The organism is Variovorax sp. NFACC27 (assembly GCF_048301545.1).
In the GTDB taxonomy this organism is placed as follows: Bacteria; Pseudomonadota; Gammaproteobacteria; order Burkholderiales; family Burkholderiaceae_C; genus Variovorax; species Variovorax gossypii.
The window spans coordinates 5,279,455-5,389,275 of record NZ_CP157613.1 but is presented as its reverse complement, the minus strand read 5'-3'; the positions used below and the strand labels follow the sequence as shown (position 1 = coordinate 5,389,275).

The 109,821-nt window shown below is 68.2% G+C and carries 110 protein-coding genes, 1 pseudogene and 2 riboswitches (2 of these 113 cut by a window edge); of the genes and pseudogenes, 52 read left to right on the top strand and 59 right to left on the bottom strand.

Annotated features, from left to right (window positions below; all coding sequences use genetic code 11):
- On the top strand, positions 1–25 hold the 3' portion of the coding sequence (locus ABL840_RS25235) for an NAD(P)H-dependent flavin oxidoreductase (RefSeq protein WP_093306679.1). It extends 1,019 nt beyond the left edge of the window; 25 of the gene's 1,044 nt are visible here — the last part of the coding sequence; its start codon lies beyond the left edge, outside the window; it ends in the stop codon at positions 23–25.
- A gap of 47 nt (positions 26–72) precedes the next feature.
- On the top strand, positions 73–750 hold the full coding sequence (locus ABL840_RS25230) for an alpha/beta hydrolase (protein ID WP_093306677.1): 678 nt from the start codon (positions 73–75) through the stop codon (positions 748–750).
- Here the strand turns inward: ABL840_RS25230 and ABL840_RS25225 are convergent.
- The gene (locus ABL840_RS25225) at positions 740–1,357 is read right to left on the bottom strand and encodes a TetR/AcrR family transcriptional regulator (RefSeq protein ID WP_093306676.1); all 618 of its coding nucleotides are present in this window, start codon (positions 1,355–1,357) and stop codon (positions 740–742) included. The two genes, ABL840_RS25230 and ABL840_RS25225, sit on opposite strands and share 11 nt — an antisense overlap.
- A gap of 48 nt (positions 1,358–1,405) precedes the next feature.
- On the opposite strand from ABL840_RS25225, the gene ABL840_RS25220 reads away from it, so the two are divergent.
- The 3 genes from ABL840_RS25220 to ABL840_RS25210 all read left to right on the top strand — a co-directional run bounded on the left by ABL840_RS25220 (position 1,406) and on the right by ABL840_RS25210 (position 3,951).
- Positions 1,406–2,524, top strand: coding sequence for a DUF2855 family protein (locus ABL840_RS25220; protein ID WP_093306674.1), 1,119 nt, complete (start codon positions 1,406–1,408; stop codon positions 2,522–2,524).
- A gap of 127 nt (positions 2,525–2,651) precedes the next feature.
- Positions 2,652–3,557: a DUF3014 domain-containing protein gene (locus ABL840_RS25215; protein ID WP_093306672.1), complete on the top strand. Its 906-nt coding sequence runs from the start codon at positions 2,652–2,654 to the stop codon at positions 3,555–3,557.
- Positions 3,558–3,699: 142 nt separating this feature from the next.
- On the top strand, positions 3,700–3,951 hold the full coding sequence (locus tag ABL840_RS25210; protein ID WP_093201076.1) for a hypothetical protein: 252 nt from the start codon (positions 3,700–3,702) through the stop codon (positions 3,949–3,951).
- Positions 3,952–4,018: 67 nt separating this feature from the next.
- Here the strand turns inward: ABL840_RS25210 and gcvP are convergent, their stop codons facing one another.
- From gcvP to ABL840_RS25175, 7 genes are all read right to left on the bottom strand, one after another.
- Positions 4,019–6,931 carry an aminomethyl-transferring glycine dehydrogenase gene (gene gcvP, locus ABL840_RS25205; protein WP_093306670.1) on the bottom strand — a complete coding sequence of 971 codons (2,913 nt, stop codon included), beginning with the start codon at positions 6,929–6,931 and terminating at the stop codon, positions 4,019–4,021.
- Positions 6,932–6,985: 54 nt separating this feature from the next.
- Positions 6,986–7,357, bottom strand: a complete 372-nt coding sequence (gcvH, locus tag ABL840_RS25200; RefSeq protein ID WP_093201071.1) for a glycine cleavage system protein GcvH — start codon at positions 7,355–7,357, stop codon at positions 6,986–6,988.
- 73 nt (positions 7,358–7,430) lie between these two features.
- Entirely contained in the window at positions 7,431–8,609 is a 1,179-nt protein-coding gene (gene gcvT, locus ABL840_RS25195; RefSeq protein WP_093306668.1) for a glycine cleavage system aminomethyltransferase GcvT, read from the bottom strand.
- Positions 8,610–8,654: 45 nt separating this feature from the next.
- A riboswitch (glycine riboswitch) is annotated at positions 8,655–8,761 on the bottom strand.
- A gap of 12 nt (positions 8,762–8,773) precedes the next feature.
- A riboswitch (glycine riboswitch) is annotated at positions 8,774–8,864 on the bottom strand.
- A gap of 28 nt (positions 8,865–8,892) precedes the next feature.
- Positions 8,893–9,279 (bottom strand): YkvA family protein, encoded by a 387-nt coding sequence (locus ABL840_RS25190; protein WP_093306761.1) that lies wholly within the window; start codon positions 9,277–9,279, stop codon positions 8,893–8,895.
- Positions 9,280–9,352: 73 nt separating this feature from the next.
- The gene (locus tag ABL840_RS25185; RefSeq protein WP_093306666.1) at positions 9,353–9,901 is read right to left on the bottom strand and encodes a hypothetical protein; all 549 of its coding nucleotides are present in this window, start codon (positions 9,899–9,901) and stop codon (positions 9,353–9,355) included.
- Positions 9,902–10,000: 99 nt separating this feature from the next.
- Positions 10,001–10,504, bottom strand: a complete 504-nt coding sequence (locus ABL840_RS25180; RefSeq protein ID WP_093306664.1) for a DUF4440 domain-containing protein — start codon at positions 10,502–10,504, stop codon at positions 10,001–10,003.
- Positions 10,505–10,585: 81 nt separating this feature from the next.
- Positions 10,586–11,776 carry an MFS transporter gene (locus ABL840_RS25175; RefSeq protein WP_093306662.1) on the bottom strand — a complete coding sequence of 397 codons (1,191 nt, stop codon included), beginning with the start codon at positions 11,774–11,776 and terminating at the stop codon, positions 10,586–10,588.
- Positions 11,777–11,874: 98 nt separating this feature from the next.
- Between ABL840_RS25175 and ABL840_RS25170 the strand changes: the two genes are divergently transcribed.
- Positions 11,875–12,669: an AraC family transcriptional regulator gene (locus ABL840_RS25170; RefSeq protein ID WP_093306661.1), complete on the top strand. Its 795-nt coding sequence runs from the start codon at positions 11,875–11,877 to the stop codon at positions 12,667–12,669.
- A 9-nt stretch (positions 12,670–12,678) separates the two neighbouring features.
- Here the strand turns inward: ABL840_RS25170 and ABL840_RS25165 are convergent, their stop codons facing one another.
- The 6 genes from ABL840_RS25165 to ABL840_RS25140 all read right to left on the bottom strand — a co-directional run bounded on the left by ABL840_RS25165 (position 12,679) and on the right by ABL840_RS25140 (position 18,066).
- The gene (locus ABL840_RS25165) at positions 12,679–13,971 is read right to left on the bottom strand and encodes a TRAP transporter large permease (RefSeq protein ID WP_093306659.1); all 1,293 of its coding nucleotides are present in this window, start codon (positions 13,969–13,971) and stop codon (positions 12,679–12,681) included.
- An 11-nt stretch (positions 13,972–13,982) separates the two neighbouring features.
- Positions 13,983–14,495, bottom strand: coding sequence for a TRAP transporter small permease (locus ABL840_RS25160; protein ID WP_093306657.1), 513 nt, complete (start codon positions 14,493–14,495; stop codon positions 13,983–13,985).
- A 105-nt stretch (positions 14,496–14,600) separates the two neighbouring features.
- Positions 14,601–15,575, bottom strand: a complete 975-nt coding sequence (locus tag ABL840_RS25155) for a TRAP transporter substrate-binding protein (RefSeq protein WP_093201054.1) — start codon at positions 15,573–15,575, stop codon at positions 14,601–14,603.
- Between the two features lie 45 nt (positions 15,576–15,620).
- Positions 15,621–16,640, bottom strand: a complete 1,020-nt coding sequence (gene denD / locus ABL840_RS25150) for a D-erythronate dehydrogenase (protein ID WP_093306655.1) — start codon at positions 16,638–16,640, stop codon at positions 15,621–15,623.
- A 65-nt stretch (positions 16,641–16,705) separates the two neighbouring features.
- Complete coding sequence (locus ABL840_RS25145; RefSeq protein ID WP_093306653.1) at positions 16,706–17,464, bottom strand: anti-sigma factor; 759 nt, start codon at positions 17,462–17,464, stop codon at positions 16,706–16,708.
- A complete protein-coding gene (locus ABL840_RS25140; RefSeq protein ID WP_093306652.1) occupies positions 17,461–18,066 on the bottom strand; it encodes an RNA polymerase sigma factor in 606 nt (201 codons plus the stop codon). The genes ABL840_RS25145 and ABL840_RS25140 overlap by 4 nt, the downstream gene beginning before the upstream one ends.
- A 117-nt stretch (positions 18,067–18,183) precedes the next feature.
- On the opposite strand from ABL840_RS25140, the gene ABL840_RS25135 reads away from it, so the two are divergent.
- Entirely contained in the window at positions 18,184–18,720 is a 537-nt protein-coding gene (locus tag ABL840_RS25135) for a DUF3455 domain-containing protein (RefSeq protein ID WP_093306651.1), read from the top strand.
- A 50-nt stretch (positions 18,721–18,770) separates the two neighbouring features.
- Here ABL840_RS25135 and ABL840_RS25130 read toward each other — a convergent pair whose 3' ends face one another.
- Together ABL840_RS25130 and ABL840_RS25125 are read right to left on the bottom strand one after the other, a co-directional pair.
- Positions 18,771–19,256 carry a tetratricopeptide repeat protein gene (locus ABL840_RS25130; RefSeq protein WP_093306649.1) on the bottom strand — a complete coding sequence of 162 codons (486 nt, stop codon included), beginning with the start codon at positions 19,254–19,256 and terminating at the stop codon, positions 18,771–18,773.
- A gap of 166 nt (positions 19,257–19,422) precedes the next feature.
- Positions 19,423–21,120 (bottom strand): electron transfer flavoprotein-ubiquinone oxidoreductase, encoded by a 1,698-nt coding sequence (locus tag ABL840_RS25125; protein ID WP_093201038.1) that lies wholly within the window; start codon positions 21,118–21,120, stop codon positions 19,423–19,425.
- A gap of 164 nt (positions 21,121–21,284) precedes the next feature.
- Between ABL840_RS25125 and ABL840_RS25120 the strand changes: the two are divergent.
- The 4 genes and pseudogenes from ABL840_RS25120 to ABL840_RS25105 all read left to right on the top strand — a co-directional run bounded on the left by ABL840_RS25120 (position 21,285) and on the right by ABL840_RS25105 (position 24,115).
- A pseudogene (locus tag ABL840_RS25120) lies at positions 21,285–22,057 on the top strand (SDR family oxidoreductase).
- A gap of 32 nt (positions 22,058–22,089) precedes the next feature.
- Positions 22,090–22,968, top strand: a complete 879-nt coding sequence (locus ABL840_RS25115) for a DMT family transporter (protein WP_093306648.1) — start codon at positions 22,090–22,092, stop codon at positions 22,966–22,968.
- Entirely contained in the window at positions 22,965–23,387 is a 423-nt protein-coding gene (locus ABL840_RS25110; RefSeq protein ID WP_093201030.1) for an acyl-CoA thioesterase, read from the top strand. The genes ABL840_RS25115 and ABL840_RS25110 overlap by 4 nt, the downstream gene beginning before the upstream one ends.
- 29 nt (positions 23,388–23,416) lie before the next feature.
- Complete coding sequence (locus ABL840_RS25105; protein ID WP_093306647.1) at positions 23,417–24,115, top strand: M949_RS01915 family surface polysaccharide biosynthesis protein; 699 nt, start codon at positions 23,417–23,419, stop codon at positions 24,113–24,115.
- Positions 24,116–24,134: 19 nt separating this feature from the next.
- Here ABL840_RS25105 and ABL840_RS25100 read toward each other — a convergent pair whose 3' ends face one another.
- Both ABL840_RS25100 and ABL840_RS25095 read right to left on the bottom strand, forming a co-directional pair.
- Positions 24,135–25,487, bottom strand: coding sequence for a sensor histidine kinase (locus ABL840_RS25100; RefSeq protein WP_093306645.1), 1,353 nt, complete (start codon positions 25,485–25,487; stop codon positions 24,135–24,137).
- A 10-nt stretch (positions 25,488–25,497) separates the two neighbouring features.
- Positions 25,498–26,172, bottom strand: a complete 675-nt coding sequence (locus ABL840_RS25095; protein WP_093201022.1) for a response regulator transcription factor — start codon at positions 26,170–26,172, stop codon at positions 25,498–25,500.
- A gap of 142 nt (positions 26,173–26,314) precedes the next feature.
- Between ABL840_RS25095 and ABL840_RS25090 the strand changes: the two genes are divergently transcribed.
- Genes ABL840_RS25090 through ABL840_RS25080 form a run of 3 tightly spaced genes read left to right on the top strand, consistent with a single transcriptional unit; the run spans position 26,315 to position 29,397 of the window.
- Entirely contained in the window at positions 26,315–27,019 is a 705-nt protein-coding gene (locus ABL840_RS25090) for a phosphatase PAP2 family protein (protein ID WP_093306644.1), read from the top strand.
- Positions 27,006–27,599, top strand: coding sequence for a phosphatase PAP2 family protein (locus ABL840_RS25085; RefSeq protein WP_093201017.1), 594 nt, complete (start codon positions 27,006–27,008; stop codon positions 27,597–27,599). The genes ABL840_RS25090 and ABL840_RS25085 overlap by 14 nt, the downstream gene beginning before the upstream one ends.
- A gap of 46 nt (positions 27,600–27,645) precedes the next feature.
- Positions 27,646–29,397 carry a phosphoethanolamine--lipid A transferase gene (locus ABL840_RS25080; protein WP_093306642.1) on the top strand — a complete coding sequence of 584 codons (1,752 nt, stop codon included), beginning with the start codon at positions 27,646–27,648 and terminating at the stop codon, positions 29,395–29,397.
- A gap of 31 nt (positions 29,398–29,428) precedes the next feature.
- Here ABL840_RS25080 and ABL840_RS25075 read toward each other — a convergent pair whose 3' ends face one another.
- The 5 genes from ABL840_RS25075 to eat form a co-directional block, all read right to left on the bottom strand.
- Complete coding sequence (locus ABL840_RS25075; protein ID WP_093306641.1) at positions 29,429–30,010, bottom strand: peroxidase-related enzyme; 582 nt, start codon at positions 30,008–30,010, stop codon at positions 29,429–29,431.
- Between the two features lie 84 nt (positions 30,011–30,094).
- Positions 30,095–31,363 carry an HAD family hydrolase gene (locus ABL840_RS25070; RefSeq protein ID WP_093306639.1) on the bottom strand — a complete coding sequence of 423 codons (1,269 nt, stop codon included), beginning with the start codon at positions 31,361–31,363 and terminating at the stop codon, positions 30,095–30,097.
- A 115-nt stretch (positions 31,364–31,478) separates the two neighbouring features.
- The gene (eutC, locus tag ABL840_RS25065; RefSeq protein WP_093201006.1) at positions 31,479–32,267 is read right to left on the bottom strand and encodes an ethanolamine ammonia-lyase subunit EutC; all 789 of its coding nucleotides are present in this window, start codon (positions 32,265–32,267) and stop codon (positions 31,479–31,481) included.
- The gene (locus ABL840_RS25060; protein WP_093306638.1) at positions 32,264–33,658 is read right to left on the bottom strand and encodes an ethanolamine ammonia-lyase subunit EutB; all 1,395 of its coding nucleotides are present in this window, start codon (positions 33,656–33,658) and stop codon (positions 32,264–32,266) included. The genes eutC and ABL840_RS25060 overlap by 4 nt, the downstream gene beginning before the upstream one ends.
- A gap of 19 nt (positions 33,659–33,677) precedes the next feature.
- Complete coding sequence (gene eat, locus ABL840_RS25055) at positions 33,678–35,105, bottom strand: ethanolamine permease (protein ID WP_093306636.1); 1,428 nt, start codon at positions 35,103–35,105, stop codon at positions 33,678–33,680.
- A 179-nt stretch (positions 35,106–35,284) separates the two neighbouring features.
- Here eat and ABL840_RS25050 point away from each other — a divergent pair, with 179 nt between their 5' ends.
- Positions 35,285–35,653 carry an FKBP-type peptidyl-prolyl cis-trans isomerase gene (locus ABL840_RS25050; protein WP_176947602.1) on the top strand — a complete coding sequence of 123 codons (369 nt, stop codon included), beginning with the start codon at positions 35,285–35,287 and terminating at the stop codon, positions 35,651–35,653.
- Between the two features lie 3 nt (positions 35,654–35,656).
- On the opposite strand, the gene ABL840_RS25045 is transcribed toward ABL840_RS25050, so the two are convergent.
- The 7 genes from ABL840_RS25045 to ABL840_RS25015 all read right to left on the bottom strand — a co-directional run bounded on the left by ABL840_RS25045 (position 35,657) and on the right by ABL840_RS25015 (position 43,315).
- On the bottom strand, positions 35,657–36,409 hold the full coding sequence (locus ABL840_RS25045; protein ID WP_093306634.1) for a glucose 1-dehydrogenase: 753 nt from the start codon (positions 36,407–36,409) through the stop codon (positions 35,657–35,659).
- Positions 36,410–36,608: 199 nt separating this feature from the next.
- Complete coding sequence (locus ABL840_RS25040; protein ID WP_093200993.1) at positions 36,609–38,207, bottom strand: glucan biosynthesis protein; 1,599 nt, start codon at positions 38,205–38,207, stop codon at positions 36,609–36,611.
- A gap of 213 nt (positions 38,208–38,420) precedes the next feature.
- On the bottom strand, positions 38,421–39,269 hold the full coding sequence (locus ABL840_RS25035; protein ID WP_093200991.1) for a class I SAM-dependent methyltransferase: 849 nt from the start codon (positions 39,267–39,269) through the stop codon (positions 38,421–38,423).
- Between the two features lie 55 nt (positions 39,270–39,324).
- Positions 39,325–39,702 (bottom strand): gamma-glutamylcyclotransferase family protein, encoded by a 378-nt coding sequence (locus tag ABL840_RS25030; RefSeq protein ID WP_093306632.1) that lies wholly within the window; start codon positions 39,700–39,702, stop codon positions 39,325–39,327.
- A gap of 11 nt (positions 39,703–39,713) precedes the next feature.
- Complete coding sequence (locus ABL840_RS25025) at positions 39,714–40,439, bottom strand: M24 family metallopeptidase (protein WP_093306630.1); 726 nt, start codon at positions 40,437–40,439, stop codon at positions 39,714–39,716.
- Positions 40,426–41,334, bottom strand: a complete 909-nt coding sequence (locus ABL840_RS25020) for a nitroreductase family protein (protein WP_093306627.1) — start codon at positions 41,332–41,334, stop codon at positions 40,426–40,428. Before ABL840_RS25020 ends, ABL840_RS25025 begins: the two co-directional genes overlap by 14 nt.
- A gap of 94 nt (positions 41,335–41,428) precedes the next feature.
- The gene (locus ABL840_RS25015; protein ID WP_093306625.1) at positions 41,429–43,315 is read right to left on the bottom strand and encodes a sigma-54-dependent Fis family transcriptional regulator; all 1,887 of its coding nucleotides are present in this window, start codon (positions 43,313–43,315) and stop codon (positions 41,429–41,431) included.
- A gap of 236 nt (positions 43,316–43,551) precedes the next feature.
- Between ABL840_RS25015 and adh the strand changes: the two genes are divergently transcribed.
- From adh to ABL840_RS25000, 3 genes are all read left to right on the top strand, one after another.
- Entirely contained in the window at positions 43,552–45,072 is a 1,521-nt protein-coding gene (gene adh / locus ABL840_RS25010) for an aldehyde dehydrogenase (protein ID WP_093306623.1), read from the top strand.
- Positions 45,072–45,449, top strand: a complete 378-nt coding sequence (locus tag ABL840_RS25005; protein WP_093306621.1) for a DUF779 domain-containing protein — start codon at positions 45,072–45,074, stop codon at positions 45,447–45,449. Before adh ends, ABL840_RS25005 begins: the two co-directional genes overlap by 1 nt.
- 62 nt (positions 45,450–45,511) lie before the next feature.
- On the top strand, positions 45,512–45,721 hold the full coding sequence (locus ABL840_RS25000) for a TOBE domain-containing protein (RefSeq protein ID WP_093306619.1): 210 nt from the start codon (positions 45,512–45,514) through the stop codon (positions 45,719–45,721).
- A gap of 3 nt (positions 45,722–45,724) precedes the next feature.
- Here the strand turns inward: ABL840_RS25000 and ABL840_RS24995 are convergent, their stop codons facing one another.
- Together ABL840_RS24995 and ABL840_RS24990 are read right to left on the bottom strand one after the other, a co-directional pair.
- The gene (locus tag ABL840_RS24995; RefSeq protein WP_093306618.1) at positions 45,725–46,942 is read right to left on the bottom strand and encodes a hypothetical protein; all 1,218 of its coding nucleotides are present in this window, start codon (positions 46,940–46,942) and stop codon (positions 45,725–45,727) included.
- Positions 46,939–47,859: a LysR substrate-binding domain-containing protein gene (locus tag ABL840_RS24990; RefSeq protein WP_093306616.1), complete on the bottom strand. Its 921-nt coding sequence runs from the start codon at positions 47,857–47,859 to the stop codon at positions 46,939–46,941. Before ABL840_RS24990 ends, ABL840_RS24995 begins: the two co-directional genes overlap by 4 nt.
- 139 nt (positions 47,860–47,998) lie before the next feature.
- On the opposite strand from ABL840_RS24990, the gene ABL840_RS24985 reads away from it, so the two are divergent.
- The 13 genes from ABL840_RS24985 to ABL840_RS24925 all read left to right on the top strand — a co-directional run bounded on the left by ABL840_RS24985 (position 47,999) and on the right by ABL840_RS24925 (position 63,481).
- On the top strand, positions 47,999–48,415 hold the full coding sequence (locus ABL840_RS24985) for a YjfI family protein (protein ID WP_093200968.1): 417 nt from the start codon (positions 47,999–48,001) through the stop codon (positions 48,413–48,415).
- 11 nt (positions 48,416–48,426) lie between these two features.
- On the top strand, positions 48,427–49,143 hold the full coding sequence (locus ABL840_RS24980; RefSeq protein ID WP_093200965.1) for a PspA/IM30 family protein: 717 nt from the start codon (positions 48,427–48,429) through the stop codon (positions 49,141–49,143).
- A 5-nt stretch (positions 49,144–49,148) separates the two neighbouring features.
- Positions 49,149–49,532, top strand: coding sequence for a hypothetical protein (locus ABL840_RS24975; protein ID WP_093200963.1), 384 nt, complete (start codon positions 49,149–49,151; stop codon positions 49,530–49,532).
- Between the two features lie 25 nt (positions 49,533–49,557).
- On the top strand, positions 49,558–50,211 hold the full coding sequence (locus tag ABL840_RS24970; protein ID WP_093306614.1) for an OB-fold-containig protein: 654 nt from the start codon (positions 49,558–49,560) through the stop codon (positions 50,209–50,211).
- A 73-nt stretch (positions 50,212–50,284) separates the two neighbouring features.
- Entirely contained in the window at positions 50,285–52,471 is a 2,187-nt protein-coding gene (locus tag ABL840_RS24965; RefSeq protein WP_093200957.1) for a hypothetical protein, read from the top strand.
- Entirely contained in the window at positions 52,468–53,013 is a 546-nt protein-coding gene (locus ABL840_RS24960; RefSeq protein ID WP_093200955.1) for a zf-TFIIB domain-containing protein, read from the top strand. The genes ABL840_RS24965 and ABL840_RS24960 overlap by 4 nt, the downstream gene beginning before the upstream one ends.
- A 12-nt stretch (positions 53,014–53,025) precedes the next feature.
- Positions 53,026–58,275, top strand: coding sequence for a DNA repair ATPase (locus ABL840_RS24955; protein WP_093306612.1), 5,250 nt, complete (start codon positions 53,026–53,028; stop codon positions 58,273–58,275).
- A 1-nt stretch (position 58,276) separates the two neighbouring features.
- The gene (locus ABL840_RS24950; RefSeq protein WP_093306610.1) at positions 58,277–59,008 is read left to right on the top strand and encodes a phospholipase D-like domain-containing protein; all 732 of its coding nucleotides are present in this window, start codon (positions 58,277–58,279) and stop codon (positions 59,006–59,008) included.
- Positions 59,005–59,787, top strand: coding sequence for a hypothetical protein (locus ABL840_RS24945; protein ID WP_093200947.1), 783 nt, complete (start codon positions 59,005–59,007; stop codon positions 59,785–59,787). Before ABL840_RS24950 ends, ABL840_RS24945 begins: the two co-directional genes overlap by 4 nt.
- 135 nt (positions 59,788–59,922) lie before the next feature.
- Positions 59,923–61,098 (top strand): CaiB/BaiF CoA transferase family protein, encoded by a 1,176-nt coding sequence (locus tag ABL840_RS24940; protein ID WP_093306607.1) that lies wholly within the window; start codon positions 59,923–59,925, stop codon positions 61,096–61,098.
- Positions 61,095–62,084 carry a hydroxymethylglutaryl-CoA lyase gene (locus ABL840_RS24935; protein WP_093306605.1) on the top strand — a complete coding sequence of 330 codons (990 nt, stop codon included), beginning with the start codon at positions 61,095–61,097 and terminating at the stop codon, positions 62,082–62,084. The genes ABL840_RS24940 and ABL840_RS24935 overlap by 4 nt, the downstream gene beginning before the upstream one ends.
- Positions 62,081–62,461 carry a VOC family protein gene (locus ABL840_RS24930; protein ID WP_093306603.1) on the top strand — a complete coding sequence of 127 codons (381 nt, stop codon included), beginning with the start codon at positions 62,081–62,083 and terminating at the stop codon, positions 62,459–62,461. Before ABL840_RS24935 ends, ABL840_RS24930 begins: the two co-directional genes overlap by 4 nt.
- Before the next feature lie 51 nt (positions 62,462–62,512).
- The gene (locus ABL840_RS24925; protein ID WP_093306601.1) at positions 62,513–63,481 is read left to right on the top strand and encodes a Bug family tripartite tricarboxylate transporter substrate binding protein; all 969 of its coding nucleotides are present in this window, start codon (positions 62,513–62,515) and stop codon (positions 63,479–63,481) included.
- A gap of 16 nt (positions 63,482–63,497) precedes the next feature.
- Here ABL840_RS24925 and ABL840_RS24920 read toward each other — a convergent pair whose 3' ends face one another.
- Positions 63,498–63,968 carry an ASCH domain-containing protein gene (locus tag ABL840_RS24920; RefSeq protein ID WP_093306599.1) on the bottom strand — a complete coding sequence of 157 codons (471 nt, stop codon included), beginning with the start codon at positions 63,966–63,968 and terminating at the stop codon, positions 63,498–63,500.
- A 50-nt stretch (positions 63,969–64,018) separates the two neighbouring features.
- Positions 64,019–64,165, bottom strand: coding sequence for a hypothetical protein (locus tag ABL840_RS24915; protein WP_176947601.1), 147 nt, complete (start codon positions 64,163–64,165; stop codon positions 64,019–64,021).
- A 225-nt stretch (positions 64,166–64,390) separates the two neighbouring features.
- Between ABL840_RS24915 and ABL840_RS24910 the strand changes: the two genes are divergently transcribed.
- Positions 64,391–64,882 carry a GNAT family N-acetyltransferase gene (locus ABL840_RS24910; protein WP_418116003.1) on the top strand — a complete coding sequence of 164 codons (492 nt, stop codon included), beginning with the start codon at positions 64,391–64,393 and terminating at the stop codon, positions 64,880–64,882.
- Here the strand turns inward: ABL840_RS24910 and ABL840_RS24905 are convergent.
- Positions 64,879–65,445: a LuxR C-terminal-related transcriptional regulator gene (locus ABL840_RS24905; RefSeq protein WP_093200929.1), complete on the bottom strand. Its 567-nt coding sequence runs from the start codon at positions 65,443–65,445 to the stop codon at positions 64,879–64,881. The two genes, ABL840_RS24910 and ABL840_RS24905, sit on opposite strands and share 4 nt — an antisense overlap.
- A 115-nt stretch (positions 65,446–65,560) precedes the next feature.
- On the opposite strand from ABL840_RS24905, the gene ABL840_RS24900 reads away from it, so the two are divergent.
- From ABL840_RS24900 to ABL840_RS24890, 3 genes are all read left to right on the top strand, one after another.
- Complete coding sequence (locus tag ABL840_RS24900; RefSeq protein ID WP_093200926.1) at positions 65,561–66,364, top strand: CoA transferase subunit A; 804 nt, start codon at positions 65,561–65,563, stop codon at positions 66,362–66,364.
- 1 nt (position 66,365) lies between these two features.
- A complete protein-coding gene (locus ABL840_RS24895; protein ID WP_093306597.1) occupies positions 66,366–67,004 on the top strand; it encodes a 3-oxoacid CoA-transferase subunit B in 639 nt (212 codons plus the stop codon).
- A gap of 74 nt (positions 67,005–67,078) precedes the next feature.
- The gene (locus ABL840_RS24890) at positions 67,079–68,152 is read left to right on the top strand and encodes a DUF4241 domain-containing protein (RefSeq protein WP_093306595.1); all 1,074 of its coding nucleotides are present in this window, start codon (positions 67,079–67,081) and stop codon (positions 68,150–68,152) included.
- Positions 68,153–68,156: 4 nt separating this feature from the next.
- Here ABL840_RS24890 and ABL840_RS24885 read toward each other — a convergent pair whose 3' ends face one another.
- A complete protein-coding gene (locus ABL840_RS24885; protein WP_093306593.1) occupies positions 68,157–69,326 on the bottom strand; it encodes a pyridoxal phosphate-dependent aminotransferase in 1,170 nt (389 codons plus the stop codon).
- 33 nt (positions 69,327–69,359) lie between these two features.
- Positions 69,360–70,319, bottom strand: coding sequence for a LysR family transcriptional regulator (locus ABL840_RS24880; RefSeq protein WP_093306591.1), 960 nt, complete (start codon positions 70,317–70,319; stop codon positions 69,360–69,362).
- A 153-nt stretch (positions 70,320–70,472) separates the two neighbouring features.
- Here ABL840_RS24880 and ABL840_RS24875 point away from each other — a divergent pair, with 153 nt between their 5' ends.
- The 4 genes from ABL840_RS24875 to mmsB are packed head-to-tail and all read left to right on the top strand — an operon-like array spanning position 70,473 to position 75,247.
- Positions 70,473–71,996: a CoA-acylating methylmalonate-semialdehyde dehydrogenase gene (locus ABL840_RS24875; protein ID WP_093306589.1), complete on the top strand. Its 1,524-nt coding sequence runs from the start codon at positions 70,473–70,475 to the stop codon at positions 71,994–71,996.
- Between the two features lie 12 nt (positions 71,997–72,008).
- A complete protein-coding gene (locus ABL840_RS24870; RefSeq protein WP_093306588.1) occupies positions 72,009–73,163 on the top strand; it encodes an acyl-CoA dehydrogenase family protein in 1,155 nt (384 codons plus the stop codon).
- 28 nt (positions 73,164–73,191) lie between these two features.
- Positions 73,192–74,307, top strand: coding sequence for an enoyl-CoA hydratase/isomerase family protein (locus ABL840_RS24865; RefSeq protein WP_093306586.1), 1,116 nt, complete (start codon positions 73,192–73,194; stop codon positions 74,305–74,307).
- Between the two features lie 40 nt (positions 74,308–74,347).
- A complete protein-coding gene (mmsB, locus tag ABL840_RS24860; protein WP_093306584.1) occupies positions 74,348–75,247 on the top strand; it encodes a 3-hydroxyisobutyrate dehydrogenase in 900 nt (299 codons plus the stop codon).
- 30 nt (positions 75,248–75,277) lie between these two features.
- On the opposite strand, the gene ABL840_RS24855 is transcribed toward mmsB, so the two are convergent.
- Together ABL840_RS24855 and ABL840_RS24850 are read right to left on the bottom strand one after the other, a co-directional pair.
- Positions 75,278–75,439, bottom strand: coding sequence for a hypothetical protein (locus tag ABL840_RS24855; RefSeq protein WP_176947600.1), 162 nt, complete (start codon positions 75,437–75,439; stop codon positions 75,278–75,280).
- Positions 75,411–76,721: an MFS transporter gene (locus ABL840_RS24850; protein WP_093306583.1), complete on the bottom strand. Its 1,311-nt coding sequence runs from the start codon at positions 76,719–76,721 to the stop codon at positions 75,411–75,413. The genes ABL840_RS24855 and ABL840_RS24850 overlap by 29 nt, the downstream gene beginning before the upstream one ends.
- Positions 76,722–76,850: 129 nt before the next feature.
- On the opposite strand from ABL840_RS24850, the gene gcvA reads away from it, so the two are divergent.
- The gene (gene gcvA / locus ABL840_RS24845; RefSeq protein ID WP_093306581.1) at positions 76,851–77,840 is read left to right on the top strand and encodes a transcriptional regulator GcvA; all 990 of its coding nucleotides are present in this window, start codon (positions 76,851–76,853) and stop codon (positions 77,838–77,840) included.
- Here the strand turns inward: gcvA and ABL840_RS24840 are convergent.
- Both ABL840_RS24840 and ABL840_RS24835 read right to left on the bottom strand, forming a co-directional pair.
- Complete coding sequence (locus ABL840_RS24840; protein ID WP_093306580.1) at positions 77,741–78,181, bottom strand: hypothetical protein; 441 nt, start codon at positions 78,179–78,181, stop codon at positions 77,741–77,743. The genes gcvA and ABL840_RS24840 overlap by 100 nt on opposite strands.
- A gap of 57 nt (positions 78,182–78,238) precedes the next feature.
- Positions 78,239–79,165 carry a LysR family transcriptional regulator gene (locus ABL840_RS24835; RefSeq protein WP_093306578.1) on the bottom strand — a complete coding sequence of 309 codons (927 nt, stop codon included), beginning with the start codon at positions 79,163–79,165 and terminating at the stop codon, positions 78,239–78,241.
- A gap of 101 nt (positions 79,166–79,266) precedes the next feature.
- Here ABL840_RS24835 and metE point away from each other — a divergent pair, with 101 nt between their 5' ends.
- The 5 genes from metE to ABL840_RS24810 all read left to right on the top strand — a co-directional run bounded on the left by metE (position 79,267) and on the right by ABL840_RS24810 (position 85,259).
- Positions 79,267–81,612, top strand: coding sequence for a 5-methyltetrahydropteroyltriglutamate--homocysteine S-methyltransferase (metE, locus tag ABL840_RS24830; RefSeq protein ID WP_093306577.1), 2,346 nt, complete (start codon positions 79,267–79,269; stop codon positions 81,610–81,612).
- A 51-nt stretch (positions 81,613–81,663) separates the two neighbouring features.
- The gene (locus ABL840_RS24825) at positions 81,664–82,518 is read left to right on the top strand and encodes a hypothetical protein (protein WP_093200893.1); all 855 of its coding nucleotides are present in this window, start codon (positions 81,664–81,666) and stop codon (positions 82,516–82,518) included.
- Between the two features lie 141 nt (positions 82,519–82,659).
- Positions 82,660–83,643 carry a tripartite tricarboxylate transporter substrate binding protein gene (locus ABL840_RS24820; protein WP_093306575.1) on the top strand — a complete coding sequence of 328 codons (984 nt, stop codon included), beginning with the start codon at positions 82,660–82,662 and terminating at the stop codon, positions 83,641–83,643.
- 41 nt (positions 83,644–83,684) lie between these two features.
- On the top strand, positions 83,685–84,653 hold the full coding sequence (locus tag ABL840_RS24815; protein ID WP_093200888.1) for a Bug family tripartite tricarboxylate transporter substrate binding protein: 969 nt from the start codon (positions 83,685–83,687) through the stop codon (positions 84,651–84,653).
- A gap of 252 nt (positions 84,654–84,905) precedes the next feature.
- Complete coding sequence (locus ABL840_RS24810; protein WP_093200885.1) at positions 84,906–85,259, top strand: alpha/beta hydrolase; 354 nt, start codon at positions 84,906–84,908, stop codon at positions 85,257–85,259.
- 86 nt (positions 85,260–85,345) lie between these two features.
- Here ABL840_RS24810 and ABL840_RS24805 read toward each other — a convergent pair whose 3' ends face one another.
- Positions 85,346–85,930 (bottom strand): DNA-3-methyladenine glycosylase I, encoded by a 585-nt coding sequence (locus ABL840_RS24805; RefSeq protein ID WP_093306572.1) that lies wholly within the window; start codon positions 85,928–85,930, stop codon positions 85,346–85,348.
- A 64-nt stretch (positions 85,931–85,994) separates the two neighbouring features.
- Here ABL840_RS24805 and ABL840_RS24800 point away from each other — a divergent pair, with 64 nt between their 5' ends.
- Both ABL840_RS24800 and ABL840_RS24795 read left to right on the top strand, forming a co-directional pair.
- Positions 85,995–87,734, top strand: coding sequence for a dipeptidase (locus tag ABL840_RS24800; RefSeq protein WP_418116002.1), 1,740 nt, complete (start codon positions 85,995–85,997; stop codon positions 87,732–87,734).
- A gap of 139 nt (positions 87,735–87,873) precedes the next feature.
- Positions 87,874–89,613: a dipeptidase gene (locus tag ABL840_RS24795; protein WP_093306570.1), complete on the top strand. Its 1,740-nt coding sequence runs from the start codon at positions 87,874–87,876 to the stop codon at positions 89,611–89,613.
- On the opposite strand, the gene ABL840_RS24790 is transcribed toward ABL840_RS24795, so the two are convergent.
- The 8 genes from ABL840_RS24790 to ABL840_RS24755 all read right to left on the bottom strand — a co-directional run bounded on the left by ABL840_RS24790 (position 89,567) and on the right by ABL840_RS24755 (position 96,895).
- Positions 89,567–90,145, bottom strand: coding sequence for a MerR family DNA-binding protein (locus ABL840_RS24790; RefSeq protein ID WP_093306568.1), 579 nt, complete (start codon positions 90,143–90,145; stop codon positions 89,567–89,569). The two genes, ABL840_RS24795 and ABL840_RS24790, sit on opposite strands and share 47 nt — an antisense overlap.
- Positions 90,146–90,247: 102 nt before the next feature.
- Positions 90,248–90,565, bottom strand: a complete 318-nt coding sequence (locus ABL840_RS24785) for a chaperone modulator CbpM (RefSeq protein WP_093306565.1) — start codon at positions 90,563–90,565, stop codon at positions 90,248–90,250.
- A gap of 2 nt (positions 90,566–90,567) precedes the next feature.
- The gene (locus tag ABL840_RS24780) at positions 90,568–91,530 is read right to left on the bottom strand and encodes a DnaJ C-terminal domain-containing protein (RefSeq protein WP_093306563.1); all 963 of its coding nucleotides are present in this window, start codon (positions 91,528–91,530) and stop codon (positions 90,568–90,570) included.
- A 55-nt stretch (positions 91,531–91,585) separates the two neighbouring features.
- Positions 91,586–92,230, bottom strand: a complete 645-nt coding sequence (locus ABL840_RS24775) for a histidine phosphatase family protein (RefSeq protein WP_093200870.1) — start codon at positions 92,228–92,230, stop codon at positions 91,586–91,588.
- Positions 92,231–92,253: 23 nt separating this feature from the next.
- Entirely contained in the window at positions 92,254–94,656 is a 2,403-nt protein-coding gene (locus ABL840_RS24770) for an acylase (protein WP_093306562.1), read from the bottom strand.
- A 94-nt stretch (positions 94,657–94,750) separates the two neighbouring features.
- Complete coding sequence (locus tag ABL840_RS24765) at positions 94,751–95,332, bottom strand: glutathione S-transferase family protein (protein WP_093200865.1); 582 nt, start codon at positions 95,330–95,332, stop codon at positions 94,751–94,753.
- Positions 95,333–95,386: 54 nt separating this feature from the next.
- A complete protein-coding gene (locus tag ABL840_RS24760) occupies positions 95,387–96,025 on the bottom strand; it encodes a CDP-alcohol phosphatidyltransferase family protein (RefSeq protein ID WP_093306758.1) in 639 nt (212 codons plus the stop codon).
- Positions 96,026–96,148: 123 nt separating this feature from the next.
- Positions 96,149–96,895 carry a glutamine amidotransferase gene (locus ABL840_RS24755; RefSeq protein WP_093306560.1) on the bottom strand — a complete coding sequence of 249 codons (747 nt, stop codon included), beginning with the start codon at positions 96,893–96,895 and terminating at the stop codon, positions 96,149–96,151.
- Between the two features lie 108 nt (positions 96,896–97,003).
- On the opposite strand from ABL840_RS24755, the gene ABL840_RS24750 reads away from it, so the two are divergent.
- From ABL840_RS24750 to ABL840_RS24740, 3 genes are read left to right on the top strand one after another with little or no spacing between them, the layout of a single operon-like run.
- Positions 97,004–97,477 (top strand): DUF4124 domain-containing protein, encoded by a 474-nt coding sequence (locus ABL840_RS24750; RefSeq protein ID WP_093306558.1) that lies wholly within the window; start codon positions 97,004–97,006, stop codon positions 97,475–97,477.
- 10 nt (positions 97,478–97,487) lie between these two features.
- The gene (locus tag ABL840_RS24745; protein WP_093306556.1) at positions 97,488–97,964 is read left to right on the top strand and encodes a ribonuclease HI family protein; all 477 of its coding nucleotides are present in this window, start codon (positions 97,488–97,490) and stop codon (positions 97,962–97,964) included.
- A gap of 45 nt (positions 97,965–98,009) precedes the next feature.
- A complete protein-coding gene (locus ABL840_RS24740; RefSeq protein ID WP_093200855.1) occupies positions 98,010–98,258 on the top strand; it encodes a DUF3297 family protein in 249 nt (82 codons plus the stop codon).
- A gap of 13 nt (positions 98,259–98,271) precedes the next feature.
- Here the strand turns inward: ABL840_RS24740 and ABL840_RS24735 are convergent, their stop codons facing one another.
- The 7 genes from ABL840_RS24735 to ABL840_RS24705 all read right to left on the bottom strand — a co-directional run bounded on the left by ABL840_RS24735 (position 98,272) and on the right by ABL840_RS24705 (position 106,088).
- Positions 98,272–99,291: a DUF2272 domain-containing protein gene (locus ABL840_RS24735; protein ID WP_418116001.1), complete on the bottom strand. Its 1,020-nt coding sequence runs from the start codon at positions 99,289–99,291 to the stop codon at positions 98,272–98,274.
- A gap of 71 nt (positions 99,292–99,362) precedes the next feature.
- Positions 99,363–100,139 carry a DeoR/GlpR family DNA-binding transcription regulator gene (locus ABL840_RS24730; RefSeq protein WP_093200852.1) on the bottom strand — a complete coding sequence of 259 codons (777 nt, stop codon included), beginning with the start codon at positions 100,137–100,139 and terminating at the stop codon, positions 99,363–99,365.
- 158 nt (positions 100,140–100,297) lie between these two features.
- Entirely contained in the window at positions 100,298–102,529 is a 2,232-nt protein-coding gene (locus tag ABL840_RS24725) for a phosphocholine-specific phospholipase C (RefSeq protein WP_418116000.1), read from the bottom strand.
- A gap of 15 nt (positions 102,530–102,544) precedes the next feature.
- Positions 102,545–102,733 carry a hypothetical protein gene (locus ABL840_RS24720; RefSeq protein WP_093306554.1) on the bottom strand — a complete coding sequence of 63 codons (189 nt, stop codon included), beginning with the start codon at positions 102,731–102,733 and terminating at the stop codon, positions 102,545–102,547.
- A 72-nt stretch (positions 102,734–102,805) separates the two neighbouring features.
- Complete coding sequence (locus tag ABL840_RS24715) at positions 102,806–104,896, bottom strand: LamG-like jellyroll fold domain-containing protein (protein ID WP_418115999.1); 2,091 nt, start codon at positions 104,894–104,896, stop codon at positions 102,806–102,808.
- Positions 104,897–105,142: 246 nt separating this feature from the next.
- Positions 105,143–105,679: an SRPBCC family protein gene (locus ABL840_RS24710; protein ID WP_093306552.1), complete on the bottom strand. Its 537-nt coding sequence runs from the start codon at positions 105,677–105,679 to the stop codon at positions 105,143–105,145.
- Between the two features lie 61 nt (positions 105,680–105,740).
- Positions 105,741–106,088 carry an ArsR/SmtB family transcription factor gene (locus ABL840_RS24705; RefSeq protein WP_093200844.1) on the bottom strand — a complete coding sequence of 116 codons (348 nt, stop codon included), beginning with the start codon at positions 106,086–106,088 and terminating at the stop codon, positions 105,741–105,743.
- Positions 106,089–106,262: 174 nt separating this feature from the next.
- On the opposite strand from ABL840_RS24705, the gene bla reads away from it, so the two are divergent.
- Entirely contained in the window at positions 106,263–107,150 is an 888-nt protein-coding gene (gene bla / locus ABL840_RS24700) for a class A beta-lactamase (RefSeq protein ID WP_093306550.1), read from the top strand.
- A 27-nt stretch (positions 107,151–107,177) separates the two neighbouring features.
- On the opposite strand, the gene ABL840_RS24695 is transcribed toward bla, so the two are convergent.
- Positions 107,178–108,065 (bottom strand): amidohydrolase family protein, encoded by an 888-nt coding sequence (locus tag ABL840_RS24695; protein WP_418115998.1) that lies wholly within the window; start codon positions 108,063–108,065, stop codon positions 107,178–107,180.
- Positions 108,066–108,123: 58 nt separating this feature from the next.
- Positions 108,124–108,579 carry a hypothetical protein gene (locus ABL840_RS24690; protein ID WP_093306547.1) on the bottom strand — a complete coding sequence of 152 codons (456 nt, stop codon included), beginning with the start codon at positions 108,577–108,579 and terminating at the stop codon, positions 108,124–108,126.
- A 257-nt stretch (positions 108,580–108,836) separates the two neighbouring features.
- On the opposite strand from ABL840_RS24690, the gene ABL840_RS24685 reads away from it, so the two are divergent.
- A protein-coding gene (locus ABL840_RS24685; RefSeq protein WP_093306545.1) for an NAD-dependent formate dehydrogenase crosses the window boundary here: on the top strand, positions 108,837–109,821 show its 5' portion. Its footprint extends 218 nt past the window's final position; the window shows 985 of its 1,203 coding nt (coding positions 1–985); the start codon lies at positions 108,837–108,839; its stop codon lies off the right edge, out of view.

Sequence of the window (109,821 nt, the reverse complement as noted above, 5' to 3'; positions counted from 1 at the left end):
CGAGCTGGCGCGCGGGTTCCGCTGAAGGAAAAAAAGAGAACGAAAGAAAGAACCGAAGAAAGAAGAAGGCCAATGACCCAGCAACTGCACCTGCCCCTGAAGTTCCTTGCGCAAGGCGCGCAACCCGATGTCCGCGAGCCCTGGCTGCTGGTGCTGATGCACGGCGTGGGCAGCAACGAGCAGGACCTGTTCGGCCTGGCGCGCATGCTGCCGCCGCAGTTCCACGTGCTGAGCCTGCGCGCACCGTACGTGCTGTCGCCCGACTCGTATGCGTGGTTCGAGTTCGACGTGCTGCCCAGCGGCGAGCGTCGCATCGACGAGGAGCAGGAGCGCGAAAGCCGCTTCCTCGTCGGCGAGATGGTCGCCTCGGCTTCGCAGCAGCTCGGCGTGCCGCCGGAGCGCATCGTGGTCGGCGGCTTCAGCCAGGGCGGCATCATGGCGTTGTCGCTGCTGCTGACCAGGCCCGAGAGCGTGCGCGCCGCATTGGTATGGCACAGCCGGCTGCTGCCGCAGGTGGTGCCGCACATCGCGCCGCCGGAGGCTTTCGAGGGCAAGGCGCTGTGGGTGAGCCACGGCAGCGCCGACAACGTGATTCCGCCGAGCGCCGCGCAGGCCACGCGCGAGCTGGCGCGCACGCTGCCGCTGAAGCTGTCGGGCACGGATTTTCCGGGCGCGCACGAGATCCGTCCTGCCGAGCTGCAGGCCACGCTGGCGTGGCTGCAATCGCTGGGCGCGCCGGCTAGCGTGTAGCCAGCCGCGCCATGATCATCGCCTCCATTTCGGCCACCCATTCGTCGTCGCCCGTTTCGGGCTGTACCAGCAGGCGATAGCGGCGGCCGCCCCACGCCGCGGTCAGCAGCGCGTGGACCGTGGCGGGCGAGGGCTGTGGCTTCAGGTCGGTGCAGGCGGCAAAGGCCTCGAGCCACCTGTCCGCAAGTTCGTCATACACGCGGCGGTGGTGCTTGGGCTCGGCCACGCGGTGTTCGAGCATCAGCATCTGGTGGTCGAAGGCGGGCAGTCCTTCGAGCCGCGTGTCGCAGGTGATGCGCACCAGGCGCTTCACGCGCGCCTGCCAGCCGATGCCGGCGGGCGCGATCGCTTCCGCGTCGAGCCGCGCCAGCAGTGCCTCGATGCAGTGGCGCACATAGCCCGAGAGCAGGGCTTCCTTGTCGGGAAAGTAGTCGTAGAGCGTGCCGACGGCGATGCCGGTTTCCAGCGCCACGGCGCGGGTGGTCACGCCTTCCCAGCCGTGCGCGGACCAAATCCGAACAAAGGCGTCGTAGATCGCCTGCACGGTGAACTTCGCGCGTGCCTGCGTGGGGCGTTTCAGGGGCTTGGAGCGGGGTGCTTCCGGCATCGACGGTTTCCGAACCCGCCGCGCGGCGGGCCGCCATACAGTTTGCGAATGAACAACGACGCATTCACTTTAACCCGCCTCCAGACGCGCAAGAACGCCCTCGGCACCACCCGTGTCGTGGCCACGCAGGACAGCGGTGCGCTGCAGCCCGGCGAAGTGCTGATGAAGATCGGCCGCTTCTCGCTGACCACCAACAACATCACCTACGCGGCCTTCGGCGACGCGGTCATGAAGTACTGGCAGTTCTTTCCGACCGGCGATGCCGACTGGGGCCACATGCCGGCCTGGGGCTTCGCGGACGTGGCGGCGTCGAACGTGGAGGGCGTGTCGGTGGGCGAGCGCTTCTACGGCTACTTCCCGATCGCGAGCCACCTGCGCATGCAGCCGGTGCGCGTGACGGCGCGCGGCTTCTACGACGGCGCGCCGCACCGCAGCGAGCTGGTGTCGGCATACAACCAGTACATGCGATGCAGCAACGACGCAGGCTACGTCGCCGCGCTGGAGGACTACCAGATGCTGGTGCGGCCTCTGTTCATCACCTCTTTCATGCTGGCCGACTTCCTGGAAGACAACGCCTTCTTCGGCGCGAAGCAGGTCGTGGTGTCGAGCGCATCGAGCAAGACCGCGTTCGGCACGGCCTTCTGCCTGCGTCGGCGCGAAGGACTGCAATTGATCGCGGCCACGTCCAACGCCAATCGCGCTTTCGTGGAGGGCCTCGGCTGCTACGACCGCACGCTGGCCTACGCGGAAGTGACGACGCTGCCGGCCGGCGTGCCCACGCTGTACGTCGACTTCTCGGGCAGCGACGAGCTGCGCGCCACCGTTCATCATCACTTCGGCGAAGCGCTGGTGTACGACTGCTACGCCGGCTCCGCGCAAAAGACCGAGTTCCTCGGAGACACAGCCTCGCTGCCCGGCCCCACGCCGCAGCTCTACTTCGCTCCGGTGCAGATCAGGAAGCGCAATGCCGACTGGGGCCCGCAGGAGGTCAATCGCCGCTTCAACGAGGCCCAGGGCGGCTTCATCGCGGAGCTCAGCAGGCCCGGCAACCGGTGGATGACTCTGGCGCAGGGCGAAGGCTTCGCGCATGCGCAGTCGGTGATCGCAGACCTGCACGCGGGCAGGGTCGATCCGCGGCAGGCGCACGTCGTGCGGCTCGTTGACTGAACGAGGGTGAACTTCCGCGCCGGGGGCGCGTCACAGGGCGTTACGACGACAAGGCTGGCGTGCAGCCCGTTCTGGGGCACCATAGCCGTTCGCTTCCTCTGACATTCCCGCACAAGGAGCCGCCCTCATGCCAGACACCGATACCCGAGAAGCCCCCGAGTTCACTCCCCGCCGCGAAACGCCCGTAGGGGCCATCGTCGCCGTCGTGCTGGTGCTGCTCGTGGCGGCTTTCTTCGGCTGGCGCTGGTATCAGGAACAGCAGAAGCCCGCCGAGCCCTTGCCGGTGGCAACGGCACCCAATGACGCGCCCGCACCGCCGCCGCCTCCTGCAGCGGCACCCACCGGTCCGCAGAACCCGGTCGACGCGCTCGCGCCGCCCGACCCCGCATTGCCCAAGCTGGTCGATTCCGATGCGCGCGTGACGAAGGCGCTGGCCGATCTGATCGGCGGCAAGAACGTCGCCGAGTTCCTGCGCTCGGACGGCATCGTGCGGCGCTTCGTCGCCACCGTCGACAACCTCGCGCGCGAACAGGCTCCCGCCAACGCATGGCCGGTGCAGCCCACGGGCCAGCGCTTCATCACCGAGGGGCCGCAGGGCCAGGTGCAGACCATCGCGGCCAACAATGCCGCGCGCTACAACGCCATCGTGCTGCTGGCGCAGTCGGTCGATCCGGCAAAGGCGGCGGCCGTGTATGCAAAGCTCTATCCACTGTTCCAGCAGGCGTATGAAGAGCTGGGCTATCCGGGGCGCTACTTCAACGACCGGCTCATCGCCGTGATCGACCATCTGCTGCAGGCACCCGAGCCCGCCGGCCCGGTGCAGGTGCGGTTGGTGGAAGTGAAGGGCGACGTGCCCTCGACCCGGCCGTGGGTGCGCTACGAGTACACGGACCCGAAGCTGGAATCGATGTCTTCCGGCCAGAAGATCATGGTGCGCATGGGGCTGGAGAACGAGCGCAAGGTGAAGGCCAGCCTGCGCGGCCTGCGCCAGCAGATCGCCACGGGCGAGGTGGCGAAGAAGAAGCAGCCCTGACGCACACGCGCACGCGCGGCGTGCGACGGCACGGGCGCCGCCGGGCGTTCTTCCGTCGCGCCGTGTAGGCGGGGACCGATTGCGTGCCGCACAGACCTCCCGCAGGCTTGGTTTCCGAAACCAAGCTCCGGAGGACAACCGTATGAACCTGATGAGCGTCGACCTCTACCAGAGTGCCACCGATTCGGAGAAATTCCTCGCGCTTCCCGCGGGCACCGATCCCGCCGAACTCATGGGCCCGATGACCTTCGACCGCGACTATGCGCAGGTCAGGCGATACCGCGAGGCATTCCAGTTCGATCCGTCCGAGGCCTACGCGGGCGTCAATGCCGCGAAGATCGCGGCGGACATCCTGACCGTGAAGTGGGCGACCTACCGCCGCGAGTCGCCGTAGCGCATTGCGCAGAGGTACAAGGCGGCGCGACGGCGGCACCGGGCCGCCGTGCGCCACCGCCTCTTCTTCAGGCCTCTTCGGCTTCCTCGTCGTACTCGGAGACCGGCACGCAGCTGCAGAACAGGTTGCGGTCGCCGTACACGTTGTCGACGCGGCCGACGGGCGGCCAGTACTTGGCGTTCTTGAGCGCGGCCAGCGGGAACGCGCCGAGTTCGCGCGAGTACGGGTGGCTCCACTCGCTGCCCAGCAGGCTCGCGGCCGTGTGGGGCGCATGCTTGAGCGGGTTGTCTTCCTTCGGCCAGACGCCTTCCTCGATGCGGCGGATCTCGCCGCGGATGGCGATCATCGCGTCGATGAAGCGATCGAGTTCGGCCAGCGGCTCGCTCTCGGTGGGCTCCACCATCAGCGTGCCGGGCACGGGGAAGCTCAGCGTGGGGGCGTGGAAGCCGTAGTCGATGAGACGCTTGGCCACGTCTTCGGCGGTGACGCCGCTGGTGTCCTTGAGCGGGCGCAGGTCGAGAATGCACTCGTGCGCAACGTGCCCATTGGGGCTCGCGTACAGCGTGGGGTAGTGGTCCTTCAGGCGCGCGCTGATGTAGTTGGCGCTGAGGATGGCCGTCTCGGTCGCGGCCTGCAGGCCCTTGGCACCCATCATGCGGCAGTACATCCAGCTGATCGGCAGCACGGCCGCGTTGCCCAGCGGCGCGGCCGACACGGCGCCCACGCCGTTCGACGCCACGCCCGCCGTCGCATGCCCCGGCAGGTAGGGCACGAGGTCTTCCACCACGCAGACCGGGCCAACGCCGGGGCCGCCGCCGCCGTGCGGGATGCAGAAGGTCTTGTGCAGGTTCAGGTGGCTCACGTCGCCGCCGAACTCGCCCGGCGCGGCCACGCCGACCAGCGCGTTCATGTTGGCGCCGTCGACGTACACGCGCCCGCAGTGCTCGTGCACCAGCTCGCACAGCTCCTTCACGCGGGTCTCGAACACGCCGTGCGTGCTGGGGTAGGTGATCATCACGGCGGCCAGGTTGGCGCTGTGCTTCTCGCAGGCGCGCTTCAGGTCGTCCATGTCGACGTTGCCCTGCGCGTCGCAGGCCGTCACCACCACCTGCAGGCCCACCATCTGCGCGCTGGCCGGGTTGGTGCCGTGCGCCGAGGAGGGAATCAGGCAGATGTTGCGATGGCCTTCGCCCTTGGCCTCGTGGAAGGACTTGATGGCCAGCAGGCCCGCGTACTCGCCCTGCGAGCCCGCGTTGGGCTGCAGGCTGATGCCCGCGTAGCCGGTGGCCTCGCACAGCCATGCGCGCAGCTGGGCGTCGAGCTGGGCGTAGCCCTGCAGCTGGTCGGCCGGCGCGAAGGGATGGATGCTGGCGAACTCGGGCCAGGTGATGGGGATCATCTCGCTGGTCGCGTTGAGCTTCATGGTGCAGCTGCCCAGAGGGATCATGCTGCGGTCGAGCGCGAGGTCCTTGTCCGACAGGCTGCGGATGTAGCGCAGCATCGCCGTCTCGCTCTTGTGCGTGTTGAACACCGGGTGCGTGAGGAATGCGCTGGTGCGGCGCAGTTCCTCGGGAATCAGCGGTACGGTGCTGCCCGAGAGATCGTCGAAACGCGGCGCCTGCGTGCCTGCCGGCGCGAAGAGGCCCCACAGAGTTTCGACGTCGGCGCGCGTGCTGGTCTCGTCCAGCGAGATGCCCAGGTGCTGCTGCAGGCGCTGGCGCAGGTTGACGCCCGCGGCCTGCGCGCGCTCGATGATCGACTGCGTGTCTTCGCCGGTGCGGATGGTCAGCGAATCGAAGGCGGTGGCGTTCACCGGCTCGCGGCCCATCAGCGATAGGCCCTTGGCGAGCACGGCGGTGAGCGCCGCCACGCGCTGGGCGATGCGGGTGAGGCCGTCGGGCCCGTGGTACACGGCGTACATGCTGGCCACCACGGCCGGCAGCACCTGCGCGGTACAGATGTTGGAGGTGGCCTTCTCGCGGCGGATGTGCTGCTCGCGCGTCTGCAGCGCGAGGCGGTAGGCGGGCTGGCCGTGCGTGTCGACGCTCACGCCCACCAGGCGGCCCGGCAGCGAGCGCTTGAACTCGTCGCGGCAGGCCAGGTAGGCGGCGTGCGGGCCGCCGTTGCAAAGCGGCATGCCGAAGCGCTGCGTTGTGCCGCAGACGATGTCGGCGCCCCATTCGCCCGGAGGCGCAAGCAGCGTCAGCGCCAGCAGGTCGGCCGCGACGATGAAAGCCGCGTCGCACTGGTGCGCGTGGCCCGCGAGCGGACGCAGGTCGTGCACGTGGCCGGTGGTGGCGGGGTACTGCGCGAGCACGCCGAAGAAGGCGCCGCTCACCATCAGGTGCGGCAGCGTTTCCGACACGGTGCTGACCTTGACCTCGATGCCCAACGGGGCGGCGCGCGTCTTGATCACTTCGATGGTCTGTGGATGGCAGTCGCCGGAGACCAGGAACACGTTGCTCTTGCTCTTCACGCTGCGCTTGGCGAGCGTCATGGCCTCGGCCGCGGCCGTGGCTTCGTCGAGCATCGATGCGTTGGCGATGGCCATGCCCGTGAGGTCGCACACCATCGTCTGGAAGTTGAGCAGGGCTTCCATGCGGCCCTGCGAGATCTCGGCCTGGTAGGGCGTGTAGGCGGTGTACCAGGCGGGGTTCTCGAGGATGTTGCGCAGGATCACGCCCGGCGTGTGGTTGCCGTAGTAGCCCTGGCCGATGAAGTTGCGGAACACCTTGTTCTTCGACGCCATCGCCTTCAGCTCGGCCAGCGCGTCGGCTTCGGTCACCGGCGCGGGCAGGCGCATCGGCTTCGCGCGGCGGATGGCCGCGGGCACGATGCCGTCGATGAGCTCCGCGCGCGTCTCCGAGCCGATCGCCGGCAGCATGCGCGCCTCGTCCGCCGCGTCGATGCCGATGTGGCGGGCGAGGAATTCTTCGGCGTTCTCTAGTTCTTGCAAAGAAGGAAGGGCGGGCGTCGGCATGGCGTTGAAGGCTCGGAGGGAAAGAACAAAGGTGCTGCTGAAAAATTCAGCGGATCAGGACTCGGCTGCGAACTTGTCGTAGGAGGCCGCGTCCAGCAGGGCGTCGAGCTGCGCGGGGTCGCTCAGCTTGACCTTGAAGAACCAGCCGGCGGCCAGCGGGTCGCTGTTGGCCAGCGACGGGTCGGCGCGCAGGGCTTCGTTCACCTCGGTGATCTCGCCCGACACGGGCATGAACACGTCGGCCGCGGCCTTGACCGATTCGACGACGCCGGCGACTTCGCCCTGGGCGAAGGTCTTGCCGACTTCAGGCAGGTCGACGAAGACCACGTCGCCCAGCGCGTCCTGCGCATGCACGGTGATGCCGACGGTGGCTGCGTCGCCCTCGGCCGACACCCATTCGTGGTCCTTGGTGTACTTGATGCTCATGGTGGAAAAACTCCTCGTGGAAAAAAGTGGATCGGGGTGCAGAGCCTAGCCGGTCGATCTGACTGGGCGGCGCTCAGCCCCGGTAGTAACGGGTGGGCACGAAAGGCATGGTCGAGACCTCCATCGGCACCGGCTTGCCGCGCACGATGGCCTGCACGCGCGTGCCCGGCTCGGCGAAGGCTGTAGCCACGTAGCCCATGGCGATGCAGCGGTCGGCCGTGGGGCCGAGCAGGCCGCTGGTGACGAGGCCGATGTCCTGGCCCTCGAAAGACTGGAGCACCGTGCCGTCGCGCACCGGAATGCGCTCGAGGGCGACGAGGCCCACGCGCTTGCGCTTCAGCGTGTCGTGGTCGGTGTGGCCGGCCGCACCCGCGGTAGCCGCGGCGAGCTGGGCGAGGATCTTCGCGGCGCCCGGGAAGCCGCCTTCGCGTGCCCCGCCCGCGCGGCGCACCTTCTGCATCGCCCAGTTGAGCGAGGCCTCGACCGGCGTGGTGGTGGTGTCGATGTCGTTGCCGTAGAGGCACAGGCCGGCTTCGAGCCGCAGCGAGTTGCGCGCGCCCAGGCCGACGGGCTTGACCTCGGGCTGTGCCAGCAGCAGGCGGGCGAGGCGCTCGGCGTCGGATGCAGCTACCGAGATCTCGAAGCCGTCCTCGCCGGTGTAGCCGCTGCGGGTGACGAAGGCCGGAATGCCGCCGATCTGCACCGCGCCGCCCGTCATGAACACGAAGCGCTCGACGCCGGGCGACAGCCGCGCCAGCGTGGCCGCGGCCTGCGGGCCCTGCAGGGCGAGCAGCGCGTGGTCGGGCAGGGGGCGCACCTCGCAGCGCGAGCCGATCTTCTGCTGGATGTGGGCGATGTCGGCCACCTTGCAGGCCCCGTTGACGATCACGAAGATCGAGCCGTTGCCCTCGTTGAAGAACATCAGGTCGTCGAGGATGCCGCCCTCGTCGTCCAGCAGCAGGCCGTAGCGCTGCTTGCCGGCGGGCAGGTCGATCACGTCGACGGGCATCAGGGTCTCGAAGGCGGCCGCGGCGTCGGGCCCGACCAGGCGCAGCTGGCCCATGTGGGAAATGTCGAACAGGCCGGCCGCGTCGCGCGTGTGCTTGTGTTCGGCCATCAGGCCGGCGGGGTACTGGACCGGCATCGAATAGCCGGCGAAGGGCACCATGCGGGCGCCCAGTTCCAGGTGGAGGTCGTACAGCGGCGTCTTGAGAAGCTGGGCGTCGGGGGTAGCGGAGGAAGAAGCAGCCACGGGGCACTCCAAAGGGGCAGTCGAAATCCATGACGCAAGCCATGGGCCACCCCTGCTGTCCGCTTTACCTGAGAGATTCGCCCCACGATCGGGGTTTGCTCCTTCGGTGGACCGCCGCCCGTGGGCAACGGCCTCTCTCCAGCAAGGAAACGCCGGCTTTCACCGGCGCCTCGTCAGTCCTTTTGCCTGAGCGTTCGGGAAGTCCCTGCGCCTTCGGCGGCCCCGGCACGCGGGGCTCTCTCCTGACCCCGGGAAGTGTAGTGGATCGCGCGGGCCCTTCGCGCTATCCCGACCAAAGACGCCACGCCCCGAAGCAGGCCGCGGCCCACACGGCCACGACGAAGGCCGCGCCCCAGCGGCTGACTGGCCTGGCGCCGCGCTCGCGCAGCCATTCGTCCGCCCTGGCGCGGCAATCCGCGAGCACCGCGGGGGGAATCAGCCGGATGGCGAGCCAGATCAGCCCCGGCAGCAGCAAAACGTCGTCGACGTAGCCCAGCACCGGAATGAAGTCGGGAATGAGGTCGATCGGGCTGAGCGCGTAGGCGACCACGAAGGCGCCCAGTGCCTTGGCATGCCATGGGGTGGACGGGTGCCTGCCGGCGAACCAGAGCGTGACGCCGTCGCGCTTCAGGCGCTTCGCCCAGCTGCGAAGGCGCCCGGACAGGGGGATTGCGGGAGGCGGCGAGTTCACCCGGCGATGGTGTCACAGCCCCGGCCGGGCATCTCGCGTATCCCTTTTGTCGTCAATGCACGACTTCGGCCGGCGGCAGCAGCCGGTCGATGCGCTCGCGCAGCGATTCGGCACGCTCCACGCCCGCGCTCTTCTCGATCTCGGTGAGCATCAGCGCGGCGATGGTCAGCATGGCGTTGCGGTCGCGCGCCTCGCGCAGCGCGTCGCGCATCTGCAGCGCGAACTTGGGGTCGCGCCGCACGAACATGCGCTCGCAGATGTCGAAGAGGAACATGCGGGTGGTGGCCAGCGAACGCTTGCCGTCGAAGGTGTCGGCCGAGGTGGCCACCTGGATCGGCTGGGCGGCGGGGATGGGCGAGGGCGCGGGCTGCGCGGGAGGCTCCGCCGGGGCTGCCGCTGCCTTCGGGCTCTGCAGGTAGCCCTTGTCGATCAGCGCCTGGATCGCCTGCTCGGCCTCATCCCGGTTGGCGAAGAGCGGGCTGAAGTCGGTAAGGGAGCGCCGGCCGTCGGCCATCAGCAGCAGGGCGCGTTCGCGCTGGCTGAGCGTGCGCTGTCCGCCCTGGAGTTCGTCGCGCGCCTTGTCGGTCTTGGTGGGAAACATGGCAGCCACAGCTTTCGGGAATCGAGGGCTGCAGCATCGTTGCAAGTAGTGACATCTCCATGAACCGTTTGGCTTACAGGGGCAATTCCGCGGCGGTCTTCAGCCGGCGCTTTCCTTGCGTATGAGCCACCGGTTGCCCATGCGCTGCAGCTCCAGCGTCTTGCGGCCTTTCTCGCGGAACTTGTCGGCGCTGTAGGTCTGCTCGAAGGTGGCGGTGGCCGATTGACCCTGGACGCTGATGACGAGGCTCTCGATGCCCACGTTGATGACGGCCTTGTCCTCGATGCGCGCGCGGCGGTCGGCCTCCCAGGCCTTGCGGTCCTGGCCGCGCGGCGGGGCGAAGTCGGGCGCATAGGCGGCAAGGTAGCGCGCCACGTCCCGTGCGGACCAGGCCGCGGCCCAGGCGCGCACGGCGGCTTCGACTTCGCGGATGCCGGCGGCGGGATCCACCGGCGCTGCCGCCGCCGATGCAGGGGCGGCCTGCGTGGCGGGCGCCGCGGGCGGGGCGCCGAAGGCGGCCGGTGCCAGCAATGCGCCGCCCATCACGCTGCCCATCACGCTGCCTGTCACGCCGCTTGTCAGGCAGCTCAGGAATCGATTCATGGCGCAGTCCCCTCCTTGTCGGTTGTCGCCCGATTCTGGCAGCGAACATGCGTGGGGCAGACCGGCCCCCGGGACCAGTATTCAGGCGGCAGCCCCTTCGGCTTCTGCCGGCACGGCCTGCAGCGTCCGGTTGCGCAGGCGCAGCGCCATCACCGCCGCGGCGCACAGCACGCACAGCACGGTCGTCAGCGTCACGCCGAGCCCGCGCGCGTCCGAGAGCATGCCGAAGAGCGGCGACACCAACCCGCCCACCGACAGCGCCAGCCCCAGCGCGATGCCGCTGGCCGTGGCCGGGTTGCGCGGCAGGTAGTCCTGCGCCAATGTCACCTGCGCGGCGAAGGGCAGGAACATGCAAAGGCCGAAAAGCCCGGTGCAGGCCAGTGCCCAGCCGGCGGTCGGCGCGAGCACGATGCCCGCGAGGGACGGAAGCGCGAGCAGGTAGCCGGCGCGGATCGTGCCCATGCGCCCGATGCGGTCGCCGAGCCAGCCTCCGAGCAGCGTGCCCACCGCGCCTGCCGCCGTGAATGCGGTGAGCGCCGCCGCGCCCTGGAAGGCCGAGCCGTGCAGGTCGCGCGTGATGCGCAGCGACAGCATCGAAAGCACCGTGACGTACGGAATCGACCAGCCCACGATGGTCGCCACCAGCAGCCCGAAGGCGCGCCAGTCGTTGTGCGGCTTCATCAGATGGTCGCCGGCCTTCGGGGCTGCCGCGGCGCTGCTGCCCGAGGCAGCGCCGCGACGCGCGTTCGCGGCGAACCACACCACGCCCATCGCCAGCGCCGGCAGGCCCAGCAGGTAGCTGTGCGACAGGCTTCCGCCGCCCACCACCGTGGCCGCCAGCACCGGCGCGAACGAGGCGCCGATGGTGCCGCCCACCGAGAACACGCTCATCGCCTTCTGCGAGCCGCCGCCGGCCGCGCGCGCAGCCACCGTGGCCGGCGGGTGGTAGGCCGCGATGCCCAGCCCGCACAGCACCATGGCGATCCAGGTCAGCAGGTAGCTCTGACTGATGCCCGCCAGCACCACGCCCAGCGCGGCCACCAGGAAGCCCGTGGGCACCAGCCAGCTGCGAGGGTGGCGGTCGGCGTACAGGCCGAACAGCGGCTGCACCACGCTCGACAGGCCGGTGGCCGCCAGCATCAGGCCGCTGACGGCCGTGTAGCTGTAGCCGCGCTCCAGCACCATGAAGGGCAGCAGCGCGGGCACGAGGCCCTGGTAGAGATCGTTGACGGCATGGGTGCCGGTGAGCAGCCCGAGTCGGCGCTTGTTCATGACGAATGCTTCTTTCGTTTGCAGGGAGGGAGGAAAAAAGCATCGTAGAAAGCCGTGAGAAGATGTTCTTGCTACGAATCCTCAAGCGTCGTCGAGAAATGGACAAACCGGCCCAGGCAGCGATCAACCTGCGTCCCGAACAAGGGGAGTCGACCCCGCGCGCCGTCGCGGCGCTGGCGACCGACCCGGCCGGCGACGCCTTCATCCCGCCGCACACGCACCGGCGCGGGCAGCTCATCCACGCGATCTCGGGCGTGATGCTGGTGAGCGCCGCGGCCGGCAGTTGGGTGGTGCCGACCGGGCGCGGCGTGTGGGTGCCCGGCGGCATGGAGCATCAGATCCGCATGGCGGGCGAGGTGCGCATGCGCACCGTCTTCGTCGAGCCGGGCATGCGCGCCGACCTGGGCGGCGAATGCCGCGTGATCCAGGTGAGCGAACTGCTGCGCGCGCTGATCGTCGCGGCCGTGTCGCTGCCGCTGGACTACGCGCCGGGCGGCCGAGACGAGCGCGTGATGGAGCTGCTGCTCGACGAGATGGAGGCCGCGCCCGCGCTCTCGCTGCACGTGCCGATGCCGCGCCATGCAAGGCTGGCCGCGTTGTGCGAGGAACTGGTGCGCGACCCCTCGCTGCCCGCCACCCTCGACGACTGGGCCCTGCGCCTGCACATGAACAGCCGCACGCTCGCGCGCCTGTTCCATCGCGAGACGGGCATGAACTTCGGAGCCTGGTGCCGGCAGGCGCGGCTGCTGCTGAGCCTGCCCCGGCTGGCAGCGGGCGCGTCGATCCTCGAGGTGGCGCTGGCGCACGGCTACGAGAGCCCGAGCGCCTTCACCGCCATGTTCCGACGCACGCTCGGCGTGCCGCCGAGCCAGTACCTGCACCGGTCCGGCTGAACGGCTTCGCTACTTGAACCCGAGCGTGTGCGGCAGCCAGGTGCTCAGCGCCGGCACGAAGGTCAGGATCAGCAGCACCGCGCCGTGCGCCCACAGGAACGGCACCAGCTCCTTCACGAGCGCGGTCATCGGCACCTTCGACACGTTGCAGGTCACGAACAGCAGCCCGCCCACCGGCGGCGTGATCATGCCCAGCGTGAGGTTGAAGATCACGATCATCGCGAAGTGCACCGGATCGACGCCCAGCTTCACGGCCACCGGCGCGAGGATCGGCGCCAGCACCATCACGCCCGGCAGCGGCTCGATGAAGATGCCGAACAGCAGCAGGAACACGTTGACGATGATCAGGAACATCCACGGCGAGAGGTTCATGCCGATCAGCCATTCGGCCATCTGCTGCGGAATGCCCTCGATCGTGAGAATCCACGCGAACGAGGCCGACAGCCCGATGATGATCAGCACCGAGGCCGACAGCAGGGCGGAGCGCGAAAGAATGTCCGGCAGCGCCTTCCATTCGAGCGTGCGGTAGATGAACTTGCCGCACACCAGCGCGTAGAACACCGCCACCACCGATGCCTCGGTGGGCGTGAACCAGCCCGCGCGCATGCCGCCGAGAATGACCACCGGCAGCAGGATCGCGGGAATCGCCTTCCACGTCGTCACCAGGATCTCGCGCAGCGGCGGCGTCTGGCCGTCGCCCTTGTAGTTGCGCTTCTTCGAGACGTGGAAGTTCACCAGGCACATCGCCACCGCGATCAGGATGCCCGGCAGGATGCCCGCGGCGAACAGCGTGCCGACGGAGACCGTCTCGTCCTGCAGCGCGTAGATGATCATGATGATCGAGGGCGGAATGATCGGCCCCACGATCGCGGTCGAGGCCGTGAGCGCCGCCGCGTAGGAGCGGTCGTAGCCGGCCTTGTCCATCATCTTGATGAGCATCGACCCCGGACCCGCCGCGTCGGCCAGCGCCGAGCCCGAGATGCCCGAGAAGAAGGTCAGCGACACCACGTTGGTGTAGCCCAGCCCGCCGCGCCGGTGGCCCACGAACTGGCCCGCGAAGCGAAGCAGCACCTCGGTGAGCGAGCCGCCGCTCATGAGCTCGGCCGCCAGGATGAAGAAGGGCACCGCCATCAGCGGGAAGCTGTCGATGCCGGTGAAGGTTTCCTTCAGCAGCACCATCAGCGGGTAGTTCTCCGCCAGGATCAGCGTGGTGACGGTGGAAAGGCCCAGCGCGAAGGCCACCGGCACGCCGATGGCCAGGAACACGCAGGCGGAAACGATGAGAACGAGGCTTGCATCCATGGTCGTTCTCCTTACAGCGACGCGCTCGCGTTGGCGTCGAAGTGCGCGTCGGACGCGAACTCGCGGTTCATCACGTAGCCGCGCACCACCAGCAGCCAGTGCACGACCAGCAGAACGCCGCCGAACAGCATCGCGCTGTAGATGTAGGCGAAGGGAATCTGCGTGACGGCCGTGAGCTGGAACATCGTGCGCTGCATGTAGAGCCAGCCGTACCAGACCATGAAGCCGAAGAAGGCGAAGAGCAGCCCGGCCACCACGATGCGCAGCGCCACGGCGGCGGGGCGGGGCAGCGCGTCCTGCAGGTTCTCGACCGCGATGTGCCCGCCGTAGCGCAGCACCGGCCCGGCGCCCAGGAAGGTGAGCCAGATCATCATGTGGCGCGACACCTCCTCGGCCCATTCGAGCGACTGGTTGGTGGTGTAGCGCAGCACGACGTTGGTGAAGATGATGACCGACATGGCGGCCAGCAGAAGAATCAGCGCCCAGCGGTTGGCGGCGAGAAAGTAGCGCTCGAAGGCTTGCACTTTGAGTTGTTCTCTGTGTTTTGTCGAAGAAGAAAAACGAAGCGCCCGGCGCACGCGTGCGTACCGGGCGCGTTGCCGGAAAACCGGCCGTAACCAGCTCGCGGCTTACTTGACGTCCGTGATCTTCTTGATGTTGTCCGCGCCGAATTCCTTGGCGTAGCTAACGTACGCCGGCTTCAGCGCCTCGCGGAAGGCCGCGCCGTCGACGGTGCGCGTGACCTTCATGCCGTCCTTCTCGAGCTGGGCGATGCCGTTGTTCTCGTCGTCGTTCACCTTCTTGCGCTGGGCGATGGCGGCCTTCTTCGCGGCTTCGGTGAACACCTTCTTGTCGGCGTCCGACAGCTTGTTCCACACCTTCGGCGACAGCAGCAGCAGCGCCGGCGAGTACACGTGGCCCGTGAGCGAAAGATGCTTCTGCACCTGCGAGAACTTCGAAGCCAGGATCACCGGAATCGGGTTCTCCTGTCCGTCGACCGTGCCCTGCTGCAGCGCGCCGAACAGCTCGGGGAAGGCCATGGGCGTGGGCAGGATGCCGAAGGTGCGGTAGCCGTCCATGTGCACCTTGTTTTCCATTGTGCGCATCTTCAGGCCGGCCGCGTCGGTGGGCTTGACGATGTCGCGCTTGCTGTTCGTCATGTGGCGGAAGCCGTTCTCCGTCCAGGCCAGCGCGATGATGCCCTTGCTCGGGAACTTGGTCAGGATGTCCTGGCCGATCGGGCCGTCCATCACCTTGCGCGCGTGGTCGTAGTCGCGGAACAGGAAGGGGATGTCGACGATCTTCACCTCGGGCACGAAGTTGCCCACCGGGCCGGTCGAGGTGTTGACTAGGTCCTGCGTGCCGAGCTGGATGGCCTCGATCTGCTCGCGCTCGCCGCCCAGCGCCGAGTTGGCGAAGTGCTGGCACTTGTAGCGGCCTTGCGTGCCCTTCTCGATCTCTTCGCAGAACACCGTGGAGCCCACGCCGTAGTGCGACTCCTTGGAGGTCGCGTAGCCGATCTTGAGAACGGTTGGGGCCTGGGCGAAGGCGGAAGTGCCCAGGGCGAGCGAAAGGCAGGCGGCGGCGATGTGGCCGAGTTTCATGATGTCTCCGGGGGTTGAAGTCAGGTGCGCGTCAGGCGCACGCGACTATGCAACACCGGAGAGCTTCACCGCGTCGGGATTTTCACGGACGTACTCGCGGATGACCGCCTCGAAGCTCTCGTCCGCCGAGAGACCCAGCGCCTTCGCGCGCGCGGTCTCGATGCGGCCGGGCCAGGTCTTCACGATACGCATGATCACCGGGTCGGGCGTGCGGTCGAGCAGGGCGGTGGCCGCCTTGCCGGCCACGCGCTCCAGCGCCGCGGCCATCTCGCCGACCGTGGTGGCCAGCGAGGGCAGGTTGAGCGCGGTGCGCGGGCCCCATTGCGCGTCGCTCGCTTCGGCGGCGCGGATGATGCCCTCGATGGTGCGCGCCGGTGACGCAATGGCGACAGGCGTCTCGTCCGGCACCGGGCAGGCCGCGCGCAGCCCCGCCAGCGGCTCGCGGATCATTCCGCTGAAGAAGCCCGAGGCCGCGCCGTTGGGCTTGCCCGGGCGCACGCTCACCGTCATGAGCCGCACGCTGCGTCCGCGCACGAAGCCCTTGCGCGTGAAATCGGCTACCAGTTGTTCACCAATGAATTTCTGGATGCCGTAGCTGGTCTGCGGCGTGGGCAGCGTGTGGTCCTCGATCACCTTCGGCAGCGGCTGCTCTGGCGAGTCGCCGAACACCGCGAGCGAGCTGGCGAATACCAGCACCGGCCTGGTTCCGAGCGCGCGCACCCGTTCGAGCAGCGCGTGCGTGGCGGCGAAGTTGCTGCGCATGCCGAGGTCGAAGTCGGCCTCGCATTCGCCGCTCACCGCCGCGGCCAGGTGGAAGATGGCGTCGGCTTCGCGCCAGGGCGCGGCATCCGCTTCAGCCGCGAGCTGCGCGTTGAGGTCGCCGGTGATGGCTGCGATGCGCGCGTCGGCCGAGAGGTCCGCCGGCGGGGCCGCGCGGTCGACCAGCGTGATGCGTTCGATGGAACGGGCCGGCTCGCCAGCCAGGGAAAGGCTGCCTTGCTTCAGCAGCGTGCGCGCGAGTCGCGCACCCAGAAAACCGGCGCCGCCGGTGATGACGATCTGCATGGGTCTTGTCTCCTGTGAGCCGCAAGAATAAGCGAGGCTCGCCGGATCGGCTCACGAGACGAAGCTCACCAGAGCTTGGCGCAGGCCCCGCTCAGCACCACGTCGGCGCTGGGCGCGGCGGGCGATGCATTGCGTTCGCGCGTCACGACCAGGCGCGAGACCTTCGACAGCAGCTTCTCGGATGTGTCTGGCAGCGCCAGCGTGCCGGCGCCGCTCGCCGGTACCGCGCCGATGGCGAACGGCGCCGCGTCGGCGGGCAAGGCCCACAGCACGAGCCGCTCCTCGCCTGAGACGGGCAGCTCCGCCCCGCCCAGCACCTTCAGCGTGACCGTGCGGCCGTAGCGCAGCGAACTCACCAGCAGCCGGCCCCGGCCCTCGGTGTCGGTGAGCACGCCCACATAGCTCTGCGGCAGGCGCTCGCCGGAGCGCATCGCGAGCTGGTCGCTCGTGATGAAGATGCCGGGCACCGCGAGGAACAGGGCGCTCGCGGCGATCACGCCCGCGGCCAGTCCGCCGACGCCGAAGCCCGCGGGCCGCAGCCAGCCGGTCCAGCGCGAGGCGCGTGCCTTCGCCGGGGCTCGTTCCGATGTGCCGACGGGCTGAGTGCGCGCCGCGATCGCGCGCCACAGGTCGGGCGAAGGCTTGCGCTGCGGCACCGACAGGGCCAGCTGCCCGAGCCGCTGCTCCCAGTGCGCCACCACGTCGCGCACGTCGGCGCGGTCGCGCATCAGCCGCTCGAAGCGCCGGCGCGCGCCGCCAGCCAGCGTGCCCAGCGCATAGGACGAAGCCAGCGCGTCGAGCAGGCGAGGGTCGGTGTATCTCATGGCGCCACCCCCTGCGCGTCGAGGCAGGCGCGCAGCTTGTCGAGGCCGCGCCGTATCCATGCCTTGACTGTGCCGAGCGGCGCATTCAGTTGCGCTGCGACCTCGGTGTGCGACATGCCCTGGTAGTAGGCCAGCGCGAGGCTCTGGCGGAAGCTGCCGTCGAGCGCCGACATGCAGCCTTCGATGCGCAGCGCGTGCATGGCCTGGTCGAAGAGCTGCGCGGCGCCGGGGGCGGGGTCGGCCGTGGTGTCGGCTTCGTCGTCCGCATCCGCATCTACGGCCTGCGGCTGCTCGTGGGCATGGCGCCGCGTGCGGGCGCGCAGCGCATCCAGCGCCTTGTTGCGCACGATCGCGATCAGCCAGGTGATCGGCTGGATCTCCTGCCCCTCGACGCTGGAGCGATAGCCGCCCGCGTTCTTCCAGATGCTCACATAGGCCTCTTGCAGCACGTCCTCGGCCGCCTGTTCGTTGCCCAACATACGAATCGCGACGCCGAACAGATGCATGTGCGTGCGTTCGTAGACCTGGGCAAAGCAGGCATGGTCGCCACGGGCCGCGCCGGCGATCAGCTCCTGCAGGCTCATCAGAATATTTCTATTCATGCGCTCGAGTATTGCATCCGTTTTCGCGCGGGTGTCGTTTCTGGGGAAGGGCCGGGAGCTCCGGCCCGCATCCGTTCGCTTCTCTTTCCATCTTTTCTTCCAGAACCGGAAAACACCATGACATCGATCTCCACGCGAATCCTTCCCTCGGCGGCTGCCCTGCTGGGCACCGCATTGCTTGCTGCCTGCGCAACGCCGGCGGTCGAGCTGCCGGCCGCCATCAAGGCATCCGCCGGCGAGCGCGCCGCCTTCACCTGGCACGCGACGGGCGTGCAGATCTACGAATGCCGGGCGGGCGACAAGGGCGCGCTGGCCTGGCAGTTCGTCGCGCCTGAAGCGGAGCTCTTCGGCCCCGGCGGAGCGAAGGCCGGCACGCACGGCGCCGGCCCCCACTGGACCGCGCTCGACGGCAGCAAGACGATCGGCACCGTGAAGGCCCGTGCCAACGGGCAACGCGAAGCCGACATCCCCTGGCTGCTGCTGTCCGCCAGGTCCGCGGGTGGTCCCGGCAGGCTGGCCGAGGTCACCGGCGTTCAGCGCATCAACACCGTCGGCGGCAATGCGCCGGCGAAGGGGTGCGAGGTGCAGGCCGACGCCGGCAAGCGCATCAGGCAGGACTACAGCGCGGACTACGTCTTCCTGGTTGCCAGGTAGTCTCCGGTTGCCCCATGAAGCGGGCCGGCCGGCCCGCTTCCGCTTCATGCTCAGCTCTTCTTGCCGCCACTGGCCTTGAAGCTCTCGACCGAAGCCTTCAGATCCTTGTATTCGGGGCAGGCCATGTTGCAAGCCTGTCCCAGCGCGGCCAGGCGTTGTTCGGCCTTGGGCAGGTCGCCCATCGAGATGTACAGCTCGCCCGAGTATTCGAGTGCGCCGACGTGCTTCGGATCGATCTTCAACGCCGCGTCGTAGTACTTCTCCGAGGCGCTCCACTTGCCCGCGCCGGACTTGCGCAGGGTGTAGCCCATCAGGTTGTTCCAGTCGGCGTTGCCGGTGTCGTTGACGCGCTCGAGCTCGCTGATGGCCGCGGTCCACTTGCTTTCGGCGATCAGGGCGCGTGCGGCGGCCAGCTTGTTGGCGGGCGCGGCCTCGGTGACCGGCGCGGGGGCGGGCGCCGGGTCGGCGGCGAGCGCGTGGCCGGCTGCGAGAGCCACGGCGGCGGCGATGGCGATGCGGTGGAGCAGGGTGGTCATGGCGGAAGATCCTCTTCGAGAAGTTGAATGGGTTGGCGGACGGCGACTCGGACTTGCATCGCCGTCCTGAACCCACTTACGCCACCGGTTTCGAAACGGACGCATCGGCGCGAAAAGAAAAAAGCCCTCCGAAGAGGGCTTTCCGTTTCCATGCAGGCGCGGCGCCTTACATCCCCACGTAGTTCGGCCCGCCGCCGCCTTCGGGCGTGACCCACACGATGTTCTGCGTCGGGTCCTTGATGTCGCAGGTCTTGCAGTGCACGCAGTTCTGCGCGTTGATCTGCAGGCGCTGCTTGCCGTCCTCGGTGCCTACGAACTCGTATACGCCGGCGGGGCAGTAGCGGCTCTCGGGGCCTGCGAACTTCGTGAGGTTGACGTTCACCGGCACCGTCGCGTCCTTGAGCGTCAGGTGGGCCGGCTGCTGCTCTTCATGGTTGGTGTTGCTGATGAACACGCTGGAGAGGCGGTCGAAGGTGAGCTTGCCGTCGGGCTTGGGGTAGACGATGGGCTTGCACTCCGCAGCGGGCTTCAGGTACAGGTGGTCGGCCTTGGTGCGGCGCAGCGTCCATGGAATGTGGCCCTTGAGCAGCCACTGCTCGACGCCGTTCATGAAGGTCGCGATGCCCAGGCCCTTCTTGAACCAGGCCTTGAAGTTGCGGGCCTTGTTCAGCTCGGTGTGCAGCCAGCTCTTCTCGAAGGCGGCCGGGTAGGCCGTGAGCTCGTCGTGCTGGCGGCCTGCCACGACCGCGTCGAAGGCGGCCTCGGCGCACAGCATGCCGGTCTTGATGGCGGCATGGCTGCCCTTGATGCGGCTCACGTTGAGGTAGCCGGCCTCGCAGCCGACCAGCGCGCCGCCCGGGAACACCGTCTTGGGCAGCGACATCAGGCCGCCGGCCGTGATGGCGCGCGCGCCGTAGCCGATGCGCTTGGCGGGCTTGATTCCCTTGGACTCGTCGCCTTCCAGGTACCAGCGGATGTTGGGATGCAGCTTCCAGCGCTGCATTTCCTCGAAGGGGCTCAGGTAGGGGTTGCTGTAGTCCAGGCCCGTGATGAAGCCCATGGTGACCTTGTTGTCCTCCATGTGATAGAGGAAGGCTCCGCCATAGGTGTCGCTCTTCATCGGCCAGCCGGCGGTGTGCAGCACGAAGCCGGGCTGGTGGCGCTTGGGGTCGATTTCCCAGACTTCCTTCACGCCGAGGCCGTAGGTCTGCGGGTCCTTGCCGGCGTCGAGCTTGTACTTCGCGATGAGCTGGCGGCCCAGGTGGCCGCGCGCGCCTTCGGCGAACACGGTGTACTTGCCCAGCAGCTCCATGCCGAGCTGGAAGTTCTCGGTGGGCTCGCCGTCCTTGCCGACGCCCATGTTGCCGGTGGCCACGCCGCGCACCGAGCCGTCTTCGTTGTAGAGCACCTCGGCGGCCGGGAAGCCCGGGAAGATTTCCACGCCCAGGTTCTCTGCCTGCTGCGCCAGCCACTTGGTGAAGGCGCCCAGGCTGATGATGTAGTTGCCGTGGTTCTGGAAGCAGGCCGGCAGGAAGAGGTTGGGGGTGCGCAGGCCCGACTTCTCGCCCAGGAAGACCATCGCGTCGTCGGTGACCGGCTGGTTGAGCGGGGCGCCGAGTTCCTTCCAGTCGGGCAGCAGCTCGTTGAGCGCGCGCGGATCCATGATGGCGCCCGAGAGGATGTGCGCGCCGGGCTCCGAGCCCTTCTCGAGCACCACGACCGAAATCTCCTTCTCGTGCTGCGCGGCGAGCTGCTTGAGCCGGATCGCGGTCGACAGGCCGGCGGGGCCGCCGCCGACCACGACCACGTCGTATTCCATGGCTTCGCGAGGGCCGAACTGGGCGAGGATTTCGTCGTGCGTCATGTGGGTTGGATCGATAATGATTTTTCGGGGCGCGGGGGCTTCCCGGGATTGCGGGGCATTTTATGCGGCGTCCGGGCATGCTCCCTGTCGCGTCCAGGCATGCTCCCTACCGCTCGCGGGCGGGGTTTCCCGCGTCACCTGCGCGACTCCACAGGATCCAGTCCATGGCTTACAGCATCGATCTCTCCGGCCGCGTGGCCTTCGTCACCGGCGCCTCCAGCGGGCTCGGCGCCCAGTTCGCGAAAACGCTGGCGCGGCCGTGGTGCTCGCGAGCCGTCGCGTCGAGAAGCTCAAGGAACTGCGCGCGCGCATCGAAGGCGAGGGCCACGACGCCCATGTGGTCGAGCTCGACGTGACCGATGTCGACAGCATCAAGGCTGCAGTGGCACGCGCCGAGACCGAGGTAGGGCCCATCGACATCCTGGTCAACAACTCGGGCGTGAGCACCACCCAGCGCCTGCAGGACGTGACGCCCGACGACTACGACTACATCTTCGACACCAACGTGAAGGGCTCCTTCTTCGTGGCGCAGGAGGTCGGCAAGCGCATGCTGGCGCGCGCCAGGGGCACGGCGCCGGGCACCTACATCGGCGGGCGCATCATCAACATCGCCTCGGCCGCGGCGCTCAAGGTCATGCCGCAGATCGGCACCTACTGCATGAGCAAGATCGCGGTGGTGCAGATGACGAAGGCCATGGCGCTGGAGTGGGGCCGCTTCGGCATCAACGTGAACGCGCTGTGCCCGGGCTACATCACGACCGAGCTCAACGAGGAGCACTGGAGCACCGAGGGCGGCGCAAAGCTGGTCAACATGCTGCCGCGCAAGCGCGTGGGCAAGCCGGAAGACCTCGACGGGCTGATCGTGCTGCTGGCCAGCGGCCAGAGCCACTTCGTGAACGGCGCCGTCATCGCGGCCGACGACGGGTTCGCGCTCTGAGCCCGCGGGCGTGGGTCGGCATCGCGGCCGGTTTGGCCGCGGGTGCGCTCTGGGGTCTGACCTTCGTGGCGCCGCGCATGGTGGGCCACTTCGGCATGGTGGACATCACTGCCGCGCGCTTCGCCGTGTTCGGCGCCGTCTCGGCGCTGGCGGTGTTCGGGCGGCCGGCCGCCGTGCGCTGGCCTGACGGGCGGCAGGCGCTCGCGGCGCTGGGGCTCAGCGTGCTGGGCTTCACCGGCTACTACCTGCTGCTGGCCTTCGGCATCCAGGCAGCGGGCACGGAGGTGCCCAGCCTCATCATCGGCACGATCCCCGTCTGGATGATGCTGCTGGGCCGCCCGGCGGGCCTGCGCATGAGCGCTCTGTTGCCGGGGCTGCTGCTCACGGGCGCGGGCATCGCGCTGATGATCTACGGCGCATGGTCGGCGCAGCACGGCGCCGGAGGCGAGACCGGAGCCCGCTTCGGCTGGGGCATCGCGCTGGCGGTGGCCTCGATGGTGAGCTGGACGGTGTACGGACTGCTCAACGCCGCCTGGCTGCAGCGCCATCCGGGACTCAACGCGACCGACTGGGCCAACTGGCTCGGCGTTGCGACCGGCCTCGGCGCCTTGCTGCTGTGGGCCGTCGCGGGCAGCGACGTGGCCGCTCTGAAGGCGCAGCCCGACGGCATGCTCTTCGTCTGGATCGCGCTGGCCAGCGGCTTCGGCTCCTCGTGGCTCGCGACCATTCTCTGGAACATCGCGAGCCAGCGGCTGTCGGCCAGCCTCTGCGGGCAGCTGATCGTCAGCGAGACGCTGTTCGCGCTCTTCTATTCCTTCGTCTGGGACGGCCGCTGGCCGCAGGCCACCGAGTGGGCCGCGGCGGCGCTGTTCGTGCTGGGCATCCTCGCATCCATCAAGGCGCACCGATGAGAATCGAAATCCCCGAAAAGAAGAAGCTGGTGTACGAGACGTCCATTCCCATCCGCTGGGGCGACATGGACGCCATGGGCCACCTGAACAACGGCACCTACTTCCGCTACCTCGAAACCGCGCGCATCGACTGGATGCACTCCATCGGCTTCGAGCCGCAGCCGAACGGCGAGGGCATGGTGATCGTCAACGCCTTCTGCAACTTCTACCGGCAGATCGAGTACCCGGGCAACGTGCTGCTCAAGATGTACGTGAGCGACCCGGGCCGCACCACCTTCGAGAGCTGGGCCACCATGGCCCGCGAGGCGGAGCCCGACGTGATCTGCGCGGCGGGCGGCGCGACAACGATCTGGGTCGACTTTCCGAAGCAGAAGGCGCTGACCTTGCCGGACTGGTTGCGCGCGCTGGTGAGCGAGTGAGCGGGCGAGTGAGCGGGCTGCAGGCACCGGTGAAGCGGAAGTTCGTGGCGCTCGCGCTCCTGGCGCTGTTCTGCACCGGTGTCCACGCCCAGGCCAGGCCCGGCAAGAACGAGTGCACCGCCGACGAGCCCTACCTGCGCGCGGCGGCGCTCGGCCAGGCCGGGTTCGAGCTCCCCGTGTTCAAGCGCTATTGCTATACCGACAAGTCGGGCAGCCACGTCCTGCTGCTCGGCGAGAAGCAGGACCGGCCATTTCCCGGGGAGCAGCTCTCCTCGGCCATACAGGCCTCGCTCTACAAGGTGGGCGGAGACAAGGCCTCGCTGACGCGGGAGTGGTCGATCCGCGATTTCGCCGGCAAGGACGAGGCCGGTGTCAATTTCCGATCGAAGCTCATCGAGCTTTCGGACATCGACGGTGACGGGCTGGTCGACCCGGTTCTCGTCTACCGCTTCTTCGACCCCGACGGTGCCGATCGCATCGACAACGACGACTTCGTGGGGCGCATCAAGATCATCGTGTTCCACCAGGGCAGGAAGGCGACGATACATGCCATCACCGGCCATCTGGACGGCGACCGCAAGACCGTCGCCAACGATGGCTACTTCGCGCTGCCGAAGCCGGTGCAGCAGCACCTGGTGAAGAAGATGGCGGCGATGTACGCAGCCGGGCAGTTCGGTTTCGACAATTCCTACGGCTTTGTGCCGAAGAGGGAAACCGCCGGCCGCTGACGCTGCCGGCGCGGCTCGTTCAGGCCCGCTGCAGCACGATGCGCGCCTCGAAGCCCTGCGCCGCACCCGCCGGCGGCGACGACAGCTCGAGCTTCGCGCCGTGCTTCTCGACGATGGTGCCCACGATCGAGATGCCCAGGCCGTAGCCGGCGCGGTCGGAGCTGTGGCGCACGTGGCGTTCGCGCAGCGTGGTGAGCTGCTCGGGGGGGACGCCGGCGCCGGAGTCGCGCACGGCCAGCGTGCAGGGTTCCATCACCTCGATGACGACGCGACCGCCGCCGTAGCGAAGGGCGTTCTCCACCAGGTTGCGCAGCGCGATCGCAAGCGCATCGACGTCGCCCAGCGCCAGCGGTGCATTGCTGTCGGGCACCTTGAGCGCAAGGCGCTCGATGTTCTGCGGGTCTTGCCAGAAGTCCTGCGCCACGGTGCCGGCGAGCTGCACCAGGTCGACCTGCATCCGCGTGAGCGAGGCGCCCGATTCCGCGCGCGACAGCTGCAGCAGCTTCTCGGTGCGGTGGCTCAGGGTGCGCAGCGCGTCCAGCGCGGCCTGCACGTCGTTGCGCCGCAGGTCGTGCTCGAGCGCGGTCTGCAGCCGCAGCCGGACGGCGGCGAGCGGCGTGCGAAGCTCGTGCGCGGCATTGGCCGCCAGGGCGCGCTCCACGTCGAGCGAATGGGACAGCCGGTCGAGCAGCCGGTTGACGTGGTCGCCGACGATGCGCAGCTCCTTCGGCAGCCCCGGCAGGGTGATAGGGCTGAGGTCCGCGCCGCTGCGCTTCTCGATCTCGCCAGCCAGCTGCTGCAGCACCCGCAGTTCGGTACGCGCCACGTTGCGCAGTACCAGCGCGAGCAGCGGCAGCACCGCGCCGAGCGGAATGATCAGGCCGAAGAGCGTGCGGTTGAGCGCGCGCCGGCGCTCGTCGAGCGGGTCGGCCACCTGGAAGAACAGGCCCAGCGTCGGGTGGCGCACGGTGTAGATGCGCCAGGTCGGGTTGTTCGCGAAACCGGCGGCCAGTGGCACGTCGAAGGTGTCGGGCGGCGCTTCGGCGGAGCGCAGCAGCACGTGCTCGTGCAGGTCGACGATCTGGTAGATGACGGCGTCTTCCGAGAAGAGCTGCTTGGGCGCGATCAGCGGCTGGCGCGGCGGCTCCTCGCCCGGGTGCTGCAGCTTCTCGAGCTCCTGCACGGCCATCGCGAACATGCGGTGCGAGACCTCCACCAGTTCGTTGTCGAAGTTGTGGTTGATCTCGCGGTCCACGTACCAGACCACGGCGAACACGCACAGCAGCCACACGCCGCCGACCCACACGATTAGCGTGCGGGTCAGGCGTCCGGCGAGCGAATCGCGGCCGGCCGCGAAGCTGCTGGCGTTCAACGGGCGGGCCTCATTCGTCGTCGTCCGTGGAGAACGACAGCCGGTAGCCGAGGCCGCGCAGCGTCTGGATGTGGCTGCGGCCGAGCTTGCGCCGCAGGCGGCTGATGAAGACCTCGAGCGTGTTGCTGTCGGCCTCGTCGCCGAAGCCGTACAGCGCGTCGGCGAGGTTCTCGCGCGTGTGGATGCGCTCGGGCCGGGTGGCCATCACGCGCAGCAGCGCCCATTCCTTCTGCGTGAGGGTGATCGGCAAGCCGTTCCTGCGCACCATGTCGTGCGCCAGGTCGATCTCGAGCGTGCCGAGCTGCAGCACCGGCGAACTGCTCGCGCTGCGACGGCGCTCGACGGCGCGCAGGCGCGCCAGCAGTTCGGCCGGGTCGTAGGGCTTGATGAGGTAGTCGTCGGCGCCGGCGTCCAGGCCGCGGATGCGGTCGGTGACCTGGTCGCGCGCGGTCAGCACGATGACGATGGGGCGCTCGGGCAGGGCGCGAACCTGCGGCAGCAGCGAGAGGCCGTCGCCGTCGCCCAGGTGCAGGTCGAGCAGTACTGCCGCGTACTGCACCGAGAGCAGGGCGCCGCGCGCGTCGGCGAGGCTCGGGGCCACGTCGACCACGAAGGCCTTGGCCAGAAGGTAGCTGCAGACGGCATCTGCCAATGCAGTGTCATCTTCGACCAGCAATATGCGCACGCCATGTCCTTCCAGGAAAAATCGAAGTCTAGCGCCACCGAGTTGCACCGGGCTTTTCAGTCAGGTTCGGTTCATCTTGCTTCAGGCTCGGTTCATTCCGCAAACGTAGGCTCGCGGCTGGTTTCCAGTCCTGCCTTCGTTCATGACACGCTTTCCCAATCTCCGTCTGGGGGTCTTCACCCTCGCTGCACTGATTGCATTGATGGCGTGGGACGCGACAGGCGCCGACCTGCTGCTGGCGCGCATGGCGGGCTCCCATCTCGGCTTTCCCCTGCGGGACAACCCTTTCATGGTCCACGTCATGCATGAGGGCGCGCGAAACCTCAGCTGGGCGCTGGTGATCCTGCTCTTCGCCGCGATCCGCTGGCCCTTCGGCCTGCTGCGCCGGCTCGACACGGGCGCCCGCGTGCAGCTGGCCCTGACCGTGCTGGGCTCGGTGATCGCGGTCAGCATCCTCAAGCACGCGAGCCACACCAGCTGCCCCTGGGACCTGCAGGAGTTCGGCGGCGTGGCGCGCTACGTATCCCACTGGTCGTGGGGCATCGGCGACGGCGGTCCGGGCGGCTGCTTCCCGGCCGGCCATGCTTCCGCGGCTTTTGCCTACGTGGGCGGGTACTTCGTCCTGCGGCGGGTATCGTCCCGCGCCGCGGCAATCTGGCTGTGGACGGCCGTGGCGGCCGGGCTGGTGCTCGGCGTGGCGCAGCAGCTGCGCGGCGCGCACTACATGAGCCACACCCTGTGGACCGCCTGGGTCTGCTGGACGGTGGGCTTCGCCATCGAGGTGGCCGTCTCGCGCTTCGGCTCCCACTCATCGAGGCCGGCGGTGCCCGCACATGCAGGGTCTTGATTTCGCGCTCTTTGGAATGATCAACGCGGGGCCCACGGTGCCGCCGTGGAGCCTGGGCTTCGCCGAGTTCTGCTCCGACCTGCTGCCGGCCCTGCTGACCCTGTCCATCGGCGTCTGCGCGCTGTTCAGCCGGCGCTGGCGCTACGCGCTCTTCACGGTGCTTCTGAGCGTTCTGGCCGCATGGCTGGTGGTGAACCTTATCCGTACGCTGGCGCCGATCCCCCGGCCCGCGTTCTACGGCCTTGGCATCCAGTGGGTGCCGCAGGGCGTGCGGCCGGGTTTCCCGAGCATGCATGCGGCCGGCACCTTCGCCGCGGCCTTCGCGCTCTGGTGCCTGCCTTCGCGCGTGCCCATGCTGGCGGCGCTGGTGGTGGCAGCCCTGGTGGCCTGGAGCCGCGTATACCTTGGTCTGCATTTCCCGTCCGACATCGTGGCGGCCACCATGCTGGGGGCGCTGGTGGCGATCCTGGTGGAGCGTGGAATCAGCCGTCCGCTGGGCCAGGCGGCGTCCGGCGCGATGGTTGCGCGGCGGCGTTCGGCGAGGCTGCGGCTGCGCAGGGCGAGTTTGAACACAGACTGAAGGGGCAATTCAGCCTCGCTTCAGGCGGGCTCGTTACATTCGCCCGATGTCTGTTTCGCGAATTGAGCCTGCACCTTTGGAGCGGGAGGGTTTTTCCGAGTCAAAAACGCCACAGTTGCCGCCTTCCGGCGCTCCGTGGACGCGGCTCGACCTCTGGTTGCAGCGGCCGCGCTCGGCCGCCATGGTCGTGCTCTGGCTTAGCCTCTATCTGGTGCTGACCACCAACTGGCCGTTGTGGAACGAGCTGGCTCGCATCGGCGGCGCGCCCAGCAGCTACATGTCCACCGTCCTGTCCATGAGCCTGCTCACGCTGTGCGGCTCGGCCGCCATGCTGTCGTTCACCGCCTGGTCGCGCTGGATGAAGCCGCTGTGGTTCCTGGTGGTGATGGTGGCGGCCTCGGTCCAGCACTACATGCTCGAGTACCGCGTGGTGATGGACCCCACCATGATCGCCAACGTGCTGCAGACCGATCCGAACGAGGCGCGCGACCTGATGAGCTGGCGCATGGCCTTCAACATCGCGGTGGTCGTGCTGCCCGCGGCCCTGCTGCTGTGGCGGGTGCGCGTGATGCCGATGCGCTTCCTGCCCAAGCTGCTGCGCAACGTGGGCCTGCTGTTGCTGGCGTTGGTCGTGGCGGTGGGCACCATCGTGTCCATGAACCGCGAGCTGGCACCGCTGATGCGCAACAACGTCCACCTGCGCTACATGATGAACCCGATCGCCGCCCTCTACTCGACGGGAGCCGTGTTCATCAGGCCGCTGTTCAAGCACAGCGGCAAGCTGATCTCCATCACCGCCGGTACGACGCTGGGCGCGAGCTACGCCTCGCAGGCCAAGCCGCCGCTCTTCGTGGTGGTGGTGGGCGAGACGGCGCGGGCCGACCACTTCGCGCTCAACGGCTACGCACGCGACACCACGCCCGAACTGGCCAGGCGCGGCGTGCTGAGTTACCGCGAGGTGCGCTCCTGCGGTACCAACACCCTGGCTTCGGTGCCGTGCATGTTCTCGCCGCTGGGCAAGGAAGGCTACGAGTCGCGCAAGGACGATTACGAAACCCTGGTCGACGTGCTGCAGGCTGCCGGCCTTGCCGTGTTCTGGCTCGACAACCAGGCCGGCTGCAAGGGCGTCTGCGAGCGCATCCCGAACGCCTCCGCCTTCGACGGCCTCGACGCCGCCACCAAGAAGGCGTTGTGCGACGGCGACGAGTGCCTCGACGACGTCATGCTCAAGGGCCTGGACGAGCGCATCGCCGCGCTACCGGCCGAGCGCCGCGCCAAGGGCGTGGTGCTGGTGATGCACCAGATGGGCAGCCACGGCCCCGCGTACTACAAGCGCTCGGCGCCCGACGTGAAGCGCTTCCTGCCAGAGTGCAAGACCAATGCGCTGGCCGACTGCGCCCATGCCGAGCTGATGAACGTGTACGACAACTCGATCGCGCAGACCGACCGCTTCCTCGGCCAGACCATCGACTGGCTGAAGACCCAGTCGAAGCAGTACGACCCTGCGCTGCTGTACGTGAGCGACCATGGCGAGTCGCTGGGCGAATACGGCCTGTTCCTGCACGGCGTGCCGTACAGCTTCGCGCCCGACGCGCAGAAGCACGTGCCCATGGTCACCTGGTTCAGCGAAGGCATGAGCGAGCGCCGCAAGCTCTCGCGTTCGTGCATGGAGGCGGGACTCGACGCGCCGCTCACGCACGACAACCTCTATCACACGGTGCTCGGCGTGATGGATGTGAGCACGCCGACCTACAAGCCTGCCCTGGACGCCCTCGCGTCCTGCCGGGCGAAGGGCTGAGGCAGGCAGGCAGGCAGGCGGCGCTGCCTGCCTACTTCTTCTCGCGGGGCACGCGCCCCATGAGGAAGAACTCGTCGTTCGGCCGCATGCCGCTGAAGCTGGCCAGCCGGTTGCTCAGCCCGAAGAAGGCGGTGATGGCGGCGATGTCCCAGATGTCCTCGTCGTCGAAGCCGTGGGCGTGAAGCGGCGGGAAGTCGCTGTCGTCGATCTCGTGCGAGCGCAGGCAGACCTTCATCGCGAAGTCGAGCATCGCGCGCTGGCGCGGCGTGATGTCGGCCTTGCGATAGTTCACCGCCACCTGGTCGGCCACCAGCGGCTTCTTCTCGTAGATGCGCAGCAGCGCGCCGTGCGCCACCACGCAGTAGAGGCACTGGTTGGCGGTGCTGGTGGTGGTGACGATCATCTCGCGGTCACCCTTGGTGAGCGAGCCTTCTTCCTTGAGCATGAGCGCATCGTGGTACGCGAAGAAGGCGCGCCACTCGGCGGGGCGGCGCGCGAGGCCGAGGAACACGTTGGGCACGAAGCCGGCCTTTTCCTGCACGGCGAGGATCGCGGTGCGGATGTCCTCGGGCAGGTCTTTCAGTTCGGCGAGGGGATAGCGGTCTGCAGCCATGTCTGTCTCCGTTGTGGTTTGCCTTGATGGGGCCATCATAGGCAAGCCGCGCGGGAGACCGCGCAACCGCTTCCTTCTCCTCGCTTACTTCAGCGCCTTGCCCTGGGCCGCGCCCAGCGGCGTGTGCAGCTGCGAGCTCACCCACGAGCCGGTGTTGTCGTCGCGCCCCTGCAGCAGGTAGCGCGTGTCGGCCTTGCCGTAGTTCTGCACCGCCATGGCGGAGAACTTGCCGATGTCGGTCTTCGGATCGCGCAGGCGGTTGACGATCAGCACCTTCTTCGTATCGGCGAAGTCGGCCATCATGTTCTGGTCGCCTTCGCTGTCGCCGGCCACGAAGCTCGGACCGTAGCCGTACTTGCTGACCAGGAAGCGCCGGATGTTCTTCGTCTTGCCCGGGCCCTGCGTCTGGTCGTAGCCGCGGCGGAATTCGGGCTGGATCACGCCCTTGGCGTCGCGTTCCAGCTCCATCGCGAGCACGCGCTCGGGCGGGTTGTTGTAGCCGAAGGCCGGGTTCGACGAGATCTCCTTGATCACGTCGACGAAGGAGGCCGAGCACACCCACACGTCGAAGCCTGCGTTGCGGAAGGCGGCGTACAGCTGCTGCATCTCGGGCTGCAGACGCAGGCCGTTCTTCCAGCTCACCGAGACCACACCCGCGCGGCCCGGCAGCGCGGCGGGCGAAGTCCACTTGACCTTGGTCACGGGTTCCTTCAGCTGCCATGCCACCGTGTCGGCGGTGAGCTTGCGCACCTGCGCCTCGGTCATGCCGGCGAAGAGGTAGGTGACCCACGGGTAGGCCGTGTCATGGTCGAAGGTGTCGCCGATGGCCTCGTAGAGGTAGCGCACCTTGGTGGTGAATGCACCGTAGTGCGGGCTCATCGCCACCACGGCCAGCGACTGGTCGCCCTTCAGGCCCTTGTAGTTCTGGTAGAGCCACGTGTAGCTCGCGACGATGTCGGGCACCACGGCGTCGATGTTCACCGGCTGGCCGGCCGCGTTGTTGTACGCGGGCAGGAAATCCTTCTTCGGGATGTTCCGGCGCAACGCCACTTCGAGCTGCGCGGGCGTGGCGCCGAAGACCAGGTTCTCCAGCTGGTAGATGAGCGCGGCTTCCTCGATGTCGAGGAAGACGCTGGTGTTGTCCCAGTCGAACACCACGTACGGCGGCTTCGCGGCGTCGTAGCCCGGGCTGCCCTTGCCGAGGCCGGCGATCAGGCCCTCGATCTGCGAGCGGTTGAAGGCGTCCCAGTTGCCGGGCGCGAGAACCGGGCCCTTCGCGGCCGACAGGCTGGCGCAGCCGGTTGCCGCGAGTGCCGCGGCCAGCGGCGTGAGGAGGACGAGGCGACGTTGCATTGCGTTTTTCCTTTTTGAGTGAATGCGGTGTGCGAAAAGTCGTACGAAAAGTCGAGCGAAAGAGATCGGCGAGCGTACGAAGCGCTCGTGACAGTTCCGGCGTTGCCGACGGCGTTCAGCGCGAGATGGAAGGAGTCCGGCCCGGCTCGTCGAGCACCGCGAGGTCGCTCTCGTCCTTGAGCCCGACGCCCGTCAGCCCCCTGCGCAGGGACTCTCGCATCAGCCATGCCAGCTTGAACGCGGCCGCCTCGTAGGGCAGGCCCTCGGGCCGCACGTTCGAGATGCAGTTGCGCTCGGCGTCGTGCCGGCCGCGCTTGGGCGTGTGGGTCAGGTAGATGCCGAGGCTGTCGGGCGAGCTCAGGCCCGGGCGCTCGCCGATCAGCATGACCGACAACGCCGCGCCGAACAGCTCGCCCACTTCGTCGGCCAGCGCTACGCGCGCCTGCGTGGCGACGACCACCGGGGCGAAGCGGATGTCGGGTGGCAGGTGCGAGCGCAGCGCCGCCAGCAGGGGCACCGCGTGGCGTGCGACGGCCAGCGAGGAGAGCCCGTCGCCGATCACCACGCAGACGTCGCAGCCGTAGCGCCGCTCGCCGAGCAGGCGGGTGGCGTAGTCCTCGTCGAGCTGGCGGCCGAGGTCGGGCCGGCGCAGGTATTCGGTGCGGTCCGCGGCACGGCTGCGCGCGCGGGCCACTTCCCAGTGCTGCGCGGCGAGCGCCGCCTCGAGCGCGTCCACGTCGAGCGCGGCATGGATCGCGTCGCGCGCCATCGCGTGCGCCCAGCCGAAGCGCAGTGTCTCGTCGGTGGGCATGCCTGAGCCGGCGCGGCCCAGCGCCAGCCGCGCGGGCGTGGCCGAGCGCCATTGAGCCCACGGGTTGGGGGTGACGGGCGATTCGTCGCTCATGGCGCGAGCGCGGAGAGCCCGCTCATGTCGGCCAGCAGCCGGTTGGAAGATGGCGGCGCCAGCCGGCCGGCCGCGTCGGTGATCTGCATGCGCTGCAGCCATGCCTCGAACTCGGGCGCGCGCTTCAGTCCCAGTGTTTCGCGCAGGAACAGCGCGTCGTGGAAGGAGGTGCTCTGGTAGTTGAGCATCACGTCGTCCGCTCCGGGAATGCCCATGATGAAGTTGATGCCTGCCGTGCCAAGCAGCACGAGCAGCGTGTCCATGTCGTCCTGGTCGGCCTCGGCATGATTGGTGTAGCAGACGTCGCAGCCGATGGGCAGGCCCAGCAGCTTGCCGCAGAAGTGATCTTCGAGCCCGGCGCGGATGATCTGCTTGCCGTCGTACAGGTACTCCGGCCCGATGAAGCCGACGACGGTGTTGATCAGGAAGGGCTTGTAGCGTCGCGCCAGTGCATAGGCGCGCGCCTCGCAGGTCTGCTGGTCGACGCCGAAGTTGGCGTTGGCCGACAGCGCGCTGCCCTGGCCGGTCTCGAAGTACATGACGTTGTCGCCCACGGTGCCGCGCTTGAGCGACAGCGCGGCCGCGTAGGCCTCGTCGAGCAGCTCGGGCGTCACGCCGAAGGAGAGGTTCGCCTTCTCCGTGCCCGCGATCGACTGGAACACCAGGTCCACCGGCGCACCGGCGTCAGCGAGCTTGAGCGTGTTGGTCACGTGCGTGAGCACGCAGCTCTGCGTGGGGATCTCGAAGCGCTGGATGACCTCGTCGAGCATGTGCAGCAGCCGGCCGAGCACGGGCATGCTGTCGGAGGCCGGGTTGAGTCCGATCACCGCGTCGCCCGCGCCGTAGAGCAGGCCGTCGAGCGTGGAGGCCGCCACGCCGCGCAGGTCGTCGGTCGGGTGGTTGGGCTGCAGGCGTACCGAGAGATGACCGGGCAGGCCGATGGTGTCGCGAAAGCGCGTGACCACGCTGCACTTCTTCGCGACCGACACCAGGTCCTGGTTGCGCATGAGCTTGGAAACGGCCGCGACCATCTCCGGCGTGAGGCCCGGTGCGAGCGCGCCCAGCGTCGCGGTGGTGGCAGCCCCGGACAGAAGCCAGTTGCGGAAGTCGCCGACCGTGAGATGCGACACCGGCGCGAAGGCCTGCGCGTCGTGGCTGTCGATGATGAGGCGGGTGACGTTGTCGCTCTCGTAGGGAATCAGCGCTTCGGCGAGGAACTGCTTGAGCGGCGTTTCGGCCAGCACGTGCCGCGCGGCCATGCGCTGCTGCGCGGTGGCCGCGCCGATGCCCGCGAGGTAGTCGCCCGAACGGGCCGGGCTAGCGAAGGCCATGACCTGCCGCAGGTCCTCGAAGGCGAAGACCTGGCCGGCGATGGTGGTGCGGTAGAGCATCTTTCTGCGGGATCCGGTGTCAGGCGCCGGTGGTTTTGGAAGACAGCATCTCGTCGGGCGCCGCGGCGCTCCGCTGCCCCGATGTCAGCAGGAAGTAGCCGTAGGCGGCGGCCATCAGCACGATGAAAAGCAGCGTGAGCATGCCGTTGAACCACACCATCGCACCCAGGCACACCACGCCGAGGCCGAGAGCGATGGCGGGGAACACGGGGTAGAAGGGCGCGCGGTAGGTGCGCAGCAGGTCGGGCTCGCTGCGGCGCAGCTTGAAGAGCGCCGCCATCGAGATCAGGTACATCACGATGGCGCCGAGCACCGCCATGGTCACGATGTTGGCGGTGAGCGTCTGGCCGCCGAACTGCACCCACTCGTCGCTGAAGATGGCGATGACGCCGATCACGCCGCCGGCCAGCAGCGCGCGGTGCGGCGTGTCGAAGCGCGGGCTCAGGCCGGCGAAGTAGCGCGGCAGGTAGCCAGCGCGCGCCAGCGCGAAGATCTGCCGCGAGTAGCCCATGATGATCCCGTGGAACGAGGCGATCAGCCCGAAGAGGCCGATCCACACGAGCATGTGCAGCCAGCCGCTGTTGTCGCCCACCACCGCCTTCATGGCCTGCGGCAGCGGGTCGTTGATGTTGGCGAGCTTGCGCCAGTCGCCCACGCCGCCCGCGAAGATCATCACGCCGAAGGCCAGCACCACCAGCGTGACGATGCCCGTGGTGTAGGCGATGGGAATGGTGCGGTGCGGATCGCGCGCCTCCTCGGCCGCCATGGCCGCGCCCTCGATCGCGAGGAAGAACCAGATCGCGAACGGAATCGACGCGAAGATGCCCGCGACGGCCGCGCCGTTCAGCACGCTGCCGCCGGCCCAGCCGTTGGCCACGAAGTTGGCCATGGTCCAGCCCGGCGTGACCACGCCCATGAACACCAGCAGCTCGACGATGGCCAGCACCGTCACGAAGAGTTCGAAGGCTGCGGCGATGCCCACGCCGATCCAGTTGAGCCCGATGAAGATCACGTAGGCGCCGAGCGCGAACCACTTCGGGTTGATGCCCGGGAACTGCACGTTGAGATACGCGCCGATGGCCAGCGCGATGGCCGGCGGCGCGAAGACGAATTCGATCAGCGTCGCGAAGCCCGCGACGAAGCCGCCGGTGGGCCCGAAGGCGCGTCGCGCATAGGCAAAAGGACCACCCGCGTGCGGTATGGCGGTGGAGAGCTCGGTGAAGCTGAAGATGAAGGTGGTGTACATCGTGGCCACCAGCACCGTGGCGACCAGGAAGCCGAGCGTGCCGGCCGTGTTCCAGCCGTAGCTCCAACCAAAGTACTCACCCGAAATGACGAGGCCCACCGCGATGCCCCAGAGCTGGACTGGGCCGAGCACTTTCTTGAGATGGCCTGTGCCGGCATGGGTCGGCGACGCGCCCGAGCCGGCAGCGGTGGTGGAGTTCATTCGACTTCCTCTCTTCGTGAATGTTGACAGTGCACATTCGCCAAAGCAAGGGCCGTTCCAACAAGGCCGGCGGCGCATGGCGGGAGCGGCGTGGACCGCTGGCCATAATCGGGGTCTCCCAACCTTCGAGGTGTTCTGTGAAGTCTCTTTTCTGTGCCGCTCTCGTGTCCGTCCTTGCAATGCCCGCCGCGTTCGCGCAGTCCGCGCCCGTGACCACGTCCAGCGGCCTGATCTACCAGTCGCTCAAGGAAGGCACCGGCGCCTCGCCCGCGGCCACCGACGTGGTCAAGGTGCACTACCGCGGCACCTTCCCCGACAGCGGCAAGGAATTCGACAGCTCCTACAAGCGCGGCGAGCCCACCGAGTTCCCGCTCAATGGCGTGATCCCGTGCTGGACCGAGGGCGTGCAGAAGATGAAGCCGGGCGGCAAGGCCAAGCTGACCTGCCCGCCGTCCATCGCATATGGCTCGCGCGGCGCGGGCGGCGTGATCCCGCCGAACGCCACGCTCAACTTCGAGGTCGAGCTGATCTCGGTCACGAAGCGCTGATCGTCAGATCTGCGCCATGCCGCCGTCGACGAACAGCTCGACACCATTCACGAAGCTGCTGTCGTCGGAGGCCAGGAACACCACGGCCTTGGCGATTTCGTCGGGCGTGCCGACCCGGCCCAGCGGGATGTTCTGGGCCTGTCCCTCGATGAAACCCTGCACCTGTTCCGCCGTGAGGCCCAGCAGGTCGTAGGCAGGGGTCGGCACCACGCCGGGGCTCACGGCGTTCACGCGGATGCCGGCGTCCTTCAGGTCCACCGTCCAGCTGCGCGCGAAGCTTCGCACCGCCGCCTTGGTGGCGCTGTAGACGCTGAAGGCCGGATTGCCCTTGATGCTGGTGATCGAGGCGTTGAGAACAATCGATGAGCCCCTGGGCATCAGCGGCAGCGCCTTCTGCACCGTGAAGAGCAGGCCGCGCACATTGGTGCCGAAGATCTTGTCGAAGTGCTCCTCGGTAATCTGCCCCAGCGGCAGCAGGCTGCCGCCGCCCGCGTTGGCGAACAGCACGTCGAGGCGGCCTTTTTCCTGCTTGATGGTGGCGTAGAGCCGGTCGAGGTCTTCGAGCTTCGACACGTCGCCGAGCACGCCTGTCACGTTGCGCCCGATGGCTTTCACTGCCGCGTCGAGTTCGGCCTGGCGGCGGCCGGTGATGAACACGTGCGCGCCTTCGGCCACGAAGCGTTGCGCGGTGGCCAGGCCGATGCCGCTGGTGCCGCCGGTGACGAGGGCGATCTTGTCGTCGAGCTTGAGGGTCATGACTACTTCCTTGGTTGTTGCTGCGATGCAGCGTTGTCGGTGGGAGGAAGTTTGGGCACGACCCTCGCGCGGACCAAGATGGCGCGCGGGATTTGTCTATTCACGAATCACCAACAATCCGGCAACGGGCCGGATCGCCGCCACGCGTGTTTGCCCGTGGCGTATCCGATCAGCCGGCACCTGAGCGCCGGGCTGAGTGTCAGCCTGGCTGGTACTGGTACAGCCAGGTCTCGGTGAGCGTCTGGTCGCCGTTCTTCAGGTACAGGCGCATGTCGATCGGCTCGTTGCCTTCGGGCGTGAAGTCGAACTGCGCGCGCCAGTGGCCGGGCACGCCGTTGGGCACGGCCTCGGCGAAGACGTACGAGAACTTGCCCCGTGCCGCCGTCAGCACCACCTCGGGCTTCACGCCGAAGGGCACGGTCGTCAGCGGCTGGCCGATGAACTCCACCATGAACTTGCGCACGCCCTGCGGACGCGGCTGGCCCGGCTGGCCGCCGCGGCCGATGCGCGTGGCCACGCAGCGCGCGAGCGGCGACGGAAAGGGCTCCTGGTCGGTCCAGTGCAATCGGTACTGCAGGCTGTAGCTGGCCCCCGCCTTCGCGTCGGCCTTGGGCACCCAGAAGGCGACGATGTTGTCGTGGATCTCGTCGTCGGTCGGGATCTCGATGAGCTGCACCGAGCCCTCGCCCCAGTCGCCCAGCGGTTCGATCCACAGGCTCGGGCGCTTCTCGTAGTTCACGCCGTCCTGATAGTGGTCGAAGGCGCGGTCGCGCTGCAGCAGGCCGAAGCCGCGCGGCTTCGTGTCGGCGAAGGCCGAGGCGCGCGTCTGCGTCGGGTTGTTCAGCGGGCGCCAGATGCGCTCGCCCGCGCCGTTCCAGATGGCGAGGCCGTCGGAGTCGTGCACCTCGGGGCGCCAGTCGATGGCGGTGGGCTTGATGGTTTCCGAGTACCAGTACATCGATGTGAGCGGCACCAGGCCCAGGCGGGCCACGTCCTTGCGCACGAAGATGCGCGCATCGATGTCCATGATGACGGCCTTGGTGCGCTGCATGACGAACTTGAACACGCCCGTCACGCTCGGCCCTTCGAGCAGCGCGTAGACGGTCATCGAGGTCGTGTTGTTGGCGGCCGGCGTCTCGAAGTAGAAGCGCGTGAAGTTCGGGAACTCCTCGGGCCTGTCGGGCACCGCCACGTCGAGCGCGATGCCGCGCGCCGACAGGCCGTACTGGTAGAGCTCGCCGATGGCGCGGAAGTACGAGGCGCCGAGGAAGGCGACCCAGTCGTTCTTCTGCCAATCGAGCTTGCCCTGGTCGCCGAGGCGGCTTTCCTGCAGGCGGAAGCCGGCGAAGCCCGCACCCGGCGGCAGCGAACGCGCGGGGCTGTCGGGCGGCATCGAGAAGTACGAGGGGCTGTAGAGCACTTCGCGCGCGAACGCGTCGCCGTCGGTGTTCTCGAGCACGTTCATGCGCACCGGCGTCTGGAAGAAGCGGCCGAGGTGGAAGAAGGTGACGGGGAAGGCGCCCGGGCCGTCGCGGAAGAGCGCGTTGGCGGGGTCGAACCTGATCTTGCCGTGCGCGTCGTAGTCGATGCGGTCGAGCACCTCGGGTGCCAGCGGCGCGGCGGCCGCGTACGGCTTCGCGGCGAGGGACTTAGCCTGCGCGACCAGCGCGTCGAAGGAGAAGGGCGTGGGCTGGCTCAGCTGGAGACCGTTGGCGGCCAGTGCCTCTTCGGGCAGTCCGAGGGCGGCGAGTGCGGCAGCGGCACCACCGGCGGCAAGGAAGGATCGGCGATCAAGCATGTGGTTCTTGAGGGTTGCGAATCTTTGGGGAAGAGGGGAAAGAAAGATCGGGCGGAAGGCGGGAACGATAGAGCATTCTCCGCCCCATCCCCGCCCGATGACCTGGAACACCCCCGAGCTTGACCCCGCCCGGCCGCCTGGCGCGTCAGCCAATCCGCGCAGCGCAGGCCGGACAAAGCCGGCAATCCGCCATGTCGCCGGAAAATTGTGCGTTTATGTATCGGCGGCGGCTTCGTCCGTCGCCGTCAGCGCATAGAGCGCATACAGCGGCACGCCGAGAAACAGCATGACCATCGGCGCGAACAGCGTGTAGGGCAGGCCGATGCCTTCCAGCACGCGGTAGGTGCCGCTCAGCTGCAGGCGCGGATGGGGCTGCGTCAGCTCGGCCGCGCGGCGGATGCCCCACTTGAACTCGGCGCCGGTCACGCGCACGGACGGATGCTGCTTTCCGCGCCCCACCGCGAGCCAGCACATGGCGTCGAAGGCCAGCACGGAGCCTGCGGGCGCGCGCTCGCCGAAGGTGGCTAGCACCGCCTGCACCTGCTCGGGCTCCAGGTACATCAGCACGCCCTCGGTGAACAGGAACACCGGCTGGGCGTTGCGCTTGCGCGGCAGGCCCAGTTGCTCCCACCAGCCGGGGGACGTGAGGTCGAGTTCGCGCACGTCGTGGCGCTCGTTGGTCTCGGGGATCAGCTGGCGGCGCAATTCGAGCACCTCGGGCAGGTCGGCATCGGTCATGCGCGACTTGTCGTCGTCCAGCCACTGGAAGTAGTGGCTCAGGCCGCAGCCCATGTTCACCACGCGCGCACCGGGGTGCAGCTTGAGGAAGTCCTGCGCCAGGCTGCGGAAGCGCCGTGTGCGCGAGAGGATGCTGTAGATGGTGGCCCGGTCTTCCGGCAGCGCATGACCGTCGTCGCGGATCTGCTCGAGGATGCCCGCGGCGTATGCGTCGCGCACCGCCAACTGCGGGAACATGGCGTCGCCCGAGGCCCGTGCGGCCAGGGGAATCCGCAAGGTGGACGGGACTGCCGACAGCCGGCGTACGGATTTGCTGGTGGTCATGAATGCTGGAGTTGCGCCAGCACAAAGTCTGGCGGCTCCGGCACCCAGCGGCAAGTCAGTCTTTGGTTACGCCGGACGGCGGGTGGCGCGCGTCCACGTAGGCCCAGGCCCGCACTCCCGATGCCAGCACGACGCGGTCGCGGCGGTAGTCGTCCACCTCGTAGGCATCGGCATGCGCCAGCTCGGCGGGCGTGATGGCGAAGACCGCGCCGTCGACGCCGTCGTCCGGCGCGGCGCTGGGAGAGACGATGGGGTGATGGGTCTTGCCGCTGGTCGCGACCACCGCCGCGTCGCGGATGGCGAGCTGTTCGAGCCGGTAGCCCGGCAGGCGGTCGGGATGCCCGTCGAGCAGGCGCCCGAAGGTGGCGATCTGCACGGCGGGCAACTGCAGCGTGCCGTAAGAGAAAAGTTGCTCGGTGGCTTCGTCTTTCATGGATTCCCTGTTCAGCCCGCCACGAGTTCGGCGGCGGCGGCCGTGCCATTGTCGGGCCGGGCGTCGTCCTCCATCAGCAGGTCTTCGTAGAAGGCGCCGAAGGGGCGGGTGGGATGCGCGATCTGGATTTCGAGGATCCAGATGCCGGTCGTCGGGCAGAGGCCGAAGTCGCCGAGCCGGCCGGCCTGGTAGATGGCATGCGGAAAGTCGCAGACGCGGTGGCCCTTGATGTCGAGGTTGAGCCGCCAGCCCATGGCTTCGGCGCGCTCGGCCGCCCATGCGTAGAGCGCCCGGCCGCTGAGGCGGTCGGCGCGCCAGCGGTCGGCCACCTCGTGCCACAGCGTGCGCGCGGCCTCGGCGCAGGCGTGCATCTGCGGATCGTCGCCGGTCACGAAGGTGTCGCCGGCATCGCCCTCGTGGCCCTCCCAGACCGGGCCGATGTCGACGAAGAAGATGTCCTGCTCGCCGAGCACGCTAGCGGGGTCGGACTGCTCCCTGAAGGTCTTCAGCGTGTCCTCGCCGAAGCGGATGACGACGGGGTGCCAGTTGCGCTCCATCTCCAGCTTCTGCAGCGTGGCCATCGCCAGGTCGTGCGCCTGCGAGTGCGTCATGCCGGGGCGCATGCCCGAGGCGATGCGGCGCACCGCGAGCTGCGAGAGGGCGCGCGCGTTCTGCATCGATTTCAGCGAGAACTTCGCTCCGGTGGCTTCGGTGCGTCCGGCTTCAGGTCTTGTCATTGGCAATGTCCAGTCTCAGGTTCAGGGATTCGGATGGCTGCCGCGCGGGCTGTTCCGTGGCTGCCGCGGGCGGCACCCAGGCGGACCAGACCTTGCCCGGCAGCGCATGGCCGCGCGGCGGCGGGGCCTCGGCCACGCTGCCCAGGCTCACGAAGCCGGCAAGGAATTCGTCGGGGCCGACGCCCAGTTCGGCGCCAAGCACCGGGTCGAAGCAGCGTTCGCCGCTGAGCACGATGGCGCCGAAGCCGAGCTGGTGTGCCGCGTTGAGCAGATTGCCCAGCGCCGCGCCAGCCGACAGCCATTGCTCGCGGGCCGGCACCTTGCTGCGGGCGCGCGGCGCCACGACGAAGGCCAGCAGCACCGGCGGCCGCGTCGCATGCTCGCGCGCCCGGCGCAGGTCGGCGGGCGAGGCCAGCGGATCGCGGCGGCGCTTTTCCGCCTCGAAGCGCTCGGCCAGCGCGGCGCGTTGCGCCTCGCGGAACTCCACCACGCGCCAGGGATGCAGGCCGCCGTGGTCCGGCGCTCGCAACGCGGCCTGCAGGATCAGGTCGATGTGCTCCGGATCCGGGCCCGGCGCGCGCAGGCGCTTGGGCGAGACGGAGCGGCGCTCCAGCAGCGGGGCGAGGGCGGCTTCCTCCCGCGAGGCCCGCAGCTCGCCGCGCAAGGCCTCGCTGTGCCGCAGGAGGCCGCGCGCCCAGTCCAGCACCCGCTCGCCCTGCTGCGTGAAACCCTCGAAACGGGGCCCGGGCTTGACGAGCGCGTGGCCGTATTCGCGCTCGAGCGCGTGGATCGCATCGAGCAGTTCGGGCTGCGAAACCTGGTTGGCCTGCGCGGCGCGGCCGAAGTGCCGTTCCTCGTCCAGGGCGACGAGGCAGCGAAGTTGCGGGGTGAGCATGAAGAGCGATTTCGGGCGGGTGTTCGGACAGTGCTTCGCTGTATTCTAGAAAACATAACGAAACGTTGCCCGGGCCAAGCCCGTTGTCGCCCCGTCAATGCCCGGCCGGCTTGCCGCGCTGGCGTGCGATATGGCGGTAGATGGTGCTGCGATGAACGCCCAGCCTGCGCGCGGCCTTCGCCACGTCGTGGTCGCTGGCCTTCAGCGCCTCGTCGATGGCGTGGCGCGTGATCGTCTGCAGGGGCTCGACCTGCGGCATGGCGAGCGGTTGCGGCTGGCCAGGCGGAGAAGAGGGCTGGTCACCCGCCAGGTGCGCGGGCAGCGATGCGGCTGTCACGGAGTCGCCCGCGTCGGCCAGCGCCACGATGGAGCGCAGCGTGCTGCGCAGCTCCCGCACGTTGCCCGGCCAGCGCCAGGCGGCCAGCGCCTCGAGCGCATCGGCTTCCAGCCGCAGGTGCTTGGCCGCGCCGCCCGCCTCCAGAAACAGCCGCGAGATCAGCGTGCGCCGGTCGTCGCGCTGTCTCAGTGGCGGCAGGGCGACGGTGAACCCGGCCACCCGGTACATCAGGTCGGCGCGAAAGCGACCGGCCTCCACCAGCGACGGCAGGTGGCCGTGCGTGGCGCAGACCAGGTCGAAATCGACGGCCACGCCCTGGCCACCACCCAGCGGCGTGACCACGCGCTCCTCGAGCACGCGCAGCAGGCGCGTCTGCAGGGCCAGCGGTATCTCCGCGATCTCGTCGAGGAACAGCACGCCGCCGTGGGCTTCGCGGATGCGGCCGGCCATGCCCTTGCGCTTTGCGCCGGTGAAGGCTCCCTGTTCGTAGCCGAACAGTTCGGACTCGATCAGCGTCTCCGGCAGCGATGCGCAATCGACGGCGACGAAAGGTCCTGCCGCGCGCCGGCTGGCGGCGTGCAGCCGACGCGAGAAGACTTCCTTGCCGCTGCCGGTCTCGCCGTTGACCAGCACGGATACGCCTTCGTTGAGCACGCGCACCGCCTTGTGCAGCAGCGGCTGCACGTCGTCGACCTCGACGTCGGAGCACGCCGGCGACGCAGCATGCCTCGCGGACGGACGGGCGCTGCCCGGCGTGCCCGGGCGCTCCATCACCGTCGCGATCTGCCGTCCGCCCGGCAGCGTCAGCAGGCCGCGCCGGTGTTCCATGCGCGGCCAGTTCGCGCCGAGGAAGGTCTCGGCGTCCAGGTCGAGCAGGTCCTTCCACGAGCGGCCGAAGAGATCGAGCGCCACGCGGTTGGCCGCCACGATGCGTCCGCCCTCGATCACCATCAGCCCCTCGCGGGCCGTGCCGATGAGCGCCGGCCGCGAATGGAAGCGCAGCACGTGGCCGCCGGCCTCGGCCAGCATCATCCGGTGCTCGACCTGCTGGGCAGCCATGCGCACCAGCCCCAGCGCGTGGGTGTTCACGCGCACCGTTTCGCCGGAGATGTCGAGCGCGCCCGCCAGTTCGCCGCGCCCGGTGAAGATCGGCGCCGCCGCGCAGCCGAGCCCGCCGTTCTGCGCCAGGTAGTGCTCGCCGCCCAGCACCATCAGCGCCTCGCGCTCCGCCAGCGCGGTGCCGATGGCGTTGGTGCCCCGGTTGTGCTCCGACCATTCCACGCCGGGCTGCAGCGCGATGCGCTGGGCCTTGGGCAGAAAGTCGGCGCTGCCGATTTCCTCGAGGATCAGCCCGCTGGCGTCCGACAGGATCACCACGCAGCCGTTGCCGACCGCATGCTCGGCCAGGCCGTCGAGCTCGGGCTGGGCACAGCTCAGGAGTCGCACCGCCTGTTCGCGCCGCTCGCTCAGCAGGCCCAGCGCCATCGGCTCCGGGTCGATGGCGTGATGGTCCACCGGCCGGCTGCGTTGCCAGGAGCGCGAGATGTGCGGCGCGATCCACGGCGCGGGGTCGCGGCCCTGCCCGAAGAAGAGCTCCCGGGCCTGTGCCACTGCGATCGACGGCAACTGCGCTTCAGCACTCATGCGTGTCTCCGATAGGTTTTCGCCTTGTGCGACATCCTAGTCGCTATGTTCTCGCGAACATGTCGCAGATTGCGAATGAAAACCCGCTGCCACACGCGATTACGGGGTGGTTCCAGGGCGGTTGCCGGGCGGAAGTACTCAGGGATTGTCCCGATCCCGCCGGGTACGCGGCTTGCGGTTCAGCGCGCGGCCGCCGCATGTCGCGGCGCCACCACCCTGCACATGGAGACAACGTCATGGACATGCTCGAACCGGGCAAATTCGGTACCGCGGTGCCGTTCAAGAAGCGCTACGGCAACTACATCGGCGGCGAATGGGTCGCGCCGGCGGACAACCAATACTTCGAGAACATCACACCTGTCACGGGCAAGGTCTTCTGCGAGGTGCCGCGCTCCACCGCGGCCGACATCGACCGGGCGCTGGATGCCGCCCACAAGGCCAAGGGCGCCTGGGGCCGCACCTCGACCACCGAGCGCGCCAACATCCTGAACAGGATCGCCGACCGCATGCAGGAGAACCTCGCCGTGCTCGCGGCCGCGGAAACCTGGGACAACGGCAAGCCCATCCGCGAAACCACGGCGGCCGACCTGCCGCTGGCCATCGACCACTTCCGCTACTTTGCCTCGTGTATCCGCTCGCAGGAGGGCGGCATCAGCGAGATCGACCATGAAACCTTCGCGTACCACTTCCACGAGCCCATCGGCGTGGTCGGCCAGATCATTCCGTGGAACTTCCCGATCCTGATGGCCGTGTGGAAGCTGGCGCCCGCGCTGGCGGCCGGCAACTGCGTGGTGATCAAGCCGGCCGAGCAGACGCCGGTGTCGATCCTGGTGCTGATGGAAGTGATCGGCGACCTGCTGCCGCCGGGCGTGGTGAACGTGGTCAACGGCTTCGGCGTGGAGGCGGGCAAGCCTCTGGCGTCGAGCAACCGCATCGGCAAGATCGCGTTCACGGGCGAGACGACAACCGGGCGCCTCATCTCGCAGTACGCGAGCCAGAACCTGATTCCGGTCACGCTGGAGCTGGGCGGCAAGTCGCCCAATATCTTCTTCGCCGACGTGATGGACAAGGACGACGCCTTCTTCGACAAGGCACTCGAAGGCTTCGCGATGTTTGCGCTGAACCAGGGCGAGGTCTGCACCTGCCCGTCGCGCGCGCTGATCCAGGAGTCGATCTACGACCGCTTCATGGAGCGCGCGCTGAAGCGCGTGGCCGCCATCAAGCAGGGCAGTCCGCTCGACATGGCAACCATGATCGGCGCGCAGGCCTCCAGCGAGCAGCTGGAGAAGATCCTGTCGTACCTCGACATCGGCAAGCAGGAAGGCGCCAGGGTGCTGATCGGCGGCGAACGCAACAAGCTGGAAGGTGACCTGGCGGAGGGCTACTACGTGAAGCCGACCGTGTTCAGGGGCAACAACAGGATGCGCATCTTCCAGGAGGAGATCTTCGGCCCGGTGGTCTCGGTGACGACCTTCAAGGACGAAGAAGAAGCGCTGGCCATCGCCAACGACACCCTCTACGGCCTCGGCGCCGGCGTGTGGAGCCGGGACATGAACCGCGCCTTCCGCATGGGCCGCGGCATCCAGGCCGGCCGCGTGTGGACCAACTGCTACCACCACTATCCGGCGCACGCGGCCTTCGGCGGCTACAAGCAGTCGGGCATCGGCCGCGAGAACCACAAGATGATGCTCGACCACTACCAGCAGACCAAGAACCTGCTGGTGAGCTACAGCGAGAACAAGCTGGGCTTCTTCTGATGAGAGGCGATGTCCTGCGCGTCACCGCGACCGATGCCGCGCTCGCGTTGATCGACAGGCTCGCCGCAAAGCACGGCCCGCTGATGTTCCATCAGTCGGGCGGCTGCTGCGACGGCAGCGCGCCCATGTGCTACGCCCAGGGCGAGTTCATCGTGGGCGACTACGACCGGCTGCTGGGGCACATCGGCGGCATGCCGTTCTACATCAGCGGGCCGCAGTTCGAGTACTGGCAGCACACGCAGCTGATCATCGACGTGGTGCCGGGGCGCGGCGGCATGTTCTCGCTCGAGGGGCCGGAAGGCCTGCGCTTCCTGACGCGCTCGCGGCTCTTCACCGACGAGGAGTGGGCGGTGCTGGCAGCCGAAGAAGCGAAGTAGGGCGGGGAGGGCGTGGCGCCGATAGACTGGGTCGTTTCCCGATCAACCCCAAGGAGCACCCCATGAAGATCAGCGCCCGCAACGTCCTTTCCGGCAAGGTCATCTCCATCGTCCGCGGACCCGTCACTACAGAAGTCACGCTGGAGATCGCTCCCGGCGTGCAGATCGTCTCGACCATCACTAGCAACTCGGCCGATTCGCTGAAGCTGGCCGAGGGGGCGAATGCCTATGCGGTGATCAAGGCTTCGAGCGTGATGGTGGGTACCGACTGAGTTTCAGGCGGGAGATTCTTCCCGCTCCTCGCCGAGCCAGCTCTGCGGATCGGGCGTCCAGCTGGCGTCGGGTTCCCGCTCCATCAGGATGCAGGCATAGGCACCGAGGTCCATGTCGTAGGCCGCTCTCGCGGCTTCGGCGCCGCCGTCCTCGCGTTTCGCATTCGAAGCGAAGCGGGTGAAGAGCTCCCAGTTCTGGCCCATCTGCTCCACGAGGATGCGCGCAAGCTCGTAGGAGAGTTCGTTGCCGTCGTCTGTCCTGAAGAAGGAGGCGCCCGACCAGAACTCCTGGATTCTTGTTTCGTTCCAGAACTTCAGATGCCTGCTGCGCAATTGATGGCGCTCGCCAAGCGGCATGACGCCCACGCCGGTGAGCTTTCTTTCGGTGTTGACGGCCAGGCCTTCGTCGAGCCACCTCGGCAACTTCAGATGGGAGAGGGCGCTGTGGGTCATCTCGTGGGCGATGACAGGCTCGATGGTGGATAGATCCGCTCGCTTGACCAGAAAGTGGGGGCAACCCGCGTCGATGAACATGCCGCCGCTGAAGGCGAACTCGCCGCTGTCGGGGTAGTAGTTGGACACGTAGTCGTAGTACGTCTCTTCGTCGTCGATGACGAGCAGGATGCTCTTGTGGTGATCCTCGAAGCGGGCGATGCCGGAAAGAAGACGCTGGATGCGTTTCCGGGTGGACGCGACGTACCCGGCCGTCGCCACGACGACGGTGTCTTCCAGCGAAGACACCACGAAGGCTTCCTCCGATTCGTACAGATGGAAATGAGGGCCGAGCGCATCCCTGAGATGAAGCAGCCATGCGCGTCGTCCCCGTTGGATGGCAAGGCGCTCGCGATGTGCGTCGTTCATCGAGCCCGCCCATGCATTCAACGCCTGCCAGCTGAGCAGCGGGAGTCCGTTGCCGATCTCCATGTTGGCGATCAATGGGAAGGAATGCTCTTCGTCGAGTACGAGATCCCCCGGTGCTTCCTCCGTCGAAAAACCGTCGGGCCGGGGCTTTGCAATGGCGTTTGTCGGGCGGGGTTGCCTCGGCAGATGGGTCCATGCCATGAAGGCACCCACAAAGGGAAGGATCCAGACCATGATGTGCAGCAGGTTCTTGCGCAGTGGAATGTCGTCGATCGCACCAATGCGCCGTGCCATGTACACATTGGTCGCGAGCAGGAGGGCACTCGCACCGAGAAGCAAAAGCAATTCCGAAGTCGTCATGTGTTGGCTTGCTGCAGGAGAAGTCGAGCCAGTAGCTGAGCTGCCGGCGAGAGAGTGGCCCCCGTCTTCGTCGCCATCAGCAACCGCCGCGTGGCCCACGCATCCTTGAGCCGCACCACCTTCAGGTCGAGCGCCTCCACCTGCGCCTTGCAAGCCGCGAGCGGCACCACGCCGATGCCGAGGTTGGCCGCGATCATGTGGCACATCGCGTCGAAGCTGCGCACCTGCACGCGCAGGCGCATCGGGATGCCGGCCTGCTCGGCCGCGCGGGAGGTCAGCTCCAGCAGCGAGCTGCTGCGGTTCAGGCCGACGAACTCGTGCGCGAGGCAGGTCTTGAAGTCGGTCTGCTTCACGCGGCTTCGTGCCAGTGGATGCTGCTTCGCGCACAGCACGACGAGCTCGTCGGTCTGGAAGGGCGCGACGTCCAGGCCATAGGCGGGCGTGTTCTCCGCGAACACGCCGACATCGGCGAGGCCGTCGACGAGTGCGCGAACGATGTCGCCGCTCAGCTGCTCTTCCACTTCGACGCGGATGTCCGGGTGCTGCGCGAGAAAGGTCGCGAGCGTCGTGGGCAGGAATTCCGTCAATGCCGACATGTTGGCCCACAGGCGCACGTGGCCGCGGACGCCGCTCGAATAGTCGTTGAGCTCGTTGCTGAACTGCTCGAAGCCCTGGAAGAGCCGCATCGCATGCTGCATCGCCACATGGCCCGCCGGCGTGAGCGCGATGCCCTGGGGGCTGCGCTCCAGCAGCTTCGATCCCGTCGCAGCCTCGAAGTCCGAGAGCCGCCGGCTCGCAGCCGACAGCGCGAGGTGGCATGCCTCCGCGCCCTTGGTGATGCTGCCGGATTGCGCCACCGCGCAGAACAGGCGCAGCGTCACGAAATCGACACGCGCGGGGTTGATGGTGCTGGCCATCGGCGGATTCTAGAGAGGGCGCCAGTGCCGAAAGTCATGGGTGTCGCGAAAGAAATTTTTGACATGTTATGTCACCGCGCCTATAGTGAATCCATCGAAGCACCGCTCGCTTCCAACGGTATTCACCATAAGGAGAGGTATGCAACCACTGCTCGATCAACTGAAGGGACTGGATGTGCTGGCAGGCGCCGAGATGGGCGGGCGGTCCGTGCAGCTGCAGCCCATTCCGGGCCACACGCCCGTGATCCAGGTGAGCATCGAGGGGCGCGACGAGCTGCCGATCTTCGTCACGAGTTCGGACATGCAGATCATCTGCATCTGCTACCTCTGGGCCGAGAGCGAAGTGAAGCCGGCGCGCCGCACCGAGCTGCTCGAATCGCTGCTCGACCTGAATCCTTCCGTTCCCTTGTCTTCCTTCGGTCGCGTCGACGGCCGTTACGTACTCACCGGCGCGCTCGGCCGCGACGCCAGCGTGCAGGACATCGCACGCGAGGTGGCGGTGCTCAGCGACAACGCGCTCGATGCGCTCGACGCCCTGTCCGAATTCCTGAATTAAGCGGAGGTCCCATGACAGTCATCAAGAAGCTCGTCACCTTGCTGCGCGGCAGCGCGCGCGAAATCGGCGAGAGCGTGGTCGACAGCAACGCCACGCGCATCTACGAGCAGGAAATCATCGACGCCAAGCACAGCATCGAAAAGGCCAAGGGCGACCTCACGGGCGTGATGGCCAAGGAGATGCAATCGGCCCGCGAGATCGAGCGGCTGAAGAACGAAGTCGCGCGCTACGAGGGCCTTGCGCTCGAGGCGCTCAACAAGACGCAGGAAGGCCTGGCGCTCGATGTCGCTGCCAAGGTCGGCACGCTCGAGCAGGAGCTGGAAGAGCAGGCCAAGGCGCACGCCTCCTACGCGCTGCAGGTGTCCAAGCTCAAGGATCTGATCAAGTCCGCCGAGGCCCGCATCCGCGAGCACGAGCGCGAGATCGGCATCGCCAAGACCACCGAGAGCGTCTACCGCGCCACGCAGTCGATCTCCGAGAACATCGGCAGCGGCGGCTCGCGGCTGGCCAATGCGCGCGAATCTCTGGAGCGCATCCGCGCGCGCCACGAAGACCTGTCCGACCGCATGACGGCCAGCAAGCAGCTCGAAGACGAGTTCGGTCACGGCGCGCTCGAGAAGAAGCTGGCTGCCGCGGGCATCGGCAGCGACGCCGACCGTACCGGCAAGGTGATGGAGCGCATCCGCGCCCGCCAGGCCAACAAGCCCTCGGGTCCCGAGGCGCAATAGGCATCATGCGCGTCAAGCCGGTTCGCTGGCAGGGTTCGGACGAGGCGATACGCGCCGTGCAGGTCGCGTTCGACGTGGAAGAGGCCGTGCTCGAGGCCGTGCGCAGCGCGGCCTTCAAGCAACACGTTTCCACCTCGGACCAGATCCGGCAGGTGCTCGGCCTCGCCACCACCTCGAAGCCGAAGCGGCCGCGCCTCACGGTGTCGCTGAACGCCGCGGACTATGAATTCCTGGCGAAGCGCTACGGCCTCGCCGCAGACGACAGACTAGCCATCAAGGAGAGGGCCACGCGCGACCTGATTGCCTTCGCGGGCAAGCCGGCCGCGGCAACGAAGAAGAACAACACCGGCGTGAGGACGCCGGTTCGCAGCAGCAAACAGAACAACTGACAACAACCCGTACGCGGGAGGATCAATGGGCGATTTCATGGGAGCGGTGACGGGGTACCCGACCGCGATCTACACGGTGCTGCTGGGCGTCGTGGTGATCTACTGGGTGCTCGCGATGCTCGGAATGGTCGACATCGAACACAGCGGCCTGGATGTCGACGTCGACGTGCACACGCACGCAGACGGCGACACCAGCGACATAGGGCAACTGGCCAGCTACGTCGTGGCCCTTGGGCTGAACGGCGTGCCGTTCTCGGTGGCCGTGAGCCTGCTGGTGCTCGTCGCGTGGACCGTGTCCTGCCTCGGCGGCGAATGGCTGCTGCCGCTGGTGCCGACCATGCCCCTGCAGCTGCTGGCCGGCACCGCACTGCTGGTGGCCAGCGCGGTCATCGCCATTCCGATCACGGCCGTTGCCATCCGCCCCCTGCGCGGCCTGTTCGTGAGCCACACGGCCGTGAGCAATGCGGCCCTCGTCGGCCAGCTCTGCCGCGTAGTGACCGGCGTGGTCAACGAGAAGGACGGCCGCGCCGAGGTCGCGCGGCGCGGCGCCAGCCTGAACATCCGCGTATGGGCCACCACGCCCAACACGCTCAAGCGCGGTTCGCAGGCGCTGATCGTCGAATACGACGAGGTCGCCGGGCGCTACCTCATCGCGGCGCACGACGACACCTCCGCCTGAGCGCGCGCTGCCGGGCGGCGCGCCGCACACCCTTTACCCGTTTCTTTCGCTCTCAAGCATTTCTGGAGAAAAAATGGAGCCCATCATCTTCGCCATCGTCATACTGGCCGTCGTCATCCTCGGCTTGTTCGCGATGTTCGCCAAGTTCTATCGCAAGATCGAGCAGGGCCACGCGCTCATCGTGAACACGCTGCGCGCGGAGCCCGAAGTGACCTTCACCGGTCGGATGGTCTACCCGATCATCCACAAGGCCGAGCTGATGGACATCTCGGTCAAGACGATCGAGATCGACCGCTCGGGCAACGAGGGCCTCATCTGCCGCGACAACATCCGCGCGGACATCAAGGTGAAGTTTTTCGTGCGCGTGAACAAGACGGCCGACGACGTGCTGAAGGTGGCGCAGGGCATCGGCTGCGCCCGGGCCTCCAACCACGAGACGCTGGAGGAGCTGTTCTCCGCCAAGTTTTCCGAAGCGCTGAAGACGGTGGGCAAGTCGATGGACTTCGTCGACCTCTACCAGGCGCGCGACAACTTCCGCGACCAGATCGTGAGCCAGATCGGCAACGACCTCTCGGGCTACGTGCTGGAGGACGCGGCCATCGACTTCCTCGAGCAGACGCCGCTGTCGGAGCTCGACGCCAACAACATCCTCGACGCGCAGGGCATCAAGAAGATCACCGAGCTCACGGCCGTGGAGCACGTGCGCACGAACGAGCTGCGCCGCAACGAGGAAATGCAGATCAAGAAGAAGAACGTCGAGACGCAGGAAGCCCTGCTCGAACTCGAGCGCCAGCAGGCCGACGCCACCGCGCGCCAGCAGCGCGAGATCGCCAGCGTGCGTGCCCGCGAGGAGGCCGAGACCGCCAAGATCCAGGCCGAGGAGCGCACCAAGTCCGAAACCGCCCGCCTGCTCGCCGAGCAGTCGGTGTCGGTGCAGCAGGAGAACGTGCAGCGCGAGAAGGAAGTGGCCGAGAACAACCGCAAGCGCGCGGTGGCCGTCGAGGAGGAAAAGGTCATCCGTGCCCGTGACCTGGAGATCGTCGACCGCGAGAAGGAAGTGACGCTGCAGCGCATCGAGAAGGACAAGGCCGTCGAAGTGCAGAAGAAGGCCATTGCCGACGTGATCCGCGAGCGCATCGTGGTCGAGCGCACGGTGGCCGAGCAGGAAGAAGCCATCAAGGAACTGCGCGTGGTCGCAGAGGCCGAGCGCACCAAGAAGTCGGTCGTCATCATGGCGGAGGGCCAGGCCGACGAGAAGATGGTGCTCGACCTCAAGGCTGCCGAGACGCAGGAAAAGCGCGCCCGTCACAAGGCTGCTGAAGAACTCACTCTGGCCGATGCCAAGCTGAAGGTGGCCGAGCGCGAGGCTGAATCGAAGAAGCGCGAAGCCGAAGGCGTGGAAGCCATCTCGGCCGCGCCGGGGCTGGCCGCCGCCAAGGTCGAGATCGCCACCGCGCAGGCCAAGCTCGCCAGCTTCGAGGCCGAGGCCTCGGGCAAGGAAAAGCTGGGCCTTGCCGACGTGCACGTGCGTCAGGCCGATGCCGACGCGATCCTCAAGGCCGGCCAGGCCGACGCGCAGGTGATCGAGGCCCGCTCGCAGGCCGAAGCCGCCGGCATGCGCGCCAAGTTCGAGGCCGAGGCTTCGGGCAAGGAGAAGCTCGGCCTCGCCGAGGTCAACGTGCGCACGGCCGATGCCGAGGCCACGCTCAAGTCGGGCCAGGCCGATGCGCAGGTCATCGAGGCGCGCTTCGGTGCCGAGGCGAAGGGCCTGCACGAGAAGTTCGAGGCCATGAAGGCCATGAGCCCCGAGACGCGCGACCACGAGGAATTCCGCATGCGCCTGGAGAAGTCGCACATCGAGACCCTCAAGGGCATCGACGCGCAGACCGCCATTGCCAAGGAACAGGCCGAGGTGCTGGGCACCGCGCTGGGCAACGCCAAGATCGACATCGTGGGCGGGCAGGGCGACTACTTCGACAGCTTCGTGCGTTCGCTCTCGGTGGGCAAGGGCATCGACGGCGTCATCTCCAAGAGCAATGCGCTGCAGGTCGCCTTCAAGGACCAGCTCTCCGGCGAACGCGACGTGGTGAAGGACCTGCGCGACATCGTCGGCGCGCTGGGCAGCTCGTCGGGCGAGGTCCAGAATCTCAGCGTGGCTGCGCTGATGAACAAGATCGCCAGCCATGGCAACGAGAGCCAGAAGAGCGCGCTGCAGAACCTGGTTTCGACCTTCCGCAACGGTGCCGGGGAAGCGCGATGAACGCGAACCTGAAGTGCAGCTGTGCAGCGCACTCGCCGATGCGGGCCGTGGCGTTGGCCGAGGCGTTGCTCGCGGTGCAGTGCGGCGACTGCCAAGGCATGGTCATGGACATGGAGGACTGGCGCGCCTGGAAGGCCGCCGACGAAAGCCGCGTGCCGCATGCGGTCGACGACGAGATCATCGAGGTGTTCGATGCCGCATCGGTGCGGCACTGCCCCGAATGCGATCGCCTGATGCAGCGCCTGCGCGTGAGCGCGGGCCCCGACTTTCGCATCGACCGCTGCGTGAACTGCCAGAACCTCTGGTTCGACCCGGGCGAGTGGCGCGCCATCGTCAGCCGCGGCCTTGCCGGCCGGCTCGACGAGCTGCTGTCCGACGGCTGGCAGCGCCGCCTGCAGACCGAGGAGGTGCGCGGCGCGCGCGTTGCCGCGCTGCGCCGTCGCTACGGCGACGAATGCATCGACGAGCTGGACCGCATCCGCGCCTGGCTCGATACCCAGCCTCACCGCGACGAACTGCTCGCCCTGCTGCGCGCGGACTGACCGCGCCGACATATGCAACCAACGGATGAAAAGGGCGCGCCGCCCGGCGACGCCGAGTCGCAGACCGAGGCGCTGGTGTCCGGCAGCGGCAGCTACGACCTGCTGAAGAAGCGGCTGGAGAGCCAGGGCGAGAGCCTGCTGAAGAAGACACAGGCGCTCAATGAGCAGCGGCTGGCCGAGTTCGGCCGCTCCGACCAGGCCCTGATCCTGCGCACGCGCGCGCGCACCGAGAACAACGCCGTGGCGCGCGACCTGGTGCGCATCGGCGACCTGCTGCTGTTCGGCTACAACGTGTTCATCGGGCTGCGCAAGGAAACCGCGGTCGGCGACGTGTTCGGCCTTTACCGGCTGGTGTCGCCCGGCGAGGCCGGGCAGGGAGCGGACAGCGACGAGCTGCAGTCCGTGCCGCTGGCTGGCAGCTTCCTGGAAGACCCGCGCTTCGTTTCCGACTTCCGCGAGCTCTACGCCTACTACAAGCAGGCCACGCTGCTGCAGCTGCGCGTGACGCAGGACAAGCTGCTCGCCGCATTCCAGATCGGCCAGCAGCTTACCGACGTGCGCGTGTTCCGCTGGGCCATCGAGCGCGACGGCCGCATCCAGTACATCGACAACCGGGGCGAGCGCGACATCGCGCTGCCGGCGAGCCACGATTTCGAATGGACCGTGGCCACGCGCGAAGACCACGTGGGCGGCAAGCATCCGCACATCAACGTGCTCGACACGGTCTTCGTCGAGACGCTGGGCGGCGACCTCACGATCAAGATCGAGAACAACACCGAGACCGGGCTGGGCATCTACAACGAGCCGGTGGACGACCGCAGCCAGTCGCTCGCCGACGCCGAGATCGCCTGGGCGAAGCTCGGCATGTTGATCCTGCTGCGCGTGAAGCCCTACCGCGAGCAGGTCACGCGCTACCTGGTGTTCAACATCCGTACGCAGCAGGTGGAGCGCATCGACGCCATCGGCGGCTCCTGCGTGCAGCTGCCCGAAGACCACGGGATCATCTTCCCGGGCGGCTATTACCTGCAGTCCGGCGAGTACAAGCGCTTCGACCTGCCGGCGGAGATGGTCGAGAACCTGCGCTTCAAGCGCATGCTGCGTTCGCCCAACGGCGAGGACGTGGCCTACATCTTCTACGACCCGAGGCCTGGCCGCTACGCGCTCTTCAACTACAACCTGATCGACAAGAAGCTCGGAACGCCGATCATCGCGAACGGCTATGCGCGCTTCGCCGACGGCCGCATCCTGGTGTTCCACGACGGCAACGGCGAGCCGACCCGCGTGCACCCGATGCAGCTGTGGCAGACGCCGTTCGCCAGCGAGGAGCACGTGAGCGCGCAGCCGCCCGCTGCCGGCTTCTTCGGCAAGATCGGCAACGCCGAGCTGGTGCGCGGCGTGAGCGACCTGATGGGCATAGCTCGCGCGGTGCGCGAGCAGGCGCCGACCAAGGCCGCTTACGAAGACCTGATCCGCCAGTGCACGCGCGTGAGCGACGCCTACTTCTGGCTCGATGCGCCCGAAGCCGCCGGAACCATGGGCGAGCTGCGCAGCATTGCCGAGGTGGCGCGCGGCACGCTGGCGGAGTTCGAGAAGGTCGACACCATTCGCCGCGAAACGGCCCGTGCGCTGGCTCGCGCCGAGGACGAGCAGCACGCGCTGTTGGTCGACATTGCCAGCACGCTCTGGCGGGCACCCGACGATTTCGTGAAGGCGCTGGGCCGGCTGCGCGAGCGGCGCGGCGCGCTGCAGATGCTCAAGGAGCTGCGCTACGCCGACCTGCCGCGCATCGCCGCGATGGACGGTGCGCTCGAGGCCGAGCAGCAGCGCATCGGCGAGCGCGCCATGCAGTTCCTGGCGGCGGACACCGCCTTCGCGGGCCAGCGGCAGACGCTGGACAAGCTCGCGATCGAACTGCCCAATCTCGCCACTTCGCCGGCGCTGGGGCAGTTGCTCGCCACGCTCGACGAGCAGGCGGCCGGCCTCGACCTGCTGACCGAGCAGCTCGGCAGCCTGCCGGGCGGCGATGCGGTCATCCGCACCTCGATCCTCGACCGCATCTCGCTGATCTACGCCGACATCAACCGCATGCGTGCCGATGCGCGCGCGCGGCGCAAGTCGCTGGGCGCGACCGAGGCGCGGGCCGAGTTCGGCGCACAGTTCAAGCTCTTCGGTCAGGCGGTGGAGAACGCGCTGGAGTTCGCAGACACGCCCGAGAAGTGCGACGACGCGCTCACGCGCCTGCTGGCGCAGCTGGAGGAAATCGAAGGCCGCTTCGCCGAGCAGGACGAGTTCCTGGGCGACATCGCCGAGAAGCGCGAGAACGTCTACGAGGCGCTGTCGGCAAGGCGCCAGAGCCTGGTCGAGGCCCGCCAGCGCCGTGCGCAGGGCGTGATCGACGCGGCGGGGCGCATCCTCGACGGCATTCCCCGCCGCATCGCGCAGCTTGCCGAGCTGGGCCAGGTCCACAGCTACTTTGCGGCCGACCCGATGATCGGCAAGCTGCACACGCTGATCGCCGACCTGCGCACGCTGGGCGCGGCGGTGCCGGCCGACGAACTCGACACCCGCCTGAAGACCGCCCGAGACCAGGCCCTGCGCGCGGTGCGCGACAAGCGCGAGCTGGTGAGCGAGGGCGGCGACACGCTGCGCCTGGGCCGCCACGCCTTCACCGTGCACCGCCAGCCGGTCGACCTGACGCTGGTGGCCCGCGAAGAAGGCATGGCCTACCAGGTGACGGGCACCGACTACCTGAGCCCGGTGGACGACGAGCGGCTGCGCGCGCTGCAGGCCTACTGGGGCCAGTCGCTGGTGTCGGAAACGCCGGAGCTGTCGCGCGCCGAATACCTTGCCGGCCGCCTGCTCGAGGCCTTGCTCGAAGGCAAGGCCGAGCGCAGCTGGGCCGACGTGCGCACGCTGCTGGCCGAAGACCCGCAGCATCCGCAACTGCTCGAAATGGTCCGTCGCTTCGCCGCCGCGCGCTATCAGGAGGGCTACCAGAAGGGCATCCACGACGACGATGCGCTTCGCCTGCTGGCCGCGCTGGCCGGCATGCAGGACCAGGCCGGCCTGCTGGCCTGGGGCCCGACCGAGCGTGCGCTGGCCTTGCTCTACTGGCAGCACGGCCACCTGATCGCGCACCGCGAGTCGCTGCTGCGGCGCGCGCGTGCCGCGCTGCAGATGCAGGACCTGTTCGGCCGGCGAGACGCCCTCGATCAACTCGAAGCAGACGTCGCCCGTTCGCTGGGCCACTTCGTGCGCGAGGTGCTGCCCGATCTGCTCCCTCCGCTCGCGGATGCGGAAGCAGAAGAAGAGCAGGAGTCTCGCAAGGCGCTCGTCGCCACGCTGTGCGACCAGTCCGCAGCCTACCTCGTGCGCGAGCTCGCAGCGCATGGCGGTGACACCTGGGTGGTCTCGGGCGCGGGCGAAGACCTGGCCGCCGCGCTGCTGCGCGAACTGGACCGCGGACGCCGCCGCGAGGCCTGGCAAGCCGACCTCGACGCCGCGCCGCCGGCCGAGCGCTGGCGGCTGGCGCGCGACTGGGTGCGTGCCTACGCCGTGCACCAGTCGCCGCAATCGGTCGACTGGGTCGACGACGCGGCCAGCGTGCTCGCCATGCCCCTGCAGCGCGCCCGCGTGAACGTGGCGCTCGACCAGACGGTCGAGGGGCTGCGCGGCGAGCATCCGCGCGTGGCCGACGGCCGCCTGACGCTGAACCTCAACGACTTCTGGCGCCGCTTCCTGTTCCACACGCAGCATGCGGTGCCGGGCTTCGAGGCGCTGCATCGCCTGCGCCACGAGCTGCTCGAAGGCGAGAAGGCCCGGCTCAAGCTGAGCCAGTTCCAGGCCAGGCCGCTGTCGACCTTCGTGCGCAACCAGCTGATCGACGAGCTGTACCTGCCCATCATCGGCGACAACCTCGCCAAGCAGATCGGCTCGGCGGGCGAGGGCAGCCGCACCGACCGCATGGGCCTGCTGCTGCTGATCTCGCCGCCCGGCTACGGCAAGACCACGCTGATGGAATACGTGGCCGATCGCCTCGGGCTGATCTTCGTGCGCATCAACTGCCCGGCGCTGGGCCACGGCGTGACCGCCATCGACCCGGCCAACGCGCCCAACAGCGCTGCGCGGCAGGAACTCGAGAAGCTCAACCTGGGCCTCGCCATGGGCAGCAACGTGATGCTGTACCTGGACGACATCCAGCACACGAGCCCCGAGTTCCTGCAGAAGTTCATCGCGCTGGCCGACGGCACCCGCCGCATCGAGGGCGTGTGGAACGGCGAGCCGCGCAGCTACGACATGCGCGGCAAGCGCTTCGCGATCGTGATGGCGGGCAACCCGTACACCGAGTCGGGCGACGTGTTCAAGATCCCGGACATGCTGGCCAACCGCGCCGACATCTACAACCTCGGCGACGTGCTCTCGGGGCGGGAGGCGGCCTTTGCGCTCTCGTACATCGAGAACAGCCTGACGTCGAATCCCACGCTGATGCCGCTGGCCTCGCGCGATCCGAAGGACGTGCAGCTGCTGGTGAAGATGGCGCAGGGCCACGAGGTGCCGAGCAGCGCGCTGTCGCATGCCTACAGCGCGGTCGAGCTGGAGGAGATCAAGGCGCTGCTGCAGCGCCTGTTCCGTGCGCGCGATCTGCTGCTGAAGGTGAACCTTGCCTACATCGAGTCGGCCGCGCAGCAGGAGTCGTACCGCGTGGCCCCGCCGTTCAAGCTGCAGGGCAGCTACCGCAACATGACCAAGCTCGCGGGCAAGATCACCGCGCTGATGCGCGACGAGGAGCTCGACGCGCTGCTGCGCGACCACTACCGCGGCGAGGCCCAGACCCTGACCACGGGCGCCGAGGAGAACCTGCTGCGCCTGGCCCAACTGCTTGGCAGCCCGACGCCGGAGGAGGGCGCGCGCTGGAAGGAAATCTGCGAGGAGTTCGTGCGCCAGCGCAAGCTGGGCGGTGCCGACGTGGACGGCAGCCAGCGCATCGCCAGCAGCATGCTCGACGTGGCCCGCGCGGTCGATTCGCTCAAGCCCGAGCCCGCGCCGCCTGCGGAGGGGCCGAGCGAGGGCCAGCGCCTGGCCGATGCCATGCTGCAGATCGCCGTCACATACCGCGAGCTGATCCTGCCGCTGGTAACGGCCACCGAGCGCCGGCTGGAGCTGGACCGCTCCATCGCCCAGAACATGGAGCGGCTCGCGGCAGAGGCGATGACGATGCGTGCGGCGCCGAAGCGCGCGCCCAAACCGGACAAGGAGCAATGAGATGGCGGCCCAGCCCGCGACCACTGAAGCGCCGCCCGCGCTCCCCGAGCTGCTGGCCCAGCTCGACGACACCCTTGCCGATGCGCGCCTGAGCGACGACGAGCGCCGCGTGCTGGTCCACACGCTGCGCGAGGCCCAGCCGCCGGAAGACGGCCTGCGGCAGCTGCGCAACCGTGCCTTCGATCTGGTGCGGGCGCGCACCGCCGACCCTGAACAGCTGGCGCTGCTGAAGTGGCTCGAAGGCGTGGTCCGCGCCATCGATACGGGCCGCTCGCCCGACAGCGTGGCCGTGCGTTCGCAGGCCTTCTTCAGCCCCGGCACGGCCTGCCTGCAGGCCATCAACCAGCAGCTGCGGTCGGCCAGGCATTCGGTGGACCTTTGCGTGTTCACGCTGTCGGACGACCGCATCACGGCCGAGATACTGGCGGCGCACCGGCGTGGCGTGTCGCTGCGCTGCATCTCCGACAACGACAAGGAGTTCGATCTCGGCAGCGACATCGGCCAGCTGCGCGCGGCCGGCATTCCGGTCGCGGTGGATCGCACCGAGGCGCACATGCACCACAAGTTCGCCATCTTCGACGGTGCCCGGCTGCTCAACGGCAGCTACAACTGGACGCGCAGCGCCTGCGAGTTCAACGAGGAGAACCTGGTGCTGACCAACGACCCATCGCTCGTACGGCGTTTCGCCGACGAGTTCGACTCCTTGTGGAAAGAACTGCAGGCCTCCCGATGAGCACCAGACGCATCGACTACGACTGGGAGCTGCCCGCCGAGATGCAGCAGCGGCTGGGCAGCTCCAGCTACGGCGCGCAGCGCGTCATTCACGAACAGGGGCACCTGATGGTGATCCTGCACGAGCCGCCCGCGGGTACAGGTTCGGAGCGCAAGTCGGCGGTGTTCCTGCGCAAGCCCGACGGTACCTGGCTGCACAAGGGCAACAACCCGGGCGAGCGCGCGTTGGGCAAGCTGATCGAGAGCTATCGCGCGTCGCTGGCCACCTTCGAGGTCCGGCACGAGGCTGCCGACAACTCCGAGGCGCTGTTCCAGATCCTCGGGCCGCTGATACCGCTGGCACGCGCCGCCTCGAACATGCAGGCGGCCCTGCAGTCCGCGCGCGAGGCCGTGCCGGAGGACGCGATGATCACCGACCTGCGCGACCGCGCGGTGGAGATCGTGCGCGGGCTCGAACTGCTGCTGGCCGACACGCGGATGTCGCTCGACTACAGGCTCGCTCATGCGGCCGAGCAGCAGGCGCGCGCGGCCAACGAGGTCAGCCGGGCGCAGCACAAGCTCAACACCATCGCGGCGCTGACCTTTCCGCTGATGGCCGTCGGCGCGGCTTTCGGCATGAACCTGCACAGCGGCGCGGAGAACCTGCCCGGCTGGGCGTTCTGGGCGATCTTCGGTGCAGGGCTCTTCATGGGCGTGCTGCTGCGCGGATGGGTCAAGGCGCCGGAGCCGCCGCCATCGCTACCGCTTGCAACCGGTTCCGGCTTGTCGAAGAAGAAGTAGGCGCAGCAGGCGCAGGCGGCCAGGCCGACCGGCCCCTTCGCGTTTTGCGAAGGGGTGCTGCCGTCATGGCAATTCCGCATTCCGCGATCCGTTCCTAGAGTCGGGGCCAGCCCAACAAAGGAGACGGACGCGGATATGAATGCACTCGAAGGCCTGAAGGTGCTGGAGCTCGGCCAGCTCATCGCCGGCCCCTTCGCCGGCAAGACACTGGCGGAGTTCGGCGCCGACGTGATCAAGGTCGAGCCTGCGGGTGTCGGCGATCCGCTGCGCAAGTGGCGGCTGTTGCGCGACAACGGCACCTCGGCATGGTGGGAGGTGCAGTCGCGCAACAAGCGCTCGGTGTGCCTGGACCTGCGCAGCGCCGAAGGGCAGGAGGCCGTGCGCGCGCTGGCGCTCGAGGCCGACGTGCTGATCGAGAACTTCAAGCCCGGCACGCTCGAAGGCTGGGGCCTGGGCTGGGAACAGCTGCATGCGCTGAACCCGCGACTCATCATGCTGCGCATCTCGGGCTACGGGCAGACCGGGCCCTATCGCGACAAGCCCGGCTTCGGCGTGCTCGGTGAATCGATGGGCGGGCTGCGCTACCTGAGCGGCGAGCCTGGCCGGGTGCCGGTGCGCGTGGGGGTGTCGCTGGGCGACACGCTGGCGGCGCTGCATGGCGTGATCGGCGTGCTGACCGCGCTGCACCACCGCACCGCCCATGGCGGAGAAGGGCAGTTCATCGACGTGGCGCTCTACGAGTCGGTGTTCAACGTGATGGAAAGCCTGCTGCCCGAGTACGACGCCTTCGGCGCCGTGCGCGAGCGTGCCGGCAGCGCACTGCCCGGCATCGCGCCGACCAACGCCTACCGCTGCGAAGACGGTCACTACGTGCTGGTGGCCGGCAACGGCGACAGCATCTTCCGTCGGCTGATGCGCGCCATCGGCCGCGAAGACCTGGAGAACGACCCCGGGCTCGTGCACAACGACGGCCGCGTGCTGCGCGTGGACGAGATCGACGCCGCCATCGAGGCCTGGACGCTCCGGCGCAGTCGCGACGATGTGTTGGCCGTGCTCGACGCCGCCGGCGTGCCGGTCGGGCGCATCTACACCGTGGCCGACATCGCGAGCGACCCCCAGTACCTGGCGCGCGGGATGATCGTGGAGGCGCCCACCTCCGATGGAGCCACGCTGAAGGTGCCGGGCGTGGTGCCCAAGCTCAGCGCCACGCCGGGGCGCATCGCGCACCCCGCGCCGCGGCTGGGCGAGCACGACCGCGATCTGGGCGGTGCCGGCTGGCCCGCGCGCCGCGTGGAAGGGGTTGCGGTATGAAGACGGGCAACGGCACGAGGCTCTTCATCAACGAGGTCGCCACACGCGACGGCTTCCAGATGGAAAGCCGCTTCATTCCCACCGACGACAAGATCGCCCTCGTCGACCGGCTGAGCGGGCTGGGCTACGCGAAGATCGAGGTCACGTCCTTCACTTCGGCGAAGGCGATACCCGCGCTGCGCGACGGCGAGGAGGTGATGCAGCGCATCGCCCGCCGCCCCGGCGTGGTCTACACCGCGCTGGTGCCTAACGTGCGCGGCGCGGAGCGCGCACTGGAAAGCCGCATCGACGAGTTCAACATCGTCATGTCGGCGAGCGAGACGCACAACCTCGCCAACCTGCGCATGACGCGCGAGCAGTCGTTCGCTCAGCTGACCGGGGTGATCGCACTGGCGAAGCAGGCCGGCGTGCCGGTGAACGTGTCGCTGTCGTGCGTGTTCGGCTGCCCGATGGAGGGCGAGGTGCCGCTGGCACAGGTCCAGGGCTTGATCGACCGATTCGCCGCGCTGGAGGTGCAGGGCATCACGCTGTGCGACACGACGGGCATGGCTTACCCCACGCAGGTGCGGGAGATCTGCGAGGCGGTCATCTCCAGCAAGCCTGCGATGGAATGGACGGCCCACTTTCATAACACGCGCGGCATGGGGCTGGTGAACACGGTGGCAGCGGTGGAGGCCGGCATCCGCCGGCTCGACATGTCGCTTGGCGGCATCGGCGGCTGCCCCTACGCGCCGGGCGCGACAGGCAACGTGGCGACCGAGGACGTGGTCCACATGCTGCAGTGCATGGGCTATGACACGGGCATGGATCTCGCGGGCCTGATTGCCGCCGCTGGCGAGCTGGAAGCACTGGTGCAGCACGACCTGCCGGCCCAGGTCTCGCGCGCGGGCCACCGGCTGACGCGGCATGCGCCGCCGCCGGATTTCAACGACATCGCGGCTCGCGCCCGGGAGCGCGGGCACGCACCGAAGGAGCTTCAACCATGATCGGCCACCTGGACCACCTCGTGCTGACAACGGCGCACGAGGAAGCCTGCATCCGCTTCTACGTCGACGTGCTGGGCATGTCGCTGGAGAGCTTCGGCGCCGGCCGCAAGGCCTTCCGCTTCGGCAACCAGAAGATCAACCTGCATGTGAAGGGCCACGAGTTCGAGCCCAAGGCGCAGCTGCCGACGCCCGGCTCGCTGGACCTGTGCTTCATCGCCAGCGTGCCGCTCGAGGAAGTCATTGCGAGCCTTGGCGAGAAGGGCGTGCCCATTCTCGAAGGGCCGGTGATGCGCACGGGCGCCACTTCGCGCATCCGTTCGGTCTACGTACGCGACCCGGACCTGAACCTGATCGAGATCTCGGAACTTTCGCCCTGACGGCGCGGCGCCGAAGACAGCCAGCAAATACAAAACCACCGGAGACAAACCATGAAACCCATTCACCGCCTTCTCGCGGTCGGCCTTGCGCTGGCCGCTTCGGCCGCGTCCGCCAGCGACGCGTGGCCCTCGAGACCGATCACGATGGTCGTGCCCACCGCGCCGGCCGGCTCCACCGACATCATGGCGCGCCTGGTCGGCGATCCGCTGCAGCGCGCGCTGGGCCAGCCCGTGGTGGTCGACAACAAGCCCGGCGCCAGCGGCAACATCGGCACCGAGTTCGTGGCGCGCGCCGCGCCCGACGGCTACACGCTGCTGATGCAGTACTCGGGCTACCACGTCGGCAACCCGTCGCTCTATCCGAACATCAAGTGGAGCCCCACCAAGGACTTCGTGCCGGTGGCGATGGTGATGCGCGCGCCGCACGTCGTCGCGGTGAGCGGCAAGCTGCCGATGAAGTCGATGAAGGAGCTCATCGAGTACGGCAAGAAGAAGGAGGGCGGGCTCTTCTACGCCTCGTCGGGCAACGGCTCGATCCAGCACATCGCGGGCGAGCTGCTGTCGCGGCAGTCGAAGCAGGCGATGACGCACGTGCCCTACAAGGGCTCGGGGCCGGCGATCAATGACCTGATCTCGGGCAACGTGGACATGTTCATCACCACGCCGCCCTCGGTCATCGGCCATTTCGCGGGAGGGCGCATCAAGCCGCTGGCGTACACGGGCAGCAAGCGCCATTCGTCGATGCCCGATGTGCCGACCTCGGCCGAGGCGGGGCTGCTGGGCTACGAGGTCGAGTCGTGGTTCGCTGTGTTCGCTCCGGCGAAGACGCCGCCTGAGATCGTCAACAGGCTGAGCGCGGAACTCCGCAAGATCGTCGAGAGCGAAGCCTTCCGCAAGAAGGTGGACGAGCAGGGCGCCTTTGCGACCTACATGGACCCGCCGACGCTCGCGAGATTCGTCGACCAGGAGCTGGCGAGCTGGTCGAAGGTGATCAAGTCGGCGGACATCAAGCCCGATTGATCGATACGGCGGCCAATCAGCCTTCCTGGTAGGCGACCTCGAAGGTCTCGCACAGCACCGGCATGCGCATGTCGGGCTTCCTGCCGATGCGCTCGCATTCGCCGCTGAAGTACTGCCAGTGGCCTTCGCGCCAGTAGCGCAGCGAGCCGTCGCCTTCGGCCTCGACGGCCGCGAAGTCCTCGCCGACTTCGTCGAAGGGCATGACGACCACGCTGCGTGTCTCGATCACGCACAGCGGCCTGCCATGCCAGTCGGTCACCACGCTGAGGTCACCGGGCCTGGGGCGCGGCCTTCCGGTCGATTCGACGGACCATTCGAGGCTCGCCGTGCCGCGCTTGCGCCCCTCCAGCACGAGCTGCGCCAGCTCGGTGGCGCCGGCCTCGTTGTCGTCGAAGTGGAAGGCTTCGCAGAAACGGGCGGAGGCATCGGCGCCCGCGGCGCTCTGGAATCGCTCCCAGAAGGGGAGGACGTGGGCTGGAATGGTCATGTGTGGCGGGCCTGGAGCCGCAGCGCCGGGCCTGCCACGGGCACGACCGGCTACAGCTTGACGTTGATGATCGACAGGATGATCGCAGAGAGCGTCATCGCCACCGGCAGCTTCTGCACGGCGAGCGCACGGACGCGGGCGACGGAGGCCTGGGTCTGCAGCAGAAGGCTGCGTTCGGAATGGATGGGTGTGGACATTTCGGACTCCTGTGTGTTGCGGGCTTCTTGCCCCGGATGGCCTCCACGATAGGCTTCGCAGGGCGCTGCGGCGCAGGCCTTTCGAGGACACGGCGTTTCTGTTTTCGCAACGATCCGTCGGCGTTCGGCCGGAACTTCCGCCAGGTTTTCCGGATCGGCGGGGCTGCGCGCGGCGCGAGAATCCGGCCCCCGGCAACGAACGAACAAGAAGGCAGGCAGAGAGAAATGAAGAGCAAGACGGCGGCGCTCCGGCCGAAGATGCGCCGAGCCACCCCCGACGATCCGACCCCCTGGGCGCTGCTGCTGGCCGCCGACGGCCCGCGCGCCGAGATCCGCAAATACCTGTCGCGCGGCGAACTCTGGTTGGCCGAGGCTGCCGGCCGGGTCGTCGGGCAGATGGTGCTGCTCGAAACCCGCGTCGGCACATGGGAAATCATGAACATCGCGGTGAGCGACGAGCTGCGCGGCCATGGCGTGGGCACCGCGCTGCTGCGCAAGGCGAAGGCGGTGGCCATCGAGCGCGGGGCGCACCTGCTCGAAGTCGGCACGGGCAACAGCAGCCTGCGCGAACTGGCCTTCTACCAGCGCTTCGGCTTCCGCATCGTCGGCGTGGACACGGATTTCTTCGTGCGTCGCGCCAACGGCGGCAGGCTGCAGAAGCAGAACGGCATCGTGCTGCGCGACATGGTGCGCATGCGGATCGAACTCGAAAGCTAGCCCGCGATCAGCTTCTGCACCAGCTCCGCCGTGGTTGCGGCCGCGTACTTGCGCATCAGCCGCGCCCGGTGCAGCTCGACCGTGCGGTGGCTGATGCCCAGCGCCTTGCCGATCTCCTTCGAGGTCAGCCCGCGCATCACCTGCGCCGCCACCTCGCGCTCGCGTGGCGTGAGCTCGGCCTTGACGGCGCGGCGCGAGCCCAGGTCCTCGAAGGTCCAGATGCCGGCCTCGTGGGGGGCGTCGCGGTTGAGCGCGTGGCCGGTGACGTGGCACCAGAAGGTCTCGTCGGCGATGGCGCCGTGCAGGCTGCCCAGCCGCTTCATCATGCGGTTGTCGGCGTAGTGCCCGCTGGCGTTCAGGAACGGCTCCATGCGCTTGCCGATGCGCTCGAACTCGGCCACGCTGGGGTAGAGGATGCTGAACGAATGCCCGACCAGCGCGGAGGGCGTTGCGCCGAAGATCTCGCAAACGCGCACGTTGCACGCCACGATGGTGCGGTTGCTCGACACCACCATGCCGACGGGTGCGTGCTCAAACGCCAGCCGGTAATCGATCTCGGGCATCGGGGGTCTCCATTACGAAATACTACGTATGCGAGTAGGTAGTATCGTTCAGGGGTTTCCCACCCCTTTCAGCCCTTTTCTCCACCCACTCTCATTCATCCATCAAGGAGCCCGAGTGAACAAGATTTTCCCCACCGCGGATGCGGCACTCAAGGGGGTCGTCGCCGACGGGCAGATGCTCGCGGTCGGCGGCTTCGGCCTCTGCGGCATTCCGGAAGCGCTGATCGACGCGCTCAAGGACTCCGGCGTGCAGAACCTCACCGTCATCTCCAACAACGCGGGCGTCGACGGCTTCGGCCTCGGCAAGCTGCTGGAGACGCGCCAGATCAAGAAGATGATCGCGTCATACGTCGGCGAGAACAAGGAGTTCGAGCGCCAGTACCTCGCGGGCGAGCTGGCCCTCGAATTCACGCCGCAGGGCACGCTGGCCGAGAAGCTGCGCGCCGGCGGCGCGGGCATTCCGGCCTTCTTCACCAAGACCGGCGTGGGCACGCAGGTTGCCGAGGGCAAGGAACTGCGCGAGTTCGACGGCGAAACCTACGTGATGGAACGCTCGCTGGTGCCCGACGTGGCGCTGGTGAAGGCCGACGTGGCCGACAAGTCGGGCAACCTGCGCTTCCGCCTCACGGCGCGCAACTTCAACCCGGCCGCTGCCATGGCCGGCAAGATCTGCATCGTCGAGGTCGAGAAGATCGTCGAGGTGGGCGAGCTGGCTCCCGACGACATCCACCTGCCGGGCATCTACGTGCACCGCATCGTGCTCAACGCCAACCCCGAGAAGCGCATCGAGAAGCGCACCGTGAGCGCCTCGGTCGACGCCGCCGCCGCGAAGGTCGAGGCCCAGACCGCCATCGCCGTCGCCGCTGCTGCCGGCAGCGAAGTGCCCGCCAAGGTCGTCAACAAGAAAGAAGGAGCCTGAGATGCCCTGGACCCAAGACCAGATGGCGGCCCGCGCCGCCCAAGAACTCGAAGACGGCTTCTACGTCAACCTCGGCATCGGCATTCCCACGCTGGTGGCCAACCACACCGGCGACAAGGAAGTGTGGCTGCAGAGCGAGAACGGCATGCTCGGCATCGGCCCGTTCCCGACCGAAGACCAGGTCGACGCCGACCTGATCAACGCCGGCAAGCAGACCGTCACCACGCTGCCCGGCTCGGCCATCTTCGGCAGCCATGACAGCTTCGCGATGATCCGCGGCGGCAAGATCAACCTGTCGATCCTGGGCGCCATGCAGGTCAGCACCAAGGGCGACCTCGCCAACTGGATGATCCCCGGCAAGATGGTCAAGGGCATGGGTGGCGCGATGGACCTCGTGGCCGGCGTGAAACGCGTGATCGTGCTGATGGAGCACGTGGCCAAGAAGAAGGACGGCACCGAGGACCTGAAGATCCTCGAGAAGTGCACCCTGCCGCTGACCGGCGTGGGCGTGATCGACCGCATCATCACCGACCTGGCCGTGATGGACGTGGTACCCGAAGGCCTGAAGGTCGTCGAGCTGGCTCCGGGCGTCACCTTCGACGCGCTGCAGGCCAAGACGGGCGCGAAGCTGATCCAGTAAGGGCAGCAGCAACCGGCAGTACGCAAGGGCCGCTTTCGCGGCCCTTTGTCATGAGGGGGTGAGACACTGCGCGCATGGCCTACCTCGACCTCGACAACCTTCGCTCCATTTTTCTCGACGAAGAGGCGCTGCGCGTGCGACGCCTGCAGCGGCAGCCCTGTGGGTCGCTCCATGTCACCAGCGGCCGCATCGTGGCCTGCGATCCGCTGGTGCAGCCCGAGCGCGAGCCTTTCGTTCGCAGCGTGAGCGGTCGCGGCGCCTTCGCCGCGGAGGTGCTGGAACATGAAGGCCGTCATGCCCTGGCGGTGCTCTGGCTGCGCGAGCGCGGCGGACTGCAGCCTGCAAACCTGCGGTGGGAGCCCGCGCTGCTCGACGGGCAGTCGCAGGACGACCTGGGCGACGACGAGTTCTACGGTTACCCGGTCGATGCCGGCGTCGGCTGCTTCATGGATGCCGACTGCGCGGCGGCCATCGCCGAGCGCGAGGCGCGCGAGTCATCGGCCAACCCCGACTACGTCAGCTACTACGACGACGTGCTCGACGAGGAGCTGGGCTCCAAGGACATGGCGAATCACTATCCCCTGGGCGAGGGCAGCGCGAACAACGTGCTGATCTTCAGCTCGGGCTGGGGTGACGGCAGCTATCCGAGCTTCTGGGCGCTCGACGCCGCCGGCGAGCCGGTGGCGCTGGTGACCGACTTCATGACGATGCACGGCGGCGATGCGCGCAGCGAGGACGACAAGCGCGACGACGCCTACGCGGCGAGCTTGTCGCCCGAAAGGCTCGCGGCGCTCGAGGCCCTGGGAGCCGCGGCGATCAAGGGAGATGCGGCCGCGATCAGGTCCCTGCTCGACGGTGGACTCGCGGGGCCGAACGACATCATTCCGTCGCTCGGCGAAACCGCGCTCCTCAGCGCAATCCGCATGAACCAGCTCGAAGCCTTGCGTGTGCTGCTGGGCACCGCACCATGTCCCGCCATGCCCGAGCAACTGCGCATCGAAGGCGAGGCGGAAAGCTACCTGGCCTTTGCACGATGGCTCAGGAAGCCGCGGGTGCCAGGGCTGGTCGAACTGCTCGAACAGTCCGAGGCCGTGGCTTCCGCCGAACCGGCGGCCGGCAAGAGCTTCCTGAAACGCCTCTTCTCATGAGCCGCTAGGCGCCCAGCGCGGCCCGCACCTTGTCTCCCAGCCCGCGCAGCCGTTCCACCGGCTCGTTGGAGAACACGAAGCGCAGGTACTGCGCCCCATGCGTCTCGCCCCAGCCCTTCATCGCGGTGGCGCAGACACGGTGCTTCAGCAGGCGTTCCGACAGCGTCTGTCCGTCGATGCCGAAGTCGCTCGTGCGCAGCAGCAGCGACCAGCCGCCGCCCGGCACGCCGACCGGCAGGCCCCTGAGTTCGTCGAGGAGCGTGTCGCGCCGCCGTTCCAGCTCGGCCACGTAGGGTGCGAGCGCGCGGGGCGATTGCTCCAGCGCCGTAGCCACAGCATCCTGCGCGATGCCGACGGGCACCACCACGTTGGCCAGCGAGACGGCCACGAGGTCGGGCATGTAGCTTTCCGGTGCCACCGTCCAGCCCACGCGCCAGCCGATCATGCGCAGTTCCTTGGCCGATGAGCCCACGGTGATGGTGCGCTCGGCCATGGCGGGCAGGCCCGCGGGGTGGATGAGCTTGCGGCCATCGAAGAGCAGGCGTTCCATGGCGCTGTCGAGGATCAGCGTGAGATCGTGCTGGACGCACAGCGCCGCGATGGCGCGCCAGTCGTCCTCGTCGAAGCAGCCGCCGGTGGGCATCGACGGCGACATCAGCAGCATCGTGCGCACGCGCGGGCCGACAGCGGCCTGCAGTGCGGCGCGGTCGAGCTTCCATTCGCCGCCGGGCGTGAAGCCGAAGGGCACGTACTTCGGCGTGCCGCCCGCTAGCCGGATGCGGTTGAGCAGGCCGGCGTAGGTCGGGTCGGTCACCAGCACCTCGTCGCCCACCTCGACCGTGGCGAGCAGCGCGTTGAGGATGCCCGAGAGCCCACCCGCCGAGATCACGCAGTTGCGCGCGCCGCTGTACTCCACGCCCGACAGCGCCGACACATGGCGCGCCGCCACGTCGCGCAGGCGCGACTGGCCGACGAAGGGCAGGTAGCTGTTGTCCGGGTCGAACGAGGCGGCGTGCACGGTGCGTGCGATGGCTTCTGCGTCGGGCGGAATGTCGACGTCGAGGTTCTCGAGCCGTAGGAAGGGCGGCCCGTCCGCGTCGTCGGCGATGGCGCCCATGCGGTCGACGCCGATGCCGGCGATGTGTTCCAGGCGGGCGGGGCGATGGCGTGGCATGGGCGTGTCTCCGTGTCGGGCTTCCGTGGCTTGTCAGGGGGATGGCTTGCGCGGGCGGGTGAGTCGTTGCAAGGTGCCGCTCGCGTCATTCTCTTCGCCGGGTGGCGTCAGCAGCAACAGCGGCTGCCGCTCCTGCACCGTCTCGCGCAGGAAGTTCCACACCGCCTGCATGCGCGCGAGGTGCTTGGTTTCCGCCGGCATCGACATCCAGAAGGTCCGCGTGAAATTCGCCTGCCCCGGCAGCACGGGGCGCAGCGCGGCGTCGTGTTCCGCGATGAAGGCCGGCAGCACCGCGATGCCCGCGCCCGCCGCCACGGCGCTGTGCTGCGCGAGCACGCTGGTGCTGCGCAGCGCGAAGGCGTCGGGGCGGTGCAGCTCGTCGAGGTACTGAAGCTCCTTGCTGAAGAGCAGGTCGTCCACGTAGCTGATGAAGGTGTGGCCGCGCAGGTCTTCGCGCGTGCGGATGGGCTTGTGCGCCGACAGGTACTGCTTCGACGCATAGAGCCGCAGCGTGTAGTCGGTGAGCTTGGCGACCACCACCGGGCCGCGCGCCGGGCGTTCGAGCGAGATCACGATGTCGGCCTCGCGCCGCGACAGGTGCACCAGCCGGGGCATCGCGAGCAGGTCGATGGTGAGCTTCGGGTGCCGCACAGCGAACAGCGCCAACTGCGGCGCCAGCACCACCGTGCCGAAGCCTTCGGTGGCGCCGATGCGCACCAGCCCCGAGAGCCCCTCCTGCGAGGCGGGCGCGGTGCTTTCCACGGCCTGGAACGCACTCTCCATTGCTTCGACCTGCGGCTGCAGCCGCCGGCCCGCCTCGGTGAGCCGGTGGCCGCCTGCCTCGCGCGAGAAAAGCGGGGCACCGACTTCCTTCTCCAACGCCTGGATGCGGCGGGCCACGGTGGTGTGGTCCACCTCGAGCCGGCGCGCCGCGCTCATCAGCGTGCCCGAGCGGGCGAGCTCCAGAAAGTACCGCAGGTTGTCCCAGTCCATGTGCCTTCGTTTCCCCGATTCCGGGCTCTGCATTTTTGCAAAGCCGCCGCGCATATTTGTCTATTGTCATGGCAAATCTGCAAAGCTAGGATGCATGACCGAACCGGCAATGCCGGGCGCCCGATTTCACAGGATTCACAGGAGACAAACCCCATGGACGCCACCACCACGCCCTCGACCCAGGTCGCCACCGTCAAGCTGCTGATCGGCGGCAAGCTGGTCGAATCGAAGACCACCGAATGGCGCGACGTCGTCAACCCGGCCACGCAGGAAGTGCTGGCGCGCGTGCCCTTCGCCACGCAGACCGAACTCGACGCCGCGGTCGCTTCCGCGAAAGAAGCCTTCAAGACCTGGCGCAAGACGCCCATCGGCGCCCGCGCTCGCATCTTCCTGAAGCTGCAGCAGCTCATCCGCGAGAACATGGGCGAGCTCGCCGCCATCCTCACGGCCGAGCAGGGCAAGACGCTACCGGACGCCGAAGGAGACGTGTTCCGCGGCCTCGAAGTGGTCGAGCATGCCTCGAACATCGGCAACCTGCAGCTTGGCGAGCTGGCCAACAACGTGGCCACCGGCGTCGACACCTACACGCTGCTGCAGCCGCTGGGCGTGTGCGCCGGCATCACGCCGTTCAACTTCCCGGCCATGATCCCGCTGTGGATGTTCCCGATGGCCATCGTCACCGGCAACACCTTCGTGCTGAAGCCCTCCGAGCAGGATCCGATGGTCACCATGCGCCTGTGCGAGCTGGCGCTCGAAGCCGGCGTTCCGCCCGGCGTGCTGAACGTGGTGCACGGCGGCGAAGCGGTCGTCAACGGCATCTGCGATCACAAGGACATCAAGGCGATCAGCTTCGTCGGCTCCACCAAGGTCGGCACGCACGTCTACAACCGCGCCACGCTGGCCGGCAAGCGCGTGCAATGCATGATGGGCGCGAAGAACCACGCCATCGTGATGCCCGACGCCAACAAGGAGCAGACGCTCAACGCGCTGGCCGGCGCGAGCTTCGGCGCCGCGGGCCAGCGCTGCATGGCGGTGTCGGTGGCCGTGCTGGTGGGCGAGGCGCGCAACTGGGTGCCCGAGCTCATCGAGAAGGCGAAGACGCTGAAGGTCGGCGCCGGCACGGAGAAGGGCGTGGACGTGGGCCCGCTGGTCTCGTGCGCAGCCTACGACCGCGTGAGCAGCCTGATCGAGCGCGGCGAGGCCGACGGCGCCAAGCTCGTGCTCGACGGCCGCAAGCCTACCGTGCCCGGCTACGAGAAGGGCAACTTCGTCGGCCCGACGATCTTCACCGGCGTGAAGCCCGGCATGACGATCTACGACCAGGAAATCTTCGGCCCCGTGCTTTGCGTTGCCGATGCCGAGAACATCGACGAGGCCATCGAGCTGATCAACAGCAACCCGAACGGCAACGGCACGGCGATCTTCACGCAGTCGGGCGCGGCGGCGCGCCGCTTCCAGGAAGACATCGACGTGGGCCAGGTGGGCATCAACGTCCCGATTCCTGTGCCGGTTCCGATGTTCTCGTTCACCGGCTCGCGCGCTTCGAAGCTCGGCGACCTGGGCCCGTACGGCAAGCAGGTCGTGCTGTTCTACACGCAGACCAAGACGGTGACGGCGCGCTGGTTCGACGACAGCACCGTCTCGCATGGCGTGAACACGACCATCAGCCTGAAGTAAGAAGTCCGGCGGATGGACTTCGAACTTTCCGAAGAGCAGCGCGCCTTCGCCGAGAGCGCGCGGGCCTTTGCACAGGCCGAGTTCGCGCCGCACGCGGCGCAATGGGACGCGGAGGCCGTTTTTCCGAAGGAGGCGATCGCCAAGGCCGGCGAGCTGGGCTTCTGCGGCCTGTACGCGCCCGAGCGCATCGGCGGCCTCGGCCTGCCGCGCCTCGACGCCGCGCTGGTGTTCGAGGAGATGGCCGCGGTCGACCCGTCGACCACGGCCTTCATCACGATCCACAACATGGCGACGTGGATGCTCGGCACATGGGCGACCGATGCGGTTGCGCAGCAGTGGGGCGAAGAGCTGACGAGCGGGCGCAAGCTCGCGTCGTATTGCCTGACCGAGCCCGGTGCGGGTTCGGATGCAGGCTCGCTCAAGACGCGTGCAGAACTGCAGGGCGCCGAGTACGTCATCAACGGCGGCAAGGCCTTCATCTCGGGCGCGGGCTCGACCGACGTGCTGGTGCTGATGGCGCGCACGGGCGGTGCGGGCGCGAGCGGCATCTCGGCCTTCGCGGTGCCGGCCGACGCGCCGGGCATCAGCTACGGCAAGAAGGAACACAAGATGGGCTGGAACAGCCAGCCCACGCGCACCATCAACTTCGACAACGTGCGCATTCCCGCGCAGAACCTGCTGGGCAAGGAGGGCGAGGGCTTCCGCATCGCCATGAAGGGGCTGGACGGCGGGCGCATCAACATCGCCACCTGCTCGGTGGGCGCGGCGCAGGGTGCGCTCGACGCGGCGCGCCGCTACCTGCACGAGCGCCAGCAGTTCGGCAAGCCGCTCGCGAGCTTCCAGGCGCTGCAATTCAAGCTGGCCGACATGGCGACAGAACTGGTCGCGGCGCGGCAGATGGTGCGGCTCGCGGCTTCCAAGCTCGACGCCGGCCATGCCGACGCCAGCACCTATTGCGCGATGGCCAAGCGCTTCGCGACCGATGCGGGCTTCAACGTCTGCAACGATGCGCTGCAGCTGCACGGCGGCTACGGCTATCTGGGCGAGTTCCCGCTGGAGCGCCTTGTGCGCGATACGCGCGTGCACCAGATCCTCGAAGGCACGAACGAGATCATGCGCGTGATCGTTGCGCGAAAATTGCTGGAAGGGGACAGCGACATCCGCTGAAGCCCCGCATCCGGAACCCCTCAAGACAATGACAGACAACGTAGTTCTCTTCGACGAAATCAAGACCGCCGGCGGCCAGCGCTTCGCAGTGGCCACGCTCAACGCACCGGCTTCGCTCAATGCGCTGTCGGTGGACATGGTGCGCCTGCTCACGCCCAAGCTGCGCGAATGGGCCAATGACGCTGGCATCGTCGGCGTGCTGCTGCAGGCCGCGGGCGAGAAGGCCTTCTGCGCCGGCGGCGACCTGCGCCAGCTCTACCAGACGCTGCTCGACTGCGGCCCCGCGCGCAACACCTACGCGGAGGACTTCTTCCGCGAGGAGTACGAGCTCGACTACCTGATCCACACCTTCCCGAAGCCCTTCCTGTGCTGGGGCCACGGCATCGTGATGGGTGGCGGCGTGGGCCTGCTGGCCGGCGCCTCGCATCGCGTGATGACGCTGCAGAGCCGCATCGCCATGCCCGAAATCAACATCGGCCTGTACCCCGACGTGGGCGGCAGCTGGTTCCTGCGCCGCACGCCTGGCCGCACGGGGCTGTTCCTGGCGCTCACCGCCGCGAACATCAACGCGGCCGACACCATCTTCTGCGGGCTGGCCGATGTGCTGGTGCCGCAGGAGCGCAAGGGCGAGGTGCTCGAAGCCATCGCCGCGACGCAGTGGGCGGGCGAGCAGAAGGCCGACCGTGCCACGCTGTCGCGCATCCTCGCCAAGGCGGGCGAAGGCACCGAAATGCCCGCCTCGAAGGTGCGCGAGCACTACGACACCATCAACGCCCTGATGGCCGGCGACGATCTGCTCGACATCGCGAAGCGCCTGAGCGAGCTGCAGAGCGACGACGCATGGCTGCAGACCGCCGCCAGGACCTTCGCCAAGGGCGCGCCGAGCTCGGCCGCGCTGAGCTTCGAGCTGTGGCAGCGCGTGTTGCGCATGTCGCTGGCCGAGGTGTTCCGCCTCGAGTACTGGGCCTCGCTGGGCTTCTGCGCGCACAAGGACTTCGCCGAGGGCATCCGCGCGGTGCTGGTCGACAAGGACCGCAACCCGCGCTGGAACCCGGCCACGCTCGAGGAGATCACGCCAGCCTTCATCGAAGACCACCTGCGTCCGCGCGGCGAGATGCCGGCGGAGCTGGCGTCGCTGGCCTGACCCTCACTACTTCCTGCACAGAACAACGGAGACAAGACACATGAAGATCGCATTCATCGGCCTGGGCAACATGGGCGGCCCGATGGCCATGAACCTGCTCAAGGCAGGCCATACGCTCAGCGCCTTCGACCTCTCGGCCGAGGCCTGCAAGAAGTTCGGCGCCGATGGCTTGCCCATTGCGAAGTCGGCGGCGGAAGCGGCGGCCGATGCCGAGGTCGTCATCAGCATGCTGCCGGCCAGCGCGCACGTCGAGGGCCTGTTCCTGGGTGGTGCCGGCAAGCCCGGCCTGCTCGACAGCATCCGTGCCGGCACGCTGGTGATCGACAGCAGCACCATCGCGGCGGCCACGTCGCGCAAGGTGGCCGAGGCCGCCGCGGCCAAGGGCATCGCGATGATCGATGCGCCCGTTTCGGGCGGCACCGGCGGTGCCATCGCAGGCACGCTGACCTTCATGGTCGGCGGCGAGACGCAGGACCTCGAGCGCGCCCGTCCGGTGCTGGAGAAGATGGGGGCCAACATCTTTCATGCCGGCGCGGCCGGCGCGGGGCAGACCGCGAAGATCTGCAACAACATGCTGCTCGGCATCCTGATGATCGGCACCTCCGAGGCGCTGGCGCTGGGCGTGGCCAACGGGCTCGATCCGAAGGTGCTGTCGGAGATCATGCGCCGCAGCTCGGGCGGCAACTGGGCGCTCGAGAAGTACAACCCGATGCCGGGCGTGATGGAAACCTCGCCCGCCTCGAAGAACTATGCCGGCGGCTTCGGCACCGACCTGATGCTCAAGGACCTGGGGCTGGCCCAGGAAAACGCCACCGCCGTGCGCGCGGCCACGCCGCTGGGCGGGCTGGCACGCAGCCTGTATGCGGCCCACAGCCTCGCGGGCCATGGCGCGCTCGATTTCTCGAGCGTGCTGAAGCTGGTGCAGAAGAAGGCGCCCTGAACCAGGCGTCGAGCCGGGCGTCGGTGGTGATCAGCCGTAGCGTGACTGCACGGCCCACAGCAGGCCGATCACCACCACGAACAACACGGCGAAAAGAACCCAGGCGCGCATGATCGCCTGGTTCTCCGTGATCTCGACAGGGGCCGCCGACACGGGTGGCGGGCTAGAAGCGGCGGGCTGTGCTTGGGTCATGCGGCACTGTACTCCGCGCCGGGCCCGCCGTGGCAGGCTTTGCAGGGGCGGAAGCATCCGCCCGCGACATCGTCCACATGATGGCTGCCGCCACCAGGTTGGCGCCCACGCTGAACAGGATCGGCAGCAGGTAGCTGCGGCTGAGGTCGAAGGCGTAGCCCGCCGCGGCCGGGCCGACCAGCGTGCCGAAGGCCACGCTGGTGTAGAGCACGCCGATGATCGCGCTGATGTTTCGCCCGCCGAAGTAGTCCATCACCAGCGCCGGCAACAGCGCGACGAAGCCGCCGTAGAACGCGCCGTAGAAGAAGGCGAACACCGCCAGTCCCCAGAAGCCGCTGGACGCGGCCCACACGAGCAGCGACAGCGCCATGCCGGTCGACATCAGCAGCATGGTCTGCGCGCGGCCCATGCGGTCGGCCAGCCCGCCAAGGAAGAAGCGCCCGGCCGTGCTGCCCACGCCGATGGCGCCCAGCAGCAGCACCGCCGAGCCGCCGGGCACGCCATGGTCCAGCGCATAGGGCACGAGATGCACGAAGGGCACGAAGAGGCCGAACGAGCTGATGAGGCAGGCCACGTAGAGGCCGGCGAAGCGGCGCGAGCGGACGGCGTCGCGTACCGCGAAGCCCTCGGGCCTGGCCGATGCGGCCAGAGGCTGCGGCGGGTCGCCGTCGGGGCCCAGTCCGCGATCGCGCGGATCGTTCTCGATCAAGAGCGACATGCCTACGCCCACCACCACGGCCAGGATGCCGAGCGCCAGGTAGGCGTGGCGCCAGCCCAGCGTCTCGATGAAGAGCGATGCCAGCGGCGGCATCACCAGCGTGCCCACGCCGATCCCGCTCACGGCCAGCCCCGAGGCGAAGCCGCGCCGCCTGACGAACCAGCGCTGCACCGCGCCGAGCACCGGCACGTATGAGGCGCCCACTCCCAGCCCGACGCCCAGCCCGTAGGCGAGATAGATCTGCGTCAGGCTGCGCGCCTGCCCCGCGAGCCCCAGGCCCAGCCCGACCAGCACCATGCCGGCGACGGCCAGCCGCCGCGAGCCCCAGCGGTCGGCCAGCGGCCCGCTGAGCACGCCGAGGCCGAAGTAGAGAAAGCCCGCCAGCGAGAACACCAGCGAGACCGAGCCGCGCGAGGCGCCGAAGTCTTTCTGCAGCGATTCGAGAAAGGCGCTGAAGGTGTAGGCGCAGCCGAAGCCCACGAAGGTCACGGCGAAGGCACCCGCGACCACCAGCCAGCCGCGGAAGAGGCTTGCGCCCTGTGAGGGAGAGGGGGTGTTCGTCATGCGGGTGTCTGGATCAAAATATCTAAGCCTACGAGGCTCGCTCTGGCCACGCTGAAGCCGATGTTCCTGCTTCGCGGCTTCCGGCACAAACCAGAATTTCTGCTCCGTTCGAATCAGTTTGGCTAAACGATGGAACACCAGCTACCGCCACTCAACGCGCTGCGCGCCTTCGAGGCCACGGCACGCCATCTTTCGGTGAAGAACGCGGCCGACGAGCTCTGCGTGACGCCGGGCGCCGTGAGCCAGCTCGTCAAGACGCTGGAGCTGCACCTGGGCGTGCAGCTGTTTCGCCGCGTCAACCGGGGCATCTTCCTGACCGACGCGGGCCAGGCCTACCTGCCGCCGGTGCGCAACGCGTTCAGGCAGATCAGCGACGCCACGCAGAAGCTGGCCGTGCCGGCCGAGAGCGGCCTGCTCACCGTGAGCACCACGCCGTTCTTCGCTTCCGCCTGGCTGGTGCCACGCCTCAAGTCGTTCCAGGACGCGCATCCCGACATCGACCTGCAGGTGCAGGCGAGCAACACGCTGGCCGATTTCGCGCGCGATGGCGTGGACGTCGCCATCCGCCATGGCACGGGCCAGTACCCCGGGCTCGCCGGCCAGCTCGTGTTGACGGTCGAGATGGTGCCCGTTGCCTCGCCCTCGCTGGTGGCCGAACTCGGCAAGCCCGCGAAGCCGGCCGATCTGCTGCGCTGGCCGCGCGTGAACGACGCGCAGCGCAAGGGCTGGCGCCTGTGGTTCGCGGCGCAGGGCGTGGCGGATACCGGCCCCGTGCGCGGGCCGTCGTTCGACGATGCCGGCCTGCTGCTGGGCGCAATACAGGCGGGGCAGGGCGTGGGCCTGCTGCCGGCGGCGCTGGTGGCGAACGACGTGGCGGAGGGGCGGCTGGTGCGGCTCTTCAAGGCCGCGCTGCTCGATGGTTTCGCCTATTACCTCGTGTACCCGCAGGCAAGCCATGACCGCCCGAAGGTGGCGGCCTTCCGTGGCTGGATCGCCGAGGCGATGCGCGACAGCGGCGCTCAGACGGCGGCCAGGAAGGCGTCGGCGTCTCCGCCTTCGCACTTCCAGTCGGCAAAGACACCGACGAGGCTGCAGCTGGTGCAGCGGCAGCCGAGGTAGTACCAGCGCACGTCGTTGCTGTCGGTGTAGAGCGTCACTCCCGACAGCAGCTCGAAGGTCTCCTCCCCGCAGACGCATTCGTGGCCCTCGAGCTCGGCCTCGTCCGCGTATTCGGCGCTGTCGCCCATCAGGTGCACGCCGCCGCAGGCGGTGCAGGTGCGCCGTGCCGCGCCTGCTTCCTCGTCGCTTTCGAGCCTGAACGAGCGATGGCCGCAGGTGCATGCCGACGCGGCGAAGCGCGTGGCGACATAGGCGTTGGACTTGCTGTAGCGCTGCACCTCGACTTGCGTGTCTTCGGGGCCGTCGCCGTACCAGTAGCGGCCTTTCTTCCTCAGAGCCATGCGGTTCTTCCTCTGTGTTCCTCGGGTGGGTGTGCGGGCGATTCTGCCGCGCCTGCGCTACAGCAGCTCGATGCCCGGCAGGCTCTTGAAGCAGCTCTCGCGCGTGATGCGCACGAAGTCGGCGAGCCATGGCTGTGCGGACGTGCCTTGCGTGCACGCCATGTAGAGCCGCCCGGTCAGCCCCTTGCTGCCCACGCGGCGCGCCGTGACGTAGCCGCGGTCGAGGTAGTTCTGCACCGCCCACAGAGGCAGCGTCGCCACGCCGCGTCCGCTCGCCACCAGCTGCAGCATTGCCACCGTGAGCTCGGTGGTGCGGCGGTGCGCGGGCTCCACGCCCGCGGGGCCGAGCACCTGGCGCACGATGTCGAGCATTTCGTCGGGCACCGGGTAGGTGATGAGCGTCTGGTCGGCGAAGTGCCGTGCCGTGAGGTACGCCTTGGCCACCAGCGGATGGTCGTTGGCCAGCAGCGCCATGATCTCGAAGCGAAACAGCGCGTGGTAGTCCACGGTTTCGCCGGGGTCCTGCTCGGACACGATGGCCACCTCGGCGCGGTTCTGCATCACCAGTGCGATGGGGTCGGGGTGGAAGCCCGAGACGATGTCGAGTTCGATCTCCGGCCAGCGCTGGCGGAAGGCGTCCATGGCCGGCATCAGCCAGTCGAAGCAGGTGTGGCACTCGACCACGATGCGCAGCTGGCCGCTGCGTCCCAGCGCGAGCCGCGCTACGTCGCGCTCGGCTTCCTCGACCAGCGGCAAGGCGGCGTCGGCCAGCTGCAGCAGGCGCAGACCGGTGGTGCTGAATTGCGGCGGCACCGACTTGCGCTCGAAGAGCTGCGCGCCATAGCGGTCTTCGAGCAGCTTGATCTGGTGCGACAGCGCCGACTGCGTGAGGTTGAGGAGTTGAGCCGCGCGCACGAGGCTGCCGGTGTCGCGCAGAGCGATGAGCGTGCGCAGGTGGCGAATTTCAAGAATCGATTGCTGCATGAAAAATATTCAATCGAATGGGCAAAAGGTTTCATTTGAATCATATGCCTCAAACGCCGACCATCGCTGGTTTCCAAGATCAGCGACCGGATTACCTGCAAATGACCACCCGTACCCACACCCTCGGCTTTCCGCGCATGGGCGCCCACCGGGAACTCAAGTTCGCCCTCGAGAAGCACTGGCGCGGCGAGATCGACCGCGCCGCGCTCGAAGCGGTCGGCGAGCAGTTGCGCGCCCGCCACTGGCAGGCCCAGCGCGATGCGGGGCTCGACTTCGTGACCGTGGGTGACTTCGCCTACTACGACCACGTGGCCAACCACATCCAGCTACTCGGCTGCGAGCCGGAGCGCTTCGGCTTCCATGGCGACGAGTCCGAACTTTCGCGCTACTTCAAGATGGCGCGCGGCGTGGAGAGCGAAGTCGGCCATGTGCACGACGAGAGCTGCAACCACGGCGCCGAAGGCACCTTCGCGCTGGAGATGACCAAGTGGTTCGACACGAACTACCACTACCTCGTGCCCGAGTTCAAGGCGGCCACGCAGTTCAGGCTCGCGTCGACGCGCCTCTTCGATGAGGTGGCGCAGGCGCAGCAGGCAGGCCACCCCGTCAAGGCGGTGCTGCTGGGGCCGCTGAGCTTCCTGTACCTGGGCAAGGAAAAGGAAGCCGGCTTCGACCGCTTCTCGCTGCTCGATTCGCTCCTGCCCGTGTACGAGCAGGTGCTCACGCGGCTGAAGCAGCAGGGCGTGGAATGGGTTCAGATCGACGAACCCATCCTCGGCCTCGACCTGCCCGAGGCATGGCGCAATGCCTTCGAGCGTGCCTACTGGCAACTGGCCCGCAGCGCCCCGAAGCTGCTGCTGGCCACGTATTTTTCCGCGCTGTCGGACAACCTGCGCCTGGCCTGCCAGCTGCCGGTGGCCGGCCTGCACGTCGATGCGGTGCGCTCGCCGCAGGAGCTGACCGGCGTGGCCGACTGGCTGCCGGCGCACAAGGTGCTGTCGGTCGGCGTGGTCGATGGTCGCAACATCTGGCGCACAGATGTCGATGCCGCACTGGCCAAGGTCAAGCCCGTGGCGGAGAAGCACAAGGGCGAGCTGTGGATCGCGCCGTCGTGCTCGCTGCTGCACGTGCCTTTCAGCCTCGCGGCGGAGACGAAGCTCGATGCCGAGCTGAAGTCGTGGCTCGCCTTCGCCGTCGAGAAGCTCGACGAACTGCGCGTGCTGCGAGCGGCCGTCGATGGCGAAGAAAGCTCGGTTGCTGCCGAACTGGCAGCCGCCCGCGCCGCGGTGGCGGCACGCCGCGCCAGCCCGCGCGTGCATCGCCCCGACGTGGCGTTGCGCCTTGCGCGCAGCGTGGCCGGCGACGACAGCCGGATCTCGTCCTTCGGGCTGCGCCAGCTGGTGCAGCGCACGCGCTTCGCGCTGCCCGCGCTGCCGACCACCACCATCGGCTCGTTCCCGCAGACCGCCGACATCCGCGCCGCGCGTGCCGCCTTCAAGCGCGGCGAACTCGACTCGGCCGGCTACAACGAGAAGATGCGCGCCGAGATCGCGCTCGCCGTGCGCAAGCAGGAAGAACTGGGCATCGACGTGCTGGTGCATGGCGAGGCCGAGCGCAACGACATGGTCGAGTACTTCGGCGAGCAGCTCGACGGCTTCGCCTTCACCGCCAACGGCTGGGTGCAGTCGTACGGCTCGCGCTGCGTCAAGCCGCCGGTGATCTTCGGCGACGTGGCGCGCCCCGCGCCGATGACGGTCGAGTGGACAGCCTACGCGCAAAGCCTCACGAAGCTGCCGATGAAGGGCATGCTGACCGGCCCCGTCACCATCCTGCAGTGGTCCTTCGTGCGCGACGACCAGCCGCGCGCCACCACCTGCGAGCAGATCGCATGGGCGATTCGCGACGAAGTGGTCGACCTCGAAGGCGCGGGCATCGGCATCATCCAGATCGATGAGCCGGCCATTCGCGAAGGGCTGCCGCTGCGTCGCGCCGGATGGCCCGCGTACCTGAAGTCGGCCACGCGCGCCTTCCGCATCAGCGCTTCGGGCGTGCGCGACGAGACGCAGATCCACACCCACATGTGCTATTCGGAGTTCAACGATATCCTGCCGGAGATCGCTGCGATGGACGCCGACGTGATCACCATCGAGACCAGCCGCTCCGACATGGAACTGCTGCGGGGTTTTGGCGGAGAGAACGATGCGGGCGGCTTCCGCTACCCGAACGAGATCGGGCCTGGCGTGTACGACATCCACTCGCCGCGCGTGCCTTCGGTCGAAGAGATCGTGCGGCTCATGCGCAAGGCCGCCGACGTGGTGCCGCCCGCCAACCTGTGGATCAACCCCGACTGCGGCCTGAAGACCCGCGGCTGGCCCGAGACCGAGGCGGCGCTGTCGAACATGGTGGCGGCGGCGAAGCTGCTGCGCAAGGAATTGGCCCCGGCCTGACGAGGGAGGCGGCGGTGAAGAGGGGAATGCAGCCGTGCCAATAATGGCGCCATGCTTTCCCCGAACCGTCTTTCCCCGTTCCGTTTCCTTCTGTTGCTTTCGGCCTTCCTGGCTCCTTTGTCGGGCTGGGCGCAGAGCCGTGCGGAAGCGCTGCTGCAGTTCGAAGGCGTGCAGCCGCGCTACCAGGCGTCCTACGGGCCCGGTGCCGTCTCGCGCGGTGCGAGGGAGCTGCTGGAGCCCGACGATCAGGCCATTGCCGACAAGGCGCTGAAGGCGCTGGACACGGCCGCGACACGCGCATTCAACACGGCCGCCTCGGTCGCATCCATCCAGCAGGAAGTTGCATCGGCCGGTAACGGCGCAGCCGCACCCAGCCCGCAACTGCTCGCTGCCGTGGCCCGTTTCGTGAAGCTGCGCACCGACTATGCGGCGATGAGCGAAGCCGGCAAGGCGGAGTTCTTCAATCGCGAGCGCGCGAAGCCCGTCGATCCCGCGCGCGCCGAACTGCTCGAACGCATGGCCGTGGCCGACGTGCGCGAGATCGACTTCTCGAGCCAGCTGCTGATGAGCGCCGTGGTCAAGCAGCTGGCGCGCGGCAACGGCGGCCAGTTCAGCTCGCTGCCGGACCGCACGCTCGACATGGCCCTCGACACGCTGTGGTCGCGCGGCGTGACCTCGACCCGCCCGCGCAACCTGATGCTCGTGGCGCGCGAATTCGAGCGACAGGTGACGCAGGCGTTGCTCGCCGCGCTGCCCGATGCCGACGTGGCCGCCTTGCTCGCATGGCGCAACGATCCGCAGGCCGCGGCCGAGCGCGAGGCGCTGGTGGGTACGTACCGCGCCGAGGTCAAGGGCAGTGGCGGCGTGGCGCTGCGCACGCTGATACGCGCCTGGCCGCGCTCCTGAGCGTCGAGGTCGCCGGCAGCCGGCGTCGCTGCTAGGACAAATCCCGAGGCCCAAAACAGGCCCGAGGGCGTGCAATGCCCAAAGCCCTTCACGGGCTTGTACGGCGCGCGGCTGCGCCCTCAACTTCGGGACAACAACTCCATGAACATCGACCGTCGAAGCTTTGCCGCGCTGGCTCCCGCGTTCGCGTTGGGCGGACTCGTTCCGCGCATCGCACGCGCGCAGGCCGGCGCGTTTCCATCCAAGGCCATTCGAATCGTCTGCCCGTTCGCGCCGGGCGGCGGCTCGGACTTCATCGCGAGGCTGACCGCGGCGCGGCTGGCAGAGCGCATCGGGCAGCCCGTGCTGGTCGACAACAGGCCCGGCGCTGGCGGCACGCTCGGCACCGACATCGGCGTGAAGGCCGCACCCGACGGCTACACGCTGCTGCTGGTGGCGGGCAGCTACACGGTGAACCCGGCGCTCTACAAGCTCGGCTTCGATCCGGTGGCTGACATCACGCCGGTGATCCAGCTGTCGCGCGGCGCGTATGTGCTGTGCGTGAACCCGCGCGTCGAGGCCCGCAGCCTGCAGGAGCTGCTGGCTTTCGCGCGCAAGGACCCGGGCAAGCTCACCTTCGCATCGAGCGGCGCAGGCGGGCACCTGCACGTGGTGACCGAGTACATGTTCGAGATGGCGAAGGCCAAGGCCACGCACGTGCCCTACAAGGGCACCGGGCCCGCGGTGAGCGACCTGCTGGCCGGCAACGTCGACATGCTCTTCGCGGGCACCGAGGCGCTGATGCAGCACGTGAAGGCCGGCAAGCTGCGCGCGCTGGCGGTGAGCACTGCGAATCGGCTGCGGGCGTATCCCGACATTCCGTCTGTTGCCGAGAGCGGCCTGCCCGAATACGACGTGGTCGCCTGGCACGGCCTGGTGGCGCCGAAGGGGCTGCCGCCGGCCGTGCTTGCGAAGCTCGGCACCGAGCTCAATGCCATGCTGCGCGCGAAGGACGTCGAGGAGCGCCTCGAGCCCACGGGCGTCGGCGCGGCAGGCGGCACGCCGGAAGAGTTCGGTGCGCTGATCCGCGCCGAGATCGTGCGCTATGGCAAGGTGATACGCGAGGCCGGCATCAAGGCCGAATGACGACTCCCCAATCCAACACACAACACACAGGAGAACTCCCCATGCTTTCCACCCGCATTGCTTCGCTCGCCGTCGGACTTGCCGTGTCCGTCCTCGCGCAGGGCGCCGCCGCTCAGGCCTGGCCCACCAAGCCGATCAGGCTCGTCGTTCCCTTTTCCGCCGGCGGTGCCAACGACCTGATGGCGCGTGCGGCGGCCGAAGGGGCGTCGAAACAATTGGGACAACCGGTCGTCGTCGACAACAAGCCCGGCGCGGGCGCGATCCTCGGTGCAGACGTGGTCGCCAAGAGCGCGCCCGACGGCTACACCTTTCTCGTGAGCGCGGCCGGCGTGGTGTCGAACAGCATGATCAAGAAGAGCATGCCGTACAAGGACGATGCGTTGGTGCCCGTGGCCATGATCGGGCTGGCGCCCTCGGTGGTGGTGGTGCCGGCCGATGCGCCGTACAAGGATCTGAAGGAATTCGTCGCCGCGTCGAAGAAGTCGGGCAGCGGCTTCCACTGGGCCACTGCGGGCACGGGCAGCACGCCGCACTTTGTCGAGGGCATCCTGCAGACGAAGTACGGCAGCAAGCTCGACGTGGTGCCCTACAAGAGCGGCTCGGAGTCGATCACGGCCGTGCTCGGCAATCAGGTCGAGGCGACCTCGGAGGCCAGCATCGTGGTGCTGCCCTACGTGAAGAGCGGCAAGCTCAAGGCGCTGGCGGGAACGTGGACGCAGCGCATCTCGGCCTATCCGGAGCTGCCGACGGCGGCGGAGGAGGGCTTCCCCGAGATCCGCATCGCCCACTGGGCCGGCGTGCACGCGCCGCGCGGCACTCCCGACGCGATCATGGACAAGATGGCCGCGGCCGTCGACGCGGCGATGAAGTCGCCCGAGATCTCGAAGCGCCTGAAGGACATGGGCATCGAGCCCGTCGGCGGCACGCGCGCGAGCTTCTCGAAGTTCGTCGACGAGGAGCGCGCGCGGCTCGGGAGCGTGGTCAAGGCCACCGGCATGAAGGAAGACTGAGGCAGGGCGCCTAGCACTTTTTTCCGAAAGACAGCGGCTGGCCTGCAAGTTGCTACTTGACGAGCTAGAGGAAAAGTATGCAAACTTCGCGCGTTTTCGACGACTGAAAGGGCACTTGGATTAGCGTTGTCTAAAAGTTCCCGGTCATTGTTTCAATTTCGTGAACACTGCGATTCATTCTTCATAGGGTTTGCCCTAGTGATCGTGGTGCACACTAGCGGCACCAAAAAGCCCAATGAAGAAGGAATTGAAATGAAGACCTCGAACATCCTCGCTGCCGCCGCTCTGTCCCTGCTCGCCGCCGCTGGCGCCCACGCAGAAACCTACGAAGGCGTTCAGCCCCTGACTTCCGGCTACAGCCGCGCCGACGTGGCGCCCCAGGCCGTGGCAGCCGCCCGTGTCGGCAACGCCTATGGCGACAACGAAGGCGCTGCATCGACCGCAACGCCCGCCCTGGCCGCTTCGGTCGATCGCGCCACCGTCCGCAGCCAGGCAGTTGCCGCTGCGCACGCACCGGGCCAGAACCTGCGTCCCGAAACCTTCGCCGGCAGCGTGATCCCCGCGCAAGCCAAGGGCCTGACCTTCACGCGTCAAGCCGGCCTGTAATTCGAAGGCGGCGCAAGCCGCTTTTCATCGAATCACAAGTCACACATCAGGAAAAACCGGACCTGCGAAAGCAGCGTCCGGTTTTTTCATTGGGGCTTCGGTTTGTGTTTCGCCCCGTGGCGATGGCAATCGTGCGCATGGTCGTCGACGATGCCTGTGGCCTGCATCCACGCGTAGACGATCACCGGCCCGACGAACTTGAAGCCGCGCTTCTTGAGCGCTGCGGAAATGTCCTCCGACAGCGGCGTCTTCACCGGCACGCTGCCCGTGCGGTTCACGATGGGCTTGCCGCCCGCCATGCCCCAGATGAATTCCGAGAAGTCTTCACCCTTGGCCTGCATTGCGAGGTAGGCGCGCGCGTTGCCGATGGTGGCCTCGATCTTCGAGCGCGAGCGCACGATGCCGGCGTCCTGCATCAGCCGCTCGACGTCGGCCTCGGTGAATTTGACGATCTTCTCGGGCACGAAGCCCTTGAAGGCCTTGCGGAAGGCGTCGCGCTTGCGCAGGATGGTGAGCCACGAGAGCCCGGCCTGGAAGCCGTCGAGCATGAGCTTTTCCCACAGCGCGCGGCTGTCCCGCTCGGGCACGCCCCATTCGGCGTCGTGGTAGGCAGCCAGAAGCGGGTCGGTTTGGGCCCAGGCGCAGCGGATCTTGTCGGTGCTGTTGCTCATTGTTCGTTCGATTCTTCGCTCGGCTATCGTCGCGGGATGTTTTCAGAATGAGGTGGAGACCCTGATGCAGCAATCTCGATTTTCATTGTCGGCGCTTTCGCTGGCCCTTGCGCTGACCCTCGGCTCGCAGGCGCATGCCGAAACGATCAGGAAGCCCCAGCTCGATCAGCTCGCCGCCGCATGGCCGGCCGGCAAGCCGCCCGCCGACTTCGATGCCTTCCTCGCGCAGGCGGCCAAGAGCCAGCCCGCACTGCAGGGCAGCGTGAACGCGTACCGCGGCAAGAAGACGCCGTTGGCGGGTGACGACCTCGTCAACATCGCTCGCCTGCTCGGCCTCTACAACCGGCTGAAGAACCAGCAGGCCGTGATCGCGAGCATCGGCACCATGGTGGCGATCCCGACGGTGCGCAACGTGCAGGTGCCGCCCCACGAAAGTGCGCCGATCATCGAGTTCGGCCAGCTGGTCGAGAAGATGGCGCGCGACTTCGGGCTTGCCTACCGCAATGTCGACAACCGCATCTTCGAAGTGAGCCTGAAGGGCAGGGGCGCGGAGGAGTTCGGCATCCTCACGCATGCCGACGTGGTGCCCGCCGTGCTGTCCGAGTGGGTGCTCGACGATGGCACGCGGCTCGACCCCTTCAGGATGACGCGCGTCGGCGACTTCCTCTACGGCCGCGGCACCATCGACGACAAGGGCTCCATCGCGGCAGTGCTCTACGCGATGAAGGCCGTGAAGGAAAGCGGCCTGCCCATCGACCGCAGCATCCGCCTGATGATCGAGACCACCGAGGAAACCGGCGGCGACGCGATGCAGTACTACCGCACGAAGACGCAGCTGCCGGCCTACAACATCGTGCTCGACAGCAAGTACCCTGCAGTGGTGGCCGAGAAGGGCTCGGGCGCGCTGAAGGTGCTGTTCCCCGCGGAAGCGGTCGACGCGGTATCGACCGCGATCACGGCGATGACAGGCGCCGCATCGGCCAATGCGATCTCGCAGACGGCCACCGCCACGCTCAAGGGGGGCGATCTCGCGGCAGCGCTCGCGAAGCTCGAGGCCTCGAAGCCGGTCTTCCTGAAGAAGTACGAGGGCCAGGGCGGCAAGTTCGCCATCGACATCGCACGCGGGACTGACAGCATCGAGCTGAAGGTGACGGGCGTATCCGCCCATGGCTCGCGGCCCGAGGAAGGCGTGAATCCGCTGCCGCGCCTCGCGCTGTTCCTGCTGGAGTCGGGCGTGCCGCTGGCCTCCAATCACTACCTGCAGGCCGTGAAGTACATCGATGCGCTCTACGGCACCGGCTACCTCGGCGAGAAGATGGGCCTCGGCTACGCCGACGACTTCATGGGCCCTCTGACCTTCTCGCCCAACCTCGTGCGCATGGGCAGCGACGGCAGGCTCGAGGTGACGGTCAACGTGCGCATGCCTCGCGGGCGCACGCCCGAGGAGCTCAAGGCGCAGGTCACGCAGAAGATCGATGCCTGGGCGGGCGCGAACAGCGTGAAGCTCGAAGTCGCCTACGAGCAAGGCAACTGGATGGCGCGCGACCCGAAGGGCGTGTGGCTGTCCACGCTGCTGAACATCTACGGCGACACCACCGGTCTCGAGGCCAGGCCCGTGCCCACGGCCGGCAGCACCACCGCGAAGCTGATGCCCAACGCCATCAACTTCGGCCCCGCGATGCCCGGCAAGAAGTACACCGCGCACAACGCCAAGGAGTACAAGGAAGTGACCGACCTCGATGCCGACATGCAGATGTTCACCGAGATGCTGGTGCGCATCGGCAATCTGCAGCAGATGCAATAGGGAGTGCGGCATTCGCGAACTTAAAGACGCGCTTTCCCTCTCGTGCGCAACGTTTCTTCGTAGTGCATCAGAGCCTCTTGCGAGGCGCGGCTCGGGTATCTTTGAAGGCTTCCATTTTCGTGAACAGGGAGTCACTTTCATGCCCCAATTTCGCTTCTCGTTGCCGGCCCTCACCATGGGCCTGATGGCAGTTGGCCTCACCGCACCGGCCTTCGCAGAGACGATCAAGAAACCCGAGCTCGACCGCCTCGCTGCAAGCTGGCAAGGCGGCAAGACCGCATCGAGCTTCAACGCCTTCCTGGCGCAGGCCGAGAAAGCCAACCCGGCGTTGAAGCCGGCGGTTGCCGCCTATCGCAAGAGGGCGCCGCTGGCGGGCGACGACCTCACCAACATCGCACGCCTGCTCGGGCTCTACAACCGCCTGCACAACCAGAAGGCGGTGATCGCGAGCCTGGGCGCCATGGTGGCGATCCCGACGGCGCGCAATGTGCAGATTCCGCCGCACGAGAACCCGACGATCATCGAGTTCGGCAAGCTGGTCGAGAAGACCGCGCGCAACTTCGGGCTGGAGTACCGCAACGTCGACAACCGCATCTTCGAGGTGAGCCTGAAGGGCAAGGGCAGCGAGGAGTTCGGCATCCTCACGCACTCCGACGTGGTGCCGGCGGTGCTGTCTGAATGGGTGCTCGACGACGGCACCCGGCTCGACCCGTTCACGATGGTCCAGGTGGGAGACCGCCTCTACGGCCGGGGCACCATCGACGACAAGGGCTCCATCGCCGCCGTGCTCTACGCGATGAAGACGGTGAAGGAAAGCGGCCTGCCTATCGAGCGCACCATGCGCCTGATGATCGAGACCACCGAGGAGACCGGCGGCGATGCCATGGAGTACTACCGCGGCAAGGTTCCGCTGCCGGCCTACAACATCGTGCTCGACAGCGGCTATCCGGCGGTCGTGGCCGAGAAGGGCGCGGGCTCGCTGAGCGTGTTCTTTCCCGCGGAGAAGACAGACGGCGGCGTCACCGCGATCACTGACATGGGCGCGGCCGCGGCGGTCAATGCCATCTCGCAGACCGCCACCGCCACGCTCAAGGGCGGCGACCTCGCGGCCGCATTCGCGAAGCTCGAGGCCGCGAAGCCGGGCTTCCTGCAGAAGTACGAACCGCAGGGCGGCAAGTTCGCCATCGCCGTCACGCGCGGCACGGACAGCATCGACATCAAGGTCACGGGCACCTCGGCCCATGGATCGGAGCCGCAGAACGGCGTGAACCCGCTGCCGCGGCTGGGCCTTTTCCTGCTGGAGTCCGGCGTGACGCTGGCCGACAACCAGTTCCTCAAGGCTGTGAAGTACGTCGATGCGCTCTACGGCACCGGCTATCTCGGCGAGAAGATCGGCCTTGGCTACAAGGACGACTTCATGGGGCCGCTGACCTTCTCACCCAACCTGATCCGCACCGGCGCCGATGGCCGGCTGGTCGTGTCGGTCAACACGCGCATGCCGCGCGGCCGCACGCCCGATGAGCTCAAGGCCCAGGTCACGGCGAAGATCAACGAGTGGGCCGGCGCGAACAAGGCCGCGGTCGAGATCAAGTACGACCAGGGCAACTGGATGGCGCGCGACCCCTCCGGCCAGTGGCTGACGACGCTGCTCAACATCTACGGCGACACCACCGGCCTCGAGGCCAAGCCGGTGTCGGCTGCCGGCGCCACCACCGCCAAGCAGATGCCCAATGCGATCAGCTTCGGCCCTGGCATGCCCGGCAAGAAGTACACGGGGCACAACGCCAAGGAATACAAGGAAGTGCCCGATCTCGACGCCGACCTGCAGATGTTCACCGAGATGCTGGTGCGCATCGGCAACCTGAAGCAGATGCAGTAGCCGTCGGCGACGGCCGGCCCGCCTCGTGCTCCGACTGCGAGGAGAACGAGGGGAACGAGGAGAAGCCCTTGAGCTCCAGCAGTTCGTCGAGGATGGGGCAGGCGGGCTGGTGATCGCCGAGGCACAGCCCGGCGAGGCGCTCCAGCACGCGCTTCATTGCCTGCAGCTCCTCGATGCGCGATTCGAGCTCCTCGGTCCGGTTCAGCGCGATGTACTTCACCTCGGCGCTGCTGCGATGCTCGTCGTGCCGCAGCGCGAGCAGCCTGACGATGTCGTTCATGCCGAAGCCCATCGCGTGGGCCCTGCGGACGAAGCGCAGCACGGCGACGTGCTCGTGCGTGTACCGGAGCCCGTAGGCGCCTTGCAGCAGGCCGTGGGCTTCGCACTGGCGCAGCAGTCTTTCCGAGACGCCCGCGCGGGCGATGACCTCTTCGATGCCCAGTCGCCGGCCTGCCTCCGGCGCGCGGCTCGTGGTCGTTGCTGCTTCGGGCGTGCCGGCGCGTCCGTGCGACGCATTGGTGCGAGGGTTCATGCGAGCTCCTGTTGAAGAGGCTCGCAGTCTTCGGCTTCGCACGGTGTCAAGGTCAAGCGGGCGATCCGCTTTCCCCTGAGGCCGCAGGGGCGATGCGGCGTGTCAGGCCAGCCCGCGCGCGTGCAGCGCCGCCTTCAGCCGCCGCACTTCGTGCTGCAGGTCGAGGATCAGCGCGGCCGCGTCGAGGTTCACGCCGAAGTCGCGCTCCAGCCTGCGCGCCTCGAGTGCGCATTGCAGGTCGGTGCTGGAGAACTGCCAGCGCTCGGGCGCCTTCTCGGCGGTTTCGATATGCAGGATGCCGACCTCGACCAGCTGCACGACCCACGCGGTATCGGCGCCGACGGCGTGCGCCAGTTCGTTCGCCGCGAGCGGCTGCGATGCGCTGATGGCGGTGGTGCTCGTGAGAGTGAAATTCACCATGCTCAGACTCCCAGATGCTGGCGTGGATGGAAGGATGCGGTGGCTTGAGCCAGCTGCTCGTAGGCCTTGCGTGCATCGTCGCCGTCGGCGGGCGGCAGCGCGATGTCGATCAGCAGGTACAGGTCGCCCGGCGTCTTGCCCGCGAGCCCGCGACCCTTGAGCCGCAGCTTCAGGCCGCTGCGCGCATTGCGCGGCACCGTCACCTCGACCACGCCGCCGGTCGGCGTGGGCACCTGCACCTGCGCGCCCAGCGCGGCCTCGGTGGGCGTGACGGGCAGCGTCATGTACAGGTCGCGCTCTTCCACGCGGTAGAGCTTGTGCGGCGCGATGCGCACTTCGAGGTACAGGTCGCCCGCGGGCTCGCCGCCGTGGCCCGGCATGCCTTGCCCGGCAAGGCGGATGAACTGGCCCGGGTGCACGCCCGGCGGGATCTTCACGCTGAGCGTGCGGTTGGTCCACTGCGGATGGCCCTGCGCGTCGAGGGTCTGCGCGCGCAGCGTGATCTCGCGCTCGGCGCCGTTGAGCGCGTCTTCCAGCGTGATCTCGATGGCCGCATGGTGGTCTTCGCCGCGCGCGCGGAAGTTCTGCCGCGCGGCGCCGCGGCGCTCGGCCTCGCCGAAAAGCGACGAGAAGAACTCGCTGAAGTCGGCATGGTCGGCCGGGCCCTGGCGTGGGCCGCGGTGGAACTCGAAGCCCTCGTCCCAGCCGGGCGGCGGGCGGAAGTCGCCCTCGGGGCTGCCGCCGCGCGCGACGCGGTCGGCCAGCGCGTCATAGGCAGCGCGCTTTTCCTTGTCGCCCAGCACGTCCTTGGCCTCGTTGATGTCGCGCATGCGCTGCTCGGCATCGGGCTCCGTGCTGACGTCGGGGTGGTATTTGCGGGCGAGCTTGCGATAGGCCTTTCGCACGTCGTCGTCGGACGCGGTGCGGTCGATGCCCAGAGCGCTGTAGTAGTCCTTGAAGTCCATGGTGCGTGATGGTTCGTTGGGTGGACGGCATCGCGGTCAGGAAGGTCCCGGGCGGCTAGGCCAGGGCTGCATCGCCGTCGGCATGCCGCAGCAGCGGCGTAACGGCCCATGTGGGGCCGCGGCGCTCGAAACGCAAGGGCTGGGCGTTGCCGAGCAGGCCGAGGTCGACGGGCACGCCCAGCAGGGCGGCCAGCGCGTAGAGCGTGCCGCCGTGCGCCACCACCAGCGCCGGTGCCGGCAGCCGCAGGGCGGTGTCGATGGCTTCGCGCGTGCGCGCGACGAACTGCGTGAGCGTCTCGCCGCCCTCGGGCTCGCAGGCCCAGTCGATGTTGGCGGACGAGGTGCCGATGAGCGCGCCGAAGTTGCGCTCGCGCAGCGTGGCCTGCGCGGCCGGCACGAGATTCAGCGCGGTGGCGACCGCGTAGGCGGTGTCGTTGGCGCGCCGCGCGTCGCTGCACACCACGGTGCGGATCGGCTCGCCAGCCAGCAGCGTGGCGGCGCGCGCCGCCTGCTGCAGGCCCAGCTCGCTCAGGGGCTCGTCCACCGCCTGGAAGATGCGCAGCGCGTTGCGGCCCGTCTGGCCATGGCGCAGGAAGTAGAAGTGGTCGCAGTCGGGCGAAAGCGGTTGCGTCGCCGCGATGCGGATCAGCTCGTCGAGCCCGTTCGGGCTCTTGTGGGAAGTGGCGGTCTGTTGCGACATGGATGGACTGGTGTCAACTGCTGTCAGTACGCGAGCTGCAGCGGCGTGCCCTCGCGCTGTGCCCGCACGTCGGCGGGGTGGAAGGGCAGCGGATGCCACTGCTTGGCCGCGAACAGCGGCAGCTGGTCGTAGGCGCGCGGCGAAGCGAGGTCGCTGCTCTGGCCGTAGGTCAGCAGGCCCTGGGCGACCGGGCCGTTGGCATCGAAGGTCACGACCTGCATGTAGCTGCTGCCGTAGTTGATGTTGTAGCCCTTGGGGTCGATCAGCGACTGGCCCTGCGACTCCAGCTTGTTGAGCACGCCCTCGAACTCGTCGCCGCCGTGCAGCGCGATCTTCTGGCCGCGCACCAGGCGCGACTGCGGCACGCCCAGTGGCACGTCGGCCGCGAAGCCGGCGGTGCGCAGGATGCCGACGGCATCTCCCAGCGCCTTGAAGACGGCCTCGCGCGTGGCCGGCGTGGCCATGTCGAGCCCGGCCGGCGTGGCCACGGGCTGCGCGGGGTCGAAGGGCACGCGCCAGACCTTCGGGATGTCCTTCGTCTTGCGCCAGAACTCGCGGAAGAGCGGCGCGCCCTTCGAGTCGGCATTGCTGGTGCGGTCCCAGGCGGAGAGCACGCGGCAGCCCAGCGCCTGGTCGGCGGTGAGCGCGCCGCCAGCGGCGCTGCAGGCGGCCTGCAGGTCGTTCATCACCAGCATGCCGGCGAGGTTGCGGTCGCGGAAGATCACGCTGCGCAGTTCGGCCGCGCCCATGCGGTTGCCGGGCAGGCCGTCGCTGCCCGCGAGCCGGCCGCGGATTTCCATGATCCCGCTGCGCGTGCGCAGCCGCTGCGGCACGCCCACCGGGCCCACCAGCGGCGAAACGCCCGCCGCCGGCGCGACGTCGGGGTTGCTCAGCCAGAAGCTGTCGTTGCTGTTCTGAACGTAGTCGGGCGTGACGAGCACCGGCATGCGCGCCGGCGGGATGATGCCCGGCGAAGCGGCCGCGCTGTCGCGGTTCCAGGCGCAGGCGCCGCGCGAGCCGTCGAGCACCGCCAGCCCGGCCGCGTTGAGCAGAGCGGCGGCGGCGGGCGAGGGCGCGCAGCTCTTGAGCATGTCGGCCGACACGTCGGGCACCACCGACAGGTCGGCATACATCGCGTTGCCGTTGCGGTCGGCCGCGATGGTGTTGATCCACGGCATGCCCTGGTTGCCCATGGCTGCGCGCAGCTCGGCCACGTTGCGGGCCTGCGCCATCTTCATCCAGGCCTCGGCGGAGCGCACGTTGAGCGTGTTGGCGTCGCGGATGGCGTAGGCCTTCTGCGCGGTCCAGCCCAGGCCGGCGCGCGGCAGCGAGATCACCGGGCCCCAGTCGGTCGAATAGAAGGTGTGCTGCACCGGCGGGGTGCTGCCGCCCGTCGCCGCGGCGGGCAGCGTCACGGTGCGCGCGACCATCTTCCTCGGCCGGCCGTCGACCAGGTACACCGTCGGGTCGGTGGGGTCTAGCTTCAGCTCGTACAGCGTGAAGCGCTTGCCGGTCGAGACGGTGTGGGTCCAGGCCACGTCCTTGTTGAAGCCGATGGCCACCACCGGGCTCAGGCCGCCGGTGGCACCCATCACATCGAGCTTGCCCGGGATGGTGAGGTGCATCTGCCAGAAGCGGTTGGTGCCGTTCCACGGGAAGTGCGGGTTGCCCAGCAGCAGGCCTTTGCCGTCCGGCGTGGCGTTGCGCCCGAAGGCCCAGCCGTTGGAGCCGAGCTCGCCGCCCTCGGGGTTGGCGTTGAAGCTGTGGCGGCCGATCTCGGCGACCGCCTCTTTCAGCTCGACCGGTGCGGCGCCGGTCTTCGCACCGGGCGCGGGCGGCACCGCGGCCAGCACGGCGCCGGCCAGCGCGCCGAGGCCGCCCTGGATCATCGACATCTCGGTGGCGCGCGACAGGTCGGAGGCCGTCATCGGGCGCACCCAGGGCTTGCCGCGGCAGGCTTCGGGAAGGCCGTTCGGTCCGGCATCCTGCAGGTAGCGGTTGTAGCCGGCGACGTAGCCGCGCAGCGCGGCCTGCACGTCGGGGCTGGTGGTGGCGCCTGCGCGTGCCAGCGCGGCGTCGTCCATGTGGTAGCGGATGAACAGGTCGATCTGCGCGTTCGGCGCGCGGCCCAGGCCCAGGTCTCCGGTGTTCTGCGCGCCCAGGAACTGCGAGCGCTCGCCGCGCAGCGTGAGCAGGTGCTCGGCCGTCTGGCAGACATTGTCCTGCGCGTGCGCATAGGCGCTGCCGTACGCCAGGCCTTCGTAGTCGGGCGCGGTGACGTGCGCGATGCCGAAGGTGGTGCGCTCGATGGTCACGCTGCGCGCGCCGGGCGGCGGCGTGCTCGCGCAGGCGGCGAGCAGGGCGGCCAGGCCCAGGGAAAGGGCCGTGAGCGGAAACCGCGAAGGCGTGGCGTTCTTCGATGTCATGCGGGCGTCTCTCTTCTTGGAATGGAACAAGGAAGCCGATTAAAGGACGTGCCTTCGCCGCGCGTTGTCACCAGCGCGGCACGCCGCGCCGCGCTCAGCCGAACCGCATGGCCTTGGGGCGGGCCTGCAGCCGGTCGATGTAGGCGTCGATCTTCGGGCGGTTGGTGCGGCCGCCGAATGCGCGGTGCCAGATGAACATCGAGCCGATCATCACGTCGGCCGCCGTGAACTGCGCGCCGAACAGGTAGGGGCCGTAGCGCAGCTCGCGCTCGACCGCATCCTTGGCCGCCTCGAAATGGGTCCAGCCGCGCGCGCTGTTGTTGCTGCGGATCTTCAGGATGGCGTCGCCCATCGAGGGCTCCAGCTGCGCGGTCGAATAGACCATCAGCGACAGGTAGCGGCCCCGCTCGGGCGAGCCGAGCGGCGGCGCGAGCCGCTTCTCGGGAAACTTCTCGGCCACGTACAGGCAGATGGCGGCGTTCTCGAAGACGCGCGCCTGGCCGTCGACCAGCGCCGGCAGCTTGCCCGCCGGGTTGATCTTCAGGAACTCGGGCGTCTTGTGGGCCTTGTCCTTGATGAGGGTGGTCACGATCTCGTAGTCGACGCCGGCTTCGTCGAGCATCCACTTGGCGACGTGGGAGCGGCTGTGCGGGTCGAAATACAGCTTCATGGTCATGGGCGTGTCTCCTGCGGTCTTCTTGCGGTCTTCTTGAGATTGGCGGTCGATCGGTCAGAACTTCGGGATGCGCAGCGTCTTGCTGATCATGAGCGTGCCCGAGAGCGCGAACAGCAGCGCCAGCGGATGCAATTGCCACGGCCCCACGACCCAGGCACCTCCCCACAGGTCGGCGCCGATGTGGCCCTGCCAGGCGGCATACGCCAGCACGCCCACCAGCACCACGCTGGTCGGGATGGGCGTGCCCTCGAAATACTTCACCTTGTCGGAGCCGGCCGAAAGCGCCTCGGCCGTCACGTTGAAGCGCGCGAGCCGGCTCACGCCGCAGCAGACGAAATAGACCAGGATGGCGCAGTCCCAGCCGCCATTCAGGCCGGCCGCGAAGCCGAGCGCGGCGGGTGCCACGCCGAAGGAGATCACGTCGGCCAGCGAGTCGAGTTCGCGCCCGAGGGCGGACTGCGTCTGGCGCCAGCGCGCGATGCGGCCGTCGAGCACGTCGAAGACGAAGGCGGTAGGCGCGAGCGCGGCCGCCCACAGGAACTGCGCGAGCGACTGGCTCGCCATGAATGCCATCGCCAGGAACACGGCGCCCACGCCGCTGGCCGCGTTGCCGAGCGTGAACGCGTCGGCAAGATGGAACTCCCGGATCATCGAAAAATGCTTGCGGGCCGGCACGGGGGAAGGGGTGGTCATGAAAGGGAAGAAAAGGAGCTGGCGGGCGGCCAATGGACCGCACCATAACCGAAGCGGCGAGCGTAGCCTGTAGTCGCGATCCGACGCGCGGGCGCCGCCTGTCGGACGGATTTCAGGGGGCGGTCAGGCGACGCCGTGGCGGGTCTCGACGATCCGCGCAAAACGCCCGAGCAGGCTGGCGGCGGCATCGGTGTCGACCACGCGCTCGCGCATCGCGACCGGGTCGGCGCCCTTGGACGCCAGCTCGCCGGCCAGCATCTCGATGTAGCCGCGCATGGCGTCGGCATCGAACTCCGGGTGGAACTGCACGCCCCATGCATGCCCGCCGACGCGGAAGGCGTGAATCGGCTCGTGCTCGTTGCCGGCCAGCCGCACGGCGCCTTCGGGCAGGCGCAGCGCGCTCTGCCAGTGCACTGCGTGGGCCGGGAACCGGGCGGGCAGGCCGTTCAGCAGCGGATCGGCGGCGGCTGCCGCCTCGTCGAGGCTGACGGTGACGGTGCCGACCTCCGCGCCGAGCGGATGGTCGCCAGCCTCGCCGCCGAGCGCGTGCGCGAGCAGCTGGTGGCCGTAGCAGATGCCCAGCACCGGCGTGTCGAGTGCCACGACCTGCGCGAGCCAGGCGGCGGTGGCCTCGCTCCAGGGCTCGCGGTGCGACACCATCGCATGCGAGCCGGTGACGACCACCCCCGACACCAGGGCCGGGTCGGGCAGGGCGTCGCCGCGGCGCGGATCGACCACCAGCAGGGGCAGCGCCTGCACCCCGAGCCCGTCGGCGATCCAGTGCTCGAAGTCGCCCTGCCGCGCGCGCAGCGCTTCGAAGGTGCTTCCGAGCTTGACGATGACGAGGGGATGCGGTCGTTGAGTGTCCATGCCGCGATCATGCCGCAGGTGCACAACGGGCCCGCAGCGGCTACAGTGGGTGACCCGGGGCTGTTCCCGGGATTCCGACCTGACTGCGACTCCGCCGAGAACCAATCGATGCGCACCCTGGCTGCTTCCCTCGCGATCTTCGCCGCGGCGCTTGGCGCGCAGGCGGCGGAGGTGGTGCGCTGCACGGATGCCAGTGGGGCCATCTCGTACACGAACGTCGCCTGCCCGCCGGGCAGCAAGCAGTCGCGGCAGGTGTCCATCCTCGAATCGCCGCCGACCGATCCGGCGCGCCGCGACTATTCCGCACCGCAGCAAGGCTCCGCGCCACCTGTCGTGCCGCCCAGCCAGGTGGCGGGCAATCCGCCGCCCTCGGGGCCGGCCATCATTCCGCGCTATCCGGCCGAGACGCAACCGCAGGCCGCGGCCGATCCGCCGGGCGTCGTCATCCTGAGCCCCGATCCGTACTACGACGGCGTGCGGCCCATCCGCAGGCCACGGCCGCCGCATGCGCAAGACCCCGGCCCGCCGCCCGGGCAGCGCCCTTGCCAGAACCTGGCGGGCATCAAGCGCTACAACTGCTGAAGAAGGCCGGATGAGTGGTGCAGAGGAGACCGGGGCCGGCAGCCCTGCGTGGACCGTCTATTGCGACGGCAGCGCCATGCCGAACCCGGGTCGCATGGGCATCGGCGCGGTCATCACCGCGCCGGACGGCAGCCGGCACACGCTGTCGCAGGCCACGCACACCACCGGCTGCAACAACGAAGCCGAACTGCTCGCATTGACGCTCGCGCTGCACGACCTGCGCGAGCGCGGCGCGAAGGCGGTTCGGGCCTACAGCGACAACAGCATCCTCGTGGAGCAGCTCGGAGCGGCCGGCGGCCAGGCCGTCGCGCCGATCGTGCGGCTGGCCGGCCTGTTCGACGAAGCTCGGGCCCTGCTCGGCAGCTTCGACGACGTGCGCGTGCACTGGATTCCACGCCACCGCAACGGCGAGGCCGACGCGCTGGCACGTGCCGCGCTGGGCTTTCCGCCCAAGCCGCCCGCGCGGCGGCCCAGGAAGCGCCGATAGGCGCCGGCAGGGGCCGGCTCCCGGGAGCCCCTATCATCACGCGCCATGACAGAAGCCACTTCCCGCCCACCTCTTCCCGACCACCTCTCCATCGACCCGCGCAGCCCGCACCACGTGGCCGCCGCGTTCGAGCACGACATCGGCATCCGCTTCAACGGCAAGGACCGCCTCGACGTCGAGGAATACTGCATCAGCGAAGGCTGGATCAAGGTGCCCGCAGGCAAGACGCTCGACCGCAAGGGCAAGCCGCTGCTGCTCAAGCTCAAGGGCACCGTCGAGGCCTACTACAAGTAAGCCCACGTCTCCATCAACGCCACTGCAGCAGCAGCGACCAGGGCTGGCGGCTCATGTGGCGATCGACGCACCCGGGCGCACCCGGCGTGCATCCCTCGGGCAGGTAGCTCGGGTCCAGCCAGCGCGTGCCGGGCGCGAAGTCGAGCCGGCGCCGCGTGACCGACTGCAGCACGTTGCCGCCCACCGTGTCGAAGCCAGTGGCATCCACGGCCACCACCACGTCGCAATGCATGGGCAGCGACTCGCCGCCGGTGTCCCGCGCGGCAAGAACTTCCCCGATCTTGTCGAAGGTGTCGAGCCCGGCGCCCGCGCCGCGCGCCTGGCAGACCAGGTCGCCGACGCGCGGCGGCGTGCGCGTGAGGTCGCAAGCACGCAAGGCATAGCGCGGATTCCGGCCCGCTGCCTCGTCGATGCCGACCTGCCACGCGGCCCCCGCGTAATCGGCATGCGCCTCGGAAAACACGAACTCGTCGTCCGCCAGCCCGGCCTGTCGCGCCAGCCAGCTGACGAAGGCGGCGGACCATGGCGTATCGATCACCGCGACCCGCGCGAGCGCGACCTGCACGGCGCGCAGTTCCACCGAATCCAGTCCCTCGTCCGGACCGACGCCCATGCCTTGCAGGCGTCCGGCCGTCGCCTCGTTGAGTGCCTGCATCAGCAGATGACGGTCGGCAGGGCGCAGGGCGCCGAAGCGCACCTGCGAGGGCAGGCGTGGATCGACGGCCTGCCAGTAGCCCAGCACCCGTTGCCATGGCGCCAGGCCCGGGACCGTGCGACGCGTGTCTTCGGCCTCGGAGTCGCCGGCTTCGGTCATGCGGCCTTCGGCATCCATCGCCTGGCCGCCGAAGGCTTCGTGCTCCCGCACGGCGAAGGTCGCCATGGCGAGTGCGCGCGAAGGCGAGGGGGCCTGCGTGGCCGTATCGAGGCAGCTCGATGCTGCGAGTGCCGTGACGGGCGCGAAGGCGAGCCACAGCGTGCCGAGCAGCGCGGCAACAGTCGGTAGCGGAATGGAGGAAGGCAAAGGTCGCGGCATGTGGTCGCGCAGCATAGCCCGATGGCCGTGCGCGGACCGGGCCGGCGTCACGGCCCGTTCATCGCGGTCGCTCAGGCCAGGATCACCCGCTCGCAGGCCTTGCGCAGCCCCGAAAGCCCCGGCAGCTCGCGCGCCTTCGCGTCGGTGACCACGACGTCGATGTCCGCCGTGCGCGAATAGGTCACGCGGCTGGCCTGGCCGATCTTCGCGTGGTCGGCCAGCAGCACCAGCTGCTGCGCCTGCTCGGCCATGGCGCGTGCCACCGTGGCCTCGTGGTGCTCGAAGCTCATGGCGCCGTGCTTGGCGTGCAGCCCCACCGGCGACAGCAGTGCGACGTCGGCACGGTAGCGGTGGATGGCCTCGACCGTGGTGTCGCCGAAGGTGGCCTGGGTCTTCACGTCTATCTCGCCGCCCAGCAGGATGGTCTGGTTGCCCGTGAGCCGGCCTTCGCCCGCGCCCGCGAGCTTGAGCGCGATGCTCACCGAGTTGGTGATGACGGTCATGCCGCTCAGCGTGGCGAGTTCCTCCGCGCAGATCGACATGGTGCTGCCCGCGTCCATGAAGATGGTCTGCCCCGGCTGGAGCAGGGCGACCGCAGCCTTGGCGATGGCGCGCTTCTCGCGCTGCCGCGCCACCAGCCGCACCGCGAGCGGCGGTTCGGGCTCCGCCCGGATCGAGATGGCGCCGCCGTGCACGCGGCGCAGCTCGCCCAGCCCCTCGAGTTCGAGCAGGTCGCGGCGCACCGTTTCGCGCGACACCGCGAGGTCCTGCACGATGCGCTCCACGCTGAGACGGGAGAAGGTGGCCAGCAGGCTGCGGATGCGCAGGAATCGTTCTTCTTGGAGCATTGGATGCGGCGTATGAAAAATGAAAAGGGCGGCGTCAGTTCGACGGCCGCCCCGGTCTGCATGTGTGTCGGGCAGGCACGGGAAGTCCGCGCCATTTTGCCGTTGCTCGTGCCGCCGGCCAGCGCCCCGATGCGGGCGCCGGCGCGGCCGCCGTGCGCTCAGAGGTCGGCGAGGCCCATGGCCGGATCGCTCACCGAGTGCCTGCCGGTCTCGACACGGCCGGCAAAGCGGCGGTAGAAGGCCGGGTCGGCATCGCAGGTGACAGCGAAGTCGTACCACTGGCCGCTGCTGGCCAGCACCCACGCCTGCTCGGCCTTGGCGCCGCCGGCCACGGTGGCAGTCCACGGGCCGTCGTCGCGGTAGGCCTTGGCGCGCACCGTGAACTTGCAGTTGCCGCCGCCGCCGTTGAGCATTTCCACAGAGACGTTGCCGTTGGTCACGTCGTAGCACACGCGCACCTCGGGGTTGGGCGCGCCGCCGGCGCGAAGCCTGTTGAGGTCGCCCTTGAAGTGGCGGTGGAAGCCGTTCGGGCCGAGCACCCACAGGTCGTAGAAGCCGCTGTTGTCGGCGGCGGGGTTCCAGGTGTCGTCGAGCTGCTTGCCGGGCTCGACCATGTAGCGGCGCGGCAGGCGGTCGAGGTTGAGCTTGTCGTAGACGTGGAAAACGGCCGCGGCCTTGCCGCTGTTCTTGAAGATCAGCCGCATCTGGCCGTTGATGGCGTCGGCGCGTCCGCTCACGTGCAGCTCATAGGGCAGGGCGCGCGAGGGGCGGGTGCCGGTGGCCTGGCGCGGCAGTTGGGGGTCGAGCGGCAGTGCCACCTGCGCCAGCGCCTGCTGGTCTGCGCGCAGCTTGTCGGCGTCGGTCCGGGTGGTGCGTCCGGTCAGCGTGGGCAGTGCCTCGTTGTTGGGCGTGGCGAAGTTGAACGCGCTCGTGAGGTCGCCGCACACCGCGCGGCGGAACGGCGAGATGTTGGTCTCCTTCACCCCGAAGCGTGCTTCGATGAAGCGCAGCACCGAGGTGTGGTCGAAGGCCTGCGAGTTGACCCAGCCGCCGCGGCTCCACGGCGAGATGACGTACATCGGCACGCGCACGCCGGGGCCGTACACGCGTCCATCGGGCGCGGGCTGGCTGGTGGTGCCAGGCGGCTTCGGGTGCGTGAAGCGCTCCACTGCGAGGTCGGCCTCGGGCAGCGTGGTCTTGCCGGCCATCGTGCCGTCGGCGTTGAGCGAGGGCGCCGCTGGCGAGGGGTAGTGGTCGAAGTAGCCGTCGTTCTCGTCGAAGTTGATGAGAAGCGCGGTCTTGCTCCACGCGTCCGGCACGGCGGTGAGGGCGTCCAGCACTTCCTGGATGTACCAGCCGCCCTGCACCGGGCTCGACGGTCCGGGGTGTTCCGAATAGGTGGCAGGCGCGACGATCCACGACACCTGCGGCAGCTTGCCGTTCTTGATGTCCTGGCGGAACTGCTCGAGGAAGCCGCCGTCGGGCATGGTGTTGGCGATGCCCTTGTACAGCGGGTTGCCGGCATCGTCGCTGGCCGGGTCGTAGGCGGGCGACGCGGCGCCGTTGCTCACCGGCTTGCCGGAAGCCTCATTGGCCTTGCGGTATTGCTTGAAGCCGGCCAGCGGGTTGTCGGTGAAGTTGTCGGGCATGTTCTGGTAGATGAACCAGCTGACCTTGGCTTCCTGCAGCCGCTCCGGATAGGTCTTCCATTCGTAGCCTTCTGTCGAGGCACCGATGTCGTCCCACTCGTTGACGACCGAGGCCACGCCCGCGACGCCGGTGCCGACCTGGCCCGAGGGGCCGTTGGTGCCGGTCCAGTGGAACATGCGGTTCGAGTTGGTGCCGGTGTGCATGCTGCAGTGATAGCCGTCACACAGCGTGAAGGCGTTGGCCAGCGCGAACTGGAAGGTGACTTCGGCTTCCTTGAAGTAGCCCATCGACGGGTTGTTCTTGTAGCGCGGCCATTGGTAGGCGCGCCCGCCGTCCCAGGCGTTCTGGCCATCGTTCCAGGAGTGCGGCGTGCCGCTCACGCGCTGCGCGTTGCCTTTGCGGCTGTCGAGGTGGTAGGGGAGGATGACCTTGCCGGTCGCATCGCTTTGCTGCCACACGTTCAGGCCCTTGGGCAGCGGAATGGTGAAGCGGTCACCGAAGCCGCGCACGCCCATCAGCGTGCCGAAGTACTGGTCGAACGAACGGTTCTCCTGCATCAGGATGACGATGTGCTCGACGTCCTTGATGGTGCCGGTCGCGTTGTTGGCCGGAATGGCGAGTGCGCGGCGGATGCTTGGCGGAAACGCGCTGAGCGCGAGGGCGGCCGCGCCCGTGGTGGCGGTACCGGTGAGGAATTTGCGACGGGAGTTCGTCATGGGCTTGTTGTTCTGGTTGGACATGGGGTGTGGCTCGGCTCAGGGTGCGCAGCTCTTCACGGGAGCGGCGCCGGTGTCGGGTTGCGTCGGCGTGGTGGGCGTGGTCGGGGTCGTCGGCGTGCCGCCGACGAAGCCGCCGCCACCACCGCTTCCGCCGCAGGCGGAGAGGGCACAGGCAAGGATGAGCGCGGACGCGAGGCGCGCGCTGGAGAGAGCTTGGATTCGCATGGGAGTGGTCCTCTTGTTTCGTTGTGGCCTCGGGGGCTCTTGGGCTGGGGGTGATCGGGGGTGATTGGGGATTTACGGGAGCGTCGACAGCGGCTGGCCCGACTTGAAGATGCTGTTGAGCTCGTCGCTCGTGAGCGCGCGGTTCCAGATCGCGAAGTCGTTGAAGTCCATGGCGCCGCGCGGCGAGGAGGTTTCGCGCTGGTAGTAGAGGCCGGTGCCGTCCTCGTTCAGGCCCAGGCCGTTGCCCAGGCCGCCGAGCTTGTCGACCAGTGCGGTCGTGATGGCGGTGCTGTTCGTCTGCATGGTCCTGGCCGGATCCAGCACGTAGCCCCGCATCGTGAGCGCGGTCTTGTCGATCACCACCGCCACGTAGGCCCACTGGCCGGCGCTCAGGCTGTAGCCGTTGCTGTCGGCGCGGGCGCTGCCCGTGCCCACGTTGAAGCGGATCTCGCAGCTGCCGAACAGGCCGATGGCCAGGCCCGCGTTGCCGCCGGTGGTGTAGTTCTTGTTGCCGATCACCGTGCCGCCATTGCTCACGCCCTGGCTGCAGGTGTTGTCGGTGCGCATCCAGAAGCCGATGGTGAAGGCGGTGACTGCCGGGTTGGTGGTGACGTCGTTGTTCTGCACCAGGCGATAGCCGGCCGTGCCGCCGGCGTTCTTCACGGTGCTGTCCACGCGCAGCGCCTTGGCCTTGTTGGGTGCCACGAAGCCGTCGTCGACCAGCGAGCCGCCGTTGGCGTCGGCTGCCCAGGGGCCGAGCGTGGATGCGTTCTTCGCGTCGACGGCAGGCAGCGCGTCGAGTGGGTAGTAGTTGACGAGTCCGTTCGCCAGCGTCGGCGCGAGCGTTACCGGAGCCTCGGGCTTGACGTAGGCGATCTGCGCGAACAGCGCCACGCTGGCCTCGCCGCTGACGAGCGTGTACTGGTAGCCGTAGACACCGTCGCTGTCGGCCACGATGGGATCGGTGTAGGTGGTGGTGCCGGCCGGCAGCGTGGTCACCAGCTTGCCGTCGCGCAGCACCTGCACCGGTGCAGTGGTGGTGCCTGCGAGCGTCCACGACAGCACGATGCTGCGCTTGTCCGCTCCTGTCTTTGCAGACAGCCCGCGCAGCGACGTGGAGGCCTGCAGCGCCTGGCCGTTGAAGCGGTAGTCGGCAGCGGCGGGCAGCGCGCCTAGATGGCGCAGCACGGTCGGCGCGATGTCGGTGGCCGCGGCGAGCGAGAGCAGGGCGGCGTCGGTGGGAGCGGCAGCGCCGACGCCGGGTTGCGCCGCAAGCGTCCTGTTGCTCGCGATGAAGATGGTCTTGCCGTCGTTGTCCTGCAGGCCGGAGGCGCTGCCAAAGGCATCGAGGCCGTGGCCGGTCGTGAGGATCACGAGCCAGTCTTCCTTAGGGTCGTTGGCGGTGCGCTGAGCGATGCGCGCGAGCAGCTGGCCCACGCCCGCGGCGGTGTCGGCGATCGCGCGCTGGTAGGCGTCGCTCTTGAGCCCGTTGCCTGCCGCCGCGGCCGGTGCGCCGTACTGCGCCACCAGCAGGTCGTAGCCCGTGTCGATGAGCTGCGCGGTGCGGTCGGTGACGCAGGCATCGGCACCCGCGCAGTCGACGGCGCTGTCCACAGTGCCGGTTTCGTTCGCGAGCAGCAGCGGGTAGAGCGCGCCCGAGGTGACGGATGCCGTCTTGTAGCCGGCCGCCTTGTTGTTCTGCCTGGCGAGCGCGAAGACCGAGGGTGCGAGCTTGACATCGATGCGCTGGTCGGCCGTGTCCCAGCGAACGCCGTGGCGCTGTGCCCATGTGCCGGTCAACAGGGTGGCCCAGCCAGGGCCGTCGGTGGTGCGTTGTTCGCTGGGCGTTCCGTTGGCGCCGCCGGTCCAGGCCGGCGAGAGGCGCAGCGACTGCAGGGCCGGCACCTTGTTCTGTGCCATCGCATCGCGAAGCGCCGCATGCGTGAGGCCGTCGATCTCGACCACGAGGGCCTTGGGTCCGCTCTTGCCCTGGTTGGTGGTCGGGGCGGGGTTGCTGCCTCCGCCACCGGGCGACGGCGAGCCCACGGGCGTGAAGCCGATGCCCCCGCCGCCACTACCTCCACCGCCGCAGGCGGCGAGAAGCAGCAGCGCGCAGATGTTTCCTGCCGCCCACACGCCGCGCGTGTTCGTTCCTCTGGTCATGTTTCCCTCGAAGTCTTGAGATGCGCGCCCCTCGGCCATGCGAGGGGCCGTGGGCATTCATCTGCGTTTTTGCAGATCGGTGCATTTGCAACAAAACGCACAAATGCTCTGAATGCCTCAGATATTGCGGTTCGCGGGTGACAACGGTTTGACAGGACCGTGAAGGTTGATGACCAATAAAAACGGGGCCCGAAGGCCCCGTACGAGAGAAACGCAGATGAAGGTGAAGAGAGCGAGCGCGCAGGCTCAGTGGATATGCGCCTCGTACTCCTGGCCGATCGCGACGAGATTCGTCCAGAAGCCCTGTGGCCTGCCGCCAGCCAGCGTTTCGATGAGCACGTCGACATGCGCATGCCAGCCGCTCGCCACGCTGAGCATGCCCTTGCGGTTGGCCAGACGGCTGTGCGTGAGCACGAGCCGCGTGGTGTCGCCCTGCGGCGTGAGTTCGAAGGTGACTTCCGACGGCGTCGCGCCGCCCTCGTTCCAGCTGATTGCCAGCAGCCTGGGCGGCTCCACCCGCAGGAGCCGCGACTTCTGCAGGATCGGCTCGCGGCAGTCGGCAAAGCGATCGGGCGCCACTTCACCGGTGAGGCCGGTGTGGTCGAAGCGCAGTTCGAAGAGTTCGCCCGGCGCTCGCGGCAGCGCGCCGCCGGCCAGCCAGGTGGCGCGCTTGTCGGAGTCGGCGAGATAGGCCCACACGCGCTCGATGGGCGCCGGGAGGACGCGTTCCATGCGCAGGGTGGTGGAGTCGACCTGGGTGCCCAGGCTTTGCTTGGTCGTCATTTGCGGATGCTCCTTGGGTTGGATGGGGAGAAGACGTCGTGGCGGAAAAAAACTGGAAAGCTCATTTGCGAGGCTGCGAATCGCGCCGCAGCTCCTGCTCCAGCGCATCGAGGCGATTGCTCCAGAAGCCCTCGTAGTAGCGCAGCCACATGTTCGCCATGGCCAGCGCCGCGGGCTCCAGCCGGCAGACGTGCGCGCGGCCCTGGACGGTGCGCGAAACCAGCCCCGCGCGCTCCAGCGTCTTCACGTGCTTGGACGCCCCTGCGAAAGACATGTGGAAAGGCGCGCCGAGTTCGCCCACGCTGCATTCGCCGTGGGACAGGAGCTGCAGCATCGTGCGGCGCGTGCTGTCGGCCAGGGCGTGGAACACGGCGTCGAGCCGTTCGTCTGCGAGTTCTAGTTCAACCATGAGGTTGAATATAGATGCGTTCCAGTCAATGCTCAACTGTTCGGTTTAATAACCCTGCCCGTTACACCGGATACACCCGGGACGGGAAGCGCCGGCATGAGGCTGGCCCGGGGCAAGGGGCGCTCCTAGGATTCGCTCCGTTCCATCCACTCGCAGAAAGAAAGAGAAAACGAAATGACATCTCCCGTCCAGCGCCGCACCCTGTTGCTTGCCGCCTCCGTCCTGCCGCTTGCCGGCGCCTGCACAGCGTGGTCCGGCACGGGCTCCCAGTCTTCCGCCGAAGCGCAGCTCGCCGAGCTGGAGCGCACGTCGGGCAGCCGCCTGGGCGTGGTCGGCTTCAACACCGGCAGCGGCGCGCGCGTGCAGCACAGGCCGCACGAACGCTTTCCGCTGTGCAGCACCTTCAAGCTGATGCTGGCGGCCGCGGTGCTCGAGCGCAGCACCAAGGATGGCAGCCTGCTGTCGCGCAACCTGAGCTACGGCAAGAGCGACCTGATCGACCATTCGCCGATCACCGAGAAGCATGTCGCCACCGGCATGACGGTGGCCGCCATGTGTGCAGCGACCATCCAGTACAGCGACAACGCCGCGGCCAACCTGCTGCTGAAGGAGCTGGGCGGCCCCGCTGCCGTCACGGCCTTCGCGCGCGGCATCGGCGACCAGGTCTTCCGGCTCGACCGCATGGAGCCCGAGCTGAACACCAGCATCCCCGGCGACCCGCGCGACACCACCACGCCCGCCGCCATGTCCGACAGCCTGCAGCGGCTCGTGCTTGGCGACGCACTGGGCGCGGCACAGCGCGACCAGCTCAAGACCTGGCTGCTGGGCAACACCACCAACACCGAGCGTTTTCTGGCGGGCGTGCCGGCGGGATGGAAGGTGGGCGACAAGACCGGAGCGGGCTCGTACGGCACCACGAACGACGTCGGCGTGCTGTGGCCGCCCGCCGGTGCGCCGATCGTGCTGTCGGTGTACCTGACCTTTCCCCGCAAGGATGCGAAGGGGCGCAACGACGTCGTTGCATCGGCGACGCGGATTGCGGCAACCGCGCTGGCCGCCTGACGACCGGCCCGGCGGCGCGGCGGGCGTTCAGCGCAGGCCGAACAACCCGGCGGCGTTGCCCCAGGCGATGCGCCGCGCCACGTCGTCGGGCAGGTCGCCGAGCCAGGTCCGGTAGCCGCGCATCGTCTCGTCGTAGGCGCTCCAGCGCTGGTTGACCCAGGTGTCGGAGCCGACCATGAAGCGCTCCGGGTACTTGAGGATCAGCGCGCGCCATTCGGGGCACAGCCTGCCGCCTTCGCAGGTGAGCCCCGGCCGGTAGGAGAGTTCGCCCATCAGCAGCGGATATCGCTCCAGCAGCGCCTGCACCCGCTCCACCGGCGTGCCGCCGATGCCCGTGTGGGCCCAGATGAGGCGCAACGACTGTCCCTTCGACGGCGCGTTCGCCATCAGCAGTTCGACCGCCACGTCGTCGACGTGCGCGAGCACCGCCAGCTTCTCCTTTTCCGCCAGCACGATCAGCTTCTTGGCCACCGGGCCGTTGGCATTGGCGCTGTCGTACAGGTGGAATTCGCCGAGTCCGCGATAGGGGCCGCTCGCGGTGCCGCGCGCGAGCTCGGTCTGCACCATCTGGTAGATGGTCTCGTCGCGGAACCAGTTGGTGTAGTCGTCGCGGTTGCGGTAGAGGCGCACGAAGGGCACGACCGTCACGCCGGCGGCGCGAGTCTCGCGCGCCGCGGCCAGCGTCTGCGTGCCTGCGTTCGGGCGCGAGTTCGCGATGATCGCCTTGACGTTGTTGCGCTGCATGCGCGCGAGCGCCTCGGCGGGCGGGAAGGGGCCTGTGTTGCCGTCCCAGGCTTCCTGGTTGTAGTGCAGGTGCGTGTCGAAGAGCGGGCCCGTGTAGTCGCCCTGCGTCCCCTGGGCGAACGCCGTGCCGGCGGCCAGAAGCACGGCAATGGCAGGTGCGATGGCTCTCATGCATACCCCTCGTGATGGAAGGAGCCGGATTATCCGGCCGGCCATGAAGCCTTCGGCGCTAGAGCCTTTTCCAGATGAGGCCATCGGCGGAGCGATAGGTGCCGCCGCTGGCGCAGCAGCCGCCGGCACCGAAGGCACGTCGACCGAGCCTCGCCGTGACCTGTCCCGCATCGAAGCTCAGCGACTGGCGCTCGCACGAGGTCGGGAACGGATAGGGCTCCGGGGCCAGCACGCTCTTCCATTCGAGTCGGCCTTGCGCGGTCTGCTGGACCCGCAGGACTTCGCAATCGTGGACGACCAGATGAACCGCCCGGCCCGCCAGCGTGCCCTGGAACACCTGCTCGGGAGGTGCAGTGCGGATGGCGATTTCTTCCGCGCTGGGCTGCGTGGATTGCGTCGGCGCGGAAGAGCCGATGCGGTCGCAGCCGGCGAGAAGGCCGGCCATGCCCGCGATGGACAGGAACATGGCGCCGGCCGGGCGGGCGATGCGTTGAATGATGCTGTGCGAAGTCATGCTGGGCCGTCAGACTACCAGTGCCGCCGTCTGCGCGGTGGGCATCGTGGTGCTGGCGTTCAGGGACGGCAGGAAGGAAGCCTGACCGGCCACCGCCTCCCGTGCGCGACGTGGCCTGATAAGACAGGCCTATCACACGGTCGAATCAAACGATTGGCACCCGGAGCTCCATCCGGGAAACATGCGTTCCAGGCAGCGGCACTGCTGTCGAACAAGGCACGTCATCCGGCGCGCCATTCAAACCAGGAACCAAAGACATGGCCAAGATTGTTTGTGTGCTCTACGACGACCCCGTCACCGGCTACCCCAGGACCTATGCCCGCGACGACCTGCCGCACCTGGAGCGCTACCCCGACGGGCAGACGCTGCCCACGCCGCGGCGCATCGACTTCCAGCCGGGCACGCTGCTGGGCAGCGTCTCGGGCGAGCTGGGCCTGCGCAAGTATCTCGAATCGAACGGCCACGAGCTCGTGGTCACCTCCAGCAAGGACGGCGCCGACAGCGTGCTCGATCGCGAGCTGCACGACGCCGAGATCGTGATCTCGCAACCCTTCTGGCCCGCCTACATGACGGCCGAACGCATCGCGAAGGCGCCGAAGCTCAGGATGATCGTGACCGCCGGCATCGGCTCCGACCACACCGACCTGCAGGCCGCGATGGACCGCGGCATCACGGTGGCCGAGGTCACCTACTGCAACAGCAACAGCGTGGCCGAGCACGTCGTGATGATGACGCTGGGCCTGGTGCGCAACTACATCCCCTCGTACAACTGGGTGGTGAAGGGCGGCTGGAACATCGCCGACTGCGTGGCCCGCTCCTACGACCTCGAGGGCATGCAGGTGGGCACCGTGGCGGCGGGTCGCATCGGGCTGCGCGTGCTGCGCCTGCTCAAGCCCTTCGGCGTGAAGCTGCACTACCTCGACCGCCATCGCCTGCCCGAGTCGGTGGAGAAGGAACTCAACCTGACCCACCACACCAGCCTGGAGAGCCTGGCGAAGGTGTGCGACGTGGTGACGCTGAACTGCCCGCTGCATCCCGAGACGGAGCACATGATCAACGCCGAGACACTGAAGAAGTTCAAGCGCGGCGCCTACCTGATCAACACCGCGCGCGGCAAGCTGTGCGACCGCGACGCGATCGCCGCGGCGCTGGAAAGCGGCCAGCTCGCGGGCTATGCGGGCGACGTGTGGTTCCCGCAGCCCGCGCCGGCCGACCATCCGTGGCGCACGATGCCGAACCACG

Coding starts and splice junctions, on each gene's coding strand:
- ABL840_RS24850 (WP_093306583.1), bottom strand. CDS start 76,721: ATGACGAACACCCCCTCTCCCTCACAGGGCGCAAGCCTCTTCCGCGGC.
- ABL840_RS25015 (WP_093306625.1), bottom strand. CDS start 43,315: ATGAGTGCTGAAGCGCAGTTGCCGTCGATCGCAGTGGCACAGGCCCGG.
- ABL840_RS24780 (WP_093306563.1), bottom strand. CDS start 91,530: ATGGACTTCAAGGACTACTACAGCGCTCTGGGCATCGACCGCACCGCG.
- ABL840_RS25165 (WP_093306659.1), bottom strand. CDS start 13,971: ATGGATGCAAGCCTCGTTCTCATCGTTTCCGCCTGCGTGTTCCTGGCC.
- ABL840_RS24890 (WP_093306595.1), top strand. CDS start 67,079: ATGGCCTACCTCGACCTCGACAACCTTCGCTCCATTTTTCTCGACGAA.
- ABL840_RS25175 (WP_093306662.1), bottom strand. CDS start 11,776: ATGAACAAGCGCCGACTCGGGCTGCTCACCGGCACCCATGCCGTCAAC.
- ABL840_RS25125 (WP_093201038.1), bottom strand. CDS start 21,120: ATGACGCACGACGAAATCCTCGCCCAGTTCGGCCCTCGCGAAGCCATG.
- ABL840_RS25230 (WP_093306677.1), top strand. CDS start 73: ATGACCCAGCAACTGCACCTGCCCCTGAAGTTCCTTGCGCAAGGCGCG.
- ABL840_RS25155 (WP_093201054.1), bottom strand. CDS start 15,575: ATGAAACTCGGCCACATCGCCGCCGCCTGCCTTTCGCTCGCCCTGGGC.
- ABL840_RS25035 (WP_093200991.1), bottom strand. CDS start 39,269: ATGACCACCAGCAAATCCGTACGCCGGCTGTCGGCAGTCCCGTCCACC.
- ABL840_RS24930 (WP_093306603.1), top strand. CDS start 62,081: ATGATCGGCCACCTGGACCACCTCGTGCTGACAACGGCGCACGAGGAA.
- metE (WP_093306577.1), top strand. CDS start 79,267: ATGACCACCCGTACCCACACCCTCGGCTTTCCGCGCATGGGCGCCCAC.
- ABL840_RS24950 (WP_093306610.1), top strand. CDS start 58,277: ATGGCGGCCCAGCCCGCGACCACTGAAGCGCCGCCCGCGCTCCCCGAG.
- ABL840_RS25030 (WP_093306632.1), bottom strand. CDS start 39,702: ATGAAAGACGAAGCCACCGAGCAACTTTTCTCTTACGGCACGCTGCAG.
- ABL840_RS25060 (WP_093306638.1), bottom strand. CDS start 33,658: ATGCTCTACCGCACCACCATCGCCGGCCAGGTCTTCGCCTTCGAGGAC.
- ABL840_RS24895 (WP_093306597.1), top strand. CDS start 66,366: ATGCCCTGGACCCAAGACCAGATGGCGGCCCGCGCCGCCCAAGAACTC.
- ABL840_RS24825 (WP_093200893.1), top strand. CDS start 81,664: ATGCTTTCCCCGAACCGTCTTTCCCCGTTCCGTTTCCTTCTGTTGCTT.
- adh (WP_093306623.1), top strand. CDS start 43,552: ATGGACATGCTCGAACCGGGCAAATTCGGTACCGCGGTGCCGTTCAAG.
- ABL840_RS24740 (WP_093200855.1), top strand. CDS start 98,010: ATGACAGAAGCCACTTCCCGCCCACCTCTTCCCGACCACCTCTCCATC.
- gcvH (WP_093201071.1), bottom strand. CDS start 7,357: ATGAGCATCAAGTACACCAAGGACCACGAATGGGTGTCGGCCGAGGGC.
- ABL840_RS25045 (WP_093306634.1), bottom strand. CDS start 36,409: ATGACCCTCAAGCTCGACGACAAGATCGCCCTCGTCACCGGCGGCACC.
- ABL840_RS25145 (WP_093306653.1), bottom strand. CDS start 17,464: ATGAGATACACCGACCCTCGCCTGCTCGACGCGCTGGCTTCGTCCTAT.
- mmsB (WP_093306584.1), top strand. CDS start 74,348: ATGAAGATCGCATTCATCGGCCTGGGCAACATGGGCGGCCCGATGGCC.
- ABL840_RS24995 (WP_093306618.1), bottom strand. CDS start 46,942: ATGACGACTTCGGAATTGCTTTTGCTTCTCGGTGCGAGTGCCCTCCTG.
- ABL840_RS24990 (WP_093306616.1), bottom strand. CDS start 47,859: ATGGCCAGCACCATCAACCCCGCGCGTGTCGATTTCGTGACGCTGCGC.
- ABL840_RS24770 (WP_093306562.1), bottom strand. CDS start 94,656: ATGACATCGAAGAACGCCACGCCTTCGCGGTTTCCGCTCACGGCCCTT.
- eutC (WP_093201006.1), bottom strand. CDS start 32,267: ATGAGCGACGAATCGCCCGTCACCCCCAACCCGTGGGCTCAATGGCGC.
- ABL840_RS25220 (WP_093306674.1), top strand. CDS start 1,406: ATGAACAACGACGCATTCACTTTAACCCGCCTCCAGACGCGCAAGAAC.
- eat (WP_093306636.1), bottom strand. CDS start 35,105: ATGAACTCCACCACCGCTGCCGGCTCGGGCGCGTCGCCGACCCATGCC.
- bla (WP_093306550.1), top strand. CDS start 106,263: ATGACATCTCCCGTCCAGCGCCGCACCCTGTTGCTTGCCGCCTCCGTC.
- gcvA (WP_093306581.1), top strand. CDS start 76,851: ATGGAACACCAGCTACCGCCACTCAACGCGCTGCGCGCCTTCGAGGCC.
- ABL840_RS24710 (WP_093306552.1), bottom strand. CDS start 105,679: ATGACGACCAAGCAAAGCCTGGGCACCCAGGTCGACTCCACCACCCTG.
- ABL840_RS24885 (WP_093306593.1), bottom strand. CDS start 69,326: ATGCCACGCCATCGCCCCGCCCGCCTGGAACACATCGCCGGCATCGGC.
- ABL840_RS25170 (WP_093306661.1), top strand. CDS start 11,875: ATGGACAAACCGGCCCAGGCAGCGATCAACCTGCGTCCCGAACAAGGG.
- ABL840_RS25020 (WP_093306627.1), bottom strand. CDS start 41,334: ATGCTCACCCCGCAACTTCGCTGCCTCGTCGCCCTGGACGAGGAACGG.
- ABL840_RS24920 (WP_093306599.1), bottom strand. CDS start 63,968: ATGACCATTCCAGCCCACGTCCTCCCCTTCTGGGAGCGATTCCAGAGC.
- ABL840_RS24720 (WP_093306554.1), bottom strand. CDS start 102,733: ATGCGAATCCAAGCTCTCTCCAGCGCGCGCCTCGCGTCCGCGCTCATC.
- ABL840_RS24750 (WP_093306558.1), top strand. CDS start 97,004: ATGCGCACCCTGGCTGCTTCCCTCGCGATCTTCGCCGCGGCGCTTGGC.
- ABL840_RS25180 (WP_093306664.1), bottom strand. CDS start 10,504: ATGAATCGATTCCTGAGCTGCCTGACAAGCGGCGTGACAGGCAGCGTG.
- ABL840_RS24815 (WP_093200888.1), top strand. CDS start 83,685: ATGCTTTCCACCCGCATTGCTTCGCTCGCCGTCGGACTTGCCGTGTCC.
- ABL840_RS24730 (WP_093200852.1), bottom strand. CDS start 100,139: ATGCTCCAAGAAGAACGATTCCTGCGCATCCGCAGCCTGCTGGCCACC.
- ABL840_RS24800 (WP_418116002.1), top strand. CDS start 85,995: ATGCAGCAATCTCGATTTTCATTGTCGGCGCTTTCGCTGGCCCTTGCG.
- ABL840_RS24765 (WP_093200865.1), bottom strand. CDS start 95,332: ATGACCATGAAGCTGTATTTCGACCCGCACAGCCGCTCCCACGTCGCC.
- ABL840_RS25210 (WP_093201076.1), top strand. CDS start 3,700: ATGAACCTGATGAGCGTCGACCTCTACCAGAGTGCCACCGATTCGGAG.
- ABL840_RS24745 (WP_093306556.1), top strand. CDS start 97,488: ATGAGTGGTGCAGAGGAGACCGGGGCCGGCAGCCCTGCGTGGACCGTC.
- ABL840_RS24725 (WP_418116000.1), bottom strand. CDS start 102,529: ATGTCCAACCAGAACAACAAGCCCATGACGAACTCCCGTCGCAAATTC.
- ABL840_RS25075 (WP_093306641.1), bottom strand. CDS start 30,010: ATGGCTGCAGACCGCTATCCCCTCGCCGAACTGAAAGACCTGCCCGAG.
- ABL840_RS24870 (WP_093306588.1), top strand. CDS start 72,009: ATGGACTTCGAACTTTCCGAAGAGCAGCGCGCCTTCGCCGAGAGCGCG.
- ABL840_RS24940 (WP_093306607.1), top strand. CDS start 59,923: ATGAATGCACTCGAAGGCCTGAAGGTGCTGGAGCTCGGCCAGCTCATC.
- ABL840_RS25050 (WP_176947602.1), top strand. CDS start 35,285: ATGCCCGCCGCGTTCGCGCAGTCCGCGCCCGTGACCACGTCCAGCGGC.
- ABL840_RS24735 (WP_418116001.1), bottom strand. CDS start 99,291: ATGCCGCGACCTTTGCCTTCCTCCATTCCGCTACCGACTGTTGCCGCG.
- ABL840_RS25130 (WP_093306649.1), bottom strand. CDS start 19,256: ATGACCACCCTGCTCCACCGCATCGCCATCGCCGCCGCCGTGGCTCTC.
- ABL840_RS24910 (WP_418116003.1), top strand. CDS start 64,391: ATGAAGAGCAAGACGGCGGCGCTCCGGCCGAAGATGCGCCGAGCCACC.
- ABL840_RS24960 (WP_093200955.1), top strand. CDS start 52,468: ATGAACGCGAACCTGAAGTGCAGCTGTGCAGCGCACTCGCCGATGCGG.
- ABL840_RS25000 (WP_093306619.1), top strand. CDS start 45,512: ATGAAGATCAGCGCCCGCAACGTCCTTTCCGGCAAGGTCATCTCCATC.
- ABL840_RS25070 (WP_093306639.1), bottom strand. CDS start 31,363: ATGCAACGTCGCCTCGTCCTCCTCACGCCGCTGGCCGCGGCACTCGCG.
- ABL840_RS25025 (WP_093306630.1), bottom strand. CDS start 40,439: ATGACAAGACCTGAAGCCGGACGCACCGAAGCCACCGGAGCGAAGTTC.
- ABL840_RS24915 (WP_176947601.1), bottom strand. CDS start 64,165: ATGTCCACACCCATCCATTCCGAACGCAGCCTTCTGCTGCAGACCCAG.
- ABL840_RS25080 (WP_093306642.1), top strand. CDS start 27,646: ATGTCTGTTTCGCGAATTGAGCCTGCACCTTTGGAGCGGGAGGGTTTT.
- ABL840_RS24705 (WP_093200844.1), bottom strand. CDS start 106,088: ATGGTTGAACTAGAACTCGCAGACGAACGGCTCGACGCCGTGTTCCAC.
- ABL840_RS25185 (WP_093306666.1), bottom strand. CDS start 9,901: ATGTTTCCCACCAAGACCGACAAGGCGCGCGACGAACTCCAGGGCGGA.
- ABL840_RS24880 (WP_093306591.1), bottom strand. CDS start 70,319: ATGGACTGGGACAACCTGCGGTACTTTCTGGAGCTCGCCCGCTCGGGC.
- ABL840_RS25040 (WP_093200993.1), bottom strand. CDS start 38,207: ATGCTTGATCGCCGATCCTTCCTTGCCGCCGGTGGTGCCGCTGCCGCA.
- ABL840_RS24820 (WP_093306575.1), top strand. CDS start 82,660: ATGAACATCGACCGTCGAAGCTTTGCCGCGCTGGCTCCCGCGTTCGCG.
- ABL840_RS24865 (WP_093306586.1), top strand. CDS start 73,192: ATGACAGACAACGTAGTTCTCTTCGACGAAATCAAGACCGCCGGCGGC.
- ABL840_RS24875 (WP_093306589.1), top strand. CDS start 70,473: ATGGACGCCACCACCACGCCCTCGACCCAGGTCGCCACCGTCAAGCTG.
- ABL840_RS25215 (WP_093306672.1), top strand. CDS start 2,652: ATGCCAGACACCGATACCCGAGAAGCCCCCGAGTTCACTCCCCGCCGC.
- ABL840_RS25005 (WP_093306621.1), top strand. CDS start 45,072: ATGAGAGGCGATGTCCTGCGCGTCACCGCGACCGATGCCGCGCTCGCG.
- ABL840_RS25085 (WP_093201017.1), top strand. CDS start 27,006: ATGCAGGGTCTTGATTTCGCGCTCTTTGGAATGATCAACGCGGGGCCC.
- ABL840_RS24755 (WP_093306560.1), bottom strand. CDS start 96,895: ATGGACACTCAACGACCGCATCCCCTCGTCATCGTCAAGCTCGGAAGC.
- ABL840_RS25110 (WP_093201030.1), top strand. CDS start 22,965: ATGAGAATCGAAATCCCCGAAAAGAAGAAGCTGGTGTACGAGACGTCC.
- ABL840_RS24835 (WP_093306578.1), bottom strand. CDS start 79,165: ATGCAGCAATCGATTCTTGAAATTCGCCACCTGCGCACGCTCATCGCT.
- ABL840_RS24925 (WP_093306601.1), top strand. CDS start 62,513: ATGAAACCCATTCACCGCCTTCTCGCGGTCGGCCTTGCGCTGGCCGCT.
- ABL840_RS25090 (WP_093306644.1), top strand. CDS start 26,315: ATGACACGCTTTCCCAATCTCCGTCTGGGGGTCTTCACCCTCGCTGCA.
- ABL840_RS25140 (WP_093306652.1), bottom strand. CDS start 18,066: ATGAATAGAAATATTCTGATGAGCCTGCAGGAGCTGATCGCCGGCGCG.
- ABL840_RS24695 (WP_418115998.1), bottom strand. CDS start 108,065: ATGAGAGCCATCGCACCTGCCATTGCCGTGCTTCTGGCCGCCGGCACG.
- ABL840_RS24715 (WP_418115999.1), bottom strand. CDS start 104,896: ATGACCAGAGGAACGAACACGCGCGGCGTGTGGGCGGCAGGAAACATC.
- ABL840_RS24760 (WP_093306758.1), bottom strand. CDS start 96,025: ATGACCACCCCTTCCCCCGTGCCGGCCCGCAAGCATTTTTCGATGATC.
- ABL840_RS24690 (WP_093306547.1), bottom strand. CDS start 108,579: ATGACTTCGCACAGCATCATTCAACGCATCGCCCGCCCGGCCGGCGCC.
- ABL840_RS24785 (WP_093306565.1), bottom strand. CDS start 90,565: ATGGTGAATTTCACTCTCACGAGCACCACCGCCATCAGCGCATCGCAG.
- ABL840_RS24790 (WP_093306568.1), bottom strand. CDS start 90,145: ATGAACCCTCGCACCAATGCGTCGCACGGACGCGCCGGCACGCCCGAA.
- ABL840_RS24840 (WP_093306580.1), bottom strand. CDS start 78,181: ATGGCTCTGAGGAAGAAAGGCCGCTACTGGTACGGCGACGGCCCCGAA.
- gcvP (WP_093306670.1), bottom strand. CDS start 6,931: ATGCCGACGCCCGCCCTTCCTTCTTTGCAAGAACTAGAGAACGCCGAA.
- ABL840_RS25225 (WP_093306676.1), bottom strand. CDS start 1,357: ATGCCGGAAGCACCCCGCTCCAAGCCCCTGAAACGCCCCACGCAGGCA.
- ABL840_RS24980 (WP_093200965.1), top strand. CDS start 48,427: ATGACAGTCATCAAGAAGCTCGTCACCTTGCTGCGCGGCAGCGCGCGC.
- ABL840_RS24795 (WP_093306570.1), top strand. CDS start 87,874: ATGCCCCAATTTCGCTTCTCGTTGCCGGCCCTCACCATGGGCCTGATG.
- ABL840_RS24975 (WP_093200963.1), top strand. CDS start 49,149: ATGCGCGTCAAGCCGGTTCGCTGGCAGGGTTCGGACGAGGCGATACGC.
- ABL840_RS24965 (WP_093200957.1), top strand. CDS start 50,285: ATGGAGCCCATCATCTTCGCCATCGTCATACTGGCCGTCGTCATCCTC.
- ABL840_RS24805 (WP_093306572.1), bottom strand. CDS start 85,930: ATGAGCAACAGCACCGACAAGATCCGCTGCGCCTGGGCCCAAACCGAC.
- ABL840_RS24855 (WP_176947600.1), bottom strand. CDS start 75,439: ATGACCCAAGCACAGCCCGCCGCTTCTAGCCCGCCACCCGTGTCGGCG.
- ABL840_RS24810 (WP_093200885.1), top strand. CDS start 84,906: ATGAAGACCTCGAACATCCTCGCTGCCGCCGCTCTGTCCCTGCTCGCC.
- ABL840_RS24935 (WP_093306605.1), top strand. CDS start 61,095: ATGAAGACGGGCAACGGCACGAGGCTCTTCATCAACGAGGTCGCCACA.
- denD (WP_093306655.1), bottom strand. CDS start 16,640: ATGCAGATCGTCATCACCGGCGGCGCCGGTTTTCTGGGTGCGCGACTC.
- ABL840_RS24945 (WP_093200947.1), top strand. CDS start 59,005: ATGAGCACCAGACGCATCGACTACGACTGGGAGCTGCCCGCCGAGATG.
- ABL840_RS24905 (WP_093200929.1), bottom strand. CDS start 65,445: ATGCCCGAGATCGATTACCGGCTGGCGTTTGAGCACGCACCCGTCGGC.
- ABL840_RS24985 (WP_093200968.1), top strand. CDS start 47,999: ATGCAACCACTGCTCGATCAACTGAAGGGACTGGATGTGCTGGCAGGC.
- ABL840_RS24775 (WP_093200870.1), bottom strand. CDS start 92,230: ATGTCGCAACAGACCGCCACTTCCCACAAGAGCCCGAACGGGCTCGAC.
- ABL840_RS24955 (WP_093306612.1), top strand. CDS start 53,026: ATGCAACCAACGGATGAAAAGGGCGCGCCGCCCGGCGACGCCGAGTCG.
- ABL840_RS24970 (WP_093306614.1), top strand. CDS start 49,558: ATGGGCGATTTCATGGGAGCGGTGACGGGGTACCCGACCGCGATCTAC.
- ABL840_RS25135 (WP_093306651.1), top strand. CDS start 18,184: ATGACATCGATCTCCACGCGAATCCTTCCCTCGGCGGCTGCCCTGCTG.